The organism is Enterobacter sp. 342 (genome assembly GCF_036663495.1).
In the GTDB taxonomy this organism is placed as follows: domain Bacteria; phylum Pseudomonadota; class Gammaproteobacteria; order Enterobacterales; family Enterobacteriaceae; genus Enterobacter.
The window spans coordinates 57,672-170,350 of sequence record NZ_JAWUEI010000010.1 but is presented as its reverse complement, the minus strand read 5'-3'; the positions used below and the strand labels follow the sequence as shown (position 1 = coordinate 170,350).

At 53.6% G+C, this 112,679-nt stretch carries 110 protein-coding genes, 2 tRNA genes and 1 other RNA gene (1 of these 113 only partly in view); 56 read left to right on the top strand and 57 right to left on the bottom strand.

The annotated features are described in order from the left end of the window. Positions 1 to 165: 165 nt before the first annotated feature. From exuR to V6E55_RS10905, 10 genes are all read left to right on the top strand, one after another. Positions 166 to 942, top strand: a complete 777-nt coding sequence (gene exuR, locus V6E55_RS10950) for a transcriptional regulator ExuR (protein ID WP_028017102.1) — start codon at positions 166 to 168, stop codon at positions 940 to 942. A 343-nt stretch (positions 943 to 1,285) separates the two neighbouring features. Continuing rightward, positions 1,286 to 1,948 (top strand): DedA family general envelope maintenance protein YqjA, encoded by a 663-nt coding sequence (gene yqjA / locus V6E55_RS10945; RefSeq protein ID WP_114978802.1) that lies wholly within the window; start codon positions 1,286 to 1,288, stop codon positions 1,946 to 1,948. A gap of 2 nt (positions 1,949 to 1,950) precedes the next feature. Continuing rightward, positions 1,951 to 2,325 carry an EnvZ/OmpR regulon moderator MzrA gene (gene mzrA / locus V6E55_RS10940; RefSeq protein WP_129994913.1) on the top strand — a complete coding sequence of 125 codons (375 nt, stop codon included), beginning with the start codon at positions 1,951 to 1,953 and terminating at the stop codon, positions 2,323 to 2,325. Between the two features lie 143 nt (positions 2,326 to 2,468). Next, on the top strand, positions 2,469 to 2,837 hold the full coding sequence (locus tag V6E55_RS10935; protein ID WP_114978804.1) for a DUF1090 domain-containing protein: 369 nt from the start codon (positions 2,469 to 2,471) through the stop codon (positions 2,835 to 2,837). Between the two features lie 29 nt (positions 2,838 to 2,866). Then, positions 2,867 to 3,172 carry a DUF883 family protein gene (locus tag V6E55_RS10930; protein WP_028017098.1) on the top strand — a complete coding sequence of 102 codons (306 nt, stop codon included), beginning with the start codon at positions 2,867 to 2,869 and terminating at the stop codon, positions 3,170 to 3,172. Positions 3,173 to 3,174: 2 nt separating this feature from the next. Next, the gene (locus V6E55_RS10925; protein ID WP_114978805.1) at positions 3,175 to 3,573 is read left to right on the top strand and encodes a phage holin family protein; all 399 of its coding nucleotides are present in this window, start codon (positions 3,175 to 3,177) and stop codon (positions 3,571 to 3,573) included. Further along, positions 3,570 to 3,866 carry a YqjK-like family protein gene (locus V6E55_RS10920; RefSeq protein WP_108090513.1) on the top strand — a complete coding sequence of 99 codons (297 nt, stop codon included), beginning with the start codon at positions 3,570 to 3,572 and terminating at the stop codon, positions 3,864 to 3,866. Before V6E55_RS10925 ends, V6E55_RS10920 begins: the two co-directional genes overlap by 4 nt. Positions 3,867 to 4,066: 200 nt before the next feature. After that, positions 4,067 to 4,459, top strand: a complete 393-nt coding sequence (locus tag V6E55_RS10915; protein WP_114978806.1) for a DoxX family protein — start codon at positions 4,067 to 4,069, stop codon at positions 4,457 to 4,459. Between the two features lie 73 nt (positions 4,460 to 4,532). Further along, a complete protein-coding gene (locus tag V6E55_RS10910) occupies positions 4,533 to 5,519 on the top strand; it encodes a glutathione S-transferase family protein (RefSeq protein WP_114978807.1) in 987 nt (328 codons plus the stop codon). 107 nt (positions 5,520 to 5,626) lie between these two features. After that, positions 5,627 to 5,992, top strand: coding sequence for a DUF805 domain-containing protein (locus V6E55_RS10905; RefSeq protein WP_114978808.1), 366 nt, complete (start codon positions 5,627 to 5,629; stop codon positions 5,990 to 5,992). 41 nt (positions 5,993 to 6,033) lie between these two features. Here V6E55_RS10905 and V6E55_RS10900 read toward each other — a convergent pair whose 3' ends face one another. After that, positions 6,034 to 6,936 carry a LysR family transcriptional regulator gene (locus V6E55_RS10900; RefSeq protein WP_316942793.1) on the bottom strand — a complete coding sequence of 301 codons (903 nt, stop codon included), beginning with the start codon at positions 6,934 to 6,936 and terminating at the stop codon, positions 6,034 to 6,036. Positions 6,937 to 7,040: 104 nt separating this feature from the next. Here V6E55_RS10900 and V6E55_RS10895 point away from each other — a divergent pair, with 104 nt between their 5' ends. Continuing rightward, a complete protein-coding gene (locus V6E55_RS10895; protein WP_114978809.1) occupies positions 7,041 to 7,742 on the top strand; it encodes a pirin family protein in 702 nt (233 codons plus the stop codon). Positions 7,743 to 7,773: 31 nt separating this feature from the next. On the opposite strand, the gene V6E55_RS10890 is transcribed toward V6E55_RS10895, so the two are convergent. From V6E55_RS10890 to garL, 11 genes are all read right to left on the bottom strand, one after another. Next, complete coding sequence (locus tag V6E55_RS10890) at positions 7,774 to 9,078, bottom strand: L-cysteine desulfidase family protein (RefSeq protein ID WP_316942792.1); 1,305 nt, start codon at positions 9,076 to 9,078, stop codon at positions 7,774 to 7,776. A gap of 20 nt (positions 9,079 to 9,098) precedes the next feature. After that, entirely contained in the window at positions 9,099 to 10,430 is a 1,332-nt protein-coding gene (locus tag V6E55_RS10885; RefSeq protein ID WP_129994910.1) for an amino acid permease, read from the bottom strand. 262 nt (positions 10,431 to 10,692) lie between these two features. Further along, positions 10,693 to 11,103 carry a Spy/CpxP family protein refolding chaperone gene (locus V6E55_RS10880; protein WP_114978812.1) on the bottom strand — a complete coding sequence of 137 codons (411 nt, stop codon included), beginning with the start codon at positions 11,101 to 11,103 and terminating at the stop codon, positions 10,693 to 10,695. A gap of 150 nt (positions 11,104 to 11,253) precedes the next feature. After that, positions 11,254 to 13,548, bottom strand: coding sequence for a formate C-acetyltransferase (gene pflB, locus V6E55_RS10875; RefSeq protein ID WP_316942790.1), 2,295 nt, complete (start codon positions 13,546 to 13,548; stop codon positions 11,254 to 11,256). A gap of 15 nt (positions 13,549 to 13,563) precedes the next feature. Further along, positions 13,564 to 14,772: a propionate kinase gene (gene tdcD, locus V6E55_RS10870; protein ID WP_316942789.1), complete on the bottom strand. Its 1,209-nt coding sequence runs from the start codon at positions 14,770 to 14,772 to the stop codon at positions 13,564 to 13,566. A 30-nt stretch (positions 14,773 to 14,802) separates the two neighbouring features. Then, complete coding sequence (gene tdcC, locus V6E55_RS10865; protein WP_028017082.1) at positions 14,803 to 16,134, bottom strand: threonine/serine transporter TdcC; 1,332 nt, start codon at positions 16,132 to 16,134, stop codon at positions 14,803 to 14,805. Between the two features lie 9 nt (positions 16,135 to 16,143). Beyond that, positions 16,144 to 17,133: a bifunctional threonine ammonia-lyase/L-serine ammonia-lyase TdcB gene (gene tdcB / locus V6E55_RS10860; RefSeq protein WP_316942788.1), complete on the bottom strand. Its 990-nt coding sequence runs from the start codon at positions 17,131 to 17,133 to the stop codon at positions 16,144 to 16,146. 116 nt (positions 17,134 to 17,249) lie between these two features. Continuing rightward, on the bottom strand, positions 17,250 to 18,170 hold the full coding sequence (gene tdcA / locus V6E55_RS10855) for a transcriptional regulator TdcA (protein WP_028017080.1): 921 nt from the start codon (positions 18,168 to 18,170) through the stop codon (positions 17,250 to 17,252). 665 nt (positions 18,171 to 18,835) lie between these two features. Continuing rightward, positions 18,836 to 19,212: RNase P RNA component class A (gene rnpB / locus V6E55_RS10850), an RNA gene on the bottom strand. Between the two features lie 59 nt (positions 19,213 to 19,271). Next, complete coding sequence (garR, locus tag V6E55_RS10845) at positions 19,272 to 20,162, bottom strand: 2-hydroxy-3-oxopropionate reductase (RefSeq protein WP_316942786.1); 891 nt, start codon at positions 20,160 to 20,162, stop codon at positions 19,272 to 19,274. Positions 20,163 to 20,183: 21 nt separating this feature from the next. After that, positions 20,184 to 20,954, bottom strand: coding sequence for a 2-dehydro-3-deoxyglucarate aldolase (gene garL / locus V6E55_RS10840; protein WP_316942785.1), 771 nt, complete (start codon positions 20,952 to 20,954; stop codon positions 20,184 to 20,186). Positions 20,955 to 21,290: 336 nt separating this feature from the next. Between garL and garD the strand changes: the two genes are divergently transcribed. Next, the gene (gene garD, locus V6E55_RS10835; RefSeq protein ID WP_236919822.1) at positions 21,291 to 22,862 is read left to right on the top strand and encodes a galactarate dehydratase; all 1,572 of its coding nucleotides are present in this window, start codon (positions 21,291 to 21,293) and stop codon (positions 22,860 to 22,862) included. A 39-nt stretch (positions 22,863 to 22,901) separates the two neighbouring features. Here garD and V6E55_RS10830 read toward each other — a convergent pair whose 3' ends face one another. Then, a complete protein-coding gene (locus tag V6E55_RS10830) occupies positions 22,902 to 23,711 on the bottom strand; it encodes a DeoR family transcriptional regulator (RefSeq protein ID WP_316942784.1) in 810 nt (269 codons plus the stop codon). Between the two features lie 239 nt (positions 23,712 to 23,950). Between V6E55_RS10830 and kbaZ the strand changes: the two genes are divergently transcribed. From kbaZ to V6E55_RS10785, 9 genes are all read left to right on the top strand, one after another. Further along, on the top strand, positions 23,951 to 25,258 hold the full coding sequence (gene kbaZ / locus V6E55_RS10825) for a tagatose-bisphosphate aldolase subunit KbaZ (RefSeq protein WP_316942783.1): 1,308 nt from the start codon (positions 23,951 to 23,953) through the stop codon (positions 25,256 to 25,258). Between the two features lie 19 nt (positions 25,259 to 25,277). Next, positions 25,278 to 25,751, top strand: coding sequence for a PTS N-acetylgalactosamine transporter subunit IIB (gene agaV, locus V6E55_RS10820; RefSeq protein ID WP_028017073.1), 474 nt, complete (start codon positions 25,278 to 25,280; stop codon positions 25,749 to 25,751). A gap of 10 nt (positions 25,752 to 25,761) precedes the next feature. Then, positions 25,762 to 26,541, top strand: coding sequence for a PTS N-acetylgalactosamine transporter subunit IIC (agaW, locus tag V6E55_RS10815; RefSeq protein WP_028017072.1), 780 nt, complete (start codon positions 25,762 to 25,764; stop codon positions 26,539 to 26,541). Next, positions 26,531 to 27,409, top strand: coding sequence for a PTS N-acetylgalactosamine transporter subunit IID (agaE, locus tag V6E55_RS10810; protein ID WP_028017071.1), 879 nt, complete (start codon positions 26,531 to 26,533; stop codon positions 27,407 to 27,409). Before agaW ends, agaE begins: the two co-directional genes overlap by 11 nt. A 16-nt stretch (positions 27,410 to 27,425) precedes the next feature. Further along, positions 27,426 to 27,860, top strand: a complete 435-nt coding sequence (gene agaF, locus V6E55_RS10805; RefSeq protein WP_028017070.1) for a PTS galactosamine/N-acetylgalactosamine transporter subunit IIA — start codon at positions 27,426 to 27,428, stop codon at positions 27,858 to 27,860. Continuing rightward, positions 27,857 to 28,990, top strand: coding sequence for an N-acetylglucosamine-6-phosphate deacetylase (nagA, locus tag V6E55_RS10800; RefSeq protein WP_316942782.1), 1,134 nt, complete (start codon positions 27,857 to 27,859; stop codon positions 28,988 to 28,990). Before agaF ends, nagA begins: the two co-directional genes overlap by 4 nt. A gap of 247 nt (positions 28,991 to 29,237) precedes the next feature. Continuing rightward, positions 29,238 to 30,383, top strand: coding sequence for an SIS domain-containing protein (locus V6E55_RS10795; protein ID WP_236919825.1), 1,146 nt, complete (start codon positions 29,238 to 29,240; stop codon positions 30,381 to 30,383). 12 nt (positions 30,384 to 30,395) lie between these two features. Next, on the top strand, positions 30,396 to 31,268 hold the full coding sequence (gene kbaY / locus V6E55_RS10790; RefSeq protein WP_316942781.1) for a tagatose-bisphosphate aldolase subunit KbaY: 873 nt from the start codon (positions 30,396 to 30,398) through the stop codon (positions 31,266 to 31,268). A 20-nt stretch (positions 31,269 to 31,288) separates the two neighbouring features. Next, entirely contained in the window at positions 31,289 to 33,178 is a 1,890-nt protein-coding gene (locus tag V6E55_RS10785) for an enterotoxin (protein ID WP_316942779.1), read from the top strand. 19 nt (positions 33,179 to 33,197) lie between these two features. Here the strand turns inward: V6E55_RS10785 and V6E55_RS10780 are convergent, their stop codons facing one another. Both V6E55_RS10780 and rsmI read right to left on the bottom strand, forming a co-directional pair. After that, entirely contained in the window at positions 33,198 to 34,178 is a 981-nt protein-coding gene (locus V6E55_RS10780; protein WP_114978826.1) for a Fic family protein, read from the bottom strand. Between the two features lie 4 nt (positions 34,179 to 34,182). After that, entirely contained in the window at positions 34,183 to 35,046 is an 864-nt protein-coding gene (gene rsmI / locus V6E55_RS10775) for a 16S rRNA (cytidine(1402)-2'-O)-methyltransferase (RefSeq protein WP_114978827.1), read from the bottom strand. 62 nt (positions 35,047 to 35,108) lie between these two features. Between rsmI and V6E55_RS10770 the strand changes: the two genes are divergently transcribed. From V6E55_RS10770 to dolP, 4 genes are read left to right on the top strand one after another with little or no spacing between them, the layout of a single operon-like run. Further along, positions 35,109 to 37,259: a penicillin-binding protein activator gene (locus V6E55_RS10770; RefSeq protein WP_316942778.1), complete on the top strand. Its 2,151-nt coding sequence runs from the start codon at positions 35,109 to 35,111 to the stop codon at positions 37,257 to 37,259. Further along, positions 37,217 to 37,612, top strand: a complete 396-nt coding sequence (locus V6E55_RS10765) for a YraN family protein (protein ID WP_028017062.1) — start codon at positions 37,217 to 37,219, stop codon at positions 37,610 to 37,612. Before V6E55_RS10770 ends, V6E55_RS10765 begins: the two co-directional genes overlap by 43 nt. 21 nt (positions 37,613 to 37,633) lie before the next feature. Beyond that, positions 37,634 to 38,224 (top strand): DnaA initiator-associating protein DiaA, encoded by a 591-nt coding sequence (gene diaA / locus V6E55_RS10760; RefSeq protein WP_003861754.1) that lies wholly within the window; start codon positions 37,634 to 37,636, stop codon positions 38,222 to 38,224. A gap of 9 nt (positions 38,225 to 38,233) precedes the next feature. Continuing rightward, positions 38,234 to 38,809, top strand: coding sequence for a division/outer membrane stress-associated lipid-binding lipoprotein (dolP, locus tag V6E55_RS10755; protein WP_114978829.1), 576 nt, complete (start codon positions 38,234 to 38,236; stop codon positions 38,807 to 38,809). Between the two features lie 36 nt (positions 38,810 to 38,845). Here dolP and V6E55_RS10750 read toward each other — a convergent pair whose 3' ends face one another. Together V6E55_RS10750 and V6E55_RS10745 are read right to left on the bottom strand one after the other, a co-directional pair. Further along, on the bottom strand, positions 38,846 to 39,883 hold the full coding sequence (locus V6E55_RS10750; RefSeq protein WP_316942776.1) for a permease: 1,038 nt from the start codon (positions 39,881 to 39,883) through the stop codon (positions 38,846 to 38,848). Between the two features lie 40 nt (positions 39,884 to 39,923). Further along, positions 39,924 to 40,568: an NAD(P)H-binding protein gene (locus tag V6E55_RS10745; protein WP_129994894.1), complete on the bottom strand. Its 645-nt coding sequence runs from the start codon at positions 40,566 to 40,568 to the stop codon at positions 39,924 to 39,926. A 128-nt stretch (positions 40,569 to 40,696) separates the two neighbouring features. On the opposite strand from V6E55_RS10745, the gene V6E55_RS10740 reads away from it, so the two are divergent. Then, entirely contained in the window at positions 40,697 to 41,215 is a 519-nt protein-coding gene (locus tag V6E55_RS10740; RefSeq protein WP_008501486.1) for a type 1 glutamine amidotransferase domain-containing protein, read from the top strand. Here V6E55_RS10740 and V6E55_RS10735 read toward each other — a convergent pair. After that, the gene (locus tag V6E55_RS10735) at positions 41,195 to 41,629 is read right to left on the bottom strand and encodes a YhbP family protein (RefSeq protein WP_316942801.1); all 435 of its coding nucleotides are present in this window, start codon (positions 41,627 to 41,629) and stop codon (positions 41,195 to 41,197) included. The two genes, V6E55_RS10740 and V6E55_RS10735, sit on opposite strands and share 21 nt — an antisense overlap. A gap of 14 nt (positions 41,630 to 41,643) precedes the next feature. Between V6E55_RS10735 and V6E55_RS10730 the strand changes: the two genes are divergently transcribed. Next, positions 41,644 to 41,973, top strand: coding sequence for a GIY-YIG nuclease family protein (locus tag V6E55_RS10730; RefSeq protein WP_316942800.1), 330 nt, complete (start codon positions 41,644 to 41,646; stop codon positions 41,971 to 41,973). On the opposite strand, the gene V6E55_RS10725 is transcribed toward V6E55_RS10730, so the two are convergent. After that, on the bottom strand, positions 41,960 to 42,463 hold the full coding sequence (locus V6E55_RS10725) for a GNAT family N-acetyltransferase (protein ID WP_114978832.1): 504 nt from the start codon (positions 42,461 to 42,463) through the stop codon (positions 41,960 to 41,962). The genes V6E55_RS10730 and V6E55_RS10725 overlap by 14 nt on opposite strands. Next, positions 42,457 to 42,981, bottom strand: coding sequence for a ubiquinone anaerobic biosynthesis accessory factor UbiT (ubiT, locus tag V6E55_RS10720; protein ID WP_028017055.1), 525 nt, complete (start codon positions 42,979 to 42,981; stop codon positions 42,457 to 42,459). The genes V6E55_RS10725 and ubiT overlap by 7 nt, the downstream gene beginning before the upstream one ends. Before the next feature lie 211 nt (positions 42,982 to 43,192). On the opposite strand from ubiT, the gene ubiU reads away from it, so the two are divergent. The 3 genes from ubiU to V6E55_RS10705 all read left to right on the top strand — a co-directional run bounded on the left by ubiU (position 43,193) and on the right by V6E55_RS10705 (position 46,168). Beyond that, positions 43,193 to 44,188 carry a ubiquinone anaerobic biosynthesis protein UbiU gene (ubiU, locus tag V6E55_RS10715; protein WP_114978834.1) on the top strand — a complete coding sequence of 332 codons (996 nt, stop codon included), beginning with the start codon at positions 43,193 to 43,195 and terminating at the stop codon, positions 44,186 to 44,188. 7 nt (positions 44,189 to 44,195) lie between these two features. Then, entirely contained in the window at positions 44,196 to 45,074 is an 879-nt protein-coding gene (locus V6E55_RS10710) for a U32 family peptidase (protein WP_316942774.1), read from the top strand. Positions 45,075 to 45,163: 89 nt separating this feature from the next. Further along, the gene (locus V6E55_RS10705) at positions 45,164 to 46,168 is read left to right on the top strand and encodes a luciferase-like monooxygenase (protein WP_316942773.1); all 1,005 of its coding nucleotides are present in this window, start codon (positions 45,164 to 45,166) and stop codon (positions 46,166 to 46,168) included. A gap of 54 nt (positions 46,169 to 46,222) precedes the next feature. Here V6E55_RS10705 and mtr read toward each other — a convergent pair whose 3' ends face one another. The 12 genes from mtr to V6E55_RS10645 form a co-directional block, all read right to left on the bottom strand. Continuing rightward, on the bottom strand, positions 46,223 to 47,467 hold the full coding sequence (gene mtr / locus V6E55_RS10700; RefSeq protein WP_108091080.1) for a tryptophan permease: 1,245 nt from the start codon (positions 47,465 to 47,467) through the stop codon (positions 46,223 to 46,225). Between the two features lie 142 nt (positions 47,468 to 47,609). After that, positions 47,610 to 49,499 (bottom strand): DEAD/DEAH family ATP-dependent RNA helicase, encoded by a 1,890-nt coding sequence (locus tag V6E55_RS10695; RefSeq protein WP_028017050.1) that lies wholly within the window; start codon positions 49,497 to 49,499, stop codon positions 47,610 to 47,612. Continuing rightward, positions 49,492 to 49,572, bottom strand: coding sequence for a protein YrbN (gene yrbN / locus V6E55_RS10690; RefSeq protein ID WP_097533792.1), 81 nt, complete (start codon positions 49,570 to 49,572; stop codon positions 49,492 to 49,494). The genes V6E55_RS10695 and yrbN overlap by 8 nt, the downstream gene beginning before the upstream one ends. Positions 49,573 to 49,679: 107 nt before the next feature. Further along, positions 49,680 to 50,564 carry a lipoprotein NlpI gene (nlpI, locus tag V6E55_RS10685; protein ID WP_008501476.1) on the bottom strand — a complete coding sequence of 295 codons (885 nt, stop codon included), beginning with the start codon at positions 50,562 to 50,564 and terminating at the stop codon, positions 49,680 to 49,682. A 108-nt stretch (positions 50,565 to 50,672) separates the two neighbouring features. Then, entirely contained in the window at positions 50,673 to 52,811 is a 2,139-nt protein-coding gene (gene pnp, locus V6E55_RS10680) for a polyribonucleotide nucleotidyltransferase (RefSeq protein WP_114978837.1), read from the bottom strand. 242 nt (positions 52,812 to 53,053) lie between these two features. Then, a complete protein-coding gene (gene rpsO / locus V6E55_RS10675; RefSeq protein WP_003861789.1) occupies positions 53,054 to 53,323 on the bottom strand; it encodes a 30S ribosomal protein S15 in 270 nt (89 codons plus the stop codon). A gap of 154 nt (positions 53,324 to 53,477) precedes the next feature. Further along, complete coding sequence (gene truB, locus V6E55_RS10670; RefSeq protein ID WP_028017048.1) at positions 53,478 to 54,428, bottom strand: tRNA pseudouridine(55) synthase TruB; 951 nt, start codon at positions 54,426 to 54,428, stop codon at positions 53,478 to 53,480. After that, on the bottom strand, positions 54,428 to 54,832 hold the full coding sequence (gene rbfA / locus V6E55_RS10665; protein WP_003024988.1) for a 30S ribosome-binding factor RbfA: 405 nt from the start codon (positions 54,830 to 54,832) through the stop codon (positions 54,428 to 54,430). The genes truB and rbfA overlap by 1 nt, the downstream gene beginning before the upstream one ends. Before the next feature lie 89 nt (positions 54,833 to 54,921). Next, entirely contained in the window at positions 54,922 to 57,612 is a 2,691-nt protein-coding gene (gene infB / locus V6E55_RS10660) for a translation initiation factor IF-2 (protein WP_316942771.1), read from the bottom strand. A gap of 24 nt (positions 57,613 to 57,636) precedes the next feature. Beyond that, positions 57,637 to 59,139, bottom strand: a complete 1,503-nt coding sequence (nusA, locus tag V6E55_RS10655; protein WP_028017046.1) for a transcription termination factor NusA — start codon at positions 59,137 to 59,139, stop codon at positions 57,637 to 57,639. 28 nt (positions 59,140 to 59,167) lie between these two features. Next, positions 59,168 to 59,620: a ribosome maturation factor RimP gene (gene rimP / locus V6E55_RS10650; RefSeq protein WP_014833432.1), complete on the bottom strand. Its 453-nt coding sequence runs from the start codon at positions 59,618 to 59,620 to the stop codon at positions 59,168 to 59,170. 207 nt (positions 59,621 to 59,827) lie between these two features. Further along, positions 59,828 to 59,904: transfer RNA gene (locus V6E55_RS10645), tRNA-Met, on the bottom strand. A 286-nt stretch (positions 59,905 to 60,190) separates the two neighbouring features. On the opposite strand from V6E55_RS10645, the gene argG reads away from it, so the two are divergent. Then, positions 60,191 to 61,537, top strand: a complete 1,347-nt coding sequence (gene argG / locus V6E55_RS10640) for an argininosuccinate synthase (protein ID WP_028017045.1) — start codon at positions 60,191 to 60,193, stop codon at positions 61,535 to 61,537. 103 nt (positions 61,538 to 61,640) lie between these two features. Here the strand turns inward: argG and V6E55_RS10635 are convergent. From V6E55_RS10635 to rlmE, 6 genes are all read right to left on the bottom strand, one after another. Further along, positions 61,641 to 61,727, bottom strand: a tRNA-Leu gene (locus V6E55_RS10635). 9 nt (positions 61,728 to 61,736) lie between these two features. Further along, positions 61,737 to 62,069, bottom strand: coding sequence for a preprotein translocase subunit SecG (gene secG / locus V6E55_RS10630; RefSeq protein ID WP_316942769.1), 333 nt, complete (start codon positions 62,067 to 62,069; stop codon positions 61,737 to 61,739). Positions 62,070 to 62,292: 223 nt separating this feature from the next. After that, positions 62,293 to 63,630, bottom strand: coding sequence for a phosphoglucosamine mutase (glmM, locus tag V6E55_RS10625; protein WP_028017044.1), 1,338 nt, complete (start codon positions 63,628 to 63,630; stop codon positions 62,293 to 62,295). Beyond that, positions 63,623 to 64,471, bottom strand: a complete 849-nt coding sequence (gene folP / locus V6E55_RS10620) for a dihydropteroate synthase (protein WP_114978839.1) — start codon at positions 64,469 to 64,471, stop codon at positions 63,623 to 63,625. Before folP ends, glmM begins: the two co-directional genes overlap by 8 nt. Before the next feature lie 98 nt (positions 64,472 to 64,569). Next, positions 64,570 to 66,504, bottom strand: coding sequence for an ATP-dependent zinc metalloprotease FtsH (ftsH, locus tag V6E55_RS10615; RefSeq protein WP_014833437.1), 1,935 nt, complete (start codon positions 66,502 to 66,504; stop codon positions 64,570 to 64,572). Positions 66,505 to 66,606: 102 nt separating this feature from the next. Next, a complete protein-coding gene (gene rlmE, locus V6E55_RS10610) occupies positions 66,607 to 67,233 on the bottom strand; it encodes a 23S rRNA (uridine(2552)-2'-O)-methyltransferase RlmE (RefSeq protein WP_003861812.1) in 627 nt (208 codons plus the stop codon). A 127-nt stretch (positions 67,234 to 67,360) separates the two neighbouring features. Between rlmE and yhbY the strand changes: the two genes are divergently transcribed. Further along, entirely contained in the window at positions 67,361 to 67,654 is a 294-nt protein-coding gene (gene yhbY, locus V6E55_RS10605; RefSeq protein ID WP_003861814.1) for a ribosome assembly RNA-binding protein YhbY, read from the top strand. A 151-nt stretch (positions 67,655 to 67,805) separates the two neighbouring features. Here the strand turns inward: yhbY and greA are convergent, their stop codons facing one another. Further along, positions 67,806 to 68,282, bottom strand: coding sequence for a transcription elongation factor GreA (greA, locus tag V6E55_RS10600; RefSeq protein WP_028017041.1), 477 nt, complete (start codon positions 68,280 to 68,282; stop codon positions 67,806 to 67,808). A gap of 226 nt (positions 68,283 to 68,508) precedes the next feature. Here greA and dacB point away from each other — a divergent pair, with 226 nt between their 5' ends. From dacB to pmrB, 3 genes are read left to right on the top strand one after another with little or no spacing between them, the layout of a single operon-like run. Further along, entirely contained in the window at positions 68,509 to 69,942 is a 1,434-nt protein-coding gene (gene dacB / locus V6E55_RS10595) for a serine-type D-Ala-D-Ala carboxypeptidase (RefSeq protein WP_114978841.1), read from the top strand. 2 nt (positions 69,943 to 69,944) lie between these two features. Next, entirely contained in the window at positions 69,945 to 70,607 is a 663-nt protein-coding gene (gene pmrA / locus V6E55_RS10590; RefSeq protein WP_316942768.1) for a two-component system response regulator PmrA, read from the top strand. Then, positions 70,604 to 71,647 (top strand): two-component system sensor histidine kinase PmrB, encoded by a 1,044-nt coding sequence (pmrB, locus tag V6E55_RS10585; RefSeq protein WP_129994890.1) that lies wholly within the window; start codon positions 70,604 to 70,606, stop codon positions 71,645 to 71,647. The genes pmrA and pmrB overlap by 4 nt, the downstream gene beginning before the upstream one ends. Before the next feature lie 34 nt (positions 71,648 to 71,681). Here pmrB and cgtA read toward each other — a convergent pair whose 3' ends face one another. The 4 genes from cgtA to rplU all read right to left on the bottom strand — a co-directional run bounded on the left by cgtA (position 71,682) and on the right by rplU (position 74,520). Further along, positions 71,682 to 72,854, bottom strand: coding sequence for an Obg family GTPase CgtA (gene cgtA, locus V6E55_RS10580; protein WP_028017037.1), 1,173 nt, complete (start codon positions 72,852 to 72,854; stop codon positions 71,682 to 71,684). Positions 72,855 to 72,869: 15 nt separating this feature from the next. Then, positions 72,870 to 73,835 (bottom strand): DMT family transporter, encoded by a 966-nt coding sequence (locus V6E55_RS10575; protein ID WP_114978844.1) that lies wholly within the window; start codon positions 73,833 to 73,835, stop codon positions 72,870 to 72,872. A 96-nt stretch (positions 73,836 to 73,931) separates the two neighbouring features. After that, entirely contained in the window at positions 73,932 to 74,189 is a 258-nt protein-coding gene (gene rpmA, locus V6E55_RS10570) for a 50S ribosomal protein L27 (protein WP_004385076.1), read from the bottom strand. A gap of 19 nt (positions 74,190 to 74,208) precedes the next feature. Further along, a complete protein-coding gene (gene rplU, locus V6E55_RS10565) occupies positions 74,209 to 74,520 on the bottom strand; it encodes a 50S ribosomal protein L21 (protein WP_003025032.1) in 312 nt (103 codons plus the stop codon). A 257-nt stretch (positions 74,521 to 74,777) separates the two neighbouring features. Here rplU and ispB point away from each other — a divergent pair, with 257 nt between their 5' ends. Both ispB and sfsB read left to right on the top strand, forming a co-directional pair. Next, the gene (gene ispB / locus V6E55_RS10560) at positions 74,778 to 75,749 is read left to right on the top strand and encodes an octaprenyl diphosphate synthase (RefSeq protein WP_028017035.1); all 972 of its coding nucleotides are present in this window, start codon (positions 74,778 to 74,780) and stop codon (positions 75,747 to 75,749) included. Positions 75,750 to 75,979: 230 nt separating this feature from the next. Next, positions 75,980 to 76,267 carry a DNA-binding transcriptional regulator SfsB gene (gene sfsB / locus V6E55_RS10555; RefSeq protein ID WP_028017034.1) on the top strand — a complete coding sequence of 96 codons (288 nt, stop codon included), beginning with the start codon at positions 75,980 to 75,982 and terminating at the stop codon, positions 76,265 to 76,267. Positions 76,268 to 76,328: 61 nt separating this feature from the next. On the opposite strand, the gene murA is transcribed toward sfsB, so the two are convergent. From murA to mlaF, 7 genes are all read right to left on the bottom strand, one after another. Continuing rightward, entirely contained in the window at positions 76,329 to 77,588 is a 1,260-nt protein-coding gene (gene murA / locus V6E55_RS10550; protein ID WP_089597743.1) for a UDP-N-acetylglucosamine 1-carboxyvinyltransferase, read from the bottom strand. Between the two features lie 50 nt (positions 77,589 to 77,638). After that, entirely contained in the window at positions 77,639 to 77,893 is a 255-nt protein-coding gene (gene ibaG / locus V6E55_RS10545; protein ID WP_316942767.1) for a BolA family iron metabolism protein IbaG, read from the bottom strand. A 126-nt stretch (positions 77,894 to 78,019) separates the two neighbouring features. Then, positions 78,020 to 78,313, bottom strand: coding sequence for a lipid asymmetry maintenance protein MlaB (gene mlaB, locus V6E55_RS10540; RefSeq protein ID WP_114978847.1), 294 nt, complete (start codon positions 78,311 to 78,313; stop codon positions 78,020 to 78,022). Then, entirely contained in the window at positions 78,313 to 78,948 is a 636-nt protein-coding gene (gene mlaC, locus V6E55_RS10535) for a phospholipid-binding protein MlaC (RefSeq protein WP_114978848.1), read from the bottom strand. The genes mlaB and mlaC overlap by 1 nt, the downstream gene beginning before the upstream one ends. An 18-nt stretch (positions 78,949 to 78,966) precedes the next feature. Then, complete coding sequence (gene mlaD, locus V6E55_RS10530; protein ID WP_114978897.1) at positions 78,967 to 79,515, bottom strand: outer membrane lipid asymmetry maintenance protein MlaD; 549 nt, start codon at positions 79,513 to 79,515, stop codon at positions 78,967 to 78,969. Between the two features lie 4 nt (positions 79,516 to 79,519). Further along, the gene (gene mlaE / locus V6E55_RS10525) at positions 79,520 to 80,302 is read right to left on the bottom strand and encodes a lipid asymmetry maintenance ABC transporter permease subunit MlaE (RefSeq protein WP_010436044.1); all 783 of its coding nucleotides are present in this window, start codon (positions 80,300 to 80,302) and stop codon (positions 79,520 to 79,522) included. Positions 80,303 to 80,309: 7 nt separating this feature from the next. Next, on the bottom strand, positions 80,310 to 81,122 hold the full coding sequence (gene mlaF / locus V6E55_RS10520; RefSeq protein WP_316942766.1) for a phospholipid ABC transporter ATP-binding protein MlaF: 813 nt from the start codon (positions 81,120 to 81,122) through the stop codon (positions 80,310 to 80,312). Between the two features lie 227 nt (positions 81,123 to 81,349). Here mlaF and V6E55_RS10515 point away from each other — a divergent pair, with 227 nt between their 5' ends. From V6E55_RS10515 to npr, 11 genes are all read left to right on the top strand, one after another. Further along, entirely contained in the window at positions 81,350 to 82,327 is a 978-nt protein-coding gene (locus tag V6E55_RS10515) for a calcium/sodium antiporter (protein ID WP_114978849.1), read from the top strand. 13 nt (positions 82,328 to 82,340) lie between these two features. Further along, the gene (gene kdsD, locus V6E55_RS10510; protein ID WP_025756696.1) at positions 82,341 to 83,327 is read left to right on the top strand and encodes an arabinose-5-phosphate isomerase KdsD; all 987 of its coding nucleotides are present in this window, start codon (positions 82,341 to 82,343) and stop codon (positions 83,325 to 83,327) included. 14 nt (positions 83,328 to 83,341) lie between these two features. Beyond that, complete coding sequence (kdsC, locus tag V6E55_RS10505; protein WP_114978850.1) at positions 83,342 to 83,908, top strand: 3-deoxy-manno-octulosonate-8-phosphatase KdsC; 567 nt, start codon at positions 83,342 to 83,344, stop codon at positions 83,906 to 83,908. After that, positions 83,905 to 84,480, top strand: coding sequence for an LPS export ABC transporter periplasmic protein LptC (lptC, locus tag V6E55_RS10500; protein ID WP_114978851.1), 576 nt, complete (start codon positions 83,905 to 83,907; stop codon positions 84,478 to 84,480). The genes kdsC and lptC overlap by 4 nt, the downstream gene beginning before the upstream one ends. Next, positions 84,449 to 85,003 (top strand): lipopolysaccharide ABC transporter substrate-binding protein LptA, encoded by a 555-nt coding sequence (gene lptA / locus V6E55_RS10495; protein WP_316942765.1) that lies wholly within the window; start codon positions 84,449 to 84,451, stop codon positions 85,001 to 85,003. Before lptC ends, lptA begins: the two co-directional genes overlap by 32 nt. Before the next feature lie 6 nt (positions 85,004 to 85,009). Next, the gene (lptB, locus tag V6E55_RS10490; protein WP_114978852.1) at positions 85,010 to 85,735 is read left to right on the top strand and encodes an LPS export ABC transporter ATP-binding protein; all 726 of its coding nucleotides are present in this window, start codon (positions 85,010 to 85,012) and stop codon (positions 85,733 to 85,735) included. Positions 85,736 to 85,782: 47 nt separating this feature from the next. Then, a complete protein-coding gene (gene rpoN, locus V6E55_RS10485; protein ID WP_114978853.1) occupies positions 85,783 to 87,216 on the top strand; it encodes an RNA polymerase factor sigma-54 in 1,434 nt (477 codons plus the stop codon). A gap of 22 nt (positions 87,217 to 87,238) precedes the next feature. Continuing rightward, the gene (gene hpf / locus V6E55_RS10480; RefSeq protein WP_008501444.1) at positions 87,239 to 87,526 is read left to right on the top strand and encodes a ribosome hibernation promoting factor; all 288 of its coding nucleotides are present in this window, start codon (positions 87,239 to 87,241) and stop codon (positions 87,524 to 87,526) included. Positions 87,527 to 87,608: 82 nt separating this feature from the next. After that, positions 87,609 to 88,100, top strand: a complete 492-nt coding sequence (gene ptsN / locus V6E55_RS10475) for a PTS IIA-like nitrogen regulatory protein PtsN (protein ID WP_063862166.1) — start codon at positions 87,609 to 87,611, stop codon at positions 88,098 to 88,100. 45 nt (positions 88,101 to 88,145) lie between these two features. Further along, positions 88,146 to 89,000, top strand: coding sequence for an RNase adapter RapZ (gene rapZ / locus V6E55_RS10470; RefSeq protein WP_047347692.1), 855 nt, complete (start codon positions 88,146 to 88,148; stop codon positions 88,998 to 89,000). Beyond that, a complete protein-coding gene (npr, locus tag V6E55_RS10465; RefSeq protein ID WP_003861872.1) occupies positions 88,997 to 89,269 on the top strand; it encodes a PTS phosphocarrier protein NPr in 273 nt (90 codons plus the stop codon). Before rapZ ends, npr begins: the two co-directional genes overlap by 4 nt. A 30-nt stretch (positions 89,270 to 89,299) precedes the next feature. On the opposite strand, the gene mtgA is transcribed toward npr, so the two are convergent. The 5 genes from mtgA to lptF form a co-directional block, all read right to left on the bottom strand. Further along, positions 89,300 to 90,034 (bottom strand): monofunctional biosynthetic peptidoglycan transglycosylase, encoded by a 735-nt coding sequence (gene mtgA, locus V6E55_RS10460; protein WP_114978854.1) that lies wholly within the window; start codon positions 90,032 to 90,034, stop codon positions 89,300 to 89,302. Further along, positions 90,031 to 90,684: an isoprenoid biosynthesis glyoxalase ElbB gene (gene elbB / locus V6E55_RS10455; protein WP_316942799.1), complete on the bottom strand. Its 654-nt coding sequence runs from the start codon at positions 90,682 to 90,684 to the stop codon at positions 90,031 to 90,033. Before elbB ends, mtgA begins: the two co-directional genes overlap by 4 nt. A gap of 232 nt (positions 90,685 to 90,916) precedes the next feature. After that, the gene (gene arcB, locus V6E55_RS10450; RefSeq protein ID WP_129994886.1) at positions 90,917 to 93,250 is read right to left on the bottom strand and encodes an aerobic respiration two-component sensor histidine kinase ArcB; all 2,334 of its coding nucleotides are present in this window, start codon (positions 93,248 to 93,250) and stop codon (positions 90,917 to 90,919) included. Positions 93,251 to 93,385: 135 nt separating this feature from the next. Beyond that, entirely contained in the window at positions 93,386 to 94,468 is a 1,083-nt protein-coding gene (gene lptG / locus V6E55_RS10445; RefSeq protein WP_129994885.1) for an LPS export ABC transporter permease LptG, read from the bottom strand. Continuing rightward, positions 94,468 to 95,568 carry an LPS export ABC transporter permease LptF gene (gene lptF / locus V6E55_RS10440; RefSeq protein WP_114978858.1) on the bottom strand — a complete coding sequence of 367 codons (1,101 nt, stop codon included), beginning with the start codon at positions 95,566 to 95,568 and terminating at the stop codon, positions 94,468 to 94,470. Before lptF ends, lptG begins: the two co-directional genes overlap by 1 nt. A gap of 267 nt (positions 95,569 to 95,835) precedes the next feature. Here lptF and pepA point away from each other — a divergent pair, with 267 nt between their 5' ends. The 5 genes from pepA (at position 95,836) to ahr (ending at position 102,494) form a co-directional block, all read left to right on the top strand. Further along, on the top strand, positions 95,836 to 97,347 hold the full coding sequence (gene pepA / locus V6E55_RS10435) for a leucyl aminopeptidase (RefSeq protein ID WP_114978859.1): 1,512 nt from the start codon (positions 95,836 to 95,838) through the stop codon (positions 97,345 to 97,347). Between the two features lie 118 nt (positions 97,348 to 97,465). Beyond that, positions 97,466 to 97,909, top strand: coding sequence for a DNA polymerase III subunit chi (gene holC, locus V6E55_RS10430; RefSeq protein ID WP_008502815.1), 444 nt, complete (start codon positions 97,466 to 97,468; stop codon positions 97,907 to 97,909). Continuing rightward, positions 97,909 to 100,764, top strand: a complete 2,856-nt coding sequence (locus tag V6E55_RS10425; protein WP_316942764.1) for a valine--tRNA ligase — start codon at positions 97,909 to 97,911, stop codon at positions 100,762 to 100,764. The genes holC and V6E55_RS10425 overlap by 1 nt, the downstream gene beginning before the upstream one ends. A gap of 123 nt (positions 100,765 to 100,887) precedes the next feature. Next, the gene (locus V6E55_RS10420; protein WP_028017017.1) at positions 100,888 to 101,391 is read left to right on the top strand and encodes a GNAT family N-acetyltransferase; all 504 of its coding nucleotides are present in this window, start codon (positions 100,888 to 100,890) and stop codon (positions 101,389 to 101,391) included. An 83-nt stretch (positions 101,392 to 101,474) separates the two neighbouring features. Beyond that, complete coding sequence (ahr, locus tag V6E55_RS10415; protein WP_114978862.1) at positions 101,475 to 102,494, top strand: NADPH-dependent aldehyde reductase Ahr; 1,020 nt, start codon at positions 101,475 to 101,477, stop codon at positions 102,492 to 102,494. A gap of 45 nt (positions 102,495 to 102,539) precedes the next feature. Here ahr and V6E55_RS10410 read toward each other — a convergent pair whose 3' ends face one another. After that, the gene (locus tag V6E55_RS10410; protein ID WP_316942762.1) at positions 102,540 to 104,177 is read right to left on the bottom strand and encodes a dihydroxyacetone kinase subunit DhaK; all 1,638 of its coding nucleotides are present in this window, start codon (positions 104,175 to 104,177) and stop codon (positions 102,540 to 102,542) included. 137 nt (positions 104,178 to 104,314) lie between these two features. Between V6E55_RS10410 and V6E55_RS10405 the strand changes: the two genes are divergently transcribed. Then, positions 104,315 to 105,817 (top strand): helicase HerA-like C-terminal domain-containing protein, encoded by a 1,503-nt coding sequence (locus V6E55_RS10405; RefSeq protein WP_114978864.1) that lies wholly within the window; start codon positions 104,315 to 104,317, stop codon positions 105,815 to 105,817. On the opposite strand, the gene V6E55_RS10400 is transcribed toward V6E55_RS10405, so the two are convergent. Beyond that, positions 105,797 to 106,738 (bottom strand): TIGR01212 family radical SAM protein, encoded by a 942-nt coding sequence (locus V6E55_RS10400; protein WP_316942798.1) that lies wholly within the window; start codon positions 106,736 to 106,738, stop codon positions 105,797 to 105,799. The genes V6E55_RS10405 and V6E55_RS10400 overlap by 21 nt on opposite strands. Positions 106,739 to 107,424: 686 nt before the next feature. On the opposite strand from V6E55_RS10400, the gene gltB reads away from it, so the two are divergent. Both gltB and gltD read left to right on the top strand, forming a co-directional pair. Further along, the gene (gene gltB / locus V6E55_RS10395; protein ID WP_129994880.1) at positions 107,425 to 111,885 is read left to right on the top strand and encodes a glutamate synthase large subunit; all 4,461 of its coding nucleotides are present in this window, start codon (positions 107,425 to 107,427) and stop codon (positions 111,883 to 111,885) included. Positions 111,886 to 111,894: 9 nt separating this feature from the next. Further along, on the top strand, positions 111,895 to 112,679 hold the 5' portion of the coding sequence (gene gltD, locus V6E55_RS10390) for a glutamate synthase subunit GltD (protein ID WP_316942761.1). The gene runs 634 nt beyond the window's last position; 785 of the gene's 1,419 nt are visible here — the first part of the coding sequence; the start codon lies at positions 111,895 to 111,897; the stop codon falls past the right edge of the window.

Below are 112,679 nucleotides of genomic sequence, written 5' to 3'. Positions count from 1 at the left end.
GAGTCCGGTACAATACCGAACTCAGGCCATGTCAGCCGCCAGTTAAGAAAGTGTCCAATATATGGGGTTCACTTCATTCGGGCGGCTTTTTTCATGGCGAAATCTGGAGACTGGCACGCAAAAGTGGTATAACAAATCATCCGCCGTACCCTGCCTGGAGCGCATATGGAAATCACCGAACCACGTCGTTTATATCAGCAACTTGCTGCCGAGCTGAAAGATCGTATCGAGCAAGGTGTCTATCTTGTCGGTGATAAACTCCCCGCCGAGCGCTTCATCGCTGATGAAAAAAGCGTGAGCCGTACCGTTGTCCGCGAAGCGATTATCATGCTGGAAGTGGAAGGGTATGTTGAAGTGCGCAAAGGTTCCGGTATTCATGTGATTTCGAATCAGCCGAAACACTCTCCGGTCGCAGATGAAAGTCTGGAATTCGCCAGCTATGGTCCTTTTGAGCTGCTCCAGGCTCGCCAGCTGATCGAAAGCAATATTGCGGAATTCGCCGCAACGCAGGTGACCAAGCAGGACATCATGAAATTGATGGAAATCCAGGAGAATGCCCGTAAGGAAAAATGTTTCCGGGATTCAGAGTGGGATCTGCAATTCCACGTTCAGGTCGCCCTGGCAACTCAAAATACGGCGCTGGCGGCAATCGTTGAGAAAATGTGGACTCAGCGTGTTCACAACCCGTACTGGAAGAAACTTCACGACCATATCGATTCCCGTACTGTCGACAACTGGTGTGACGATCACGATCAAATCCTTAAGGCGCTGATTCGTAAAGATCCTCATGCCGCTAAACTGGCGATGTGGCAGCACCTGGAAAATACGAAGCTGATGCTGTTCAATGAAACCAGCGACGACTTTGAATTTAACGCTGACCGCTATCTTTTTGCCGATAATCCCGTCGTTCATCTCGATACGGCATCCAGTGCCGCAAAATAGATCACCTTTTCGCTGGCAGGCGCTTCGTTGCGCCTTCCGGCTTACGTGGGTAAGCAAAACATATATAGTGTCAGCCTTTGTAAATCCCCTCGCTCACTTCCTGGGCTTACGCCAAAATCATCCCACCCCGCAAATTCTGTGACGCAGACCGTTGGGCTTTGTTACAATTGGATTCAATTCCTTATTTTGTAAGTTAGTGCTTGCTAACCAGCCAATTAACAGGGAACAGTGTTGGCCACACCGCAATGTGTCCGCGAGCGACCATAATGAAATCACTACAATGTCGCCGTGCTGTTTGTCCCGGATAACAGGCGTGACGTTAACCGATTTCCAGGAACACTGAATGGAACTTTTGACCCAACTACTGCATGCCCTCTGGGCGCAGGATTTTGAAACGCTGGCCAACCCTTCCATGATTGGCATGCTCTATTTTGTCTTGTTTATGATCCTGTTCCTTGAGAACGGTTTGCTGCCTGCCGCCTTTTTACCCGGTGACAGCTTGCTGGTGCTTGTCGGCGTACTGTGCGCCAAAGGGGCAATGGCGTTTCCACAAACCATTTTTCTTCTGACCGTCGCCGCAAGCCTCGGCTGTTGGGTGAGCTATATCCAGGGACGATGGCTGGGCAATACCCGGCTCGTGCAGAACTGGCTCTCTCATCTTCCTGCCCATTATCACCAGCGGGCGCACCACCTTTTCCATAAGCACGGGCTCTCCGCGTTGCTGATTGGCCGCTTTATCGCCTTTGTACGCACCCTGTTGCCAACCATTGCGGGTCTGTCCGGATTGAGCAGCACACGCTTCCAGTTCTTTAACTGGATGAGTGGCTTGTTATGGGTGCTGATCCTGACAACGCTGGGCTATGCGCTGGGTAAAACCCCTGTCTTCATGAAGTATGAAGATCAGCTGATGTCGTGCCTGATGCTGCTGCCCGTTGTTCTGCTGGTCTTCGGTCTGATTGGTTCACTGGTTGTCCTGTGGAAGAAAAAATACGGAGCCAGGAGCTAACAATGGTTATCTCCCTGCGTCGTTGTGCGTACGCCCTGATCGCCCTGGTGCTTGTTAGTGCCATGCTTCTGGTCTGGAGCGCGCTTTCGCATCAGGAGTCTACGCTGGCCATTCGTCCGGTTACTCAGGGTGCCAGCGTGCCAGATGGTTTTTCTGTCTGGCATCATCTGGATGCGAACGGGATCCGCTTTAAGAGCATCACCCCGAAGGATGATGTTTTACTGATCACGTTTGATTCCCGTGCGCAAAGCGCCGCCGCGAAAGTGGTTCTCGACCGAACGCTGCCGCAAGGATATATCATTGCCCAGCAGGAAGATGACAGCCAGCCTACAGCCTGGTTGTCATTGATTCGTGATACGTCGCATCGGCTTGGATAATTTCCAGGATTCCGAATCTTTTCACTCACTTTGGTGAATCCCCCGTTTACTTACTATGCTTAAGTACGCGGAGCACCCCTCAAATGTACTCCGCATAACTTTGGATAGCGGCTTACGCCGTAACACAATGGAAGGTTTCGATAATGAAATTCCGCATTACTCTTGCTCTGGCACTTTTTTCTTTAAGCACAGCGTCCTTCGCAACCTCTCTCTGTCAGGAGAAAGAACAGGATATTCAGCGTGAGATCGGTTATGCCGAAAAGCATAATAATCAGCACCGTGTTGAGGGTCTTAAAAAAGCACTGAGCGAAGTGAAAGCGAACTGTTCAGACAGCAAGCTTCGTGCTGACCACCAGAAAAAAATCGCTGAACAGAAGGACGAGATAGCCGAGCGCCGTCGCGACCTGCAGGAAGCGAAAGAGAAAGGGGATGCGGAAAAAATTGCTAAGCGCGAGAAGAAGTTGAAAGAAGCGCAGGATGACCTGAAAGCGCTGGAAGCTCGCGATTATTGAGTTAACGGAAATCTCAACAGGAGAAAATCATGTCAAAAGATACGACGTCTGAAAATCTGCGCGCTGAACTGAAATCCCTGGCTGACACTCTGGAAGAGGTGCTGAACTCCTCCGCCGATAAATCTAAGGAAGAAGTCAGCAAACTGCGTAGCAAAGCGGAACAAGCGCTGAAAGAGAGTCGCCACCGTCTGGGTGAAACGGGTGATGCGCTGGCGAAGCAAACCCGCGAAGCCGCTGCACGTGCTGATGAATATGTTCGGGATAATCCCTGGACGGGCGTAGGTATTGGTGCCGCGGTAGGTGTAGTACTGGGTGTCCTGCTCACGCGTCGTTGATTATGGAAGATCCTCGTCACGCACAAGGGCCTGCTAAAAACGTCCTCGGCATCGGCCAGCGTATTTTAACTACGCTGGTCGGCATCGCCGAAACCCGTATCCGGCTAGCCGTCGTTGAGCTGGAAGAGGAAAAAGCGAACCTCTTCCAGATACTGCTGATGCTCGGGCTGACCATGCTCTTCGCCGCGTTCGGTCTGATGAGCCTGATGGTACTCATCATCTGGGCCATTGACCCGCAGTATCGTCTAAACGCGATGATTGCCACCACCGTCGTCCTGCTGCTGGCAGCGTTGATTGGCGGTATATGGACACTGCGTAAAGCACGTAAATCCACTTTCCTGCGCCACACGCGCCAGGAACTGGCTAACGATCGCGCCCTGCTGGAGGATGACAAGCCGTGAGCGACAAAGCCGAACGCCAGAAACGTAAAGCGTTTCTGTTAAGCCAGATCCAGCAGCAGAGGCTGGATCTGTCAGCCAGCCGCCGCGACTGGATCGAGGCGACGCGTCCGCTCGATCGTGGCTGGAATACCTTCCTGAACGTTCGTTCCTGGGCGCTGGTCGGCACCAGCATTATGGCTATCTGGGGCGTTCGTCACCCAAGTAAGCTTATTCGCTGGACGCGTCGGGGCTTTGGAGTCTGGAGCGCCTGGCGTCTGGTGAAAGCAACACTGCGCCAGCAGCAGCTGCGGTAGCCTTCTCGCCGGGTGGCGCTGCGCCACCCGGCAAAATCCCCCCTTCCTCAATATCTTTGAAAAAGATTGACAGTTTTCCTTGCTAACAATTGTCATTCGTCACGTTTATGATTCTCTCCATCGACAGCAAGAACGCGGTATCTACCCGGAATTGCAGACAAATAAAGTTCAGCCGCTAATGTGGTTTCCTGGAGAGTAAAATGAAAAAATTAGAAGATGTTGGTGTACTGGTCGCGCGTATTCTGATGCCAATTCTGTTCATCGTTGCAGGTTGGGGCAAAATCACCGGTTATGCGGGTACCCAGCAGTATATGGAAGCCATGGGCGTGCCGGGGTTCCTGCTGCCACTGACCATCCTGCTTGAGTTCGGCGGCGGTCTGGCAGTTCTGTTCGGCTTCCTGACCCGTACCACAGCACTGTTTACCGCTGGCTTTACCGTACTGACGGCGTTCCTCTTCCACAGCAACTTTGCTGAAGGCGTGAACTCCCTGATGTTCATGAAAAACCTGACTATTGCTGGTGGTTTCCTGCTGCTGGCCATCACTGGCCCAGGCGCATACAGCATCGACCGTGTTCTGAACAAGAAATGGTAAGCACACGCTATACTGAATGAACACAAGCGAGGGGATATCTCCTCGCTTTTGCTATCTGACGGAGGAGAAAAAAATGGGACAACTCGTAGACGGCATCTGGCAGGATGTCTGGTATGACACCAAATCTACCGGAGGCCGCTTCAAGCGCTCAGTTTCCGCCTTCCGTAACTGGCTGACTGCCGATGGTGCTCCAGGCCCGAGCGGCGAAGGCGGGTTTGCGGCCGAGAAAGACCGTTACCATCTTTATGTTTCACTCGCTTGTCCGTGGGCGCACCGCACGCTGATTGTACGCAAGCTCAAAGGTCTTGAGTCCTTAATTCCCGTTTCGGTGGTGAACCCGCTGATGCTGGAAAATGGCTGGACGTTTGACGCCGATTTCCCTGCAGCAACGGGAGACGATCTCTATCACCACGATTTCCTGTACCAACTGTATCTGCGTGCCGATCCGCACTACACCGGGCGCGTTACCGTTCCGGTATTGTGGGACAAGAAAAACCAGACAATCGTCAGCAACGAGTCTGCGGAGATTATCCGCATGTTCAACACCGCGTTTGATGCCCATGGCGCTCGCGCCGGAGATTATTATCCGGTTGAACTGCGCGATAAGATTGATGAGCTGAACAGCTGGATTTACGACAACGTCAATAACGGTGTCTACAAGGCCGGTTTTGCCACCAGCCAGGAGGCGTATGACGAAGCGGTCGGGAAAGTGTTTGAATCGCTGGCGCGTCTGGAACAGCTCCTCGGTCAGCATCGCTATCTGACAGGCAACCGACTGACGGAAGCAGATATTCGTTTGTGGACCACGCTGGTGCGCTTTGATCCGGTGTATGTCACCCACTTTAAATGCGACAAGCACCGCATCAGTGACTACCTGAACCTGTATGGTTTTCTGCGTGACATCTACCAGACACCAGGTATTGCCGAAACGGTCGATTTTGACCACATTCGCACCCACTACTACCGCAGCCATAAGACCATCAACCCAACGGGCATTATCTCCATTGGCCCGTGGCAGGATCTGAATGAGCCGCACGGTCGTGACGTCCGTTTCCGCTAAATATTAAGGGTATCAATAGATGCCCTTTTTTAATTCACAATCTCCATCTATCCTTATCTCGATCGCTTAGAAAACAAGTGATTGACCGATTACAGAGGCAGGGAAAAATGGACTGGTATTTAAAAGTACTGCGTAACTACATTGGATTTGGTGGCCGTGCGCGCCGTAAAGAGTACTGGATGTTCGTTCTGGTGAACTTCATTTTCATCCTGGTGCTGGGTATTGTGGATAAAATTCTGGGCTGGGAGCGGGCGAGCGGGGAAGGTGTTCTCACATCCATTTACGGCATATTTATTCTGCTGCCCTCCTGGGCCGTACAGTTCCGCCGACTACATGACACCGATCGTTCAGCATGGTGGCTATTGCTGCTGTTGATCCCGGTTGTGGGCTGGATTGTCATCTTGATCTTCAACTGTCAGAGCGGCACGCCAGGCGAAAACCGCTTTGGTGCCGACCCTAAACTCAATGCCTGATTCATTGCCCGGTGGCGCTTGCGCTTACCGGGCCTACAGTTCTATTTATTATAATGAGCGAAAAGCTTCGGGATTTCGCGTAAACACCATGATTTGGCTTCGCCCATACTGTCGCGACGCCACGCCATAATGATATCCACCTCGTGGCTATATTCCGGGCTGACAACGCGCAGCCGCCCTTCTGCAATGTCTTTTTCGACAAACGAGTACGGCATGGTCGCCACGCCCAGGCCAGCCAGCAACGCCTGCCGTTTATCTTCCAGTGAAGTCACCGTCAAACGAGGTTGTTTATCCAGCAGTTGCACCGTTAGCACCGGACGTTCACGTGCGGTATCCGCTACCGCCACGCCGCGATACTTCACACGCGTCACTTCAGAGAGCGGCTCAGGCTCCTGATGGATTGGGTGATTGGGTGCAGCGACATAGACGTTCATCACGCTATAGAGCTTGCGGGAGTTGATTTCCGACGAGGAACGGAAGTGCATGTCCGGGGCAATAACGATATCCGCCCTACCCGTCTCCAGACGCTCCCATGCACCAGCCAGTACCTCAGTAATGATCGACAGCTGGGTGTTCGCCTTATCTGCGAGGCGGTCTACAAGCGGAAACAGTGCTTCGGTGGGTACCAGTGCTTCGGTAACCAGTGTCAGATGGGTTTCCCAGCCTCGTGCCAGTGCTTCGGCATCCGTCGTCAGCTTGTCCGCCGCCTCCAGCAGGACACGACCACGCTCCAGCAGCATCCGCCCAACGTTGGTGAATTTTGTTCGATGACCGGAGCGGTCAAACAGCACCACGTCCAGCTCTTCCTCCAGCTTCTGCATGGTGTAGCTCAGCGCAGATGGAACGCGCCCCAGTTCATCTGCCGCCGCCGCAAAACTGCCACGTCGGTCAATTGCGTCCATGACGCGAAGCGCCTCAAGCGTCAATGCTCTCTCTTTAGCCATCTCGTTCTCATTCAGGAAATTTGAACATACCCGGCAGAATATCTGGCTAACAATGAAGCGTCCATACCTTTACCATTGTTTTAGTGTAAAGAGAGGTCAAGTTTATGATTACGACAAGAACAGCTAAACAATGCGGACAAGCCGATTTCGGTTGGCTGCAGGCCCGCTACACCTTTTCCTTTGGACACTACTTTGACCCGAAACTCCTCGGTTACGCTTCATTGCGCGTGTTAAATCAGGAAGTGCTCGCCCCGGGCAGCGCCTTCCAGCCGCGAACGTACCCGAAAGTCGATATCCTGAACCTGATCCTGGAAGGCGAGGCAGAATACCGCGATAGCGAGGGCAATCATGTCCAGGCAAAGGCTGGCGAAGCGTTGTTGATTTCCACACAGCCAGGCATCAGCTACAGCGAGCATAACCTCAGCAAAGAGAAGACGCTGACCCGTATGCAACTTTGGCTCGATGCCTGTCCGGAGCGAGAAAATCCACCGGTACAGAAGGTAGACCTGACGGGCGATAAGCAGCAGTTGATTGCCTCCCCGGACGGTAGTAAAGGCAGTCTGCAACTGCGCCAGCAGGTATGGCTGCATCACATTGAACTGAAGAAAGGCGAACAGGCAAGCTTCCAGCTTCATGGCCCGCGAGCCTATCTGCAGTCAATCCACGGCACGGTGCATGCGGTGACGCACACGGAAGAGAAAGAAGCGCTCACCTGTGGTGATGGAGCGTTTATTCGTGATGAAGCGAATATTACGCTGGTTGCTGATACACCACTGAGAGCGTTGTTGATTGATTTGCCGGTGTAATCTATTCCCCCTCTGAAGTGAGGGGGAAAATTCACGACACCTTACGCGCCATAATCTCAATAATTTGCTGATCCGTTGCCTGCATTGAGCGGCACGCAAGCGCGCACAGATTCGCGATCGATTGCTCTACATCATGCGCCACAATCCCTTCATTTCCCGTCACAGCAGAATCATCCAGCGCCATCATCACCGCTTTCCAGCTACTTGCCACGCTGGTAGAAACTTTCATGGCGCAGCTGTTAGACGCCCCATCGCAGATCATCCCGCTGACGTCACCGATCATACTGCCAATCGCCATTGAGATAGTCTGGTAGCTTCCGCCCATCAGCCAGGCCATTCCTGCCGCAGCCCCCATTGCTGCCGTGGTGGCCGCACACAGTGCCGACAAACGTGGAAGCTGGGAATGAATGTAGATTGCCGAAAGATGTGACAACATCAGAGCTCGTGCGAGTCGTTCGTCATCAGCCTGAACGTGTTCAGCGACTACCACTACCGGTAGGGTAGCGGTGATCCCCTGATTCCCGGACCCGGAATTGCTCATCGCAGGTAGCGTCGCACCGCCCATCCTGGCGTCAGAGGCCGCGCTGGTACGGATAACAATGTCCGACCCCAGATCCTGCGCCATCCATCCACGCGACCGTTGTTTATTGAGTGTTGCGCCAATGTGCAGCCCCCACTTCCCACTGAGCCCTTCACGGGAGAGGGCATCATTCAACTTCCCGGCCTCCAGGATAAAACGGATGGCCTCAAACGGAACGTGTTCCACAAACTCAAGGATCTGCGACAGCGTAGTGTTTGACAGCACTGCCAACGGATCGTCACTCACCTCGCCTTGCTGATCGTCAAGCGCAAAGCGCGTTGTCCCCTGGCAAACTACCTCCACTACTCGCGTATGTCCACCGGCGATAGTCACCATTGCCGAGGAATTCCCGGCGTAAACGCAGGCTCGGGAGTAAAGAATTTCATCGCACGGCGCCTGTAGTTTCACCTGCACCTGACCTGCTTCCAGCAGAGCTTTAGCACGTGACAGCGCATCGGCTGTGACATCTTTCAACACCTCCAGCCCGGCCTGCGCGTTGCCGCCAATGGCCCCCAGCGCCGCCGCAATGGGTAAACCGACCATGCCGGTGCCCGGCACCGTCACGCCAAGCCCATTTTTCATCAGATTCGGTGATACCCACGCCTCAATCTGCGTGACGTCACCTGACAGATGCTCCGCAGCAATCGCGCAGGCCAACGCCAGAGAAACCGGTTCGGTACACCCAAGTGCAGGTTTAACTTCTTCCTGCACCGTTCGAATAAATTGCTTCCATAAAATTTGAGTTTGCTCAGACATCGTTACGACCTTATTTACCCTCAGGAGAATGCGAGGAAAGGAGAAACACAAAGCAGCAACCCGGTGATGACAATGATCACCAGCGATACGCCTTTATATTTATGCAGTGCCGGGACTTTGTAGACCAGCCATGCAGGGATTAGGCAGCCCACCATGCCGAAGATGGGGCTACAAATGGAAGTGAAGCTCAGCACCGGCGCGTTTAATACAATTGCGCTCCAGGCCAGCAGGATGGCGAACAGCATAATGCCGCGCTGAACGTTGTTTTCATTGATTTTTTCTGCTGGCATTTTGCGACGCAGGATGTTCATCACGATACCCTGCGTAGCCTCGCGAAAGCCGAGATAGACACCGAAGAATGCGGTCATTACGGCAAAGATATTCAGGATCACGCTGACAATCTTGACCCAGCCCGCACCATCACCACTGATAAACTGCGCCGCGATCGCCAGGGCAGAAATATTCTGTTCGTAGGCTTTTACCGCCTCATCGTGGCCCATTGCCAGCGTGAAGGAGACAGCATAGAAAAAGACCGTCACAAACAGCACGCCAAAAGCAATATTCATTGCCCGCAATGCTTTGTGCCGCGCCACCTCAACCGATTTTTCCCGTGAACGATAGGAGATGACCATCGGGCTTAAGGTTTGAATAAAGAGAATGGACGTTAAGGTAAAGGGCAGCGTAATAATGGCGTTTTTAATCAGCAGGCCCATTGGTGGCAGCATGCCGACATTGGCTAAATGCCAAAGACCAATCATTGACAGACCCAGCGCGGCAACCACGAATAATTTGGTCAGCACCATCAGGCTGGATACTTTAAACAGTAACTGTTCACCGCGCGATGAAATGGCGACCAGAATGCAGATCAGGAATAAACCATAAAAAGGGTTTTCCGAGAGCAGAGTGTCTGTGACACCAAAGGTATGTAAATACGAGGCGCTGTCGTTGGTGATGGCCGTGGAATAGACAAACATCCAGATCACCAGCATCACGAAATAGAGCGCACCTAATAAGATGCCCCAGTTTTTACCTAAATAACCGCTAATGACGCTCGGGTAATCTTTGCATTCCGGGGATTCGGCCAGCGTATTAATAAACAGACGCTGGAACAAATACATGGCCGGATAACCAATAATCGAGGAAAGTAAAAAGACCCACAGCCCCATTAATCCTACCTGTACCGGCAGAAAAACAATCCCCGCACCGATAGCCATCCCGATACTCATGATGACCCAGCCTGTATCGGTGCTGTCGAATTTAATCGCCTCTCGCCATTCGCTTTCACGCATCCCCGCTCGTCTAGCCGCCGGGGAATCATTCACAATCACACTGCTGTTTGTTGCCGTATCCATTGGGCACTCGCTTATTTTGTAGGGTAATCAATTGTTTTTATAGGGTTCCGATCGCCAGCGATTGCGATTCAGACAGCTGCAGGTGTGTGTTATTGGTGTGGAAAGATCATATCTGGAGAGAGGGAGAAAAAAGTCACAAGTTTTGTGAGGATTTACTGGGTCGAAAGGAAAATTTACTCCTCAATTAAGAGAAAGGTCATTAATTTTCTAAAAGTGATGGCGATCAAGAAATAAAAAACCCGCGCCAGGCGCGGGTACGAAATCACTCGGCCAGTGCGTTAGCCATATCCGTTCTAATCTGTTTACGCTGTTCCGGTGTCAGAACCTGGCTGACATCGAAGTAATATTTCACGCGGTAGTAACGGGTCTGCTCTTCAATTTTGCTGAATGCGGTAAGCTGGCTTTTCACTGTGCTTTCGTCCCATTTACCCGCCTGGAACATGTCGATCAGCGCACCGTCCTTCACGCCCGTCATCGGGATCTTACTGACATTTTGTTCCAACTGCTTATGCAGATCTTCAATCTTCTTAACCTGCTCATTGCTGAGCTTCAGATGCTGTACCAGCGGATCCTGCGCTGGAGACGGGGCAGCCTCTACGTTAGCGGCCTGTGCCGTAAAACTGCATACCGCCAGCGATACTGCAACCAAAGCAATACGGGTCATTTTCATCATCTTACTGTCCTTACATTCTGTTATAGGGAAAAGCAGGCGTATTGTTTTTCAAGAGCGGATGAATATGTGTGAATAATTATATAAACAATTTTGTATGTTTAGCGGGCAAAAAAATGCCCCCTGCAAAGGGGGCATGAGAACTCGCTTTTGTCAGATCGATTGAGTAAACGTTCGCGAAATCACATCCTGCTGCTGCTCGCGTGTCAGCGCATTAAAACGCACCGCATAGCCTGAAACTCGGATCGTCAGGTTCGGATAGTTCTCCGGATGCGCAATGGCATCCAGGAGCATTTCCCGGTTCATGACGTTGACGTTCAGATGCTGCCCGCCTTCGATAGCCGCTTCGTGGTGGAAGTAGCCGTCCAGTAACCCCACCAGGTTGGTTTTGCGAACCAGTTCGTCCTTACCCAGCGCCTGCGGCACAATCGAGAAGGTATAGGAGATGCCGTCTTTCGCATAGGTGAACGGTAGCTTGGCAACCGACGTCAGCGAGGCTACCGCCCCTTTTCTGTCGCGGCCGTGCATCGGGTTCGCGCCAGGCGCAAACGGTGTGCCGCCGCGGCGTCCGTCCGGCGTGTTCCCGGTCTTCTGGCCGTACACCACGTTAGAGGTGATGGTGAGGATCGACTGGGTCGGTACCGCATTTCGGTAGGTTGGCAGCGCCTGGATTTTCTTCATAAAACGCTCAACCAGATCGCAGGCAATACTGTCCACGCGGTCATCATTGTTGCCGTACTGCGGGTAGTCGCCTTCAATCACGAAATCAACCGCCAGACCGGTATGGTCGCGAACCGGTTTCACCGTGGCATATTTAATGGCCGACAGGGAATCCGCCGCCACCGACAGGCCAGCAATGCCGCAGGCCATGGTGCGGTATACGTCCCGGTCGTGCAGCGCCATCAGCGAAGCCTCGTAGCTGTACTTATCATGCATATAGTGAATGAGATTCAGCGCGCTGATGTACTGCACCGCCAGCCAGTCCATAAAGTGATCGAGGCTCGCCATCACGGTATCGTAATCCAGCACTTCATCCAGCAGCGGCTCGGTTTTCGGTCCCACCTGGATCTTCAGCTTTTCATCCACCCCACCGTTAATTGCGTACAGCAGCGTTTTCGCCAGGTTGGCGCGGGCGCCAAAGAACTGCATCTGCTTGCCGATCACCATCGGGCTAACGCAGCAGGCTATTGCGTAGTCGTCACTGTTGAAGTCAGCCCGCATCAGATCGTCGTTCTCATACTGCAGCGACGAGGTAACGATCGACACCTGCGCGGCGTATTTCTTGAACGCTATCGGCAGTTTTTCCGACCAGAGGATCGTCAGGTTCGGCTCCGGCGCTGGCCCCATGGTGTGCAGGGTGTGTAAATAGCGGAAGCTGTTTTTGGTCACCAGCGTGCGCCCATCCAGCCCCATCCCGCCGATCACTTCCGTCGCCCAGATCGGATCGCCGGAGAAGAGCGTGTCGAACTCCGGCGTACGCAAGAAACGCACCATTCGGATCTTCATGATGAAGTGGTCGATCAACTCCTGCGCCTGGACTTCATTCAAGCGTCCTGCCTGCATGTCACGTTCAATATAGATATCGAGGAACGAGGCCGTGCGCCCCAGCGACATCGCCCCGCCATTTTGAGATTTCACCGCCGCCAGATAGGCAAAGTAGACCCATTGCACCGCTTCCTGGGCGTTTATCGCCGGACGTGAAATATCAAAGCCATAGTTCGCCGCCATCTGCTGGATCTGCAGCAGCGCACGCTTATGCTCCGCCAGCTCTTCACGCAAGCGGATCGTCGCCTCCAGATCTTCACCGCGCTCCAGCCTGCCCTGCAGATCCTTAAACTGGAGTTCACGCTCGCGCACCAGATAAGCGATCCCGTATAGCGCCACGCGACGATAGTCACCGATGATGCGTCCGCGCCCGTAGCCGTCCGGCAAACCGGTCAACACGCCGGATTTACGGCAGCGCATCATCTCCGGCGAATAGACGTCAAACACCCCCTGGTTATGGGTTTTACGCAGGTCGGTAAACAGGTATTCAAACTGCGGATCCATTTCGCGGCCATAGGCTTCGAACGAACTGCGGATCATGTTGATCCCGCCATACGGATGCAGGGCGCGTTTGAGCGGTTTGTCAGTCTGCAGGCCGACAATGGTCTCCAGATCCTGGTCGATATAACCAGGCCCATGAGCAGTAATTGTGGTGGCGATGTTAGTATCAAAATCCACCGGGGCATGGGTGGCATTCTCCTGGCGAATGCCGACCATTACCTTCTGCCAGAGCGCCGTCGTTGCAGGCGTCGCCTGCGCGAGGAAAGCTTCATCGCCTTCATAAGGGGTGTAGTTATGCTGAATAAAATCGCGCACGTTGACGGTGTTTTTCCATTCTTCACCGCGAAACCCGGCCCATGCGTCGCTGTATGGCGCGACGCCTGTATCAATTGTTACTTTCATTTGATTCTCGCTTTATCAGGCGTAAGCCGCAGCCGGAGTCACCTTCCCAAGACGGAGGGCATCCAGCGCGATCATTTTTTCTTCATTGGTAGGGATCACCGCGCAGACCACGCGGGACGAATCGGTGCTAATGACGCGCTCACCCGCGCTGCCCGGCGCGGCGTTTTTAGTCTCGTCGAGGGTGATACCAAAGACCTTGAGATGGTCAGCCACCAGCGCACGGATGAGCCTTGAGTTCTCACCAATACCGCCGGTGAACACCACGCCATCAAGACGATGCAGCGACGCCGCGTGACCCGCGATATGCCGCGCGATGCGGTGCACAAAAGTGTGTATTGCCAGTTGCGCCCGTTCATTGCCCTCGTGCCAGGCTTTTTCGAGCGCCCGCAGATCTGAGGAAATCCCGGAGATCCCCAGCAGACCGGACTCTTTGTTTACCACCCGCTCCAGATCCTCGAATGACTGACCTGTCTGCTGGGCAATCCACGCCATTGCGCCAAAATCCACATCGCCACAGCGCGTGCCCATCACCAGCCCTTCCAGCGGCGTCATCCCCATGGACGTGTCGACACTTTCACCGTTGCGCACCGCACAGATGGATGCCCCGTTGCCGAGATGGGCAATCACCAGGCCGCTGTCATCGGGGGACAGCCCGATAAGCGTATGTGCCTGCCCGGCCACATAGCGATGAGAAGTGCCATGGAAGCCGTAGCGACGCACGCCCAGCGCTTCAAAATAGCGGTAAGGCAAACCATACAGATAGGCCTGCGGCGGCAGCGTCTGATGGAAGCTGGTATCGAACACTGCCACCTGCTGTATGCCCGGGAACAGGCGTTCAGCGGCTTCTACACCGCTGAGATTGGCGTAGTTATGTAGTGGTGCCAGGGGAGAAACCTGACGGATCTGTTCAATCACCTTATCCGTAATCAGGGTCGACTCGCTGAAGAGGTCGCCGCCATGAGCAATACGATGGCCAATCAAGGCCACGCTGCTCATCAGGTTACGCTTCTCCAGTTCCAGGGCGATGGCAGCCAACGCCCCTTCGTAGTCATGGTGAGCCAGTGTGGCTGGCTCACCCCCATTCACGGAAATAAAGGCTTTTTCAGTGTTGATGCCATCTGCAATCCCCGTCATCAGGGCATCACAGTTACTGGCATCGAGCACCGAAAACTTAACAGAGGACGAACCGCAGTTAATAACCAGTACAACCGGAAACTCAATCATGGTGTTACTCCGCTCTTCCTGAGCAATGATTTAGAACAGTTTGTAAACGATATTCAGAATGGTCAGCAGACCCACAACGGTAACGAAGATGTTCTCGGGTCTGCCCTTAAATTTCGCCATAGCCGGTGCTTTGCGGATGGCATACATCGGTAACAGGCACAGCAGAGAGGCGATGATTGGCGCACCCATGGCTTCGATAAGGTCGAGAATGTTCGGGTTGGCGTAAGCGACAACCCAGGTGGAGCCCATGATGAACACCATGCTGATGGTGTTCAGCTTGCCTACGGAGACTTTCTTCTTATCGCCCTTGTAACCGAACTTGAGGATCAGACCGTTCAGCCCTTCCAGCGTGCCCAGATAGTGACCGAAGAAAGATTTGAAGATAGCGACCAGCGCAATGATGGAAGCACCGTATTCCAGCACTGTGGCAAACGTCGATTTGGTTCCTGACATGGAGGCAAAGTGGTTCGCCAGGTATGAAAGCACCGGAATGTTCTGCGCTTTGGCATCCGCCATGTTCTGCGGAGAGAGCGTAAACAGGCAGCTAAAAGCGAAGAACATCACCACGGCGACCATCAGCATGCTGGCGCGACCGATAATTTTGGAGCATTTCTGCTCGGTAAACTCTTTACCGAACTCCGGTTCGTACTCTTCGCGTTTGGAGACTACGAATGAGGAGACAATCGGCGAGAAGTTAAAGGAGAAGACCATGATGGAGATCCCCAACCACACCGTGACCAGAATGCCGTCATGACCGGTGAAAGCGATGTCGCTCAGGTTGACCTGGTCGATGACTGCTGAGTTCCAGTAAGGGATCAGCGACAGGGAAATCAGCACCAGACTGGCGATAAACGGAAACACTAGGAAGCTCATTACCTTCACCATCAGGTCTTTACCGAACCAGATAACAAAGGCCATCAACAGCAGCAGGAACAGCGCCACCACGCCGCGGTTAAGCGCAGGTAGCTGGAGCTGGTTTTCCCAGAAAGTCATAAAGGTGTTAGTAATGGTGACACCGTAAATCCACAGCAGCGGGCAAATGGCGAAGAAGTAGAGGAAAGTGATGACCACCCCGCCGGTCTTACCGAAATGCTCTTCCACCGTTTCGGTGATGTTGCCGGAGACGTTGCTGCCGGACAGACAGAGACGCGCCAGCGCGCGGTGGCAGTAAAACGCAATCGGGAACGCAAGAACCAACATCAGCAGGATGGGGATCAACCCACCAAAGCCTGCGCGGATAGGGAAGAACAGCACGCCTGCGCCAATAGCGGTACCAAACAGGCCCAGGGTCCAGGTGGTATCAGACTTACGCCAGGAGGACGTTTTTGTCTGACCAACGATAATGCTTTCTGTGTTGCTCATAGGTCACCTTTATGCGTCAACGAAGCCGGTAATTTGGGAAACACGAGAGAGGTCGATATTACCGCCGGAAATAATGCAGACGGTTTTACGACCCTGAATATAGTGGTCAAGTTTGCCGCTTAATAACGCGGCACAGGCCAGCGCGCCAGCGCCTTCTGTCACCACTTTATTTCGCTGAATAAGGGCTATCATGCTGTTACGAATATCGTCTTCACTGACCAGCACAATGTCATCGACTAATTCACGAACAATTTCGAAGGTTAATTTACCCGGACGCGAAACGTCGCAACCGTCGGCTAATGTGCCGGTAACACGATGGTTGGTTATTTCTCCGGCCTGCCAGGAGGCCGCCATTCCGTGAACGTTTTCAGACTGTACACCGATAATATTAATCGTCGGGTTGATTGATTTAATCGCTGTGGCAATCCCGGCAATTAATCCGCCGCCACCGATAGGGACAATCACATTATCCACGTCGTACAAATCTTCGAGGATTTCCAGGCCGATGGTGCCCTGGCCGGCAATCACTTTCGGATCGTCGTAAGGTGGAATAAAAATACGCCCTTCCATCTCAACGATTTCGCTGACTTTAGCGATGGTGTCGTTGAAATTATCACCGTGCAACACCACTTCCGCCGAGTAGTCACGCGTCGCGGCCACTTTGGATTTCGGCGCGCCCATTGGCATCACAACTTTGCCGTCGATACCGAGCATAGCACAGGAAAGGGACACCCCCTGCGCATGGTTTCCCGCGGAGCAGGCAACAACTCCTTTGCGTCTTTCAGCGTCAGTCAAAGAGCTTAATTTGTTAAACGCACCACGGATCTTAAACGAACCGGTACGCTGCATGTTCTCAAACTTCAGGAATATTTCGCCCTTACAACGTTCACTGAGATAATTCGAACGGGGCATGCCGGTTTTATATATTTTACCTGCCAGCCGTTTTCTGGCGTCCTGAATATCTTCAATGGTTACCGGGAGATCGTAGGTAATGTGCATAATATCCTCGTTATAATAATTCATTCTTTTCGGGCAAAGTCAGGGTATCAGAGCATGAATAAAACAAACTCTGGGTGCTTTAAAACAGGTTTAATGCTTATCTGGGTTTTATTAAATCATCGTCGTCTTTCACTGGTGAGTGATGCATATTGTTTTGCCAGCTCAACTAATACTGACGCTGATTTTTTAATTCTGTAATTTTTTGACCACACGGCGGCATAACGCGCCACGGGTAATTCATCTTCCACTGGCAGGACAATAAACTGATCGGAGCCGAACGGTGCAATCATGTCGCGGGGAATGACCGTCAAATAATCGGCATTCAGCACAAGGTTATAAATGGTGACAACGGAATCGGTCTGGACGATGTTTTCAATGCTGATGTGATTGTCTTGCAGGGTGGTCAGGAGTTCTTTGTAGTAGCCCATATCGGTTTGCGGCATCACCCACTGCTCATGTGTGAGTGATGCCAGTGTTGTCGAACCGGTGCACGTTCGTGTTTTACTGGCGACGAGCACAAACTCGGACTCAAACAGTGGTTCAACGTGCAGATCCTGCAGAAGCATCTCATCGCTCAGCGTCCCGATGGCGAAATCCAGCCGACCGTCGCGAATGGCCGGGAGGAAGGATGACAACTGCGCTTCATACATGGAGACACGTGCTTTCGGGAACACTTCCTTGAATTTTTTGATCATTTCGGACAGGAAGGTAAAGCCGATCAGAGACGGATAGCCAAAGGAGACATCCATAACGGTGCTGAAACTCAAACTGTTGATCTCGCTCACCATGTTTTTCATCTCACGCGTGATCGACTCTGAGTATGAGAGCAGAACCTGGCCTGCGGCAGTCAGTTTTACGCCGGTGTTTTTACGCACCATCACTTCAACACCGAAGTAGGATTCGATATCGCTGATGATTTTGCTGACCGCTGGTTGTGTCAGACCCAGTTGTCTTGCTGCAGAACCTATGGAGCCACTTTTAATGACTTCCTGAAATACCACGAGGTGCTGTGTTTTCGGTAGAATAATAGTGTTCATAATATTCTGCGCTTATTTCCCTATGACGGGGTGGATTCTACTCAATATTGTTTAAAGGGGTATGTGCTGTTACTCACAATTTGCTTTTCAGGACCGCTAACCACCCGTGCAAGACACCATTAAACAACTTATTTATCAATCATTTAGACGATACAAAATACGTCAATACGCTGATATTGATCAACAAAAATAGCGGTAATAAATTTATTTTATGGCGATAACCCTGATAAATTTCTTTGGTCTAAAAAAATCAATAAAGGCTATCTTTCAGGCAATTAAAGGGCAATTAATAACCATTATTTGGTTATAACATTCTTTCAATTTATCAAATTTTTCAGGGCTGAATTTTCAGGTTACTGAAAAAGAGTGGAATGCATCACATATTCACGGGGCAAATGTATTTGATTTCAAAATACGCATATCAAATCAGAAAACATTAGAGATCATAATGACAATATTCATAACAAACCCATAACACTGAGAATTCAGCATTTCTTAGCGTGAAATTTTGTGATTGCGATCCTCTACCGAGCCCAACTTGAGTTATTGAGCAATAAAATAGTGAAATGTGCTTAGTGTCGCAATTTTGAGAATTGATGTCATTTGTAAACATGAGCAGGGTGGTACAGAAAGCAAAAACCCCGCCGAAGCGGGGTTTTAAAAGAAGTTGAAGCTGACCGATAAGCCGGGTTCTGTCGTGGACAGTCATTCATCTAGGCCAGCAATCGCTCACTGGCTCAAGCAGCCTACCCGGGTTCAGTACGGGCCGTACCATGTGAACCCCTATTTGGCCTTGCTCCGGGTGGAGTTTACCGTGCCACGGACTGTTACCAGCCGCGCGGTGCGCTCTTACCGCACCCTTTCACCCTTACCTGATCCCGCTTGCGCGGGCCATCGGCGGTTTGCTCTCTGTTGCACTGGTCGTGGGTTTCCCCCCCAGGCGTTACCTGGCACCCTGCCCTATGGAGCCCGGACTTTCCTCCCCTCCGCCCGTCTCCCCCGAAGGGGACGACGACGAAGCGGCGACTGTCTGGTCAGCTTCGGCGCGCAGTATAGAGGGTTTGCGCGCCGCTGTCACCCTCAGGTGTGGGCAAGACGTGATTAACGCACGACTTCCACCTTCGCCAGTTTTTCGTAGTAGCACGCAATGGCACTGTGGTCGGCCGTCCCCATGCCATCGGCACGCAGGGCCTGCATCATTTCCATCACGGCGGCGGTCAGCGGCAGTTGCGCCCCCACGCCGTGAGAAGTATCCAGTGCGTTTGCCAGATCTTTAATATGCAGGTCGATGCGGAAACCAGGTTTGAAGTTACGATCCATCACCATCGGTGCTTTAGCATCCAGCACGGTACTTCCCGCCAGACCGCCACGGATTGCCTGGTAGACCAGGTCCGGGTTGACGCCCGCTTTGGTTGCCAGCGTCAGCGCTTCGGACATCGCAGCAATATTCAGCGCCACAATTACCTGGTTCGCCAACTTGGTCACGTTACCCGCCCCGATGTCACCGGTGTGCACCACAGAGCCAGCCATCGCTTTCATCAGATCGTAGTATTTGTCGAAGATCGCTTTTTCGCCGCCGACCATCACCGACAGCGTGCCGTCGATCGCTTTCGGTTCACCACCGCTGACCGGCGCATCCAGCATATCGACGCCTTTCGCTTTCAACGCTTCGCTGATTTCACGGCTTGCGAGGGGAGCAATAGAGCTCATATCAATCAGTACCAGACCTGGCTTCGCACCGTCGATAATGCCATTCTCACCCAGAGCGACCTCTTTTACATGCGGAGAGTTTGGCAGCATGGTGATGATGACGTCACACTGCTCAGCAATGGCTCTGGCTGTGGTGGCCGTTTCGGCACCCGCAGCAATAACCTCAGCCACAGCTTGCGGATTATGGTCTGAAACCACCAGTGAGTAACCCGCTTTGATGAGGTTCTTACTCATTGGTTTACCCATGATCCCCAGGCCAATAAAACCGACTTTCAGCGTCATAATCTGTTTCCTCAATGATGGTTATTTTTTAAAAGCGTCCGCTAATTTCTGCGTGGCTGAGCGGAATACGCCGAGGTCACTGCCGACAGCCACAAAGGTGGCTCCCCATTCCAGATAACGACGAGCGTCAGCTTCAACCGGTGCCAGAATACCGCACGGTTTGCCATGGACTTTGGCGCGGGCAAAGATGTGTTGAATGGCATGCTGTACGTCCGGGTGACCCGCATTACCCAGGTGTCCCAACGCCGCAGCCAGGTCACTCGGGCCAACAAAGATGCCGTCGACGCCGTGTGTAGCAGCAATGGCGTCAACGTTATCAACCCCCTGCTGACTCTCAATCTGTACCAGGATGCTGATGTTGTTATTGGACTGCGCGAAGTAGTCCGGCACAGTGCCAAACATATTGGCGCGATGCGAAACAGATACACCACGGATCCCTTCCGGGGGATAGCGCGTTGCGGCCACGGCCCGCGCCGCCTCTTCTTTCGTTTCCACAAACGGGATCAGGAAGTTGTAGAAGCCGATATCCAGCAGACGTTTGATGATCACCGGTTCGTTGGTTGGCACACGCACCACCGGCGTGCTCTGGCTACCTTTGAGTGCCATCAACTGCGGAATAAACGTATTGATATCGTTCGGCGCATGCTCACCGTCCAGTACCAGCCAGTCGAAACCGGCCAGGCCCAGCACTTCGGTGCTGATGGGATTTGCCAGCGCGGACCAGCAACCAATCTGGATCTGATGCGCCGCGAGGGACGCTTTAAACTTATTTGGGAAAATATCGTTATTCATCGCGTTTACCTTTTTAATTCCGCAGCCTTATTCCGTATATTTATTGCCAGCGTTATATTTATTTTCTGACTTAATTTCGGCGTTATAAAATCGTCATTCAGTATAATCCGCACATCACCGCGACACATTGTTTTAATGCTCAAGTATTGTTGTCCGTTTTGATAATATTTTGAGCATTTGCACGAATCACTGCGCGCTGATGCACAGAATCAGGCATTACGGGTTCTGGGGCGATCGAGATCACATTCTCGTCCCTTATCTCCTGACATGCTTTATTTCTGCCATAAGAAAATTGGCTGCATTTATTATCAGACTCTTGCTGGAGAATACTGAACAATGGCCGATATTGAAATTCGACAAGCGTTGCCGACGGCGTTTTATATAAAAGTACACGACACCGATAATGTGGCGATTATTGTCAACGACAATGGCTTAAAAGCGGGGACCCGTTTCCCGAACGGGCTGGAGTTGATCGAGCATATTCCGCAGGGACATAAAGTCGCGCTTGTGGATATCCCCGCTCACGGTGAAATTGTGCGTTACGGAGAGGTGATTGGTTATGCCATTCGCGCCATTCCGCAGGGTAGCTGGGTTGAAGAGTCGCTGGTCGAGCTGCCAAAAGCACCGCCCCTGAACACACTCCCGCTGGCAACCCGTGTGCCTGAACCACTCCCTCCACTGGAAGGCTATACCTTCGACGGTTATCGCAATGCCGACGGTAGTGTCGGCACCAAAAACCTGCTCGGCATTACCACCAGCGTGCACTGTGTGGCAGGCGTGGTGGATTATGTGGTGAAAATTATTGAACGCGACCTGCTGCCGAAATACCCGAACGTGGATGGCGTAGTCGGCCTGAATCACCTTTATGGCTGCGGTGTGGCCATCAATGCACCGGCGGCTGTTGTGCCTGTCCGTACCATTCACAATATCGCCCTGAACCCTAACTTCGGCGGCGAGGTGATGGTCATTGGCCTCGGCTGTGAAAAGCTGCAGCCTGAACGCCTGCTGCAGGGGACCGAGGACGTGAAAGCTATCCCGGTCAGCGATGCCAGTATCGTGCGTTTGCAGGACGAGCACCACGTCGGTTTTAGATCGATGGTCGATGATATTCTTCAGGTGGCAGAACGCCATCTCGATAAGCTGAACAAACGCCAGCGTGAAACCTGCCCGGCCTCTGAGCTGGTGGTAGGAACACAGTGCGGCGGCAGCGATGCGTTTTCCGGCGTGACCGCCAACCCGGCGGTAGGCTACGCGTCCGATCTGTTTGTTCGCTGTGGTGCCACGGTGATGTTCTCCGAAGTGACTGAAGTGCGTGACGCTATCCATCTGCTTACCCCGCGCGCCATCAATGAAGAGGTGGGCAAACGTCTGCTTGAGGAGATGGCCTGGTACGATAATTATCTCGATATGGGCAAAACCGACCGTAGCGCCAACCCCTCTCCGGGCAACAAAAAAGGCGGTCTGGCGAACGTGGTGGAAAAAGCCCTCGGCTCGATTGCCAAATCCGGTCAGAGCGCCATTGTTGAAGTCCTTTCACCGGGCCAGCGTCCAACCCGACGCGGCCTGATTTACGCGGCAACTCCGGCCAGCGATTTTGTGTGCGGTACGCAGCAAGTCGCGTCTGGTATTACAGTGCAGGTCTTTACCACTGGACGCGGCACACCGTACGGCCTGATGGCGGTTCCGGTGATCAAGATGGCAACCCGCACCGAGCTGGCAAACCGCTGGTATGATTTAATGGATATCAACGCAGGTACTATCGCCACCGGGGAAGAAAGTATTGAGGATGTGGGCTGGAAGCTATTCCACTTCATTCTGGATGTGGCGAGCGGTCGCAAGAAAACCTTCTCTGACCAATGGGGATTACATAATCAGCTGGCGGTGTTTAACCCGGCACCGGTGACCTGATTAACGCCGACCCTCTCCCCGAGCGGGAGAGGGTCACAATTATTCCTTAACCAACACCACGTCTATCCCAATCTTGCGTAACCCTTCCAGACTTTCAGCCGGAATACCTTCGTCGACAATAATCATATCAATGCGTTGGGTATCAATGATTTTATGCAGGCTTGAGCGGTTAAACTTACTGGAGTCAGTCACGACAATAATCCGCTCCGCCACCTCACACATTTTGCGATTCAGACGGGCTTCATCTTCGTTATGCGTGCTTACACCGCGATCGAGATCGATGGCGTCGACACCCAGGAACAGCATATCAAAATGGTAATTCTGTAATGATTGCTCCGCCTGGTCGCCATAGAAAGATTGCGACTGACGGCGTAAATGCCCGCCAGTCATCAGCAATTCCACCCCTTCCGCTTCCAGCAACGCGTTCGCGACATTCATGCCGTTGGTCATAGCAATCACGTCCGTATGCTGGCGCAGCATACGGGCGATTTCAAACGTCGTGGTGCCAGAATCCAGAATGATACGGTGCCCTGGCTTCACCAGCTCAGCGGCCGCCTGCGCAATACTGCGCTTTACGGCCGTATTCAGCGAACTTTTATCTTCCACTGAAGGTTCAACGCCTTGTCCATGACCTTCACAAATCAGTGCACCACCGTAAGCGCGCACGGCAATGCCCTGCTTCTCAAGGAAGGCCAGGTCGTTGCGGATCGTTACCGTCGAAACACCATATAAATGAGAAAGATCGTTAACCTGCACGCTTCCCTGCGCCCGCAACCGCTGAATAATTTGCTCTCGCCTTTCACTGGTGCCGGTGATGCGCTTTTCTGCGGATGAATCGGTGCTGCTCATGCGAGCTCCTTAATCAATAAACTTTCGTTTCATTTCGTTTTGCTTATTAAGGCCTTTCTTTTACGGGAATGCAAGCCCTGTCTGACGACCAGTGGCAAGCTCACCCGGCGCTGAAACCTTTCATTATGTTTCTTTTGTGAAACAGATCGGAAAACTATTATCTTTCGTTTTATTTTTATACCACCATGATGCAGGATTAAATGAAACAAAACGAAAGATGACTACCATCACCATCCGAAATGGAGAGGAAAGTGAAACATCTGACAGAAATGGTGGAACAACATAAACGGGGGAATTCAAACGGGATTTATGCCGTCTGTTCCGCACATCCACTGGTACTTGAAGCGGCAATTCGTTACGCCCACTCGCATCAGACGCCACTATTAATTGAGGCCACCTCCAACCAGGTGGATCAGTTTGGTGGCTATACCGGCATGACGCCCGCTGATTTTCACGGGTTTGTTTGTCAGCTGGCGGAATCCCTTGATTTCCCTATGTCACAATTGATCCTCGGTGGGGACCATCTGGGCCCAAACCGCTGGCAAAATCTACCTGCGGAACAGGCGATGGAAAATGCCGACGATCTGATCAAAAGCTATGTTGCTGCCGGGTTCAAAAAGATCCACCTCGACTGCAGTATGTCTTGTGAAGACGATCCGGTGCCTTTAACCGACGCAATCGTCGCAGAGCGTGCGGCACGTCTGGCGAAAATTGCCGAAGAGACCTGTCGTGAACAGTTTGGTGTGTCTGACCTGGTCTACGTTATCGGCACTGAAGTGCCCGTTCCCGGTGGGGCACATGAAACACTGAATGAACTCGACGTTACCACACCGGAAGCGGCACGCGCCACGCTTGAAGCACACCGTCACGCTTTCGAGAAGGAAGGTTTAAACGCTATCTGGCCGCGTATCATTGGCCTGGTGGTTCAGCCTGGTGTCGAATTTGACCACGCCCATGTGTGCGACTACCAACCACACAAGGCCGTCGCGCTGAGCAAAATGGTGGAAGCGTACGACACGCTGGTGTTTGAAGCGCACTCCACCGATTACCAGACACCGCAAGCGCTTCGCCAGCTGGTAAAAGATCACTTCGCGATCCTGAAAGTCGGCCCAGCTTTGACCTTCGCTCTGCGAGAAGCGCTGTTTTCACTGGCCGCCATTGAAGAAGAACTGCTGCCTGCAAAAGCCAGTTCTGGCCTGCGTCACGTACTGGAAAACGTGATGCTCGATCGCCCGGAATACTGGCAAAGCCATTACCACGGTGACGGCAATGCACGACGCCTGGCGCGCGGCTATAGCTACTCTGACCGCGTCCGCTATTACTGGCCAGACAGCCAGATTGACGATGCCTTTGAGCGACTGGTACGCAACCTGGCTGACGACCCTCTCCCGCTGCCACTGATTAGCCAGTACCTGCCGTTGCAGTACAGCAAAGTTCGCGAGGGTGCTCTCAAGTCAACACCACGGGAACTCATCATCGACCACATTCAGGACATACTTCAGCAGTACCACGCCGCCTGCGAAGGCGTAACGACTCAACACGCATAATTAAAAAGAGGAAAACGCTATGCCAAACATTGTCTTATGCCGCATTGATGAACGGTTGATCCACGGTCAGGTGGGTGTGCAGTGGGTAGGGTTTGCGGGGGCGAACCTCGTGCTGGTGGCAAATGACGAGGTTGCAGAAGATCCGGTTCAACAAAACCTGATGGAAATGGTGCTCGCGGAAGGGATCGCCGTGCGCTTCTGGTCACTGCAAAAAGTGATCGACAACATTCACCGCGCTGCCGACCGCCAGAAAATTCTGCTGGTCTGTAAATCACCCGCTGATTTTCTGACGCTGGTGGAGGGTGGCGTACCTGTCACCCGTATCAATGTAGGCAACATGCACTATGCCAATGGCAAACAACAAATTGCCAAAACGGTCTCTGTCGACGCAAACGATATCACTGCGTTCAACGGTCTGAAATCTGCCGGAGTGGAATGCTTCGTTCAGGGCGTTCCAACAGAAACTGCTTTGGATCTCTTTAAACTGCTTTGAGGGATTCACAATGGAAATCAGTCTGTTGCAGGCACTGGCGTTGGGCGTTCTCGCCTTTATAGCCGGTCTGGATATGTTTAACGGCTTAACACACATGCACCGCCCGGTGGTACTCGGGCCGTTGGTTGGCCTGATTCTGGGCGATCTACACACCGGTATTTTGACCGGCGGTACGTTAGAACTGGTCTGGATGGGACTGGCACCGCTGGCAGGCGCACAGCCACCAAACGTGATTATCGGCACGATTGTAGGCACAGCGTTTGCTATCAGTACGGGCGTGAAGCCGGAAGTTGCCGTTGGCGTCGCCGTCCCGTTTGCCGTTGCAGTACAGATGGGGATCACGTTCCTCTTCTCCGTAATGTCTGGCGTGATGTCTCGCTGCGATCGCATGGCGGCCAATGCGGATACTAACGGTATTGAACGGGTCAACTATCTGGCACTGCTGGCCCTAGGTATCTTCTACTTCCTGTGTGCTTTCCTGCCGATTTACTTCGGTGCAGAACACGCGAAAACCGCCATTGATGTTCTGCCGGCACGGTTGATTGATGGTCTTGGCGTCGCGGGCGGCATCATGCCAGCTATCGGTTTTGCCGTGCTGCTGAAGATCATGATGAAAAACGTCTACATCCCTTACTTCATTATCGGTTTTGTGGCCGCAGCCTGGCTCAAGCTTCCGGTACTGGCGATTGCCGCTGCCGCCCTGGCAATGGCACTTATCGACCTGATGCGTAAATCACCTGAACCGACAGCACCTGCGTCCCGGAAAGAGGAATTCGAAGATGGCATCTAATCAAACAACTTTGCCTGGCGTTTCTGAAAGCGAAGAGACCCTGCTCACTGGCGTGAATGAGAACGTCTACGAAGACCAAAGTATCGGTGCCGAGCTGACGAGAAAGGACATTAACCGCGTAGCCTGGCGTTCCATGCTGCTGCAGGCCTCGTTTAACTACGAACGTATGCAGGCCTCCGGCTGGCTGTATGGTTTACTGCCCGCGCTGAAAAAGATCCACACCAATAAGCGGGATCTGGCGCGTGCCATGAAAGGTCACATGGGCTTCTTCAACACCCACCCGTTCCTGGTGACCTTCGTTATCGGCATCATCCTGGCCATGGAGCGCTCCAAGCAGGATGTGAACAGCATCCAGAGCACCAAAATTGCCGTGGGCGCACCACTCGGCGGTATTGGTGACGCCATGTTCTGGCTCACTTTGCTGCCCATATGCGGTGGGATTGGCGCAAGCCTGGCGTTGCAGGGTTCCATTCTGGGCGCCGTGGTCTTTATCGTGCTGTTTAACGTGGTGCATCTTGGCCTGCGTTTTGGTCTGGCGCATTACGCTTACCGGATGGGCGTTGCAGCGATCCCGCTGATTAAGGCCAATACCAAAAAGGTTGGTCACGCGGCCTCTATCGTCGGGATGACGGTGATTGGCGCGCTGGTGGCAACCTATGTTCGCCTTAATACCACGCTCGAAATCAAAGCTGGTGATGCAGTCGTCAAGCTGCAGGCCGACGTTATCGACAAGCTGATGCCTGCCTTCCTGCCACTGGTCTATACCCTGACTATGTTCTGGCTGGTACGCCGTGGCTGGAGCCCACTGCGTCTGATTGGTATCACTGTGGTGCTCGGTGTTGTCGGTAAATTCTGTCACTTCCTGTAAAAGCAAAGAGGTTACGATGTTAGGCATTATTTTGACGGGTCACGGTGGTTTTGCCAGTGGGCTTGAGCAGGCGATGAAACAGATCCTTGGCGAGCAACCGCAGTTTATCGCCATTGATTTTCCGGAGACCTCCACCACGGCGCGACTGACCACTCAGCTTGAGCAGGCGGTGAGCGAGCTGAATGCAGAGCACGATATTGTATTTCTTACCGATTTGCTGGGCGGTACGCCGTTTCGTGTCGCCTCAACGCTTGCTATGCAAAGGCCCGGCAGTGAAGTGATAACGGGCACTAACCTGCAACTGCTGTTGGAAATGGTGCTGGAGCGCGACGGTTTAAGCAGCGAAGCATTTCGATTGCAGGCGCTGGAGTGCGGACATCGTGGGCTGACAAGCCTGGTCGATGAGTTGGGGCGCTGCCGTGAGGAAGCGCCTGCAGAGGAAGGCATATGAGCCAGCTGTTACGCGCTCGCCGTGTACTCACCGAACGGGGCTGGCTTGAAGACCACCAGCTACGTATTGAAAGCGGGATCATCACGGCGATTGAGCCAATCCCCGTGGGCATTACGTCGCGCGATGCTGAGCTGCTTTGCCCGGCCTATATTGATACGCACGTTCACGGCGGTGCGGGTGTGGATGTCATGGATGATGCACCCGACGTGCTGGATACCCTGGCGATACATAAAGCACGTGAAGGCGTGGGCGCATTTCTGCCCACCACCGTCACCGCGCCGCTGGAGGTCATCCATGGCGCACTTATGCGTATCGCCCGGCGCACTCGCTCCGGCGGCCCCGGCGCGCAGGTTCTGGGTAGCTATCTTGAAGGCCCGTACTTTACGCCGCAAAACAAAGGGGCGCACCCGCCGGAGCTTTTTCGGGAGCTGGACATCGCTGAGCTGAACGCGCTGATTGAGGTTTCTCAAAACACACTACGCGTGGTGGCGCTTGCGCCGGAAAAACCTGGCGCATTACAGGCGATTCGCCACCTTAAACAGCACGGTTTACGCGTGATGCTGGGTCATAGCGCCGCCACTTACGATCAAACCCTTGCCGCTTTTGACGCAGGTGCTGATGGGTTGGTCCACTGCTACAACGGTATGACGGGGTTACATCACAGGGAACCCGGCATGGTTGGTGCTGGGCTTACAGACAAACGTGCATGGCTGGAGCTGATTGCCGATGGTCACCACGTCCACCCGGGAGCCATGCGTCTGTGCTGCTGCTGCGCGAAAGACCGCGTGGTGCTGATCACCGATGCAATGCAGGCTGCTGGTATGCCTGACGGGGGCTACACCCTGTGCGGTGAAGAGGTCTGCATGCAAAATGGTGTCGTGCGTACCGCCACTGGTGGCCTGGCAGGGAGTACGCTCTCGCTGGATGCCGCCGTTCGTAATATGGTGGAGCACGCTGGTATCACCGCTGAAGATGCTATCCATATGGCCTCGCTGCACCCGGCAAGACTGCTGGGTATTGATAACCAGCTCGGGTCGTTAGCACCAGGCAAACACGCCACGCTCATCGCGCTGGACGGTGGTTTACACTTCCAGCGGATCTGGATTCAGGGCCAGGCTCTCCCCCTTTAGCCCTTTCATTGTGTCCTCCTGTTGGCCTTACGGCGCGAGATCGTAAGGCCTTTCTTTTCCTTTCCTTCTTCATTGTCTTTCCTTTTGCGATCACACTTTTCGTTTTATTTCTTTTCTTTCGTTGAACTTTCGATTTCTTTTCTATAGATTTTATTTAACTGCTTCTGTGAACAAGTGAAACGAAACGAAAGATAGCGACATATTTGCCAGCGTCTGATGTGGAATTCACACGACTAAGGACTGAGTTATGCCACAAATCACTACCGCCACAACCGGCACCTGGACCGAAGAAGAGATCCGTCAGCAACCTGCCAGCTGGGTCCGCTCGCTCAGCAATATTGATAGCCTGCGTTCGTCGATTGACGGTTTTCTTACTCCCCTGCTACGCAAATCTGATCTGCGGATCGTCCTGACAGGTGCAGGCACTTCTGCCTTTATCGGCGACATTATTGCGCCATGGCTTGCCAGCCACACCGGGAAAAACTTCACCGCCGTACCAACAACTGATCTGGTGACGAACCCAATGGATTACTTCAGCCCTGCGCATCCATTGTTGCTGATTTCGTTTGCCCGCTCCGGCAACAGCCCGGAAAGCGTGGCGGCTGTAGAACTGGCCAATCAGTTTGTGCCGGAATGCTACCACCTGTCGATCACCTGCAACGAAGCAGGCAGTTTGTACCAGAATGCCGTCAACAGCGATAACGCCTTTGCCCTGCTGATGCCAGCCGAAACGCACGATCGCGGCTTCGCGATGACCAGCAGTATCACCACCATGATGGCAAGCTGTCTGGCGGTTTTCGCCCCGGAAACGATCAACAGCCAGACCTTCCACGACGTAGCCGATCGCTGCCAGGCGATCCTGACGTCGCTCGGCGATTTCAGTCAGGGTGTCTTTGGTCATGAGCCATGGAAGAGGATCGTCTACCTGGGAAGCGGTGGCCTGCAAGGTGTTGCGCGTGAGTCAGCACTGAAGGTGCTGGAGCTGACAGCCGGAAAACTGGCGGCATTCTACGACTCCCCTACTGGTTTCCGTCATGGGCCGAAGTCGCTGGTGGATCACGAAACACTGGTGGTGGTATTTGTCTCCAGCCATCCGTATACGCGTCAGTACGATCTCGATCTGCTGGCCGAACTGCGTCGCGATCGCCAGGCCCTGCGCGTGGTGGCTATCGCCGCTGAAATGGATCCGGTTATTGAGGCTGGTCCGCACATCCTGCTACCGCCTTCCCGTTCGTTTATCGATATGGAACAGGCGTTCTGCTTCCTGATGTATGCCCAGGTCTTTGCGCTTTCCCAGTCACTCAGCGTAGGCAACACACCCGATACGCCATCCGCCAGCGGCACGGTTAACCGTGTGGTTCAGGGCGTTGTTATTCATCCGTGGCAGGCTTAAGAGGATCTCATTATGAGCATTATCTCGACTAAATATCTTCTGCAGGACGCCCAGGCAAAAGGCTACGCCGTGCCGGCGTTCAATATCCATAACGCGGAGACGATCCAGGCGATCCTCGAAGTTTGCAGCGAAATGCGATCGCCGGTGATCCTTGCGGGCACCCCCGGGACGTTTAAACACATTGCGCTCGAAGAGATCTACGCCTTGTGCAGCGCTTATTCCGTCACTTATGACATGCCACTGGCGTTGCATCTCGATCACCACGAATCACTGGACGATATTCGTCGTAAAGTGAACGCCGGTGTGCGCAGCGCAATGATCGACGGCAGCCACTATCCATTTGAGCAGAACGTGAAGCTGGTGAAATCCGTGGTCGATTTTTGCCATCTCAACGACTGTAGCGTCGAGGCTGAGCTGGGGCGTCTGGGTGGCGTGGAAGATGACATGAACGTCGACGCCGAAAGCGCATTTCTCACCGATCCACAAGAAGCGAAGCGCTTTGTTGAGCTGACCGGCGTCGATAGCCTTGCTGTCGCCATCGGCACCGCCCACGGCCTCTATACCAAACGACCCAAAATCGACTTCCAGCGACTGGCCGAAATCCGCGAAGTGGTGACCGTACCGCTAGTGCTGCATGGCGCGAGCGATGTACCCGATGAGTTCGTTCGCCGCACCATTGAGCTGGGCGTGTGCAAAGTCAACGTGGCAACCGAGCTGAAAATCGCCTTTTCTGACGCCGTCAAAGCCTGGTTTGCCGACAACCCGCAAGGTAACGATCCACGCTTCTATATGCGGGTCGGCATGGATGCCATGAAAGAGGTGGTCAGAAGCAAAATTAACGTTTGTGGCTCGGCAAATCGCTTGCTGCTGCCGGCAGAAGCCTGATTGAAAAGGATCTTACCCTGATGAAAAAAATCCTCTCCCTCTCAATGCTTGCTCTGTGTGTTTCTCATGGCGCGATGGCAGCGAACTACAGCCTTAATAACGACAACATTGCCCTGTCATTTGATGACACAAACTCGACGGTTGTGGTTAAAGACACCAGGGCCAACCATCCGCTGACACCGCAGGAGCTGTTCTTTCTGACGCTGCCAGATGAGAAAAAAATCCACACGGCGGATTTTAAGATCAAGCATGTCGAAAAGCAGGACAGCGGAATCGTCATCGACTACACCCATCCTGACTTTAACGTGACGGTGAAGCTGAACCTGGTGAAGGGGAAATACGCCAGCATCGACTACACCATCGCAGCCGTCGGGCAGCCTCGTGAAGTGGCGAAAATCACCTTCTTCCCGACCAAAAAGCAGTCCCAGGCACCTTACGTAGACGGGGCAATTAACAGTTCGCCGATTATCGCAGACTCGTTCTTTATCCTGCCGGATAAACCCATCGTTAATACTTACGCCTATGAAGCGACAACCAACCTCAATGTGGAGCTGAAAACGCCCATTCAACCAGCAACGCCGGTCAGCTATACCACGTACTTCGGTACCTTCCCGGAAACCAGCCAGCTGCGCCGTAGCGTAAACCAGTTTATCGACGCCGTCCGTCCGCGTCCGTATAAGCCTTATCTACACTACAACAGCTGGATGGACATCGGTTTCTTTACCCCTTACTCCGAGCAGGATGTGCTGGGGCGTATGGACGAATGGAACAAGGAATTTATCACCGGGCGGGGCGTAGCGCTGGATGCTTTCCTGCTTGACGATGGCTGGGATGACCTTACCGGGCGCTGGCTGTTCGGCCCGGCATTCAGAGCAGGTTTTGGTAAAGTACGGGAGAAAGCTGACAGCCTCCACAGCTCCGTTGGCCTGTGGCTTTCGCCGTGGGGCGGATATAACAAACCGCGCGATACTCGTGTCTCGCATGCAAAAGAGTATGGTTTCGAAACGGTAGACGGGAAGCTGGCGCTGTCAGGCCCGAACTACTTTAAAAACTTTAATGAGCAGATTAGTAAGCTGATAAAAAACGAGCATATTACCTCGTTTAAGCTGGACGGAATGGGTAACGCCAACTCGCACATTAAAGGCAGCCCGTTCGCCTCGGATTTTGACGCCTCTATTGCACTGCTGCATAACATGCGCAGCGCCAATCCGAACCTGTTTATCAACCTGACAACCGGAACCAATGCCAGTCCATCCTGGCTGTTCTACGCCGATTCCATCTGGCGTCAGGGTGATGACATAAACCTGTATGGCCCAGGTACACCGGTACAGCAGTGGATGACTTACCGCGACGCTGAAACGTACCGTTCCATTGTACGCAAAGGCCCACTGTTCCCACTCAATTCGCTGATGTACCACGGGATCGTCAGTGCAGAAAATGCCTATTACGGGCTGGAGAAAGTGCAAACGGACAGCGATTTTGCCGACCAGGTCTGGAGCTATTTCGCCACCGGCACGCAGTTGCAGGAGCTATACATCACCCCTTCAATGCTGAATAAGGCGAAGTGGGACACCCTGGCGCAGGCCGCGAAGTGGTCGCGGGACAACGCCAGCGTACTGGTAGACACGCACTGGATTGGTGGTGATCCAACTGCGCTGCAGGTTTACGGTTGGGCATCCTGGAGCAAGGATAAAGCGATTCTCGGCTTACGTAACCCGTCGGATAAGCCGCAAAGCTACTACCTGGATTTGACGAGAGATTTCGAAATCCCGACAGGAGACGGAACGCAGTTTAGTCTGAGGGCGGTGTACGGCAATAATTCAACCATACCTGGGCAGTACAAAAAAGCGGTGGTGATTACGCTGCAACCGCTGGAAACGCTGGTATTTGAAGCATTACCAGAAAAATAAAAAGTGTTCAGTTGGCAGGTTAAGCCATGACCTGCCAGCTTCCCCCTTTCCTTGCCCCCACGCGTTTTAATTTACCTTTTGATTGCAAAGAACGGAGATAACGTTCCGCAGTGCGGGAAGTTACGCCCAAAACAGATGCCAACATTACCGCAGTCATTTGCGGTTGAACGGTAAGAAGCTCAAGGATAGTATTTTCCTTTTCCGACAATTCTTCCGACATTTTTTCCGACAATACTGGCGACATACCTATGACTTCCCGCAAAGCTTCAGCCATATTTTGCAGCATAAACTCCACGAATGCCGTGCAATCACTGGCCCGATCGCATTGTCCTAATATCTGGTAATAGCGCGCCTGCTGAAAATGGATGAGTGTCTCGACGGGTAGCCATGCCAGTTCCGCACGCCACTGGCTTAAGATCAACGTTTGCCACAGCCGCCCCATGCGGCCATTTCCATCTGAAAAGGGATGAATAAACTCAAACTCGTAATGAAATACCGAACTGGCAATCAGCGGGTGGAGATCAGTTTGCTTAAGCCAGGAAAGAAGATCGTCGATCAGACGGTTCATCTGGGAGGCAGGAGGAGCCATGTGGACTAACTGGTTTCCACGATATACCCCTACGTCTCCATTCCTGAGCTTTCCAGGGAGATCGACCAGACCAGTCATTAATAACCGGTGTGCATTGAGTAAGTCATTGAGCTTCCATGGCTTCCATTCAGACAATTTCTCATATGCCAGGATAGCATTGCGTACTTCCTGAATATCTTTTTCAGGCGCGAGCACGCGCTTGCCATCCATGATTGCCGTCACTTGCCCGGTAGTCAGCGAGTTGTGTTCAATGGCCAGCGATGCCTGGATAGTGCGGATACGGTTCTCTTTACGCAGTAAAGGAGATGTCCTTCCGGAATGAGCCGCCCAATGCCCCAGCAACTCACCAATCTCAACAACCTGATTGAGAATTGATGGCGTGATAGCGAATGGAGGCAGGTAGCGGCTCATACGTTTACTCTCCCTGCTGCTCCAGCGCATACTTATACAGCGCATTTTTCTTCACGCCGTGAATTTCCGCCGCTAGTGCCGCAGCCTTCTTCAGCGGCAGTTCTGCCTGCAGCAGCGCCAGCGTACGCAGCGCATCAGCCGGGAGCGCATCTTCTTGCGCTTTATGCCCTTCGACAATCAGCACCATTTCACCTTTACGGCGGTTTTCATCTTCCTTCACCCACGCCAGCAGTTCACCCACCGGTGCGCCGTGGATCGTTTCCCACGTTTTGGTCAGTTCACGCGCCAGCACCACGTAGCGTGATTCCCCCCAGACGGCCACCATATCTTCCAGGCTTTCCAGCAGACGATGGGTTGATTCGTAGAAGATCAGCGTGCGCGGTTCCGCCTCCAGATCTTTTAACACATCGCGGCGGCCTTTGGATTTAGCAGGCAGGAAACCTTCATAGCAGAAACGGTCAGATGGCAACCCCGCAGCGCTCAACGCAGCAATTGCGGCGCAGGGGCCCGGCAAAGGTACAACCCGGATCCCCGCTTCACGACAGGTACGCACCAGATGATAACCAGGGTCGTTAATCAGTGGTGTTCCTGCATCGGAAACTAACGCAATGTTCTGCCCCTCTTTCAGCTTCGCCACCAGCGTTTCGGCTTTTTGTTGCTCATTGTGATCGTGCAGGGCAAACAAACGGGCGGTGATCGCAAAATGTTGAAGCAGTAAACCGGTGTGCCGGGTATCCTCAGCAGCAATTAAATCAACAGCTTGCAACACGGTAAGCGCACGTTGGGTAATATCAGATAAATTCCCGATAGGAGTAGGTACAATATAGAGCTGGCCTTGAGAATTATCCGCCGTTTCGTGTTGTTTCATTGTTTAGTCCGTATTGCCGATTTAATATTGAGCATTGCGTAAAAAAAATCACTGGATACAGTATGGTACCGTTAACATTTCTTCGAAAAAAAGCCACACGCAGCGTGCCGCTTCTGCTGGCAGCGCTGATCTTTGCAGGCTGTGGCACCCAGGCACCTGACCAGAGCACTGCACATCTGCAGGGTTCCGCTCAGGCTGATTCTGGTTTTTATCTGCAACAAATGTCGCAGAGTTCAAATGATACCAAGACCAACTGGCAATTACTCGCCATTCGTGCACTGTTGAAAGAGGGGAAAACCCAGCAGGCCGCCGAACTGTTCAATCAGTTACCGAAAGATCTTAACGACACTCAACGTCGTGAGCAGAGTTTGCTTTCTGCTGAACTGAAAGTCGCGCTGAAAGATTATGATGGCGCGAAAAAGCTCCTGGGTGATATCGACGTCAGCGCGCTGGATAAAAATCAGCAGGCTCGCTTCTGGCAGGCAGGTATTGCCGCTGAGCAGGGTCGTCCTTCCCTGACACTGCTCCGTGCACTGATTGCCCAGGAACCGCTGCTCGGCGGTGCCGACAAGCAGAAAAATATTGATGCCACCTGGCAGGCGCTTGCCTCCATGACCCAGGAACAGGCGCAGGCACTGGTCATCAATGCCGATGAGAACGTACTGCAGGGCTGGCTGGATCTGCAGCAGATGTGGTTTAACAACCGCAACGATCCGAAGATGCTGAAAGCCGGTATTACTGACTGGCAGACCCGCTACCCGCAGAATCCGGGCGCGAAAATGCTGCCAACACAGCTGGTAAACGTGCAGAACTTTAAGCCAGCATCGACCAGCAAAATCGCCCTGCTGCTGCCGCTAAACGGTCAGGCGTCGGTATTTGGTCGCACTATTCAGCAGGGTTTTGAAGCGGCGAAAAACGGTACCACGCCGGTGACAGGCAGTGCCGTTCCGGCACAAGCAGCACAGGCAGCAAATGTGAACGATGTTGTCAGCCCCTCCGCAGCCGAGACCAGTGACCTGACCACCGCCCAAACCCCGACGCAGGGCACGATGCAAAACCCGGTTACCGCACCAACAACACCTCCGGCTGCCGCAACTGCGCCTGCAACACAGGCTCCGGCTGAGACAGAAGCAGCACCGGCACCTGCTGCCACAGCACAACCGTCTGAACAGCAACCTGCGCAACCCGCAACCCAACCTGCTGCGCAGCCGCAAACCGTGGCAGCCTCCAGCGCCAACCCGAGTGCTGAGCTGAAAATCTACGACACCAGTTCACAGCCGCTTGACCAGGTGCTGGCGCAGGTTCAACAGGACGGTGCAAGCATCGTTGTCGGCCCGCTGCTGAAAAACAACGTGGAAGAGCTGATGAAGAGCAATACCACGCTGAACGTGCTGGCGCTCAATCAGCCTGAGCAGGTTCAGAACCGGGCCAATATCTGCTACTTCGCGCTTTCCCCTGAAGATGAAGCCCGCGATGCCGCACGACATATCCACGAGCAGGGTAAACAGGCTCCTCTGTTGCTCATCCCACGCAGTACGCTGGGCGATCGCGTCGCGAATGCCTTTGCCGATGAATGGCAGAAGCTCGGTGGCGGTATGGTGCTGCAGCAGAAATTCGGTTCCGTCTCTGAACTGCGCGCTGGCGTAAATGGCGGGGCAGGTATCGCCCTGAACGGTAGTCCGGTGACCGCAAGCCTGCCGCAGCAGCAGGGCGTGACAATTGGTGGTCTGACAATCCCTGCCCCACCTACCGACGCGCAGATCAGCGGTGGCGGTAAAGTGGATGCAGCCTATATTGTCGCCACGCCACAAGAGATCGCCTTTATCAAACCGATGATTGCAATGCGTAACGGCAGCCAGAGCGGCGCAACGCTGTACGCCAGTTCACGCAGCGCGCAAGGCACTGCAGGCCCGGATTTCCGTCTGGAAATGGACGGTCTGCAGTACAGCGAAATCCCTATGCTGGCAGGCAGCAATCCGGCACTGATGCAGCAGGCGCTGGGGGCAGTACGTAACGACTACTCTCTGGCACGTCTGTATGCGATGGGTGTCGATGCGTGGGCGCTGGCAAACCACTTTACCCAGATGCGTCAGGTGCCAGGCTTTGAGCTTAACGGCAACACCGGCGATCTGACCGCTACTCAAGATTGCGTGATCAACAGGAAGTTATCATGGCTCAAATACCAGCAGGGGCAAATCGTCCCGGCCAGTTAAGCCGTAAAGAGACCGGCGATGCGTGGGAACTCAAAGCGCGTCGCTGGCTTGAAGGCAAAGGACTGCGCTTTATCGCCGCTAACGTCCGTGGGCGTGGCGGCGAAATTGACCTGATCATGAAAGAGGCTCAGGTCATTGTGTTTGTAGAAGTCCGTTTTCGACAGTCCTCCCGTTTTGGCGGTGCTGCCGCCAGCGTGACGCTCGCCAAACAACATAAATTATTACAGACTGCCCACTTGTGGCTTGCCCGCCATAATGGGAGCTTTGATACTGTGGATTGCCGGTTCGATGTGATAGCCTTCACCGGAAATGAGATCGAATGGCTTAAAAACGCTTTTGGCGAAGACGCATAATTAAGATTTAAAAGGGATAACGTGCTCGAAAGAATTAAAGTGTGCTTCACAGAAAGCATCCAGACTCAGATTGCCGCGGCTGAAGCGCTACCGGATGCTATCTCCCGTGCCGCGATGACGCTGGTGCAATCCCTGCTTAATGGCAACAAAATCCTCTGTTGTGGCAACGGAACGTCAGCCGCCAACGCACAGCATTTTGCTGCCAGCATGATCAATCGTTTTGAAACAGAACGTCCGAGTTTACCTGCCATTGCACTTAATACCGATAATGTGGTCTTAACAGCGATTGCTAACGATCGTCTGCATGACGAAATTTATGCGAAGCAGGTGAGAGCCCTCGGCCATGCCGGAGATGTACTGCTGGCAATATCCACACGCGGCAACAGCCGGGACATTGTCAAAGCCGTAGAAGCCGCTGTGACCCGGGACATGACTATCGTGGCTTTAACCGGCTATGACGGTGGTGAGCTGGCGGGTTTGCTGGGGCCGCAGGATGTGGAAATCCGCATTCCTTCTCACCGTAGCGCGCGTATTCAGGAAATGCATATGCTGACGGTAAATTGCTTATGTGACCTGATCGATAACACGCTTTTCCCTCACCAGGATGATTAAGGAGTTCTTATGAAGGCTTTATCGACCCTCGCAGTCCTTATGTCTGCATTACTGCTTCAGGGCTGTATCGCTGCGGCTGTCGTGGGTACTGCTGCGGTAGGCACCAAAGCAGCAACCGATCCGCGTACTGTCGGGACGCAGGTGGATGACGGTACGCTTGAACTGCGCGTCAACAGTGCGCTGTCGAAAGACGAACAGATTAAGAAAGAAGCGCGCATCAATGTGACGGCTTATCAGGGCAAAGTGTTGCTTGCGGGCCAGGCCCCCAATATGGAACTCGCCTCACGCGCCAAACAGATTGCGATGGGTGTAGAAGGTACAACAGAAGTCTTCAACGAAGTGCGCCAGGGACAACCTGTCAGCCTGGGCACCGCATCGTCTGACACCTGGATCACCACCAAAGTGCGTTCCCAGTTGCTGGGTTCTGACCAGGTGAAATCTTCCAACGTGAAAGTGACGACGGAAAACGGTGAAGTGTTCCTGCTGGGTCTGGTAACCGACCGTGAAGGAAAAGCTGCGGCTGATATCGCCAGCCGGGTGAGCGGCGTGAAACACGTCACCACCGCGTTTACTTATATCAAGTAATAAAAAATACCCGGCAATGTCGGGTATTTTTTTGTCTTAAACCAACGCAAGACTTCCCACTACCACCCCACTCAACGCCACCAGCCCCGCTGTCAGCCACAGCGCTTTGGCCGGGAATGATTTACGCAGCATGATAAGCGACGGCAGGCTGATTGCAGGCAGTGTGATGAGCAGCGCCAGCGCCGGTGCTGTGCCCATGCCAGCCAGCATCATGGTCTGCACAATCGGGATCTCCGCCGCCGTTGGGATCACAAACAGGCAGCCTGCAACGGCCATCGCAATGACCCACATCAGCGTGTTGTCGATAGCCCCATCCGCATGCGGGAAAAGCCAAACGCGCGCAGCCCCCAGAACCAGTACCGCCAGGATATAGACCGGGATAGTGCTCCAGAAAAGCTGCCATAACGCCTGACCCCAGCGCATGAAGAAACTCCCCTGAGGCTCGCTGACGTTCAGCTCAACTGACGCCGGTTCAACGGCATTATCTTTCACCCATTTTTGTACCAGCGTCGCGACTACCAGCACCGTCAGCAATCCAGCCACCAGACGGATGAACGCAAAATGCCAGCCCAGAACAAATCCCATAAACACCAGCGTCGCCGGGTTTAATAGCGGGTTACCCATCCAGAAAGCCAGCGCTCCGCCCATTGAGACACGCTGGCGACGCATCCCCGCGGTAACAGGAGCAGCGCAGCAGGAGCACATCATGCCCGGCAGAGAGAAAATCGTCCCCAGAAGCGTGCCCTGAAAACGCGACTGCCCAAGAGTTTTCACCAGCCAGTTCCTCGGAATAAGTACCTGAATCAGTGACCCCAGAATGACGCCTAAAACGGCGGCTTTCCAGACGGCAAGGAAGTAGACCATGGCGTAATCCCACGCCGCCTGCAGTGGGCTAGCATCAGCCTGAGCGAGAATAGATTTACCGATGCTGTGCGTTTCGGCGGCGGTGAAGGCTTTGCCGTAATAAGGCTGCCATTTCACATACCAGAGGCCGATAATGACCACAAGAAAGAAGAGCGCGGGCTTCCACCATTGAACAGGTGTTGCCGCCTGAGATGAAGACTGACCAGTCATAACATTCCCCGGAGAGTAGTAGGTAATTAGCCGGGGGAGTTTACGCCTCGCCCTGCGCGATTTCACGCAGTTTTGCCGAAGGGATAATGTTCACCCCTTCCTTCGAAGGCGAAAGCGCCTCTTTCAGCATCGCGCGAGCGACATCCTGCGCCTCAATGGATTTCCAGTTCCCCGGAAGAATGCGGAATAGCGGTGCGAAAATTGACTCATTAAAACGCCGTTCGTCGCGGTGTCCCAGTAGCATGGAGGGGCGAGCAATCGTCAGATATTCCCACCTCTGCGCAATCAGCGCGTCCTCCATTTTGCCCTTCACTTTGTTGTAGAAAAAAGGCGATCCGGCACTGGCGCCCAGCGCGCTGACCACCAGGAAATGTTTCGCCCCAAGCCTTTTGGCCGTGAGTGCCGTATCTACCACCAGTGTGTAGTCCGCATGCACAAACGCCTCTTTACTGCCCGCCTCACGCCGGGTCGTGCCGAGGCAGCAAAATGCGATATCAATGGGGTCCTGCACCTGTGCCAGCGCGTCCGTCAGTTGCGGATCATGTGGGTTAAAGACGCCGGAGATGTCTGCGAGCGGTCGTCGCGTCGGGGCGGCGATATAATTCACTTTGCGCTCCTGAATCAGCAGGCGCAGCAAATGTCCACCCACCAACCCGGTTGCGCCTGTAAGCAATACCTGGCTCATCTTTTCCCCTTTACAGAATTGTCCGTTTGCGAACTCAGCGTGGTCGACCACACTTAGAAGTCTGTTACAGGTAAGTATTTACCACAAGCGGAGAAAAATCAGTCTGAAGCCAAAACAACGGAGGAAACATGGGCAAGAAAATCGCAGTCTTGATTACCGACGAGTTTGAAGATTCAGAATTCACCTCTCCAGCTGAGGCGTTCCGCAAGGCGGGACATGAGGTCATCACCATTGAGAAAGAAGCGGGCAAAACGGTGAAAGGTCATAAGGGAGAAGCCAGCGTGACCATCGACGAGACTATCGATAACGTTAGCCCCTCAGATTTTGACGCCCTGCTGTTACCCGGCGGCCATTCACCGGACTCCCTGCGTGGCGACGAACGTTTCGTGACCTTTACCCGGGACTTCGTCTCTACCGGCAAACCGGTCTTTGCCATCTGCCACGGCCCGCAACTGCTCATCAGCGCTGAGGTTGTACGCGGGCGTAAGCTCACGGCGGTGAAACCGATCGTTATCGATCTGAAAAATGCAGGGGCCGAGTTTTACGATCAGGAAGTGGTCAACGACAAAGACCAGCTGATCACCAGCCGGACCCCGGACGATCTTCCGGCATTTAACCGCGAAGCGCTACGCCTGCTCGGCGCGTAGCCAGTGCAGCTTCTTGCCAAAGCCCAGCGTGTTGTCGGTAAATTTCAGCTCATCAAGGCGGATTTCCCATACCGGGGCTTTTAGCGAAGCGGCAACAGGAAAGCGGCGCGTGTAACGGGTACGACGCGCGTCGCTCTCTTCTCCGTCCAGACGACGGATTTCCCCTTTAAACTGCACCCCACGGATCAGCGCGACCGTTTTAGGCTGGCCATTCACCGTGCCCGCGACCTTCGCCTGCTGGCCAGTCATCTGCGCATGACGAGTCTTATCTTCACTCATGACATAAAAGGCCACACGCTCGGGATCGTAGTAGTAAAACGCGTTTGCGCACCACATCTCGCCCTCGCTGTACACGCACCAGGTGACGACATGCTGTTTCGCCAGCCAGCGGTTAATGGTGGCCAGTGTTTCCATTTTCATTCTCTCTCATGCTATGGTGCGTTCACCTTAACATACTGAATCTGTTTACCGTGTGCTGGTTTCTCTATCTTGTCCGAACCGCTGATAACTCACTCTACACCGGGATCACCACCGATGTGGCGCGGCGTTTTTTACAACATCAAACGGGAAAAGGGGCAAAAGCACTGCGGGGGAAAGGAGAACTACAACTCGCCTTTTCAGCACCTGTTGGTGACAGATCGCTGGCGCTCAGACTGGAATACCGTATTAAGCAGTTGACGAAGCGCCAGAAAGAGCGCCTCGTGAGCGGAGACGGCTCGTTTGAGGCGCTACGCGAGCGCCTGATTAAAAGCGATTGAAATGGTCGTGGTATTCCACCAGGCCATTAACGCCATTGAGCGCGTCATCGGCCAGACGGTGTACCTGGAAGGCGGATTCCGTGCCCGGCCAGCGGCAGCGGAGATCGTAATGCGCGGCCTGCTCAAAGCCTAAATGGCCATAGAACGCCGGATCGCCCAGTGTGACCACAGCGGCATAGCCAAACTCATTGAGCGAATCCAGCCCTTCATAGACCAACTGGCGTGCCAGCCCTTGTCCACGATAATTTTCATCAACGGCCAGTGGAGCCATACCTACCCACTGGAGCTCTTCTCCCTGAACGGTAACCGGGCTGAAGGCAACGTAGCCCACCACCTGACCTTCATCATCGGTGGCAACCAGCCCCAGCGTAATCAAGCCGTCTTCGCGAAGATCGTGGACCAGTTGGGCTTCGGCATCGCTCTCAAAAGAGCGGCGTAGCAACGCATCAATTCCCGGTGCATCAATCCCAATTTCAACTCGAATCAGCATGGCTCACCTACTGAAGTGTGTTTGCTTTCCGGCGGGCTTTTCAGCCCGGCCTCAACGAAATCTGCCATTTGCATCAACATGACACGCAGCGCTTTCGGCATCTGCTCCAGCTCAATGGCATCCATTAAATTCTTAACGTACAGGCCCAGCTCCGTATCGCCTTCAATGACCAGACGACGCTGGAAGAAGAGCGTATCCGGATCTTGCTTACGCGCGGCAATCATCAGCAAATCGCTGGCGTTGGCGCTAAAACTCACATCCGCGTCGGCAGATTCACGTACGATCAACTGGTCATTCTCAACAGAGGTAAACCAGCGCAGCCCGATGTCACGCACCTCAATGCTTAACCAGCGGCCTTCCAGGAATTCCAGCTCGCCATCCTGCAGCGCCTGGCGGAACTGCCAGCTCAGGACCTGCTCCAGCACCTGGCGTTTAAGCGCGAACGGCGCCAGTTTGACCGGCACGCTCAGCATTGATGGACCAAATTGTACGAGACGTGAACGCAGTTTATCCAGCACGAGCTTTACTCCCTGATATCTATAGTCCTGCTATTTTGCCATATCCGAAGCACAACATAGCGGCGTAAATCAACAAACCGTCGTCCGGTGTACCTCATTATTGGTGCCATCAATACGCCATTAGCTGCCTTAAATCAAAAATTGTCGCGTATGGGTTAATTAAAATCCCAGCTCGTTAACAATTTTGCGATCGACTACATCAGGATAAATTATGGAGCTGCTCTGCCCAGCCGGAAACCTTCCGGCGCTTAAGGCGGCCATCGAAAATGGGGCCGATGCGGTCTATATCGGGCTAAAAGATGACACCAATGCCCGCCATTTTGCTGGCCTCAACTTTACGGAGAAAAAGCTTCAGGAAGCCGTTAACTTCGTTCATCAGCACCGCCGCAAACTGCATATCGCCATCAACACTTTTGCCCATCCTGATGGCTATGCCCGCTGGCAGCGTGCGGTGGATATGGCTGCGCAACTGGGTGCGGATGCGCTGATTCTGGCCGACCTCGCTATGCTTGAGTATGCGGCAGAACGCTATCCCCATATTGAGCGCCACGTCTCTGTTCAGGCATCTGCCACTAACGAAGAGGCCGTACGTTTTTACCATCAAAACTTTGACGTGGCCCGTGTGGTGCTACCGCGCGTGCTCTCTATTCATCAGGTTAAGCAACTCGCGCGCGTCACGCCAGTGCCGCTGGAAGTTTTTGCTTTTGGTAGCCTGTGCATTATGGCTGAAGGTCGTTGCTACCTTTCCTCTTATTTAACCGGTGAATCGCCGAATACCGTCGGGGCCTGCTCCCCTGCCCGCTTCGTCCGCTGGCAGCAGACGCCACAGGGGCTGGAGTCTCGCCTGAATGAAGTTCTGATCGACCGCTATCAGGACGGTGAAAACGCTGGCTATCCGACGCTGTGTAAAGGCCGCTACCTGGTCGACGGCGAGCGCTACCACGCGCTGGAAGAACCCACCAGCCTCAACACGCTGGAGCTGCTGCCGGAACTGCTGGCGGCCAATATTGCCTCGGTAAAAATCGAAGGTCGCCAGCGCAGCCCGGCGTACGTGAGCCAGGTGGCGAAAGTCTGGCGTCAGGCCATCGACCGCTGCATGGCCGATCCGCAGAATTACGCTCCACAACCGGCCTGGATGGAAACGCTCGGTTCGATGTCCGAAGGCACGCAAACCACGCTTGGCGCGTATCACCGTAAATGGCAGTGAGATAACCATGAAATATTCATTAGGGCCGGTGCTCTACTACTGGTCAAAAGAGACGCTGGAAGACTTTTACCAACAGGCCGCCAGCAGCAGCGCCGATGTGATTTATCTCGGTGAAGCCGTGTGCAGCAAACGCCGCGCCACTAAGGTAGGCGACTGGCTGGATATGGCAAAAAACCTGGCCGGAAGCGGCAAACAGGTGGTGCTTTCAACGCTCGCGCTGGTACAAGCCTCTTCCGAACTGGGGGAACTGAAGCGTTACGTTGAGAATGGCGAGTTCCTGCTGGAAGCGAGCGACCTGGGAGTGGTGAACATGTGCGCTGAACGCAAGTTGCCGTTTGTCGCGGGTCATGCGCTGAACTGCTATAACGCCGTCACCCTGCGTCTGCTGCTCAAACAGGGGATGACGCGCTGGTGCATGCCGGTAGAACTCTCCCGCGACTGGCTGGCAAATCTGCTGACACAGTGCGAAGAGCTGGGTATTCGCAATCAGTTTGAAGTGGAAGTACTGAGCTATGGCCATTTGCCGCTAGCCTACTCTGCCCGTTGCTTTACCGCGCGCTCGGAAGATCGTCCGAAAGACGAGTGTGAAACCTGCTGCATCAAGTATCCGAACGGGCGCAGCATGCTGTCTCAGGAGAATCAGCAGGTATTTGTTCTGAACGGTATTCAGACCATGAGCGGTTATGTCTATAACCTGGGCAATGAGCTGGCATCGATGAACGGGCTGGTAGACATGGTGCGTCTGTCACCGCTGGATACCAGCGTGTTCGCAATGCTGGACGCCTTCCGCGCCAATGAAAATGGGACATCTCCACTTCCGCTGACCGCTAACAGCGACTGCAACGGTTACTGGAAGCGGCTCGCCGGGCTGGAACTGCAGGCATAGCGATAAAGTGTAAAGGCTCACTTTGTTAACAACGGTTATTAATTTTTAATGCACTATTAAAAGATTCACCGTCGACAAAGTGAGCTGTTATGACTGATAAAACCATTCCGTTTTCGGTGCTGGATCTGGCGCCGATCCCACAAGGTTCCTCAGCGCGCGAGGCCTTTTCCCACTCTCTGGATCTTGCTCTTCTTGCCGAAAAACGTGGCTATCATCGCTACTGGCTGGCGGAACACCACAATATGGTGGGTATCGCCAGTGCCGCGACCTCAGTGCTGATTGGCTATCTGGCGGCGAACACCACCACGCTGCACCTGGGATCCGGTGGCGTCATGCTGCCGAACCATGCACCACTGGTGATTGCCGAGCAGTTTGGTACGCTCAATACCCTCTATCCTGGCCGCATTGATTTAGGGCTTGGCCGTGCGCCGGGCAGCGATCAGCCGACCATGCGCGCGCTACGTCGCCATATGAGTGGGGATATCGACAACTTCCCACGCGATGTGGCGGAACTGGTGGACTGGTTCGATGCGCGGGACCCAAACCCTCACGTGCGCCCGGTACCGGGTTATGGCGAGAAGATCCCGGTGTGGTTGCTGGGCTCAAGCCTCTACAGCGCACAGCTTGCCGCACAACTGGGGCTGCCATTTGCATTTGCCTCACACTTCGCGCCGGATATGCTGCATCAGGCGCTACATCTCTACCGTACGAACTTCAAACCATCTGAGCGTCTGGAAAAACCGTATGCGATGGTGTGTATCAATATCATTGCTGCCGACAGTACTCGCGATGCCGAGTTTTTGTTCACCTCCATGCAGCAGGCGTTTGTGAAGTTGCGCCGCGGTGAGACAGGCCAGTTGCCGCCACCGGTGGAGAATATGCATCAGTTATGGTCCGCTTCCGAGCAGTATGGCGTGCAACAGGCGCTAAGCATGTCTCTGGTGGGCGATAAGGCGAAAGTGCGTCACGGTCTGGAAGCGGTGCTGCGTGAAACGCAGGCGGATGAGATTATGGTTAACGGCCAGATTTTCGATCACCAGGCGCGTTTATATTCGTTTGAGCTGGCGATGCAGGTGAAAGAAGAAATGTCGTGAAGTGTGTTTTGTTACTCCAGCCCTCTCCCACAGGGAGAGGGTGAAAAGAGGCGTTTACTGATACACAGGCAGCAGGTTGAAGCTCGACAGCACATGCACCAGTGCGTTGCCAACACCGAACACCAGAATCAGCACAATCATCGGCTTGCCGCCCCAGACGCGGAATTTAGGGCTACCGAAGCGTTTACGTGATTTACGCGCCAGCAGCGCCGGGACAATCGCAGCCCAGATGGTTGCTGCCAGTCCGGCATAACCGATGGCATACAGGAAACCATTCGGCCACAGCAGACCTCCTACAATCGGTGGCAGGAAGGTCAGCAGTGCGGTTTTGAAGCGCCCCATTGCAGAATCATCAAAACCAAACAGATCAGCCAGGTAGTCAAACAGACCCAACGTCACGCCGAGGAACGAGCTCGCCACGGCAAAGTTGGAGAACACCACCAGCAAGAGATCCAGGCTACGGCTGTTCAGCACACCACTCAGCGCCTGCACCAGCACATCAATGTTTCCACCCTTCTGCGCAATGCCGATAAATTCCGGACGCGGGATGTTACCCATCGTCCCCAGCAGCCAAATCACATACAGACCCAACGCCAGCAGCGTGCCGTAGACCAGACACTTCACAATCGTGCGTGGATCTTTGCCGTAGTACTTCATCAGGCTCGGCACATTACCGTGGTAGCCGAACGACGCCAGACAGAATGGCAGCGTCATCAGCAGGTACGGCGTATAGGAGGTATTCACTTCGGCGACATTAAACAGTGTCGCGGGAGTGACGTGCCCCAGCAGGCTGCCGAAGGTCAGGAAGAAGGTGATGACCTTAGCGCCCAGCACAATCGCCGTCATGCGGCTCACTGCTTTGGTGCTCATCCAGACGATAAACGCCACGCCCAGTGCAAAGCACAGCCCTGCCAGACGCGCCGGAACGTTCAGCGACATCTCCGAGAAGGTGTGATGCAGAATAGAACCGCTCGCTGAAATATACGCGTAGGTCAGGATGTAAAGCACAAACGCGATGGAGAGGCCGTTCACCAGGTTCCAGCCTTTGCCTAACAGATCTTTGGTAATGGTGTCGAAGCTGGAGCCTATACGGTAGTTCAGGTTCGCTTCGAGGATCATGAGCCCGGAATGGAGCATACAGAACCAGGTAAAGACCAGCGCCGCCAGCGACCAGAAGAACCACGCACCGGACATGACCACTGGCAGGGAGAACATCCCGGCGCCAATAATGGTTCCGCCGATGATCACCACGCCGCCAAGCAGCGAAGGTGACGTTTGGGTGGTGGTTAGTGTCGCCATACAGCCATTTCTCCAGTCAATAATGCGGTGATGCATTTTAATGTGCAGCACTGTACCAGTACAGGAGTACAAAAGAAATAAAAAAAGCCCCGATTGTGTTTATCGGGGCTGTATATTTTACTTTACGTCAGTTGCGTAAGGATTACGCGTCACGACGACGGCTTGAACCTTCGTCACGACGTGGGCCGCGGTTTTCACGGCGCTCGCCGGAGAAACGACGACCTTCACCGCCACGACCTTCGCTGCGACCACCTTCACGACGCTCACCACCGAAACCGCGACCACCGCCACGACGTTCGCCGCCACGGTCAGGACGTGGCTGTGCATCGCCCAGCAGTTGCATGTTCATCGGCTTGTTCAGGATGCGGGTGCGAGTAAAGTGCTGCAGTACTTCGCCCGGCATGCCTTTTGGCAGCTCAATGGTAGAGTGGGATGCGAACAGCTTGATGTTACCAATGTAACGGCTGCTGATGTCGCCTTCGTTAGCGATCGCGCCAACGATGTGACGAACTTCAACACCATCATCACGGCCCACTTCAATGCGGTACAGCTCCATGTCGCCAGCGTCACGACGCTCACGACGTGGACGGTCTTCACCACCGCGCTCTGGACGGTCACCACGTGGGCCACGATCGTTACGGTCGCCACGACGTTCGAAGCGATCGTCACGGTCACGGAATTCACGCTTAGGACGCATTGGTGCATCTGGTGGCACGATCAGGCTACGTTCGCCTTGCGCCATTTTCAGCAGTGCTGCTGCCAGAGTTTCCATATCCAGCTCTTCGCCTTCAGCGGTTGGCTGAATCTGAGACAGCAGTGCACGGTACTGATCCAGATCGCTACTTTCCAGCTGCTGCTGAACTTTCGCGGCGAATTTTTCCAGACGGCGTTTGCCCAGCAGTTCTGCGTTTGGCAGGTCAGCTTCTGGAATGGTCAGCTTCATGGTGCGTTCGATGTTACGCAGCAGACGGCGCTCACGGTTCTCAACGAACAGCAGAGCACGACCCGCACGACCCGCACGACCGGTACGGCCGATACGGTGAACGTAAGACTCGGAGTCCATCGGGATGTCGTAGTTAACAACCAGGCTGATACGTTCAACGTCCAGACCACGTGCTGCCACGTCGGTTGCAATCAGGATATCCAGACGACCGTCTTTCAGACGCTCCAGAGTCTGCTCACGCAGGGCCTGGTTCATGTCGCCGTTCAGCGCTGCGCTGTTGTAGCCGCTACGCTCAAGCGCTTCAGCCACTTCCAGGGTCGCGTTTTTGGTACGAACGAAGATAATCGCCGCATCAAAATCTTCCGCTTCCAGGAAACGTACCAGCGCTTCGTTTTTGCGCATGCCGTATACAGACCAGTAGCTCTGGCTGATGTCCGGGCGAGTGGTAACGCTGGACTGAATACGCACTTCCTGCGGCTCTTTCATGAAGCGGCGGGTAATGCGACGAATCGCTTCTGGCATGGTTGCAGAGAACAGCGCGGTCTGATGACCGTCCGGGATCTGCGCCATGATAGTTTCTACGTCTTCGATGAAGCCCATACGCAGCATTTCATCTGCTTCATCCAGTACCAGGCCGCTCAGTTTAGAGAGGTCCAGAGTACCGCGCTTCAGGTGATCCAGCAGACGGCCAGGCGTACCGACAACAATCTGTGGGCCCTGGCGCAGGGCGCGTAACTGCACGTCATAACGCTGGCCGCCGTACAGGGCTACCACGTTTACGCCGCGCATATGTTTAGAGAATTCCGTCATTGCTTCAGCAACCTGAACAGCCAGTTCACGGGTTGGAGCCAGGACGAGGATCTGCGGTGCACGCAGGTCCGGATCAATATTGTTCAGCAGCGGCAGCGAGAACGCCGCAGTTTTACCGCTACCAGTCTGGGCCATGCCCAGCACGTCACGACCAGAGAGCAGATGTGGGATACATTCTGCCTGGATCGGAGATGGTTTTTCGTAACCCAGATCGTTAAGGGCTTCAAGGATAGGAGCCTTCAGGCCCAGATCTGCAAAAGTGGTTTCGAATTCAGCCATGTAGTACGAGTGCCTCAATGTCAATGGCGGCCAGTCTACTTAGCTCATCGTGAAAATGATCTGCAATTTTCATTGAAAAGTGTGAACCGGCTCAAATTAGATGTATTGACGAACAACAACGCCCTCACCAGTTAAGATGATGGCAATCAAAAGATTACGGGCTGATGTTTATGTCGTCAGCTATTGCTGGTCCGATTCTGCCAGGTCGTCTTGCTCCTGGCCCAAGAGCGATAATTCCAACAATGCATAACGGTGCTCAACGAAGTTGTGTACGTTGTTAGCAACCGCTAATTTGAACAGTGCCGTAGCGCTGTCCTTATCCCCCAGACTTAGGTAGTACTTACCTAAATAGAAGTTGGTTTCACTGAGATGCTCAGCGAGCGAGGTGTTATCCGTTGCGTCCGCCTTGAGGCGTTCCATCAGCGTTGCTTCGCTAATGTTGCCCAGGTAGAACTCGACAATGTTCCATCCCCACTGTTCCTTGTCCGATTTATCGAAGCGCTGTTTCAGCGCCTCTTTTGCCTGCTTCTCATCGAGCTTCCGCTCAACGATGTAAAGCCACAGGCTACGGAAAGGATCATTAGGATCGTCTTGATAAAACGCCAGCAGATCATCTTGCGCTAACTTATCACGACCGCCGTAATACAATGCGATACCGCGATTCAAGTGCGCGTAGTTGTAAGTTGGATCAAGCTCAAGTACAGAATCAAACGCTTCATAGGCAGCATCAAAATTGCCTGCCTGCGTTAAATAAATGCCTAAGTAATTGAATACTTCAGGCATATCAGGTCGGATTGCCAGCGCTTGTGAAAAATCATTTCGCGCCAATGCCCTCAGACCGAGACTATCATACAACACTCCGCGCTCATATAAAAGCTGTGCGCGTTCGTCATCGGTTAAAGCCCGACTGGCAAGAATTTGTTCCATGCGTGCCAGAATCACTTCCTGCTGCAAAGTCGGTTGCAATGGCACTGCGAGGACTTCGCTCTTACGCCAGGCAGAGTTGCTGCATCCTGCCAGCGTTAGAGCTGTCGCAACGAAACACCAGCGCAAAAAAGGCTTCATTTCCCACTCCCGAAGACAACTATTGGATGAACGTCCTGTCCCCCGGCGGCTTAACAAGGCGTCCTGCCTGATAATAGGCCCTCCGCAAAGCGGAGGGCAAATGGCAACTTACTCGCCTTGCTGTTCTGCTGCCTGTGCTTCAGGCGCAGCAGCTGGCTGAGACTGCTCGGTTGCTTCTTTAATGCTCAGACGGATACGGCCCTGGCGGTCAACTTCCAGAACTTTAACCGGTACTTCCTGGCCCATCTGCAGGTAATCGGTCACTTTCTCAACGCGCTTGTCAGCGATCTGAGAGATGTGAACCAGACCTTCTTTACCGCCACCGATGGCAACGAACGCGCCAAAGTCAACGATACGGGTCACTTTACCTGCATAGACGCGGCCCACTTCGATTTCTGCAGTGATTTCTTCGATACGACGGATAGCGAATTTCGCTTTCTCGCCATCGGTTGCAGCAATCTTCACTGTACCGTCATCTTCGATTTCGATGGTGGTGCCAGTTTCTTCGGTCAGAGCACGGATAACAGAACCGCCCTTACCGATAACATCTTTGATCTTGTCTGGATTGATCTTGATGGTGTGAATACGCGGAGCGAACTGAGAAATATCGCCACGCGGTGCGTTAATCGCTTGTTCCATCACGCCCAGGATGTGCAGACGCGCACCTTTAGCCTGGTTCAGAGCAACCTGCATGATCTCTTTGGTGATACCTTCAATTTTGATATCCATCTGCAGTGCAGAGATACCGTCGCGGGAACCCGCTACTTTGAAGTCCATATCGCCCAGGTGATCTTCGTCGCCCAGAATGTCAGACAGAACAACAAAGTTGTCGCCTTCTTTCACCAGACCCATTGCGATACCCGCAACAGCGGCTTTGATTGGCACGCCTGCATCCATCAGCGCCAGAGAGGCACCACACACGGAAGCCATGGAAGAAGAACCGTTAGATTCGGTGATTTCAGAAACCACACGAACGGTGTACGGGAATTTGTCTGCGTCTGGCATCACTGCCAGCACGCCGCGCTTCGCCAGACGACCGTGACCAATTTCACGACGCTTCGGCGAACCCACCATACCGGTTTCACCTACGGAGTACGGAGGGAAGTTATAGTGGAACAGGAAGCTGTCAGTACGCTCGCCCATCAGTTCGTCGATGATCTGTGCATCACGGGCAGTACCCAGAGTTGCCGTCACCAGCGCCTGAGTTTCACCACGGGTGAACAGCGCAGAACCGTGAGTACGTGGCAGTACGCCAGTACGAACGTCCAGACCACGGATCATGTCTTTTTCGCGGCCATCAATACGCGGCTCACCAGCCAGAACGCGGCCACGAACAACGTTTTTCTCGATTGCGTGCAGGATTTCGCCAATTTCGTTAGCGTCCAGCGTTTCGTCTTCAGCAACCAGGGCAGCGGTAACGTCAGATTTGATCACGTCAACCTGAGCGTAACGCTCCTGTTTGTCAGTGATACGGTACGCATCGCTCAGACGAGATTCTGCCAGTGCAGCAACGCGTGCATTCAGTGCGTCGTTTGCCGCTTCTGGCTGCCAGTCCCAACGTGGTTTACCCGCTTCTTTCACCAGGTCGTTGATGTTCTGGATAACAACCTGCTGCTGATCGTGACCGAAGACCACGGCGCCCAGCATCTGGTCTTCGCTCAGCAGTTCAGCTTCAGATTCAACCATCAGAACGGCAGCTTCAGTACCCGCAACAACCAGGTCCAGCTTACTTTCTTTCAGCTCTTCCTGAGTTGGGTTCAGTACGTACTGGTCGTTGATGTAACCGACGCGCGCGGCACCGATTGGGCCATTGAATGGAATACCAGACAGTGACAGGGCGGCAGAAGCACCAATCATCGCTACGATGTCCGGGTTAACCTGTGGGTTAACGGAAACAACGGTCGCGATAACCTGAACTTCGTTCACGAAACCTTCCGGGAACAGCGGGCGAACCGGGCGGTCAATCAGACGCGCGATCAGGGTTTCGCCTTCGCTTGGACGGCCTTCACGACGGAAGAAACCACCTGGGATTTTACCGGCAGCGTAAGTACGCTCCTGGTAGTTAACGGTCAGCGGGAAGAAGTCCTGACCTGGTTTTGCTTTTTTCTGGCCAACTACGGTCACGAATACTGCAGTGTCATCCATGCTTACCATAACGGCAGCAGTAGCCTGACGTGCCATCATGCCGGTTTCCAGCGTGACGGTATGTTGACCATACTGGAATTTACGAACGATCGGATTCAGCAAAATTCTGTCCTTTCTTAAATGTTTGACAGCACACCCACGGCGTGCTGTCGATTTAACCCGACCTTCTTCGCATCCTCGCGACTAATGACAACCGACACCCTCATGGGTGAAGCCTCTCATTAGCCGCGCGAACCTCTGCAATGAAGATCATTTATAGCAACAATACAATAGTTTCCAGTGAATTGCTGCCGTCTGGTTGAAAAAAGGGGCCATCAGGCCCCCTTTTCTGAAACTCGCAAGACTTAGCGACGCAGACCCAGACGCTCGATCAGCGCGGTGTAGCGTGCAACATCTTTACGTTTCAGGTAGTCGAGCAGTTTACGACGCTGAGAAACCATGCGCAGCAGACCACGACGGCTGTGGTGATCTTTTTTGTGCTCTGCAAAGTGACCCTGCAGGTGGTTAATCTGTGCAGTCAGCAGTGCAACCTGAACTTCGGTAGAACCGCTGTCGTTAGTACCACGACCAAACTCAGAAACGATTTTAGCTTTAGCTTCAACGCTTAGAGACATTTTCAAACTCCAAAGTATAAAGAATGTAAGGATGCCGATCTCTAATTCAGCAATCCAATGTACGCCCCGCAGATTGTTAAACAATTTACCAGGCGTTAAGCGGCAATATTCTACTCGTCTCCCCTGCTTATCGCAAGGTGAGCCGTTATCGCCGTCACGCTTCTACCGGGTATTCGACGACCAGACGGCGCGGCGCAACGCGCCCTTCACCATCCATTTCGCCCATCCCAATAAACTTGCCTTCATCACCTTCAGTCACACGTACCAGACCTTCGAGCGGCGCATCAGCCGTACGAACCGGGTTTCCGTTCTTAAAGTAAACGGACGATGTTAAAGGAAGATTAACTACAGGGAAGTCCGCTGCCGGACTGTCCATCGGCATCAGCAATGGATCCAGTAAATCTGCCGGAGCAATACCCTGGGCTTCAGCCTGTTCAACCAACGCGCGAAGATGTTCAAGGGTCACCATTCGCTCTACTGGATACTTACTCACCGCAAGGCGGCGCAGGTAGATAACATGCGCGCCACAGCCCAGTTTTTCACCGAGATCGTCGATGATGGTACGAATATAGGTGCCTTTCGAACAGTGTACTTCCAGCTCCAGTTCATCCCCTTCGTGGCGAATAAACAGCAGTTCATACACGGTTATCGGACGGGCTTCACGCGGGACTTCAATGCCCTGGCGTGCATATTCGTAGAGTTTTTTTCCCTGATATTTCAGCGCCGAATACATCGACGGCACCTGCATCGTGTCCCCACGGAAGCTCTCCAGCGCAGCATCAAGCTGTTCCGCGCTGAATGTCACCGGACGCTCTTCTACCACCTGACCATCTGCGTCGGAGGTATCCGTACGCTGTCCTAGTTTGGCGATAACTCGGTAACGCTTATCGGAGTCGAGCAGGTACTGGGAAAACTTTGTCGCCTCCCCCAGACAAACCGGCAGCATACCGGTTGCCAGAGGGTCCAGCGCACCCGTGTGGCCCGCACGGTTGGCGTTAAAAATACGCTTAACTTTTTGCAGCACGTCGTTGCTGGAAGCGCCCTGGGGTTTATCCAGCAGCAGCACACCATGCACGTCGCGACCACGACGACGAGGACGACTCATTAGTCCTCCTTGCTGTCGTCCGCTGGGTTAACACGACGTTCGTCGTCATGTTTCACCACGCTGGTTACCAGGTTAGACATACGCATACCTTCAACCAGCGAGTTGTCGTAGAAGAAGGTCAGCTCAGGCACGATACGCAGACGCATCGCTTTACCAAGCAGAGAGCGGATGAAACCAGAGGCTTCCTGAAGGGCTTTGATACCGTTTTTAACTGCGGCTTCATCCTGATCGTTCAGGAAAGTCACGAACACTTTGGCATACGCCAGGTCACGGGACATTTCTACGCCAGACACGGTGGTCATCATACCCACGCGTGGGTCTTTAATTTCACGTTGCAGAATGAGGGCGATCTCTTTCTGCATTTCCTGCGCTACGCGCTGAGGGCGACCAAATTCTTTCGCCATAATAAATTCTCCAGACAAAAAAGGGGCTAAAGCCCCTTTTTTAAATTATTGCCGGGTGGCGCGAGGCGATCCCGGCCTACAATCGGTCATTAAGCGATGGTACGCTGAATTTCGATGATCTCGAACACTTCGATCATATCGCCAACGCGAACGTCGTTGTAGTTCTTCACGCCGATACCACATTCCATACCGTTACGGACTTCGTTCACGTCATCTTTGAAGCGGCGCAGGGATTCCAGCTCGCCTTCATAGATAACCACGTTGTCGCGCAGGACACGGATTGGGTTGTGACGCTTGATGATACCTTCGGTAACCATACAGCCCGCGATCGCACCGAATTTCGGTGATTTGAACACGTCACGTACTTCAGCCAGACCGATGATCTGCTGTTTCAGCTCAGGAGACAGCATACCGCTCATCGCAGCTTTCACTTCGTCGATCAGGTTATAGATGACGGAGTAGTAACGCAGATCCAGGCTTTCCGCTTCGATCACGCGGCGAGCAGAAGCATCAGCACGCACGTTGAAGCCAACCAGGATGGCGTTGGACGCTGCAGCCAGGGTCGCGTCGGTTTCGGTGATACCACCTACGCCAGAACCGATGATCTTCACTTTAACTTCGTCGGTAGACAGTTTCAGCAAGGAGTCGGAGATCGCTTCCACAGAACCCTGAACGTCGGCTTTCAGAACAACGTTCACTTCGTGAACTTCACCCTCGGTCATGTTGGCAAACATGTTCTCGAGTTTAGATTTCTGCTGACGAGCCAGTTTAACTTCACGGAATTTGCCCTGACGATACAGTGCAACTTCACGTGCTTTCTTCTCGTCACGCACAACGGTCACTTCGTCACCGGCAGCCGGCACACCGGACAGACCCAGGATTTCCACTGGAATGGACGGACCTGCTTCCAGGACTTCCTGACCCAGTTCGTTACGCATCGCACGAACACGGCCATATTCGAAACCACACAGGACGATATCGCCTTTATGCAGTGTACCTTCGCGAACCAGAACGGTCGCCACTGGGCCACGGCCTTTATCCAGGAAGGATTCGATAACAGCGCCGCTCGCCATACCGTTACGGATCGCTTTCAGCTCCAGAACTTCAGCCTGCAGCAGGATCGCGTCCAGCAGGTCGTCGATACCGGTACCCGCTTTCGCAGACACGTGTACGAACTGGCTTTCACCGCCCCACTCTTCTGGCATGATGCCGTATTGGGACAGTTCGTTTTTAACACGATCCGGATCCGCTTCTGGCTTATCGATCTTGTTCACTGCAACCACTACCGGCACACCCGCCGCTTTCGCGTGCTGGATAGCTTCAATAGTCTGTGGCATGACGCCATCATCAGCTGCAACAACCAGAACAACGATATCTGTCGCCTGGGCACCACGAGCACGCATTGAGGTAAACGCGGCGTGACCTGGGGTATCCAGGAAGGTGATCATACCGTTGTCAGTTTCTACGTGGTAAGCACCGATGTGCTGGGTAATACCACCCGCTTCACCGGAGGCCACTTTCGTAGAACGAATGTAGTCGAGCAGAGAGGTTTTACCATGGTCAACGTGACCCATGATGGTCACCACTGGCGCACGCGGTTCAGCCGCAGCACCGGTGTCACGGTCGCTCATTACCGCTTCTTCCAGCTCGTTTTCACGACGCAGGATAACTTTGTGGCCCATCTCTTCGGCAACCAGCTGTGCGGTTTCCTGGTCGATAACCTGGTTGATGGTCGCCATTGCGCCCAGCTTCATCATCGCTTTGATGACCTGAGAGCCTTTAACTGCCATCTTGTTCGCCAGATCGCCAACGGTGATGGTTTCGCCGATCACAACGTCACGGTTAACTGCCTGAGCTGGCTTCTGGAAGCCCTGCTGCAGAGAAGAACCTTTACGCTGTTTGCCGCCTTTACCACCACGTACCGCTGCACGCGCTTCTTCACGGTCAGCTTTAGATTCGGCGTGTTTATTGCCTTTCTTCGCCGGACGCGCTGCTTTCGCATTGCGACCACGACCACGGCCGCCTTCAACTTCACGGTCGTTATCATCTTCAGCCTGACGCGCGTGCTGAGAAGTGGTCACGTGATAGTCGCTGGTATCTTCAGACTGCTCAGCGATATCAACACCGTTCTTCTCGTTTTCTTCTGCCATACGGCGTGCTTCTTCAGCCACACGACGCGCTTCTTCTTCCAGCTTACGACGGGCTTCTTCTTCCGCTTTGCGCTTCAGCTCGGCAGCTTCATTTTCACGGCGGGCTTTTTCAGCCTGGGCGGTTTTGGTCATTTCGTCTGTCTGTTGATTGCTCACTTTGTCTTTTTCCGCAGCGTCACGCTTCACTTTATCACTTGCGTCGCGTTTCGCTTTTTCTGCGGCCTCACGTTCAGCTTTTAATTCTGCTTCACGTTTAGCGGTTGCTTCCGCCTCACGCTGAGCTTGTTCTTCCGCTTCACGCTGTGCCTGCTCTTCCGCGGCAAGGCGTTCTGCCTCTTGCGGATCACGTTTTACAAAGGTGCGCGTCTTGCGGACTTCAATTTGTACCGATTTGCTTTTGCCACCGGTACCTGGGATGTTTAACGTGCTACGCGTTTTGCGTTGCAGCGTTAACTTGTCAGGCGTCGAACCGTGTTCACGGTTCAGATGCGTTAACAAGGTTTGTTTTTCTTGCGCGGTCACCGAGTCATCAGCGGACTTCGGGATCCCTGCATCAGCAAATTGCTGTACCAGGCGGTCCACGGAGGTCTGAATCTCAGCAGCCAGCGATTTTACAGTTACATCAGTCATGCTGTTCCTTCCTGCTACAGTTTATTACGCTTCGTCGCCGAACCAGCAAATATTACGTGCGGCCATGATGAGCTCGCCGGCTTTCTCGTCGGTTAAACCTTCGATATCAGCCAGGTCATCAACGCCTTGCTCGGCGAGGTCTTCCAGCGTACAAACACCACGGGCAGCCAGCTTGAACGCAATCGCACGATCAAGACCTTCCAGATTCAGCAGGTCATCAGCCGGCTTCTTATCGCCAAGGCTTTCTTCCTGAGCCAGTGCCAGGGTGGTCAGTGCGTTTTTAGCGCGTTCACGCAGGGCTTCAACGGTTGGCTCATCCAGACCGTCAATTTCCAGCAGCTCTTTCATTGGCACATAGGCCAGTTCTTCCAGCGTAGAGAAGCCTTCTTCAACCAGAACAGTGGCGAAATCTTCGTCAATATCCAGGTACTTAGTGAAGGTATCGATCGCCGCATGGGCTTCAGCCTGATGCTTGGCCTGCAGGTCATCAACGGTCATGACGTTGAGTTCCCAGCCGCTCAGCTGTGACGCCAGGCGAACGTTCTGACCATTACGGCCGATTGCCTGCGCCAGGTTGCCCGCTTCAACTGCGATATCCATAGTGTGTTTGTCTTCGTCAACAACGATAGACGCCACATCAGCTGGAGCCATTGCGTTGATCACGAACTGCGCCGGGTTATCGTCCCACAGAACGATATCAATACGCTCGCCGCCAAGCTCAGTAGAGACAGCCTGAACACGCGCACCACGCATACCGACACAAGCACCGACTGGGTCGATACGCTTGTCGTTGGTTTTCACCGCAATTTTCGCACGAGAGCCCGGATCGCGAGCCGCTGCTTTAATCTCGATAACTTCTTCGCCGATTTCCGGTACTTCGATACGGAACAGTTCAACCAGCATTTCTGGTTTAGAACGGGTCACGAACAACTGTGCACCACGCGCTTCAGGACGCACGGCGTACAGAACACCACGAATACGGTCACCTGGACGGAAGTTTTCACGTGGCAGCATATCTTCACGCAGAATTACCGCTTCAGCGTTACCCGGCATCCCTTCGGATTTGATTTCCAGAGAGATGTTGTCGCGGTTTACTTTCTTCACCACGCCAGTAATGATTTCGCCTTCCTGATCGCGGAACTGGTCGACAACCAGCGCGCGCTCGGCTTCACGCACTTTCTGCACGATAACCTGTTTCGCGGTCTGGGTCGTGATACGGTCGAAAGTCACAGATTCAATCTGATCTTCAACGTATTCACCCACGTTCAGACTTTCGTCTTCAAAACGTGCCGCTTCCAGGGTGATCTCTTTGGTCGGCTGGGTCACTTCTTCAACGATTACCCAACGACGGAATGTATCGAAGTCACCGCTTTTACGATCGATTTCTACGCGAACATCGATCTCTTGCTCGTATTTTTTCTTGGTTGCTGTAGCCAGTGCACTTTCCAGCGCTTCGAAAATCTTCTCACGCGGCAGTGATTTCTCGTTGGAGACGGCTTCAACAACAGCCAAAATTTCTTTGTTCATCGCGGGCTTTTCACCTCAATCCAGACTGTTAAAAGTGGGGAACCAGGTTCGCCTTCTGGATATTACTCAGCGCGAACACTTCATCTTTGCCTTCGACTGTTACCGTGATCATTTCACCATCAACGGCTTTGATAATTCCCTGCCATTTACGGCGGTTCTGTACGGCCATACGCAGAACGAGAGCCACTTCTTCACCGGTAAAACGCACATAGTGTTCGGCCGTGAACATCGGGCGATCGAGGCCAGGTGAGGAAACTTCCAGGTTGTACGCAACGGTAATCGGGTCTTCAACATCAAGAACCGCACTCACCTGGTGGCTGACATCAGCACAATCATCAACATTGATGCCATCTTCACTATCAATATAGATGCGCAGCGTCGATGTACGGCCGCGAACGAATTCGATGCCGACCAGTTCGTAGCCCAGTGCTTCGACCGGTGCAGTAATCATCTCTGTTAATTTTTGCTCTAATGTGGACAAGCCCACCCCCAAGACATAAAAAAAGGGCGTAAAGCCCAGTTATTCTGTAGTCAGATAACAAAAAACCCCGATAAATCGGGGCTTTAGATAACTGAACCCTATAGCCACAACTGTGGCCTGGAGCACTCTCCGAAAGAATTTTTTCAAATCCAGCTACGAAGGCTCTAAGTCTTCACAGTATATTTGAAAAAGAACTTTATGGGAAAGTGGTTGCGGGGGCCGGATTTGAACCGACGACCTTCGGGTTATGAGCCCGACGAGCTACCAGGCTGCTCCACCCCGCGCCTGAAACGTGGCAAATTCTACGCGTTTTGGACAGAATTTGCAAATAATGCTGGGATTTGGTACCGAAGACGGGACGTAAAATCGGCGTTCAGTATATTGATAGTTGACCCCACCTGTCAAGGTGACTTCCGTCAGAGCAATCAGACCAAAATTTTTACAAAAAACGCAGGAGTCTCTTTCGGTCATCGGCAAAAGATGATTAAATGAATACTCACTTATTTTGCATAAACATGCACAGATAGCGAAAGCGGTCTCTAATCAGTCAATCAAGCAGGGTTTTATTATATGACGACGATTCTCAAGCATCTTCCGGTAGGACAACGTATTGGCATCGCTTTCTCAGGCGGCCTGGATACCAGCGCTGCACTGCTGTGGATGCGCCAGAAGGGAGCGGTTCCGTATGCATATACTGCGAACCTCGGTCAGCCAGATGAGGAAGATTATGATGCGATCCCTCGTCGTGCCATGGAATATGGTGCAGAGAACGCACGTCTGATTGACTGCCGTAAGCAACTGGTCGCTGAAGGTATCGCGGCTATTCAGTGTGGCGCGTTCCATAACACCACCGGCGGCCTGACCTATTTCAACACCACCCCACTGGGCCGTGCCGTGACCGGTACCATGCTGGTTGCTGCCATGAAAGAAGATGGCGTGAACATCTGGGGTGACGGTAGCACCTATAAAGGCAACGATATCGAACGTTTCTATCGTTATGGTCTGCTGACGAACGCTGAACTGCAGATCTACAAACCGTGGCTGGATACTGACTTCATCGACGAGCTGGGCGGCCGTCATGAGATGTCCGAATTCATGATTGCCTGTGGTTTTGACTACAAAATGTCAGTCGAGAAAGCCTATTCCACCGACTCCAATATGCTGGGTGCGACGCATGAAGCGAAAGACCTGGAATTCCTGAATTCCAGCGTGAAGATTGTTAACCCGATCATGGGTGTGAAGTTCTGGGACGAAAACGTCAAAATTCAGGCGGAAGAAGTGACCGTGCGTTTCGAACGTGGTCATCCGGTTGCGCTGAACGGCAAAACGTTCTCTGACGATGTTGAACTGATGCTGGAAGCAAACCGTATCGGTGGTCGTCACGGTCTGGGCATGAGCGATCAGATTGAAAACCGTATCATCGAAGCGAAAAGCCGTGGCATCTATGAAGCCCCGGGGATGGCGCTGCTGCATATCGCATACGAGCGTCTGCTGACCGGTATTCACAACGAAGATACCATTGAGCAGTATCACTCTCATGGGCGCCAACTGGGTAAACTGCTGTACCAGGGCCGCTGGTTCGATCCGCAGGCACTGATGCTGCGTGATTCCCTGCAACGTTGGGTTGCAAGTGCAATCACTGGTGAAGTCACTCTTGAGCTGCGTCGCGGTAACGACTACTCCATCCTGAACACCGTGTCTGACAATCTGACTTACAAAGCAGAACGTCTGACCATGGAGAAAGGGGAATCTGTGTTCTCTCCGGACGATCGTATTGGCCAGTTAACCATGCGTAACCTGGACATCACCGATACGCGTGCGAAGCTGTTTAACTACGTTGAGAATGGCCTGCTCTCTGCCAGTTCCGGTAATGGTCTGCCACAGGTTGAAAACCTGGAGCACAGCGATAAGAAGTAATCGCTGACAAGAAATGCAAAAGGCGTCCGATGGACGCCTTTTTTATGCCTGTTAATCCACAGACGAAAAAAAGACGTCTTTCGACGTCTTTCTTCTGGAATATTGGTACCGAGGATGGGACTCGAACCCACAAGCCCGTTAGGGCACTACCACCTCAAGGTAGCGTGTCTACCAATTCCACCACCTCGGTACAGAATACTTAGTGCGGGATATCGCTGGTCGGCTTAGCCGGAGCAGCTGGTTGAGTTTGCTCAGTTTTTGCTGGCGCGCTCAGATTTTCCCACTCGCTTCCTTTGCTGGACTTGTTGCTGTTGATATTGCCAAGCACCAGACTGATGATGAAGAACAGCGTAGCCAGAATCGCCGTTGTGCGGGTCATGAAGTTCGCAGAACCACTTGAACCGAACAGCGTACCGGAAGCGCCTGCTCCGAAGGAGGCTCCCATATCAGCGCCTTTACCTTGCTGCAGCATAATCAGCGCTACGAGAGCGATGGCTACAATAAGGAAAACAACTAAAAGAGCTTCGTACATAATCAACCTGTTCCTTGCGGATTTGCCGCATACCAATGCTTCGACCAATTAGCAGGATTTTTGTTTCCCACTGAAGCGGGTGTGAATACTAACCAAAGCGAATGACCTTCGCAAGGGCATTTTTGACGCATTGTATCAACTGCGGAAAAAAACAGCAAAAAGCCATTAATTGCTTAAAACAAAGGCGACAAAAGCCGCCTTTTTAAACATTTAGCGTGCAAGATTATGCAGCTTTTACGGCATCCGCGATACGGTGCGCAAATTCATTCACCTGCGCTTCGTCTTCACCTTCCACCATGACGCGAATCAGTGGTTCAGTACCAGACTTACGCAACAGTACGCGTCCACGGTTGCCCAGGGCAGCTTCAACATCAGCCATCACCGCTTTCACGTTATCATTTTCCAGCGGATCGCCTTTACCGGCGGTAAACCGCACGTTCACCAGGATCTGTGGGAACATTTTCATACCGCTGCAGAGATCGTGCAGGCTCATATGGTTGCGCGCCATGGCCGCAACCACCTGCAGTGCGGCGACGATACCGTCCCCGGTGGTGGTTTTGTCCAGCAGAATCACGTGACCGGAGTTTTCTGCGCCAATTCGCCAGCCCTTCTCCTGCAGTTTTTCCAGCACATAGCGGTCACCCACTTTCGCGCGAACAAACGGAATACCGAGCTGTTTCAGTGCCAGTTCCAGGCCCATGTTACTCATTAAGGTGCCGACTGCGCCGCCACGCAACTGCCCCTGACGCAGACCTTCACGCGCGATGATATACAGGATCTGGTCACCATCGACCTTATTACCTTCGTGGTCGACCATGATTACGCGGTCACCGTCGCCGTCCAGCGCAATACCCAGATCGGCTTTTTCAGCCAGCACACGCGCCTGCAGGGCACGAACGTCTGTCGCACCAACCTGTTCGTTAATGTTCAGACCATCCGGCTCACAGCCAATGGTGATGACCTTCGCGCCCAGTTCACGGAAGACATTCGGGGCAATGTGGTAGGTCGCACCGTTTGCGCAGTCCACCACAATTTTGAGATGTGCCAGACTCAGTTCGTTCGGGAAAGTCCCTTTGCAGAATTCGATATAACGACCCGCCGCATCGACGATACGGTTGGCTTTACCCAGTTCTGCGGAATCGACACAGGTGATCTCTTTTTCCATTTCGGCTTCGATGGCTTCTTCCACTTCATCCGGTAACTTGGTGCCATCAATGGAGAAGAACTTGATACCGTTGTCATAGAACGGGTTGTGTGAAGCCGAAATAACAATCCCCGCTTCTGCCCGGAAAGTACGCGTCAGGTATGCGACTGCAGGTGTTGGCATTGGGCCCGTAAAGGAGGCGGATAGCCCGGCAGCCGCAAGGCCTGCTTCCAGTGCCGATTCCAGCATATAACCCGAAATACGGGTGTCTTTACCGATAATGATCTTACGGGAACCATGACGTGCCAGTACCTTGCCAGCAGCCCAGCCGAGCTTCAGGACAAAATCAGGGGTGATGGGAGCATCGCCTACACGCCCACGGATACCATCGGTACCAAAATATTTACGATTACTCATAGCGTTTGTTTTCCTTCGCTGCCAGTGTGGCTTCCACCACTCGCATGGCTTCTACTGTTTCTTTGACGTCATGGACACGGATAATGTGCGCACCTTGCATCGCCGCAATCACCGCACAGGCCAGGCTGCCACTCAGGCGTTCCCCTGGCCCCACATTCAGTAACTGACCAATCATCGACTTTCTCGACATCCCCACCAGCAGCGGCAGGCCAAAGTGATGAAATTCCGATAAGCGCGCAAGCAATGCATAATTGTGGGAGAGATTTTTACCGAAACCGAACCCCGGGTCGAGCAGCAATTTCTCTTTTGCGATACCGGCACGTTCGCATCGCGCAATATGCTCAATAAAGAAGCGGTTCACATCGGCATACACATCATCATACTTTGGCGCTTCCTGCATGGTTTTCGGTTGCCCTTGCATATGCATCAGGCAAACCGGCAAGCCGGTTTCCGCAGCGGCTTCAAGTGCGCCAGGTTCGGTGAGCGAACGGATATCATTGATAATGTGAGCACCTACTCTCGCCACTTCACGGATCACTTCTGGCTTGGATGTATCCACAGAGATCCAGACCTCAAATCGCTGTGCTATCGCTTCCACCACCGGCACCACGCGCGCCAGCTCTTCTTCCACAGAAACGTCCGCCGCACCAGGACGCGTCGATTCGCCGCCAACATCAATGATCGTGGCACCTGCATTGATCATTAAATTGGCGTGCTTAACCGCTTCGATGAGCGTGTTATGCGTGCCACCGTCGGAGAAGGAATCAGGGGTAACATTCAGGATCCCCATCACATGGGGATGTGAGAGATCGAGATGCGAGTCCTGAGCGAATAGTTTCATGGCAAAATCCCTGGTATTTTCAAGGTTAAACAGAAAAGAAAAACCCCGGAGCAAGCTCCAGGGTTTGATGTACAGACAAATGCTTCAACAGCAGAGACTTACTTATCGCCCAACTGTTCTGACATGGTGTTGCCCGGGTTTGGCGTACGCGGTTCATCAACCGGACGCGGCGCACGCGGGGTGCCATTATTGTCAGAATTGTTGGAAGCACCAGGGTCTTCCCAGCCAGCTGGCGGACGCACTTCGCGGCGGGCCATCAGGTCGTCGATCTGCGGAGCATCGATGGTCTCATATTTCATGAGCGCATCTTTCATTGAATGCAGAATGTCCATATTGTCGTTCAGGATCTGACGTGCGCGACCGTAGTTACGTTCAATCAGCGCTTTCACTTCCTGGTCGATGATACGTGCAGTCTCATCGGACATATGTTTCGCTTTCGCCACAGAACGGCCCAGGAATACTTCACCCTCTTCCTCTGCATACAGCAGCGGACCGAGTTTGTCGGAGAAGCCCCACTGAGTCACCATGTTACGCGCCAGGTTTGTCGCGACTTTAATATCGTTAGACGCACCGGTAGAAACATGTTCTGCACCGTAGATAATCTCTTCCGCCAGACGACCGCCGTACAGGGTTGAAATCTGACTTTCCAGTTTCTGACGGCTGGCGCTGATCGCGTCGCCTTCAGGCAGGAAGAAGGTCACACCCAGCGCACGACCGCGCGGAATAATCGTCACTTTATGCACCGGATCGTGTTCCGGTACCAGGCGGCCGATAATCGCGTGACCCGCTTCGTGGTACGCCGTGGACTCTTTCTGCGCTTCGGTCATCACCATGGAGCGACGTTCCGCACCCATCATGATTTTGTCTTTCGCTTTCTCGAACTCTACCATCGACACAACACGCTTGTTACCGCGAGCGGCAAACAGTGCTGCTTCGTTGACGAGGTTAGCCAGGTCCGCACCAGAGAAGCCCGGGGTACCGCGCGCAATGATTGCCGCGTCGATATCTGGCGCCAGCGGTACGCGACGCATATGGACTTTCAGAATCTGTTCACGACCGCGAACATCTGGCAGACCCACCACAACCTGACGGTCGAAACGGCCTGGACGCAGCAGTGCAGGGTCAAGTACGTCAGGACGGTTAGTCGCCGCGATAACGATGATACCTTCGTTACCTTCGAAACCGTCCATCTCAACCAGCATCTGGTTCAGCGTCTGTTCACGTTCATCGTGACCACCACCCAGCCCAGCACCACGCTGGCGACCTACGGCGTCGATTTCATCAATGAAGATAATGCACGGTGCTGCCTTCTTAGCCTGCTCGAACATGTCGCGCACACGAGATGCACCCACACCTACGAACATTTCAACGAAGTCAGAACCCGAAATTGTAAAGAACGGCACCTTCGCTTCACCCGCGATGGCTTTCGCCAGCAGGGTTTTACCGGTACCCGGAGGGCCTACCATCAGCACGCCTTTCGGGATCTTACCGCCCAGTTTCTGGAAACGGCTCGGCTCGCGCAGGTATTCAACCAGTTCACCAACCTCTTCTTTCGCTTCGTCACACCCGGCAACGTCAGCGAACGTGGTCTTGATCTGGTCTTCCGTCAGCATACGCGCCTTGCTCTTACCGAACGACATGGCACCTTTGCCACCGCCGCCCTGCATCTGGCGCATAAAGAAGATCCAGACGCCGATAAGAAGCAGCATCGGGAACCAGGAAATGAAGATAGAAGCCAGCAGGCTTGGTTCTTCTGGCGGCTCACCTACCACCTTGACGTTTTTAGTCAGAAGGTTATCAAGCAGCTTAGGATCGTTCACCGGGATGTAAGTCGTGTAACGGTTACTATCTTTCTTGGTAACGTTGATCTCACGTCCGTTGATACGCGCTTCGCGAACCTGGTCCTGATTGACCTCCTGCAGGAAGGTAGAATAATCCACCTTGCGGCCATTCGACTCGCTGGGCCCAAAGCTCTGGAATACTGACATCAGCACAACGGCAATGACCAGCCAGAGTATTAGGTTTTTCGCCATGTCACTCAAGGGATTAACCTCATATTACAACTGTGTTAAAAACAGCGTCAGGATACTCTATATCCAGTTTCATTCAAACTTTCGCCTGAAATCCGCCGGTTATCATTTTCGCCCGGTCGCTACAATATACACTTCTCGGGAACGGGCCCGGGAAGAGTCCGGCTTACGAACTTTGACCTTCGCAAACAGGGAGCGAATTTCCTTAAGATACTCCTCGAAACCTTCGCCCTGAAACACCTTCACAACAAAACTACCACCAGGCGCTAGTACATCACGACACATTTCTAACGCTAGCTCCACCAGATACATGGCGCGGGGGATATCCACCGCCGGTGTTCCACACATATTTGGTGCCATATCCGACATGACAACCTGGACCTTACTGTCACCTACACGATCAAGTAACGCTTTCAGCACTAATTCATCACGAAAATCGCCCTGAAGGAAGTCGACACCAACGATGGGATCCATTGGTAAAAGATCACACGCGATGATTCGACCGGTTCCGCCGATCTGCGTTACCGCATACTGGGACCATCCGCCAGGTGCCGCACCGAGGTCGACAACCGTCATCCCCGGCTTAAAAAGTTTGTCACTTTGCTGTATTTCATCAAGTTTAAACCAGGCGCGGGATCGCAACCCCTTTTTCTGCGCCTGTTGAACATATTTATCGCTAAAGTGTTCCTGAAGCCAGCGGCTGGAGCTGGCAGAACGCTTTTTACCTGTCATTTAACATTTCCGTCCTGGTTCATCGTTGCTTGCCTGTGACGTAAATTTCTACGCAGCTATTTGGCGATATAAGGGAGATGGCGGTAGAATGAACCGTTTTCAATCCCAACGTAAGCAAAAATATACGATGAATCTGAGTACTAAACAAAAACAGCACCTTAAAGGTCTGGCACATCCGCTCAAGCCTGTAGTCATGCTTGGCAACAATGGTTTGACCGAAGGGGTGCTTGCCGAGATTGAACAAGCGCTGGAACACCACGAGCTGATCAAGGTGAAAATCGCCTCTGAAGACAGAGACACTAAAAACCTGATCGTGGAAGCCATCGTGCGCGAAACCGGCGCCTGTAATGTACAGGTCATCGGTAAAACGCTGGTGCTCTACCGCCCATCTAAAGAGCGTAAAATCTCGCTGCCACGCTAAGGATATCCTGAATCGAACACATTTTCTGTGTAAAACGAGGGATTTCTGTCAGCAGGTGAGCAAAATGCCACGCTCCTTGAGTTGATAAAAGGCCGCTATGCGGCCTTTTTCTTTTCTTTACAATGTATCAACATCTTAGCAGAGAGGCGAATTACAGGTACTCGACCTTGATAATTTCGTACTCCACTTCACCACCAGGGGTGCGGATAGTCACAACATCATCCTGCTCTTTGCCAATCAGGCCACGAGCAATCGGTGAGTTCACCGAAATCAGGTTCTGTTTAAAATCAGCTTCATCATCGCCCACGATGCGATAAGTCTGCTCTTCGTCGCTGTCCAGGTTCAGCACAGTAACGCTTGAGCCGAAGATCACGCGGCCATTATTTGGCATTTTTGTGATGTCGATAACCTGCGCATTAGACAGCTTGGCTTCGATATCTTTAATACGCCCTTCGCAAAAGCCCTGCTGCTCACGCGCCGCATGATATTCAGCATTCTCCTTCAGGTCGCCATGCTCACGCGCTTCCGCGATAGCGGCGATAATTTCAGGGCGACGAACGGATTTTAGGAAATCCAGCTCTTCGCGCAGTTTTTCGGCACCACGTAAGGTCATCGGAATAGCTTGCATTTGTTATACCTCTTAAACATTCCTGTTGGGAGCAGTGTTCCCTGCCCCGGCCGCATTAGCAGGCCAGAAGCAAAAAGAAAACCGACCCGGGGGTCAGACCCCAGGTCAGCAGCAATTTTCAATTTGATACGCATTTTACCCCGAAGTTCACTATGGGTCATCGTTTACTTTGCAGTGCTATGCACCGTAGTATGACGGTTTGTTTTCGGGTTGTTAGCGCGAGATTATGCGATTTTCCAGATTTATCATCGGATTGACTACCGGTATAACGTTCAGCGTTCAGGCTGCGAATGTTGATGAGTATATTAATCAACTGCCCGCAGGTGCCAACCTTGCATTAATGGTGCAGAAGGTCGGAGCGCCGACGCCAGAAATTGACTACCACAGTCAACAAATGGCGCTGCCCGCCAGTACCCAGAAGGTGATCACTGCGCTCGCCGCCCTGCTTCAGCTCGGGCCTGATTTCCGTTTCACCACCACCCTTGAGACCAAAGGCAACGTCGAGGGCGGTGAACTGAAAGGCGATCTTATCGCCCGCTTCGGAGGTGACCCAACCTTTAAACGCCAGGATATCCGCAACATGGTTGCGGTGCTGAAAAAATCCGGTGTGCAGAAGATTGATGGCAATGTACTGATCGACACCTCTATCTTTGCCAGCCACGATAAGGCTCCTGGTTGGCCGTGGAACGACATGACGCAGTGCTTTAGCGCCCCGCCCGCCGCCGCGATTGTTGACCGTAACTGTTTCTCTGTTTCGCTGTACAGCGCGCCAAAGCCAGATGATTTAGCGTTTATCCGTGTGGCATCCTACTACCCGGTCACGATGTTTAGTCAGGTACGCACGCTGGCCAAGGGCTCACCGGATGCGCAGTATTGCGAACTGGACGTGGTACCAGGCGATCTTAACCGCTTCACGCTGACGGGCTGCCTCACGCAGCGCGCCGATCCGCTGCCGCTGGCCTTTGCGATACAGGATGGGGCAAGCTATGCGGGTGCCATTCTGAAAGATGAACTGAAACAAGCGGGAATAACATACACCGGCACACTGCTTCGTCAGACGCAGGTCAACCAACCCGGCACGGTCATCGCCAGCAAACAGTCGCCACCGCTGCACGATTTGCTGCGAATTATGCTGAAAAAGTCTGACAACATGATTGCCGACACCGTGTTCCGCATGATTGGTCACGCGCGCTTTGGCGTGCCAGGGACCTGGCGTGCGGGTTCAGATGCTGTTCGTCAGATCCTGCGACAACAAGCAGGGATCGATCTGGGTAATACCATCGCCGTCGATGGCTCCGGGTTATCACGCCATAATTTGATCTCCCCGGCCAGCATGATGCAAGTGCTTCAGTACATTGCACAACATGACACTGAGCTAAACTTTATTTCTATGCTGCCACTTGCCGGGCAGGACGGTACGCTGCAGTACCGCGCCGGGCTTCACGCTGCCGGTGTGGATGGTAAAGTATCCGCGAAGACAGGTTCATTGCAGGGGGTTTACAACCTTGCAGGCTTCATCACCACCGCCAGCGGACAACGCATGGCATTCGTGCAGTATCTTTCCGGCTATGCCGTCGAGCCGACCGACCAGCGCAATCGCCGTATTCCGCTTGTTCGGTTCGAAAGCAGGCTTTATAAGGACATCTACCAGAATAACTAGCGATGAAACTACTCATAGTTGAAGACGACCTGTTATTACAGGAAGGGCTGGCGCTAGGGCTGGCTAATGAAGGGTATGCCCTTGACTGTGCCGGCACAGCGGCGGAGGCGGATGCTCTGATCCAGAGCGGCGAATACAGTCTGGTGATCCTTGATTTGGGCTTACCTGATAAAGACGGTGCCACGCTGCTTAGTCAGTGGCGTCGCCGCGGAGTCGCCAATCCAGTGTTGATCCTGACAGCACGCGATGCCATAGAAGATCGTATCACCGGCCTCGATGCTGGAGCAGATGATTACCTGGTGAAGCCTTTTGCACTGGCAGAACTGCAGGCTCGCGTGCGAGCGTTAATACGCCGTTATCAGGGTCATAGCGATAACTTGCTGACTGACGGTGATATTACGCTGAATCTGCAAACCCAGCAGGTACTGCGTCAGTCCCAGCCGATTGAGGTAACACCCAAAGAGTTTGCTTTGCTTACGCGCCTGATTATGCGCAGCGGGCAAACGGTGCACAGAGAAACCCTGCAACAGGATATTTACTCCTGGCAGGACGATCCTGGGTCCAATACCCTTGAAGTCCATATTCACAACCTGCGTCGTAAGCTTGGCAAAGACCGGATCAAAACCGTCCGTGGCGTTGGCTACCGCCTGGAGAGCCAGAAATGAACAGCATGCGTCGGCGCTTGATGGTGCTGCTGGCGGTGATTCTCTTATTTTTTCAACTGATAAGCGTGATCTGGCTGTGGCATGAAAGCCGTGAACAGATTGGTTTTCTGGTCAGTGAGACGTTGTCAGCAAAAGCGCGTAACAACCATGTCGAAAAAGAGATCCGCGAAGCGATCGCCTCTCTGCTGGTTCCATCTCTGGTGATGGTTGGTTTCACGCTGTTTTTCTCATTCTGGGCAGTGACCTGGATAACCCGACCGCTGAATAAACTGCGTGCCAGCCTGGCTAACCGTTCGGCGGATAACTTAACACCGCTTCCTATGTATTCCGACATGGAAGAAATTGGTGCCGTCACCACCTCGCTGAATCAGTTGCTCGCCCGGTTGGATAATACTATCCAACAGGAGCGTCTTTTCACCGCAGACGCCGCACATGAACTGCGGACGCCCCTTGCCGGTATCAGGCTCCATCTTGAACTGATGGCACAGTCTGGCTCTCCTCAGGCTGCGACGTTAATTAGCCGTATTGACCAACTCATGCACACCGTTGAGCAACTGCTAATGCTGGCCCGAGCAGGGCAAGCAATGGCCAGTGGTCACTACGAAACCATTCACTGGACGGAGAATATCATCACCCCGCTTGGTCTGGAGCATGAAGCCAAAGACCATACCGTGATATGGCCTGCCAAAAGTGCGCTCACGGTTCAGGGAGACGCCGTGCTTCTGCGTCTGATGCTGCGTAACCTGCTGGAGAATGCCGGACGTTACAGCCCGTCAGGGACAACCATTGAAGTGACATTAGCAGAAGTCGAGGGCGGTACACAGGTCAGTGTTATCGATCAGGGGCCAGGTATTGCTGAAGCGCACCGACAGTCAATCACTGAACCGTTCCGTCGTCTTGATCAGCGTTATGGTGGTAGTGGCCTGGGACTGAGTATTGTGCAGCGCATCGTGCAACTCCACCGCGGCAAGCTGACACTTGAGAACGGTGTTGAGGGCGGTTTAATCGCCAGCTGTTGGTTACCCTCGACGCTGGAATAAAAAAAGCCCCCTTAATGGGGGCTTTGAACTGATATTAGTGCTTGTAGATGAACTCGACGCCTTCTTCGTCGTCTTCATCCCAATCATCATCCCAGTCTTCTTCTTCTTCCGCTTCCAGCTCTTCGAGCTGTTGACGGTGGTAGTCATCCCACATGAATTCGACTTTTTCAGGCTGTTTCGCTTCTTCAGCCTGAACAATTGGGTTCTCGATGATAAAGGTCATCACATCCCAGCAGAGGTCTTTCACGCCAACCTGGCTTGCCGCAGAGATCAGGTAGTATTTCTCTTCCCAACCCATTGCTTCAGCAATCGCTTTAGCTTTCGCTTCCGCTTCGGCTTTGTCCATCAGGTCAATTTTGTTGAAGACCAGCCAGCGTGGTTTATTCGCCAGTTTTTCGCTGTATTTTTCCAGCTCGCCGATGATGATTCGGGCGTTTTCAACCGGATCGGAACCGTCGATAGGATCGATATCAATGAGGTGCAGCAATACGCGACAGCGCTCAAGGTGTTTCAGGAAGCGGATACCCAGACCGGCACCTTCAGCAGCACCTTCAATCAGACCCGGAATATCGGCAACCACAAAGCTCTTCTCGTTGTCCATGCGGACAACGCCCAGGCTTGGTACCAGTGTGGTAAACGGATAATCCGCCACTTTGGGTTTCGCGGCAGACACGGCGCGAATAAACGTCGATTTACCGGCATTTGGCATACCCAGCATGCCCACGTCTGCCAGAAGCATCAGCTCCAGTTGCAGATCGCGCTTATCGCCAGGCGTCCCCATCGTTTTCTGACGCGGAGTACGGTTAACGGAAGATTTGAAACGGCTGTTACCCAGACCGTGCCAGCCACCTTTTGCGACCATCAGACGCTGACCGTGTTTGGTCATGTCACCCATGGTCTCACCGGTACCTTGATCGATAACACGCGTACCGACAGGAACCTTAATGGTGACATCTTTACCGCGTTTACCGGTACAGTCACGGCTCTGGCCATTCTGGCCACGTTCAGCGCGGAATGATTTTTCGAAACGGTAGTCGATCAGCGTGTTGAGGTTCTCATCTGCCTCCAGCCAAACGTCACCACCATCCCCGCCGTCGCCACCATCAGGGCCACCACGTGGGATATATTTTTCACGGCGGAAGCTCACGCAACCATTGCCGCCATCACCAGCCACGACCAGGATCGTCGCTTCATCAACAAACTTCATTTTACTCTCCGTAACTCATTCGCCTGAGCGGGGGACCACTACAACCGCTTCATTTTTGCGCCAACGTCCCCAAAGACGATGACCAATGGCGGAATACATCGCGCCCGCAACCACGACAAACGCACCGAGATAACCCAACAAGTTGAGCATCGGTCTGACGAAGACATCGGGCCAGGCCATTGATAACAAATCTGAAAATAACAGCGTAAACAGCGGAGTCAGCGTGATTAACGCGCTCACCTGTGCTGCCTGCCAGCGCGCCATCGCTTCGGCCAGCGCGCCATAACCGACCAGCGTATTCAGTCCACAAAAAATGAGACACGCCAGTTGCCAGTCGCTAAGCTGGGCAATCACACCCGGCTTTGCTAATGGCAGTAATGCTATTGTACACAAAGTGTACAGCAAAAAGAGGATCTGCTGTGAGGCCAGACGTCGCAATAACACCTTTTGCGCGACACCATAACTCACCCAGACCGCAGCGGCACCTACACCGAAGATCACACCCCAGGTGTAATCCGTCAGCCGGGTAAAAATCTCTATCAGGCTGGTGTTGAAGAACATCACCAGTCCGCATAGCAGCATGCTCGCCCCGACAATCTGTGTACCGCGCATCTTCTCCTTGAGGATAAAGACGCTGGCGACCATCATGCCCACCGGTGAAAGCTGACCAATCACCTGCGACGCCGTGGGGCTGAGATATTGCAGGGAAGAGCTGAACAGGATGAAGTTACCGAACAGACCGCCCGTCGCGATAGCCAGCAACACCAGCCAGCGCGGTTTACGGAAGAGCCGCAAGGGTGGAAGCTTACCTTTGATAGCCAGAATGGCCCCAAGGCCGATGCTTGCCATCAGAAAGCGATAAAAGACCACCGTAGGCGGCTCCATCACTTCCAGTACCTGCTTCATGGCAATTGGCAGCGCACCCCAGCACATTGCGGTGGTGAGCGCCAAAAGAATACCAATGCCGGCCTGCTGCTTCATGCCCGTTTTCCCTACAGAAAAAATTACCGGGTTTCCAATGTAAAAAGCCCCGCAACAGGTTGCGGGGCTTTAATCCGTTACCGGACCGAGAAAACCTTACTCAGCAACGATGCTGATGTATTTACGGTTGTTCGGGCCTTTAACTTCAAATTTCACTTTACCGTCTGCTTTAGCAAACAGAGTGTGGTCACGACCGCAACCTACGTTGTTGCCAGCGTGGAATTTGGTACCACGTTGACGAACGATGATGCTACCCGCCAGAACGGATTCGCCACCGAAACGCTTAACGCCCAGGCGTTTAGCTTCTGAATCGCGACCGTTACGTGTGGAGCCGCCAGCCTTTTTATGTGCCATTTAAATCTCTCCTCAGGTCTTAGGCGCTGATGCCAGTAATTTTCACATCAGTGAACCACTGACGGTGGCCCTGCTGCTTACGGTAGTGCTTACGACGACGAAACTTAACGATTTTAACTTTCTCGCCACGACCGTGTGCAACAACTTCAGCTTTGATAACGCCGCCATCAACGAAAGGAACGCCGATTTTGACTTCTTCACCGTTTGCGATCATCAGAACTTCAGCGAATTCAACAGATTCGCCAGTTGCGATGTCCAGCTTTTCCAGGCGAACGGTCTGACCTTCGCTTACTCGGTGTTGTTTACCACCACTTTGGAAAACCGCGTACATATAAACTCCGCTTCCGCGCACATCCTCGTATGAATCAGAGTGCGCTATAAATATTCACAATAGGGCGCGAATATTACGCAAAACGCGAGCCTTTGACAAGTGCTACCGTCAATACATGAAGAAAAAAAACACAACACGTACGGTAACGTTTATCTGAGCCGTTTTTTCAGTACAATCAGCACTACTATTGATAAACCGAAACCCTTCGTTACCCCATTGAAGATGGGATCAACAGGATAAAAAGCCCGGCTTTTGCGATGAATTTAGAAAAAATCAACGAGTTAACCGCGCAAGATATGGCGGGTGTGAATGCAGCAATCCTGGAGCAACTCAACTCTGATGTTCAACTGATCAATCAGTTGGGCTACTACATCGTCAGCGGCGGCGGTAAACGCATTCGCCCGATGATTGCCATCCTGGCCGCCAGAGCCGTTGGTTATCAGGGAAATGCCCACGTGACCATCGCAGCACTTATCGAATTTATTCACACGGCGACGCTTCTGCATGACGACGTTGTGGATGAATCGGATATGCGTCGTGGTAAAGCCACGGCAAACGCTGCTTTCGGGAACGCAGCCAGCGTTCTGGTGGGGGATTTTATCTATACCCGCGCCTTCCAGATGATGACCAGTCTGGGCTCTCTGAAAGTACTGGAAGTGATGTCCGAGGCCGTTAACGTGATCGCTGAAGGTGAAGTGCTGCAGCTGATGAACGTCAATGACCCAGACATCACCGAAGAAAACTACATGCGCGTGATCTACAGCAAAACCGCGCGCCTGTTTGAAGCGGCTGCCCAGTGCTCCGGTATTCTGGCGGACTGTACCGAAGCACAGGAAAAAGGCCTGCAGGACTATGGCCGTTATCTGGGTACCGCATTCCAGTTAATTGATGATTTGCTGGACTACAGTGCTGACGGCGAAACACTTGGCAAAAACGTGGGCGATGACCTGAACGAAGGCAAACCCACCCTGCCACTGCTTCATGCTATGCGCAACGGTTCAGCCGAACAGGCAAAAATGATCCGTGAAGCGATTGAGCAGGGAAATGGCCGTCATCTGCTGGAACCTGTGCTGGAAACCATGGCAATCTGCGGATCGCTGGAATGGACGCGCCAACGTGCGGAAGAAGAAGCCGACAAAGCCATCGAAGCTCTTCAGGTCATTCCCGACAGCCCATGGCGCGATGCACTGATTGCGCTTGCCCACATTGCCGTTCAGCGAGACCGTTAATCCCTCCTGCATCTCCCTGCGGCTATCGCGGGGAGATTCCAGCACACACCTGTAAATTCCGTGTTCATGTAAATTCATCGGTTTAAAGACCGCATGAATAAAGCCATGCCTTATTCTGAATATCCCTTCCAGTAACGCGAACTTTTTAGAACAAGAGTGTGAAATGGGTATAGTAAGCCAGTCGTTTCAGAAGAAACGGCGTGACAGAATCCGAACTTAAGGACAGCGTTATGGATACGAAATTTATCGACTGGCACACGGCAGATATCATTGCGGCACTGCGCAAAAAAGGCACCTCACTGGCAGCTGAATCTCGCCGCAATGGCCTGAGTTCTTCAACCCTGGCAAACGCCCTGACTCGTCCCTGGCCAAAGGGAGAATTAATTATCGCAACTGCGCTGGATACGCATCCGTGGGTGATCTGGCCCTCGCGTTATCACGATCCCATTACCCATGAATTTATCGACAGATCGCGCATGATTCGCCAGAAAAAGGCAAAGAAAAAACCGCAGGAATAATGCGATTTTTGACAGGAACAGCAACCCCCCGGTCATTGCTGGCAGGGGGCTGCCGGAACGATTACTCGCCCTTCACACGCTCGATGTTAGCACCCAGCGCGCGCAGTTTGTCTTCGATACGCTCATAACCACGATCGATGTGATAAATACGATCCACAACCGTTGTACCTTCCGCGATACAACCCGCCAGCACCAGGCTTGCGGACGCACGCAGATCGGTAGCCATCACCTGGGCACCTGACAGCTTCTCAACGCCGTGACAAATCACAGTATTGCTCTCGATCTCTGCATGTGCACCCATACGGATCAGCTCCGGTACGTGCATAAAGCGGTTCTCGAAAATGGTTTCAGTGATGAAGCCAGTACCTTCAGCGACCAGGTTTAGCAACGTGAACTGAGCCTGCATGTCCGTCGGGAACGCCGGATGTGGAGCAGTACGTACATTCACCGCTTTTGGACGCTGACCATGCATATCGAGGCTGATCCAGTCTTCACCGATCTCAATATCAGCACCCGCATCGCGCAGCTTCGCCAGCACCGCATCCAGCGTATCCGGCTGAGCGTTACGACAAACAATCTTACCGCCAGAAATCGCCGCAGCGACCAGGAAGGTACCGGTTTCGATACGGTCCGGCAGAACGCGATAGACACCGCCACCCAGGCGCTCAACACCTTCGATGGTGATACGGTCGGTACCCTGGCCGGAGATCTTCGCACCCAGCGCGACGAGGAAGTTTGCGGTATCCACAATTTCCGGTTCACGTGCGGCATTTTCAATAATGGTGGTACCTTCTGCCAGCGTTGCCGCAGACATAATGGTTACCGTTGCGCCTACGCTCACTTTGTCCATGACAATGTGCGCGCCTTTCAGGCGACCATTCACGGACGCTTTAACGTAACCTTCTTCCAGTTTGATCTCTGCGCCTAGTTTCTCCAAACCAAAGATATGCAGGTCAACCGGGCGTGCGCCGATTGCACAGCCGCCTGGCAGTGAAACCTGACCCTGCCCAAAACGCGCCACCAGCGGGCCAAGCGCCCAGATGGACGCACGCATGGTTTTCACCAGATCGTACGGCGCAGAGAAGTTGTTCACATTGCTGGCATCGATCCAGACGGAACCATTACGCTCAACTTTGGTTCCCAACTGGGTGAGCAGTTTCATGGTGGTGTCGATATCTTTCAGCTTTGGTACGTTCTGAATTTCTACCGGCTCTTCCGCGAGCAGCGCAGCAAAGAGGATTGGCAGCGCGGCGTTTTTCGCGCCAGAAATTGTGACTTCGCCCTGGAGACGCGTTGGCCCCTGTACACGAAATTTATCCATTGTGTGTTCTCTTATAAATTCAACCGTGCTGCGGGCTTGTCGCCCTCAGCTCAAAAACCGTTTAGTTTGCGATCGCGTGCCCACTCTTGCGGGGTGAACGCTTTAATCGACAGAGCGTGGATGCGGTTATCCGCAATATATTCCATCAGCGGCGCGTACACAGCCTGCTGCTTCTTCACACGGCTCATACCGTCGAACAGCTCACCCACAGCAATAACCTGGAAGTGACTGCCATCGCCAGTGACGTGGGCTTCCTGAAGGGAGAGTGCATTCATCAGCACTGTCTGGATTTCATGATTTTCCATGGGCTCTTAATCATCTGATAGTGAAAACAAGCCCAACATCTTAGAGCAAAGTGACGTCGTCTTAAACAAGCAAAAAGCCCTGACGATGAAACTGTCAGGGCTTTCAGAAGTAACGCACTGAAAATATTAACGAGGCAGCACGTCCTGAGGGAGATTGTAGAGCTGCGCGAGGGTAACAACATTATCACTCGCGCCGTGAAGCTGGACGCTTTGCCCCTGCTTTCTCCCCACGGCAATCAGATGGGCGAGCAGCGCAATACCTGCTGTATCCACCCGTATGACATCACTTAAGTCGATGAGCGTCACACCCTGCATCGCTTCATGACGTTGATCCCATAATGGGTTCAGCAGATCCTGATCAAGTTCACCGGACAGCTTTAATGTCTCGCCTTCACGCGACCAGCTGAGTTGCTGCGACATTACTTCTTCTCATCCAGGGTAATTTTCTGACGAGAAATAGACTGCAGCTGCGCGGTCAGGCCATCAATGCCTTTGGTGCGCAGCAGGTCGCTCCACTCGTTCTGTTTGGTGGTGATCATGCTTACCCCTTCGGCAATCATGTCATACGCCTGCCAGTGCCCCGTCTGGCTGTTTTTACGCCACTGGAAATCCAGGCGAACCGGTGGACGCCCGTTAGGATCGTTGATCGTCACACGGATAGGTACAATGGTGGCATCGCCCAACGGCTGCTCAGGGGCAATCTGATAGGTCTGTCCGTGGTACATCGCCAGTGCCTGACCATATGCCTGTTTCAGGTATTCACGGAACGCGGCAAAGTAGGCATCACGCTGCGCGGGAGTTGCATCTTTGTAATAGCGACCCAGCACCAGCGCACCCGCATATTTGATCTGCACGTACGGCAGCAATTCCTGATCGACAACCTCACGCAGATAATCAGGATTAGCACGTATTTTTGGCTGCTCGTTTTTAAGACGGTCGAAAGTCTTCTTCGCAGCTTCGTCCATCTGTTTGTACGGGTTACTCTGATCCGCAGCATGGGCCGCGGTGAGAGGGGCAATGACCAGCATGGCAACCATTAACAGTCGTTTAAACATGAATGACTTCTCCTGAAATTAATTCGTCGTGCCAGATGTCGGTGCGACGTTGGTATGATCTTCAGTCTGCGCAGGGGCAGCATCGGACTTTTTATCATCTCCCTTACTGCTGTAAAGGAACTGACCAATCATATCCTCCAGCACCATCGCGGACTTGGTATCCTGGATAACGCTACCGTCTTTAAGGATAGTCGTTCCAAGCTCAGGATCTTCAAAGCCAACGTTCAGTGCCAGATATTGTTCGCCCAGCAGGCCAGAGGTACGGATAGAAAGCGAGCTGGTGTCCGGGATATGGTTGTAGCGCTCTTCAATATCCATCGCCACGCGCGGCAAATAGGTTTTCTCATCAAGCGTAATGTCCGACACACGGCCGATCACCACACCACCAATACGTACCGGTGAACGCGCCTTCAGCCCGCCGATATTATCGAAGGTGGCATAAATGCGATATGTCGGCTCGGTGCGGACAGATGTGATATCCGCCGCTCTCAGGCAGATAAACAGCGCAGCCAGCAGTGCCAGTAACAGGAACACGCCGACCCAAATTTCATTTTTTCTCGTTTGCATGAACTCAATTCCCAAACATCAGTGCGGTGAGCACAAAATCCAGACCCAGTACGGCCAGCGACGAATGTACGACTGTACGTGTTGTTGCACGGCTAATGCCCGCCGACGTCGGGATGGCATCGTAACCATTGAACAATGCAATCCAGGTGACCGTAATAGCAAAGACCACGCTTTTAATCAGACAGTTGACCAGATCCATTCGCAGATCAATGGCGTCCTGCATGGCTGACCAGAAGAAACCGGCATCAATGCCTTTCCAGTGGACGCCAACCAGCGAGCCGCCCCAGATACCCACGGCGACAAACAGAATAGTCAGTAACGGTAACGAAATCACCCCCGCCCAGAAACGCGGCGAGATGACGCGACGCAGCGGATCGACCGCCATCATCTCCATGCTGGAAAGCTGCTCGGTCGCACGCATCAGGCCAATTTCAGCCGTTAATGCCGACCCCGCGCGCCCGGCGAACAACAGCGCCGCCACAACCGGCCCCAGTTCACGCAGCAGTGAGAGTGCCACCAGCATTCCGAGGCTGGTTTCTGCACTGTAGGTTGTCAGAACAAGGTAGCCCTGAAGCCCAAGCACCATACCGATAAACAGCCCGGAAACAATGATGATGAGCATCGACAGCACGCCGACATTATAAAGCTGACGCACCAGTAAAGGTGCGTGCTTGCGGAATTCCGGCTTGCCGACCAGCGCGTTGAATAACATCAATCCGGCACGCCCGAACGTCCTGATGGTTTTTATGCCACGGTGTCCGAGAGCGGCCAACGCATTTAACAGCATGAGTGGCTTAACTCCCTATTCCCAGTAAATCGTCACGATAGTCGCCCGCCGGGTAGCGGAACGGCACAGGGCCATCTGCAATACCGTCCAGGAACTGCCGCACGCGCGGATCGCAATTTGCCTGCAACGCCTGAGCGCTACCGTGTGCGACGATCTTTTTGTCCGCCACGATATAGGCGTAATCGGCAATGCTCAATACTTCCGGTACATCGTGAGAAACCACAATGCAGGTGACGCCGAGTGCGCTGTTCAGCTCAGAGATGAGCTTCACCAGCACACCCATCGTGATAGGATCCTGCCCGACAAACGGTTCGTCGAACATGATTAAATCAGGTTCTAGTGCAATGGCTCGCGCCAGTGCAGCGCGTCGCGCCATCCCGCCGGACAGTTCCGAAGGCATCAGTTTTGCAGCCCCTCGCAGACCGACGGCTTCGAGCTTCATCATCACCGTGCTTTTCAGCAGTTCAGGCGGCAGGCTGGTATGCTCGCGTAGCGGATAAGCCACATTATCAAAGACGTTCATGTCGGTGAACAGAGCCCCCGACTGAAAGAGCATGCTCATGCGTTTGCGGACAGTATACAGGCGTGAGCGCGACATCTCCGGGATGTTTTCGCCATCAAAGAGGATTTCACCGCTATCCGGTGGGATCTGCCCACCAATAAGACGCAGCAGGGTCGTTTTACCGATCCCGGACGGCCCCATGATGGCAGTGATCTTGCCACGCGGTACGGTCAACGAAATATCATCAAATATCAATCTGTTGGCGCGAGAAAAACTCACACCGCGAACATCGACTAAATTCGCCATCGTTTGGCTCATTTATGGTTCCTTTCTTACCCTGCTCACGTTAAGTCATGCAGCCTGAATCAACCCCAAACTCAGCATTTTTACAGAATAATAGCCGTTGAGGTTAGCGAAAGCTGGCATTTGTTTTACTTTTCCGGCGCATAAAGTCAAAATTAGGAATTCGTTACGCCTCAGACTGTATGCAGTCCAGCCATTCCCGCGCGATGGACCGACGAGTATACCTGAAGAAAGGACTTTTGATGCTTTTAGCAACAGCACTGTTAATAATTGGTTTACTTTTGGTGGTCTACAGTGCTGACCGTTTAGTGTTTGCTGCATCTATCCTGTGTCGCCTGACCGGCGTACCGCCTGTTGTCATCGGGATGACCGTTGTCAGTGTTGGAACCTCACTTCCTGAAATCATCGTCTCTGTTTCGGCATCGCTGCATGGTCAGGTAGACCTGGCTATTGGCACCGCGATTGGCTCGAACATCGTCAATATATTACTGATTTTAGGCCTGGCGGCACTACTCCACCCATTTCGCGTGCATTCCGATGTTCTGCGCCGTGAATTGCCGCTAATGTTAATCGTAAGCCTGCTGGCAGGGTGCGTATTTTATGATGGCGTACTGAGCTACAGCGACGGTATTTTCTTGCTGGCGCTGGCCGTCATCTGGCTGCTTTATAGTGTTAAAATCGCCCGCCAGGCTGAAAAGCTGGGTCAGGATAGTCTGACGCGGGAGCAAGTCGCCGAACTCCCACGGGAAGGCACGCTGCCTGTAGCACTGCTCTGGCTTGGCGTCGCGCTGATCATCATGCCGATGGCAACGCGCATGGTCGTCGATAACGCGACGGTACTGGCGAACTATTTTGCCATCAGCGAACTGACCATTGGCCTGACGGTCATTGCCATCGGCACCAGTCTGCCGGAGCTGGCTACAGCCATTGCGGGAGCACGCAAAGGTGAAGATGATATTGCTATTGGCAATATCATCGGTTCCAACATTTTTAATATCGCGATTGTGATGGGTCTGCCGGCCCTCATAACGCCCGGGCCTTTTAACCCCCTGGCGTTCTCACGCGATTACGGTGTGATGTTGCTGGTCAGCGTGATATTTGCCCTGCTCTGCTGGCGGCGGCAACGCCAGATCGGCAAAGGCGCAGGCGCGCTGTTGACGAGTGGATTTATCGTATGGATGGCGATGCTGTACTGGCTCTCGCCTCTTCTCTCTGGGTAAACGGAAACGCATTATGTCGCAAATAGAATTGCAGCCGGGTTTTGACTTTCAGAAAGCAGGCAAAGACGTTCTGGAGATTGAACGTGAAGGTCTGGCGCAGTTAGATCAGTACATTAATCAGGATTTTAGTCTGGCATGTGAGAAGATATTCTACTGTGCCGGCAAAGTCGTGGTAATGGGGATGGGCAAGTCCGGTCATATTGGCCGCAAAATGGCAGCGACGTTTGCCAGCACCGGAACCTCTTCTTTCTTTGTACACCCGGGGGAAGCCGCACACGGCGACCTGGGGATGGTCACGCCGCAAGATATCGTCATCGCACTGTCAAACTCCGGTGAATCCAATGAGATCCTGGCGCTGATCCCGGTACTGAAGCGACTGCAGGTTCCCCTCATTTGCATGACCAGTCGCCCGGAAAGCAGCATGGCGCGGGCGGCCGATATTCACCTGTGCGTTAAGGTTCCCAAAGAAGCCTGTCCGCTTGGCCTGGCACCAACCTCCAGCACCACCGCTGCACTGGTCATGGGTGATGCGCTTGCCGTGGCCCTGCTGGAAGCCCGCGGTTTTACCCCTGAAGATTTCGCACTTTCTCATCCTGGCGGTGCGCTTGGGCGCAAGCTGCTCCTGCGGGTTAACGATATTATGCACACCGGGGATGAAATTCCCCACGTCAGTAAAGCGGCCTCCCTGCGCGATGCGCTGCTGGAAATCACCCGCAAGAACCTGGGTATGACGGTCGTGTGCGACGACCTGATGAAAATTCAGGGGATCTTCACCGATGGGGACCTGCGTCGCGTGTTTGATATGGGTGTCGATGTCCGCACGCTTGGCATTGCCGATGTGATGACACCTGGCGGCATCCGTGTTCGCCCGGGTACGCTGGCAGTGGATGTGCTGAACCTGATGCAGTCCCGTCATATCACCTCCGTTATGGTTGCCGATGGCGACCAGTTGCTGGGTGTGGTACATATGCATGATCTGCTGCGCGCAGGCGTAGTGTAATGAAGGATAAGACAATGAGTAATGCGGGTGCATCCCTTGCAACCTGTTATGGTCCGGTCAGTACCCATATGATGGCGAAGGCAGAAAATATTCGTCTGCTCATCCTGGATGTAGATGGTGTCCTCTCCGATGGCCTGATTTACATGGGCAATAATGGTGAAGAGCTGAAAGCGTTTAACGTTCGCGACGGTTACGGTATCCGCTGTGCCCTTACCTCGGGGATCGAGGTTGCCATCATCACCGGGCGAAAAGCTAAACTGGTAGAAGATCGCTGTGAAACGTTGGGCATTACCCATCTGTATCAGGGGCAATCCGATAAGATGGCGGCTTTCAACGATTTACTGGGTAAACTGGCTATCGCACCAGAAAACGTGGCTTATGTCGGGGATGACCTGATTGACTGGCCAGTAATGGCTGAGGTCGGCCTGAGTATCGCTGTTGCCGATGCGCATCCGCTGTTGCTCCCACGCGCTGACTACGTTACCCACATCAATGGCGGTCGTGGTGCCGTACGTGAAGTCTGCGATCTGCTTCTGCTGGCGCAAGGCAAGCTTGATGAGGCCAAAGGGCAATCAATATGAGTAAAACCAGACGTTGGGTTATCATTCTGCTTTCGCTTGTCGCACTGGTATTGATTGGCGTCAACCTTGCCGATCGCGATGATACGCAAACGGAAGTGATCAATAATAACGATCCAACCTATAAAAGCGATCACAGCGATACCGTGGTCTATAGCCCGGAAGGGGCGTTGAACTATCGCCTGATTGCCCAGCATGTTGAATATTTTTCAGATGACGGTATTTCGTGGTTTACCCAGCCTGTCATGACGACGTTTGATAAGGACAAAGTCCCGACGTGGTCAATCAAGTCAGACCGGGCAAAACTGACAAATGACCGTATGCTTTATCTATATGGCCACGTTGAAGTCAACGCTCTGACGCCTGACTCGCAACTGCGAAAAATTACGACGGATAATGCCCAGATCAACCTGGTGACCCAGGATGTGACGTCGCAGGATCTGGTCACACTGTATGGCACAACATTTAATTCCAGCGGTTTAAGAATGCGCGGGAACTTACGCAGCAAAAACGCCGAGCTGATTGAAAAGGTTAGAACCTCCTATGAAATTCAAAACAAACAAACTCAGCCTTAAAGTAATTATCGCCAGTGCGATGCTGGCGACCAGTCTCCCCGCGCTTGCTGTAACGGGCGATACCGACCAGCCGATCCATATCGAGTCAGACACGCAGTCTCTTGATATGCAGGGTAACGTCGTCACCTTTACGGGTAATGTCGTCATGACCCAGGGCACCATCAAAATTAACGCCGACAAAGTAGTCGTTACCCGTCCGGGTGGTGAGCAGGGCAAAGAGATCATTGATGGCTACGGCAACCCGGCAACCTTCTACCAGATGCAGGACAACGGCAAGCCGGTGAAAGGTCGTGCCAGCCACATGCACTATGAACTGGCGAAGGATCTGGTCATCCTGACGGGTAACGCCTATCTGGAACAGCTGGACAGCAATATTACCGGCGACCAGATCACCTATCTGGTGAAAGAGCAAAAAATGCAGGCCTCCAGCGAGAAAGGCAAACGCGTAACCACCGTACTGGTTCCGTCGCAGCTGCAGGACAAAGGTAAAAGCCAGGCCCCGGCACAGAAGAAGAGTAACTAATTCGTTATGGCAACATTAACTGCAAAAAATCTCGCGAAGGCCTATAAGGGCCGCCGTGTCGTAGAAGATGTCAGTCTGACCGTCAACTCCGGCGAAATTGTGGGCCTGCTTGGCCCTAACGGTGCGGGTAAAACCACCACTTTCTACATGGTCGTTGGCATTGTACCGCGCGATGCCGGCAACATTGTTATTGACGATGAAGATATCAGTCTTCTGCCGTTGCACGCGCGCGCGCGTCGCGGGATCGGCTATCTGCCGCAGGAAGCTTCTATTTTCCGCCGTCTTAGCGTTTACGATAACCTGATGGCGGTCCTGCAAATTCGTGACGACCTGACCAGCGAACAGCGTCAGGATCGTGCCAACGAACTGATGGAAGAGTTCCACATTGAACACCTGCGCGACAGCCTCGGTCAGGCGTTGTCAGGGGGGGAACGCCGTCGCGTTGAGATTGCGCGCGCGCTGGCCGCAAATCCGAAGTTTATCCTTCTGGATGAACCCTTTGCGGGTGTTGACCCAATCTCCGTTATCGACATTAAACGTATCATTGAACACCTGCGTGACAGCGGGCTTGGCGTGCTGATCACCGACCACAACGTGCGTGAAACGCTGGCCGTGTGTGAACGCGCCTATATTGTGAGCCAGGGCAATCTGATCGCCCACGGTACACCGCAGCAGATCCTCGAAGATGATCATGTTAAGCGCGTCTATCTTGGGGAAGACTTCAGACTCTGATAGGGTAGAGGTAACGTAACGCCGAACCGGAGAAAAATGCTCTGAACATGAAGCAAGGTTTGCAATTAAGGCTCAGCCAACAACTGGCGATGACGCCGCAGCTACAGCAGGCAATTCGCCTGTTGCAACTGTCCACGTTAGAACTCCAGCAGGAGCTCCAGCAAGCGCTGGACAGCAATCCATTGCTGGAACAAACCGATCTTCATGACGAGGTAGATACCCAGCAATCGCAGGATACAGAAGCGCTCGATACCGCTGATGCACTCGAACAAAAAGAGATGCCGGACGAGCTTCCGCTGGATGCCAGTTGGGATGAAATCTACACCGCCGGAACCCCTTCCGGTACGCGTGCAGACTACCAGGACGATGAGCTACCGGTCTATCAGGGAGAAACCACCCAGTCGCTACAGGATTATCTGATGTGGCAGGTGGAACTGACTCCGTTCTCCGATACCGACCGCGCGATTGCCACGTCAATTGTCGATGCCGTTGACGACACGGGCTATTTGACCGTCACGCTGGACGATATTCTGGAAAGCATGGGCGACGAAGAGATTGAACTCGAAGAGATTGAAGCGGTTCTGAAGCGTATCCAGCGTTTCGATCCGGTCGGTGTGGCGGCAAAAGATCTGCGCGACTGCCTGCTGATCCAGCTTTCTCAGTTCAGCAAAGAGACGCCATGGCTCGATGAGGCGCGTGTCATTATCAGCGATCATCTGGATCTGTTGGCTAACCACGATTTCCGCACCCTGATGCGCGTCACACGCCTGAAAGAAGAGGTGCTGAAAGAAGCGGTTAATCTGATCCAGTCGCTCGATCCACGCCCCGGACAGTCGATCCAGACCAGCGAACCTGAGTATGTGATCCCGGATGTACTGGTCAGAAAACACAATGGCCGCTGGGTCGTTGAACTGAACTCTGACAGCATCCCTCGCCTGCAAATCAACCAGCAGTATGCCTCCATGTGCACCAGCGCACGAAACGACTCTGACAACCAATATATTCGTAGCAATCTGCAGGAAGCGCGATGGTTGATCAAAAGTCTGGAGAGCCGAAATGATACGCTGCTCCGCGTCAGCCGCTGTATTGTCGAACAGCAGCAGGCTTTCTTTGAGCAGGGTGAAGAGTATATGAAACCGATGGTACTGGCGGATATCGCCCAGGCCGTCGAGATGCATGAATCAACCATTTCCCGCGTCACCACGCAGAAGTATCTGCACAGTCCACGCGGTATTTTTGAGCTTAAGTATTTCTTCTCCAGCCATGTTAATACCGAGGGCGGCGGTGAAGCGTCGTCAACGGCAATTCGCGCACTGGTGAAGAAGTTGATCGCCGCGGAGAACCCCGCGAAGCCACTGAGTGACAGTAAGTTAACCACCATGCTGTCCGACCAGGGTATTATGGTGGCACGTCGTACTGTTGCGAAGTATCGAGAGTCTTTATCCATTCCGCCGTCCAACCAGCGTAAACAGCTGGTCTGACACAACCGATAAGGAAGACACTATGCAGCTCAACATCACTGGACAAAACGTCGAAATTACTGAGGCTTTACGCGACTTCGTGAATGCGAAATTTGCGAAACTCGAGCAGTATTTCGAAAGGATCAATCAGGTCTATATTGTGTTGAAAGTGGAGAAAGTGACTCATATCTCGGATGCAACCCTGCACGTCAACGGGGGTGAACTCCATGCCAGTGCGGAAGGGCAAGACATGTATGCGGCTATCGACGGCTTGATTGATAAGCTTGCGCGACAGCTTAATAAACATAAAGATAAACTGAAACAACACTAATTGTCCGGGCAGTTAACGGGTGCAGGACGGCCTGTTGTGAAACACAACGGGCCATTTGTACAGTTAGCGCTTAGGTGAAATTATGATGAACAACGATTCCGCTCTTCAATTGAGCAATGTCCTTAACCAGGAATGTACCCGCAGTGCAGTTCACTGCCAGAGCAAAAAACGTGCGCTGGAGATCATCAGTGAACTGGCCGCAAAACAGCTGGGCCTGCCGCCGCAGGTGGTGTTCGAAGCTATCCTGACCCGTGAAAAGATGGGCAGTACCGGCATCGGCAACGGCATCGCGATCCCGCATGGCAAACTGGAAGAAGACACCTTGCGTGCCGTCGGTGTGTTTGTGCAGCTGGAAACCCCTATCGCCTTCGATGCCATTGATAACCAGCCCGTCGATCTCCTCTTCGCGCTGCTGGTGCCTGCCGACCAGACGAAAACCCACCTGCATACGCTTTCTCTGGTCGCAAAACGCCTGGCCGATAAAACCATTTGCCGTCGGCTGCGCTCAGCCCAAAGTGATGAAGAGCTCTATCAAATTATCACTGAAGCAGAAGGCAATCAGGATGATGTATAACCAGGAGATGGCCTTCACATCTGTTGTCCTGAGGAGAAACGGAACATGGTGCTGATGATTGTCAGTGGTCGTTCAGGGTCGGGGAAATCCGTTGCTCTGCGTGCGCTGGAGGACATGGGTTTTTACTGCGTAGATAACCTGCCGGTCGTGTTGTTACCCGATCTGGCTCGCACGCTTGCGGAAAGACAAACCTCTGCCGCCGTCAGTATCGACGTTCGTAATATGCCTGAATCGCCAGAAATCTTTGAACAGGCAATGAGTAACCTGCCCGAGGCGTTCTCGCCTCAGTTGCTGTTCCTGGATGCAGACCGTAATACCCTGATCCGCCGCTACAGCGATACCCGCCGTTTGCACCCGCTTTCCAGTAAGAACCTCTCTCTGGAGAGCGCAATCGACGAAGAGAGCGATCTGCTGGAGCCGCTCCGTTCTCGTGCTGACCTGATTGTCGACACCTCTGAGATGTCCGTTCATGAGCTGGCGGAAATGCTGCGTACCCGTTTGTTGGGCAAACGCGAGCGTGAACTGACGATGGTGTTCGAGTCCTTCGGCTTTAAACACGGTATCCCCATTGATGCGGATTATGTTTTCGATGTACGTTTCCTGCCGAACCCGCACTGGGATCCGAAACTGCGTCCAATGACAGGTCTGGATAAACCCGTCGCGGCCTTCCTCGACAGACACACAGAAGTTCACAATTTTATCTACCAGACGCGAAGCTACCTTGAGCTATGGTTACCTATGCTGGAGACAAACAATCGTAGCTACCTGACAGTGGCGATTGGCTGTACCGGCGGTAAACATCGTTCGGTCTACATCGCCGAACAGCTGGCCGATTATTTCCGTTCGCGCGGAAAGAACGTTCAGTCCCGTCATCGCACGCTGGAAAAACGTAAAACATGACCGTAAAACAAACTGTTGAGATCACCAATAAGCTGGGCATGCATGCACGCCCGGCGATGAAACTGTTTGAGCTGATGCAGGGGTTCGATGCAGAAGTTCTGCTGCGTAATGATGAAGGCACCGAAGCGGAGGCGAACAGCGTGATCGCATTGCTGATGCTGGACTCAGCCAAAGGACGCCAGATTGAAGTAGAAGCCACCGGCCCCCAGGAAGAGGAAGCGCTGGCGGCGGTGATTGCGCTGTTTAACGCCGGTTTTGACGAAGACTAACGTTCATTCCTTTGGCGGGTGGCGCTACGCTTACCCGCCCTGCATGAGATTATTACGCTGCATAAACCCCTCCCCACCCAGCTGGCGCATCTGGCGCATAATCCACGCCTGCCGGCTTCGTACATACCCTGACGGTGCACTGGCTTTAAAGCGGATGGGATTTGGTAAGACGGCGGCGAGTAGTGCCGCTTCTGACATACTCAGGCGACTGGCAGGTTTATTGAAATAACGCTGCGCTGCAGCTTCCACGCCAAATACACCGTCGCCAAACTCAGCGATATTGAGATAGACAGTCAGAATGCGTCGTTTACTCCAGACCGTTTCCATCCCCAGGGTCAATCCCGCTTCCAGCCCCTTTCGCACCCAGCTTCGACCATCCCAAAGAAACAGATTTTTGGCCGTCTGTTGCGACAGCGTTGACGCACCGCGTACGCGGTTTTCGTGGCGTTCGTTATGGGCAAGCGCCTTCTCAATGGCCGCCACATCAAACCCCCAGTGCTCCGGGAATTTCTGATCCTCCGCTGCGATAACCGCCAGCCCCATGAACGGTGAGATGTCGTCCATGCTCACCCAATCGGAATGTGCAACGTAACGGAAATCTCCGGAAAGCCATGCACCAACCTGGCGCTCGACCATCACAGCAGAGAAAGGGACCGGTACGATGCTGAATAACGCGATCCCGCCGCCCCAGAAGACAGCCAGTAAAAGCAGGACTCTCAGCAGAACACGCTTTATTCCTGCACCGGGACTCAGCTTACGACTCATTCAGTAAGCACCAGCACTCTGTCCACCAGCTTTTCAATACCCGTGGCGGCCTCAGCAATACTCTGCGCCAGCATGTAGGCAGGCGTGGTAATAATTTTATTGTCTTCGTCCACCACAATGTCATCGACAGGACACGGCACATGTTCGCCGCCCATATCCTCAACGACTTCAGCAGTGTCAATGTCGGTCCCAATGGTCAAACGCAACGGGAAATCAAAAATTTTCGGCAGCATCGCCGGGGCAATACAGATAAAACCCTGCGGTTTACCCGCAGCGTGCATTGCACATGACAGCGCTTTTAAATCCGGATCCACATGGCACTCTGCCCCCTGGGAAGCAAAGCTGCTCAGGTTTTTCGCTGCCCCAAACCCGCCAGGCACAATTAACCCATCAAGCTCTGAAGCATTAGCCTGATTAAGAGGGTGAATATCACCGCGAACAATGCGTGCCGCTTCAATCAGCACGTTACGAGTTTCCGCCATCGGCTCACCGGTCAGATGATTAATCACATCAGCCTGGCTTTTATCCGGCGCGAAGCAGACAACATCAGCTCCGTTTCGGGAAAGCGCCAACAATGTAATTACGGCTTCATGTATCTCTGAACCGTCGTAAACACCGCATCCGCTCAGCACGACACCAATCTTTTTCATCATAACGTTCCTTCTCTGCAACTCGCTGAAGCACATTAATAATTTTGATTAAAACGCTATGCTTCACACATTTCACTGATTCATGTAACAAACCATTTAAGATTTGCTATCTTATCTGCGTGCGGCCTAAATTTTTCAGGCGGTGCCCTTTCGAAAATAACTTTAAAAAACAGGCGCAGCCACGATTTCCCTGGTGTTGGCGCAGTATTCGCGCACCCCGGTTAATCCGGGGTCATTTTTTTCTGGCATCGACCCAGGCTTTAAGTACCGCAACATCGTTTTGCCACTCTTGTTTCATCTCTTCGACCCAATCACCAACGTTATCTTCCCATGCTGGTAAATCAGGTGACTGAATCTGTTGTCCCAACTGTTGCAGATGGCGTAACCCGACCGATCCAGCCGCACCTTTGATTTTATGTCCTTCTTCCACAATGCCCTTCTGGTCTCGCGCCGTCAGGTTTGATTCCAGCACACTCAGATAGCCAGGCATCATCTTTTCGAACACGGCCAGACCGTCGGTAATCAGTTTTGGGCCAACCAGATCGATATACTGCTCCAGCATCGCGGTATCGAGTATCGTTTGGGCTTTTGCGCTATCAACAGACGTCATGGTGCTCTCCTCTTCTTCACGGGTATCCCAGAACTTCTTGATCATGGCAGTCAGGGCAGGCACCGCCAGCGGTTTACTGAGCACATCATCCATACCGGCATCGAGGTACTCTTTTTTGTCTTTCAGCACGTTGGCCGTCAACGCGACCAACGGCGGCAGATCATCAGCGGCATACTTGCTCGTCAGTTCACGCGAGATATCCAGCCCGGTCATGTCCGGCAGTTGAATATCCAGCAGAACGAGGTCATATTCGCCCGGTTTAAACATCTCCAGCGCGGCTTTACCAGTCATTGCCACATCCACACTGTTACCCAGTTTTTCCAGCACAGAGCGAGCCACAATTACGTTCAGCTCGATGTCTTCCACCAACAGGACGTGCAGCGCTGGCAGCGGCATATCGTCGTTTTCAAAGGTATCCTCAACCTCTTCAGCCACCGCTGGCGCATGTACCGTCAGCGTGAAGGTCGAGCCTTTGCCCGCCAGGCTGGTTACCGTAATGTCCCCACCCATACTCTTCGCAAGCCGTTTAGATACCGCCAGGCCAATACCTGTACCGGTGGCGGGTTTCCCGCCGTTGCTGTCTTTCACCTGGTAGTACATCGCGAAAATTTTGTCCTGCTCCTCCTGTGGAATACCAATCCCGGAGTCTTCCACCTCAAAGTGCAGCATGTCACCTTCGTCATAGCGGATGCGCACCGCAACCTGCCCCTTCTGGGTAAATTTCACGGCGTTACTGATAAGGTTCCACAGGATCTGGCGCAGGCGCGTACCGTCCGTGACCACTTTATGCGGCAGTGGCAGGGAGGGTTCCATAACAAAACTCAGCCCTTTCTGCTGCGCCTGCAGACCGGACAAGTTTTCCAGATCGGCCATGAAGCTGGTGAAATCAACAGGCTGGTTATCCAGCTGGACTTTACGGCGCTCCATCTTATCCATGTCGATAATATCGTTGAAGATATTACCCAGCGTGACCGCCGAGACATGGATAGTTTTGAGGTATTTTTCCTGTTCCGCGGTCAGATCGGTGTCCAGCAAAATACGGCTCAGCCCAACAATGCCATTAAGAGGCGTACGCAGTTCGTGGCTGATGGTGGAGATAAAGGTGGTCTTATCGCGGCTGGCGCGCTCAAGGGCATCCTGATAGCGCTTACGCTCGGTAATATCACGACCAAAGCCCATCAGGCCATGACGTTTCCCGACGCGGTCGTAGTACGGCACTTTACGGATCTCAAAGCAGGCTTTGCGCCCGTCCGGGTAATCCAGCCACTGTTCATAGGTCAGCGAGACGTTGTGGCGGAAGACTTTTTCATCTGTCTCCATGACCTTGGCCGCCGCCTCCTCAGAATAGACATCCTGAGGTTTCAGGTGAATCAGCTGCTTTTCACTTTTCCCGGTCAGCAGCTCCATCGCCCGGTTACAGCCGGAGAACTCTTTGTCTTCGTTACGGTAGAAAACCAGATCCGGTGAAGCATCGAGGAACGAACGCAGGAAAGAGGATTGCTGCTCAAGTTGGATCTGCGTGACCTCGCGCTCTTTCATTTCGATTTTAAGCTGCTCCAGCGTGGCCTGACGCTCGGCTTCCGCCTTCTCACGATCTGAAATCTCCTGGTTCAGCTGTGCAATGTTGTCTTTGAGCTGGACATTGAGCTTCAGGTCGCGCTCGCGCATCTCTTCCAGTTTATCGACCAGTTTTGACAAGCGCTGACGGGACTCTTCCAGTTGTTCAACCACCACGGAGAGGAAATAGACCGCCCAGGGGGTAATGAGCAAGCCAAAGAAGATGGAGCGGATGACGTCGATACTCTCGACCTGACCATGAAGAACCATGGTAACGGCCATCTGCACGACAATCGCCAGAACGACCAGCGCCAGCGCAAGTAGCATGGAGAAACGCACCAGCCCGAGCTTCATCATCAGGTCGACGTAGTACTGGGCAAGCATTCGAATTTGCTTCATAGAGGATCCCTTCACGACTTTATCGCTCAATAATACTCAAATTCGCGGCGGGGCGTTGAAGGTTGTGAGAAAAAGTGCAGGATGAAACAGGAGATTAGCCTCGCTCCCGGTTAGCCGGAAGCGAGGAGAGGTCAATCAGGAGCGTTTCAGCAGTAGCCAGAGGCTGATCAGGAAGAAACTGGCGCTTGGCAGCAACGCACCAATAATAGGCGGGATGCCGTAAACCAGCGTCAACGGGCCGAAGATCTGATCGAGAACGTAGAATACAAAGCCGAAGCTGATACCGGTTACGACGCGTACGCCCATCGGCACACTACGCAGCGGGCCGAAGATAAACGACAGCGCCATCAGCATCATCACCGCCACGGACATTGGCTGGAAGATTTTGCTCCACATGTTGAGCTGATAACGTCCGGCATCCTGTCCGCTCGACTTCAGGTATTTCACATAGTTATGTAAACCACTGATAGAAAGCGCATCAGGATCCAGTGCCACAACCCCAAGCTTATCCGGCGTGAGGTTCGTCTTCCACGTGCCAGATACCGTCTGAGAACCGGTGATCTGTTTCGGGTTTGTCAGGTCAGACTCATCTACCTGTGACAAACGCCACTGCTTATGTTCGGGGTCAAACTTCGCCGATGAGGCGTGTTTGACTGACAGCAAACGGCGCTGGTCGTTGAAGGAGTAGATACTCACGCCGCCCAGCTCATCATCACCTTTTACACGTTCGATGTAGACGAAGCTTTTACCATCTTTCGCCCATAATCCTTGCTGCGTCGAGAGCAGTGAACCACCGTACATCGCCTGAGCACGATAGTTACGCGCCATCTGTTCACCCTGCGGCGCCACCCACTCGCCAATCGCCATGGTCAGCAACACCAGAGGGATCGCGGTTTTCATTACCGACAGCGCAACCTGCATACGGGTAAAACCCGATGCCTGCATAACAACCAGCTCGCTGCGCTGGGCCAGCATCCCCAGACCCAGCAGCGCACCTAACAGGGCTGCCATCGGGAAGAAGATCTGCACATCTTTCGGCACGCTGAGTAAGGTGTACATCCCCGCGCCTAGCGCGTCATAGCTCCCCTGCCCGGCTTTTTTCAGCTGATCGACAAATTTGATAATGCCGGAGAGCGACACCAGCATGAACAACGTCATCATGATGGTGGTAAAAATGGTTTTACCGATATAGCGATCAAGAACGCCAAACGCCTGCATTAGATGGCTCCTTTACGCGAGAATCGGGCACGTATGCGGCGCACTGGCACCGTATCCCACAGGTTTAATCCCAGCGCCAGTAAGATGTACAAGCTGTTGACGACCCAGGTCCAGACCATAGGATCCAGCTTACCCTTAGCACCGTTTGAGCGAATCGAAGTTTGCAGCAGGAAGTAGACCAGGTACAGCAGCATCGCCGGTAGCATGGAGAGCACACGTCCCTGGCGAGGGTTCACCACGCTCAGCGGAACCACAATCAATGCCATCATAAACACGGTGAAGACGAGAGTAATTCGCCAGTGGAACTCAGCCCGCGCTCTGTTGGTATCGGTATTCCACAGCGTACGCATGTCCATTTGCTCGGTATCCGATGGATCGAGCGCCACAGTCTGATGACCGATAATGGCCTGATAGTTCTGGAAGTCCGTAATACGGAAGTCACGCAGCATCGCGGTACCTTCAAAACGGGTACCTGTATTCAGCGTCACAATTTGCGAACCATCTTTGCGTTGAGCAAGCTGGCCAGAGTCGGCGACGACCACCGACGGACGTGCATTACCTTTCGTGCGCAGCTGCGCCAGGAATACGTCGTTGAATTTACTGCCGTCAACGCTCTCAATAAACAGCACGGAGTTACCGTCAGTCGCCTGCTGGAACTGCCCCTGGGCTAATGCAGCCATCCCGGGGTTTGCTTTCGCTTCGGCCAGCACTTCGTCCTGATGACGGGAAGACATGGGACCTGCCCACATCACATTCACCGCAGCAACGATACCGGTGAACAGCGCCAGTATCATCGCGGCCTTCACCAGCACGGCTTTGCTCAGACCACAGGCATGCATCACCGTGATTTCACTCTCGGTGTAGAGCTTACCAAGTGTCATGAGCAGACCAAGGAATAGACTTAGCGGCAGGATAAGCTGCGCCATTTCCGGGATCCCTAAACCAAGCAGGGAAAGCACCAGATTCGTTGGAATTTCGCCGTCAACGGCCGCACCGAGGATCTTAACCAGCTTCTGACAGAAAAAAATCAGCAGCAGGATGAAGAGGATCGCCAGTTGGCTTTTGAGCGTCTCCCGCACCAGATATCTTATGATTATCACTTTAAATACGCCCGTAAAAACCCGTCTCTTTGCTGGAAAATCGCTTGTTTCATGGCTTAAACGTCATTTATTCTCTTGAGTCGTCGAAATCATCGCTAAGATTAAAACACCCGGCGGATTCACGCTTCAGGACTTTTTTCTGACGTGTCGAAACCGTAATAACGTAAGATTAACACGAAGTCACCACAACAGCGGACATGAGTTACGAAAGCTTTCAATTCTATCTGTAGCTGCCGCCGTTGTCTTTAAGATTCAGGAGCGTAGTGCATGGAGTTCAGTGTAAAAAGCGGTAGCCCGGAGAAACAGCGGAGTGCCTGCATCGTTGTGGGCGTCTTTGAACCACGCCGACTCTCCCCGATCGCCGAACAACTCGATAAAATCAGTGACGGCTACATTAGCGCCCTGCTGCGCCGTGGCGAACTGGAAGGCAAACCTGGGCAGACGCTGTTACTGCACCATGTTCCGAACGTACTGTCCGAGCGCATTCTGCTGATTGGCTGCGGTAAAGAGCGCGAGCTGGATGAACGCCAGTATAAGCAGGTGATTCAGAAAACGATCAATACGCTGAATGATACCGGTTCAATGGAAGCTGTCTGCTTCCTGACAGAACTGCACGTCAAAGGCCGTAACACCTACTGGAAAGTGCGCCAGGCTGTCGAAACAGCAAAAGAGAGCCTGTACAGCTTCGATCAACTGAAGACCAATAAAAGCGAGCCGCGTCGCCCGCTGCGTAAAATGGTCTTCAACGTGCCTACCCGTCGTGAGCTGACCAGCGGCGAGCGCGCTATTCAGCACGGTCTGGCGATAGCGGCTGGCATTAAGGCGGCGAAAGATCTCGGTAACATGCCGCCTAATATCTGTAACGCCGCGTATCTGGCTTCTCAGGCGCGCCAGCTGGCTGATACCTACAGTAAGAATGTCATCACTCGCGTTATCGGCGAACAGCAGATGAAAGAGCTGGGGATGCACTCGTATCTGGCCGTTGGTAACGGCTCTCAGAACGAATCCCTGATGTCAGTTATCGAATACAAGGGCAACCCGTCTGAAGATGCACGCCCAATCGTGCTCGTCGGCAAGGGCCTGACCTTCGACTCCGGCGGTATCTCGATCAAACCTGCCGAAGGCATGGACGAGATGAAATACGACATGTGCGGCGCAGCAGCCGTATACGGCGTGATGCGTATGGTCGCAGAACTTCAGTTGCCGATTAACGTTATTGGCGTACTGGCAGGCTGCGAAAATATGCCTGGCGGTCGCGCTTATCGTCCGGGTGATGTCCTGACCACCATGTCTGGCCAGACGGTTGAAGTTCTGAACACCGACGCCGAAGGCCGTCTGGTGCTGTGTGACGTGCTGACCTACGTTGAGCGTTTCGAACCTGAAGCGGTCATCGACGTGGCTACCCTGACCGGTGCCTGCGTGATCGCGCTGGGTCATCACATTACCGGACTGATGTCGAACCATAACCCGCTGGCACATGAGCTTATTGGTGCTTCAGAGCAAGCCGGTGACCGCGCATGGCGTCTGCCGCTGGGTGATGAGTATCAGGAACAGCTGGAGTCTAACTTTGCGGATATGGCGAACATCGGCGGCCGTCCTGGCGGTGCTATCACCGCAGGTTGCTTCCTGGCACGCTTCACCCGCAAGTACAACTGGGCACACCTGGATATCGCGGGCACCGCATGGCGTTCCGGTAAAGCCAAAGGTGCAACCGGTCGTCCAGTGGCGCTGTTGTCGCAGTTCCTGCTGAACCGTGCGGGTTTTAACGGCGACGAGTGATGTAAAACGCCGGGTGGCGGCTTCGCCTTACCCGGCCTACAACGTCACTCAACCGTAGGCCGGGTAAGCGTAGCGCCACCCGGCTTTGCATTTAAATCCACGACAAGAAGCCCCATATATGAAGAATGCAACGTTCTACCTTCTGGACAACGACACCCATCAGGATGGCCTTAGCGCTGTTGAACAACTGGTGTGTGAAATTGCCGCAGAACGTTGGCGAGCAGGCAAGCGCGTTTTGATTGCCTGCGAAGATGAACAGCAGGCTATACGGCTTGATGAAGCGTTGTGGGCACGCCCGCCGGAGAGTTTTGTGCCGCATAACCTGTCGGGCGAAGGTCCGCGCGGCGGTGCTCCGGTCGAAATTGCCTGGCCGCAAAAGCGCAACAGCAGTGCGCGCGATATTCTGATTAGCCTGCGGATAGATTTTGCAGATTTTGCCACCGCTTTCACAGAAGTGGTAGACTTTGTCCCTTACGAAGAATCTTTGAAACAACTGGCGCGCGAACGCTACAAAGCGTACCGCCTGGCTGGTTTTAACCTGAATACGGCAACCTGGAAATAATGGAAAAGACATATAACCCACGCGATATCGAACAGCCGCTTTACGAGCACTGGGAACAGCAGGGCTATTTCAAGCCTAACGGCGATGAAAGCAAAGAGTCCTTCTGCATCATGATCCCGCCGCCGAACGTCACCGGCAGTTTGCATATGGGTCATGCTTTCCAGCAGACCATCATGGACACCATGATCCGCTACCAGCGCATGCAGGGCAAAAATACCCTGTGGCAAGCGGGTACTGACCACGCGGGTATCGCGACCCAGATGGTGGTTGAACGTAAAATTGCCGCGGAAGAAGGTAAAACTCGCCACGACTACGGTCGCGACGCGTTCATCGACAAAATCTGGCAATGGAAAGCGGAATCTGGCGGCACCATTACCCGTCAGATGCGTCGTCTTGGCAACTCCGTGGACTGGGAGCGTGAGCGCTTCACCATGGATGAAGGCCTGTCCAACGCCGTTAAAGAAGTCTTCGTCCGTCTGTATAAAGAAGACCTGATTTACCGTGGCAAACGCCTGGTAAACTGGGATCCGAAACTGCGCACCGCAATTTCTGACCTGGAAGTGGAAAACCGCGAGTCTAAAGGCTCCATGTGGCATATCCGCTATCCGCTGGCTGACGGTGCCAAAACCGCCGATGGTAAAGATTACCTGGTGGTCGCAACGACCCGTCCGGAAACCCTGCTGGGCGATACCGGCGTGGCTGTTAACCCGGAAGATCCACGTTATAAAGATCTGATCGGCAAATTTGTGGTGCTGCCGCTGGTTAACCGTCGTATTCCGATCGTGGGCGATGAACACGCCGACATGGAAAAAGGCACCGGCTGTGTGAAAATCACCCCGGCGCACGACTTTAACGACTATGAAGTCGGTCGTCGTCACGCCCTGCCAATGATCAACATTCTGACTTTCGACGGTGATATCCGTGAAAGCGCAGAAGTGTACGATACCAAAGGCGAAGAAACTGACGTTTACTCAAACGCTATCCCGGCAGAATTCCAGAAAATGGAACGTTTTGCCGCGCGTAAAGCGATTGTGGCTGCCGTTGACGCACTCGGCCTGCTGGAAGAGATCAAGCCTCACGACCTGACCGTGCCGTACGGCGACCGTGGTGGCGTGGTTATCGAGCCAATGCTGACTGACCAGTGGTACGTGCGTGCTGATGTGCTGGCGAAACCGGCTGTTGAAGCGGTTGAAAACGGCAGTATCCAGTTCGTGCCGAAGCAGTACGAAAACATGTACTTCTCCTGGATGCGTGATATTCAGGACTGGTGTATCTCCCGTCAACTGTGGTGGGGTCACCGTATCCCGGCGTGGTACGACAACGAAGGTAACGTCTACGTTGGCCGTACGGAAGACGAAGTGCGTCAGGAAAATAACCTGAGCGCTGACGTTGCGCTGCGCCAGGACGAAGACGTGCTGGATACCTGGTTCTCTTCCGCGCTGTGGACCTTCTCCACCCTCGGCTGGCCAGAAAACACCGACGCACTGCGTCAGTTCCACCCGACCTGCGTGATGGTATCCGGCTTCGACATTATCTTCTTCTGGATTGCCCGCATGATCATGATGACCATGCACTTCATCAAAGATGAAGACGGTAAACCTCAGGTTCCGTTCCATACCGTTTACATGACTGGTCTGATCCGTGACGACGAAGGCCAGAAGATGTCGAAATCCAAGGGCAACGTTATTGACCCGCTGGATATGGTCGACGGTATCTCCCTGGAAGAGCTGCTGGAAAAACGCACCGGCAATATGATGCAGCCGCAGCTGGCTGAGAAAATCCGCAAGCGTACCGAGAAACAGTTCCCGAACGGGATCGAACCTCACGGTACTGACGCCCTGCGTTTCACCCTGGCGGCACTGGCTTCTACTGGCCGTGACATCAACTGGGACATGAAACGTCTGGAAGGTTACCGTAACTTCTGTAACAAGCTGTGGAACGCCAGCCGTTTCGTGCTGATGAACACCGAAGATCAGGATTGCGGCTTTAACGGTGGTGAGATGATCCTGTCTCTGGCGGATCGCTGGATCCTGGCGGAATTCAACCAGACAGTGAAAGCATTCCGCGAAGCGCTGGACAGCTACCGCTTCGATATCGCGGCAGGCATCCTGTACGAATTCACCTGGAACCAGTTCTGTGACTGGTACCTGGAGCTGGCGAAGCCAGTGATGAACGGCGGTTCGGAAGCGGAACTACGCGGTACGCGTAACACGCTGATTACCGTGCTGGAAGGTCTGCTGCGTCTTGCGCATCCGATCATTCCATTCATCACCGAAACCATCTGGCAGCGTGTGAAGGTCATTGCGGGTATCAACGCAGACACCATCATGCTCCAGCCGTTCCCGGAATTCGATGCAGCCCGTGTTGATGAAGCCGCAGCGGCTGATACCGAATGGCTGAAACAGGCGATCGTTGCTGTACGTAACATCCGTGCAGAAATGAACATCGCCCCGGGTAAACCGCTGGAATTGCTGCTGCGTGGTTGCAGTGAAGCTGCTGTTCGTCGTGTCACCGAGAACAACACCTTCCTGAAAACCATGGCACGTCTTGAAAGCATCACTGTGCTGCCTGCGGATGATAAAGGTCCGGTATCCGTGACCAAAATCATCGACGGCGCAGAGTTGCTGATCCCGATGGCAGGTCTTGTCGACAAAGACGCTGAGCTGGCTCGTCTGGCGAAAGAAGTGGCGAAAGTCGACGTGGAAATCGGCAAAATCGAAAGCAAACTGGCGAACGAAGGCTTTGTGGCCCGCGCGCCGGAAGCGGTCATCGCCAAAGAGCGTGAGCGTCTGGTTGCTTTCGCCGATGCGAAGACCAAACTGATTGAGCAGCAGGCAGTGATTGCCGCCCTGTAATGCTTTTACCCCTTACGCTTCAGGGCGTAAGGGGTAACCTTCCTGAAAACTCGTCGCTTGCACTCCCCTTTCTGCGGTGCTATTAACAGCAGTTATGTGTCAATTTTTGTAATGAGTCATACTATGAGCGTGATTACCCCCGTCGCGACGACGATGCGTCGGATCACTGAGCAGGATAACCCGGCTATCGCCGCCGTTATCCGCACCGTTTCTGCCGAATATGGCCTGACGGCTGACAAAGGCTACACGGTTGCGGACCCAAATCTGGATGAGCTTTTTCAGCTCTACAGCCAGCCAGGGCATGCCTATTGGGTAATCGAACAGAATGGTCTGGTTGTGGGCGGCGGCGGCGTGGCGCCACTCAGTTGTAGCGAGCCGGATATCTGCGAGCTACAGAAAATGTATTTCCTCCCAACTGCACGCGGGCAAGGACTGGCGAAAAAACTGGCGCTGATTGCCCTGGAACACGCACGTAAGCAGGGTTTTACGCGCTGTTACCTCGAAACAACCGCCTTCCTCAAAGAGGCCATTGGCCTGTATGAACATCTGGGCTTTGAGCATATTGATGCACCGCTGGGCTGTACTGGACACGTCGATTGCGAAGTCAGGATGCTGAAAAATCTGTAAATAATCTTGCCGCCCTCTTCTGTTAAGCGATGCTGAACTGAATGCTCTACACTCTCAGTTCACACCACAACGGGGGAAACACGATGTCGAAGATAAAAAGCTACGCCGCACCGCAGGCGGGTGCAGAACTTGAGCTGTACGAGTACGATGCGGGCGAACTAAAAGCAGAAGACGTCGAAGTACAGGTTGATTACTGCGGGATCTGCCACTCGGATCTCTCGATGATCGACAACGAATGGGGCTTCTCCAGCTACCCGCTGGTTGCCGGACACGAAGTCATTGGCCGCGTCGTGGCACTCGGTAGCGCCGCGCAGGACAAAGGACTGAAAGTAGGTCAACGCGTGGGCATTGGCTGGACAGCACGCAGTTGCGGTCACTGCGATGCCTGTATCAGTGGTAATCAGATCAACTGCCTTGAAGGCGCCGTTCCCACCATACTGAACAAAGGCGGTTTTGCCGATAAGCTGCGCGCCGACTGGCAATGGGTCATTCCGCTGCCGGACAGCATTGATATCGAATCCGCCGGTCCGCTGCTGTGTGGCGGTATCACCGTCTTCAAACCTCTGCTGATGCACCATATCACTGCCACCAGCCGCGTGGGCGTCATCGGTATTGGCGGACTGGGCCATATCGCCATCAAACTGCTGCATGCGATGGGCTGTGAAGTCACGGCATTCAGCTCGAACCCGGCGAAAGAGAAAGAAGTGCTGGCGATGGGTGCAGACAAGGTGGTGAACAGCCGCGATCCGCAAGCACTGAACGCGCTGGCAGGCCAGTTTGATCTGATCATCAACACCGTCAACGTCGATCTCGACTGGCAGCCGTACTTTGAGGCGCTGGCCTACGGCGGAAACTTCCACACCGTAGGTGCTGTGATGAAGCCGCTGCCCGTTCCGGCGTTTACCTTGATTGGCGGGGATCGCAGTGTGTCCGGCTCTGCGACCGGTACGCCATTCGAGTTGCGCAAACTGATGAAGTTTGCCGGGCGCACCAAAGTGGCTCCGACCACTGAGCTGTATCCAATGTCGAAAATCAACGAAGCGATCCAGCATGTGCGTGACGGCAAAGCCCGTTATCGCGTGGTGTTGAAAGCGGATTTTTGATGTGATTGTGCCGGGTGGCGGCTTCGCCTTACCCGGCCTACTTTGCTATTTCGCTAACGTGTTAAACACCTCTGCCACCGCTACCGCCCCCGGATCCGTCACCCCGTCCAGGTTCTCTTTATTCACATACGACGAACGCCCCGCTCCGGCTTTCTGCATTTTCGCGGTCGCTTCGGCACCCTGCCGCGCAGCCTGCGCCGCCGCGTGAAGATCACCTTTCTGCAACGCTTCCAGCGCCGGCTGTAGCGCGTCGATCAGCGTACGATCGCCGAGATCCGCCCCGCCATACTGCTTCATCTGCGCCAGCCCACTCAGCAGGGCCTCCGGCAACGGCTTCCCGTCATGCAGCTTTTGTCCGGCCGCAGTAAAGAAGATCGACATCAGCACGCCACTCGATCCCCCCATCACCGTAGCCAGCCGCTCACCCACCAGCAACAGCAGCGTCGGGATGTCATTGAGCGGTAATTTATGCTCCTCAAGGCGCTGCGCAATATCCCGTGCGCCTTGCGCAAAGGTAGAGCCGGTATCACCATCCCCCACTTTGGCATCCAGTGCATTGAGCCGATTTTCCAGCTTAATCAGCGTGGTTGTCACCAGAGAAACATACTCGCCCACCTTTGCGTTAGCAGATGGGGTATATTCCACGCGGTCATGCAGCGCGCTATGTTCCTGTACACGCAAGGGGGCAAACGCCACCGTTTTTTGCCAGCCCAGCGTCTCAACCTCTTCATGGAGCGCTTTTTCAAAATGATCGTTAAGCTTCAATAACGTCAGGGAAAAGCCCTTCATATCCAGGGCACTCACCAGCGGCGCTGGGCCAATCAGGTACGCGATATGCTCTTTCAGAGCCGAGTGTGCCAGCTCTTTGGTGAGCAGCGCCATCTCCAGCGCCGACACGCCGCCAAGATTGTTAATCAGCACTGCAAAGCGCCCCTCACCTGCCTGTGCCTTCAACGGCGTGACCAGCGTATCGATAATGGCTTTGCTGTTTTGCGTATCAACCACCGAAGCTCCCGGCTCTCCGTGAATACCGAGCCCCAGCTCCACATGACCTTGTTTAATTCGCCCTTCTTCATCATCACTGCCTGGCAGGTTACAGGTTTGCATCGCAACACCCAGGCTCCAGAGGTTATCGCAGGCCTGTTGCGCAATATTCCGCACTTCACTCAGAGATTTCCCGTGCTCCGCCGCATAGCCCGCAATCTTATGCACCAGCGCCGTACCAGCGATGCCGCGTGGCTGCTTGTTATCCGGCAGGGCGATGTCGTCAGCAACAATCACCATTTCGACCTTCAGGCCATAGCGTTTAGCCTTTTCCGCTGCCAGACCGAAGTTCAGGCGGTCGCCAGTATAGTTTTTGACGATCAGCAGACAACCGCGATCACCCGTTACTGCCACAATGGCGTTCAGTACCGCATCCACGCTCGGCGAAGCAAACAGATCGCCGCACACCGCCGCCGTCAGCATACCTTTGCCGACAAACCCGGCATGTGCAGGCTCATGACCTGAGCCACCACCGGAGATCACCGCCACGCGGCTTTTATCCCAGTCACCTCGCGCGACGACCCTGATGGCTGGATCAATATCAAGTTTGACGAGATTCGCGTGTGGTGCAGAAAGCAGTATGCCTTCAATGGCATCGTTGACCAGCTGTTTGCGATCGTTAAAAAAGAATCTGGACATAGTTTCCCACTATTTTGTGAACCGTATGCAAAAGCATAGTCCGCGCTGGATAATGCGCCGCAAAGTCAGGAATTTACTCAACCAAATTGCGACCAGGTTGCCTATACTCCACCCAGGACTAAGAGAGGAAGCGCATTATGAGTACACCATTGTTAATTGCCCGGACGCTGGAAAAAGAGCTGTATTTACTGCCCGCGATGGCGAACCGCCACGGTCTGATCACCGGTGCCACAGGGACGGGGAAAACCGTCACCCTGCAAAAACTGGCGGAATCGCTTTCAGATATTGGCGTGCCGGTATTTATGGCTGATGTGAAAGGTGATTTAACCGGTGTGGCTCAGGAGGGTACCCCCTCCGACAAACTGCTCGAACGCCTGAAAAATATCGGTATTACGGACTGGACGCCGCACAGCAATCCGGTGGTGGTGTGGGATATCTTCGGTGAGAAAGGCCACCCGGTACGCGCGACCGTCTCCGATCTCGGTCCGCTACTACTGGCCCGTCTGCTTAACCTTAACGACGTGCAGTCCGGCGTATTGAATATTATCTTCCGTATTGCCGATGATCAGGGGTTGCTGCTGCTTGATTTCAAAGATCTGCGCGCCATTACCCAATACATCGGTGATAACGCTAAATCCTTCCAGAACCAGTACGGGAATATCAGTAGCGCGTCAGTGGGTGCCATTCAGCGTGGGTTACTGACCCTGGAGCAACAAGGGGCCGAGCACTTCTTCGGCGAGCCGATGCTGGATATCAAAGACTGGATGCGCACCGACAGCAACGGCAAAGGCATCATCAACATTCTGAGTTCTGAGAAGCTCTATCAGATGCCGAAGCTTTACGCTGCCAGCCTGCTGTGGATGCTCTCTGAGCTCTACGAACAGCTACCCGAAGCCGGTGACCTGGAAAAGCCCAAACTGGTGTTCTTCTTTGACGAAGCACACTTACTGTTTAACGATGCCCCGCAGGTACTGCTGGACAAGATTGAACAGGTTATCCGCCTGATCCGTTCCAAAGGTGTTGGCGTCTGGTTTGTTTCGCAAAATCCGTCAGATATTCCGGACAACGTGCTCGGGCAACTTGGTAACCGCGTGCAGCACGCCCTGCGCGCCTTTACGCCGAAAGATCAGAAAGCCGTTAAGGCTGCCGCGCAAACCATGCGTGCCAATCCGGCCTTTGATACCGAAGCCGCCATTCAGGCCCTGGGCACTGGTGAAGCACTGATCTCGTTCCTGGATACGAAGGGTAGCCCGTCAGTTGTGGAGCGCGCCATGGTGATCGCGCCTTGCTCGCGCATGGGGCCGGTGACCGATGATGAGCGCAACGGCCTGATTAACCACTCTCCGGTGTACGGGAAATACGAAGACGAAGTGGACAGAGAATCTGCATACGAGATGCTGCAGAAAGGGGTACAGGCGACCACAGAATCACAAGATGCGCCAGCCAACAAAGGCCAGTCTGTTTCCGTCGATGACGGTATTCTCGGCGGCCTCAAAGACATCCTGTTCGGCAGCACCGGTCCGCGTGGAGGCAAGCGTGATGGCGTTGTACAAACCATGGCGAAAAGCGCCGCGCGGCAGGTCACCAATCAGATCGTGCGCGGCATGCTGGGAAGTCTGTTAGGCGGCCGTCGCCGGTAGCCGGGGAACCCACGGACGGCCAAGCGCCGAGCCCTGTACGCCGTTCTCCTGCAGATAACGGTCGATTTCTACCATCCCCGTCCAGCGGTTCTCACACCAGAGCGGTGCCAGAAGCGTTGGGCGGCGTGCGCTGGCTGAAATGCGGTGGTAGACAATCTCCGGTGGCGTGTGGCGAATCATCTCCCCTGCCGTCACTGTGTAATCGTCGAGTTCAATACCGCTTAACCGCCCGGCTTCCCAGGCTTTCGCCATAATGCTTCCCGTAACGATATGCAGAGGATGCAGCTTAATGCCGTCCACGCCGTTCTCAACCACCTTTTCCAGCGTTTCAAGACCATGCTGTTGACCTTCGCCGGGTAACCCAACAATCAGATGCGAACAGACTTTCAGCCCACGCTCACGGGCCAGCCGCGTGGTGCGCTGGTAGCAGGCGAAATCATGGCCGCGATTAATGCGGTGCAGGGTTTTGTCGTGCGCGGTTTGCAGGCCCAGCTCCAGCCAGATCTCATAGCCTTGTTCTTTGTACTCGCTGAGCAGGTCCAACACCGCGTCCGGTACGCAGTCCGGACGCGTGCCCACGCACAGCCCAACGATGTTAGCCTGGCTGATGGCCTGCTGATACATCGAGCGTAGCACTTGCACTTCCGCCCAGGTGCTGGTGTAGGCCTGGAAATAGGCCAGATATTGCTTTGCGCGGTTCACCAGACTGGCCTGATGTGACAGTTGCTCTGCAATGGAGTGATGCTGCTGCGCTTCGTCGGCAAATGAGGCAACGTTACAGAACGTGCAGCCACCACGCCCGATGGTGCCATCGCGATTCGGGCAGCTAAAGCCGCCATGCAGCGTCAGCTTATGAACCTTTTGCCCATAGCGTTGCAAAAGATCCCCACCAAACATATTGACTAATTTCTGTAACTGCATAATCTGATAGACCGTCCCGGAGAAAGGGGACAAGCCTGCCATTTTTAGCCTCTGTCGGCGATGACCTGGATCAATCGCCCTGGACGGCTTTTATCTATATGAATAAATACTCAGGATTACTGCAATTTCATTCACGCCAGTTGTGATTACTTTTCCTTATGTTCTGATTGTTTTTTTCGTTTATAGCGCCCTCACTGAAAAACAGTGGGTTTATGCGGGTTTGCAGTCAATGGCAGATTATTATTCTGCTATAAAACTGCTATTCAGCACGCTACATTGATAATACCGCTTTCAGATAGTGAGTCAGATCACACTCCGCGACGTCCTTTCAGGGCATTTAATCAATGTAAAAATAGTTAAATACCCTTAAAATACAAAAACATAAACTCACTTTAGCACATTTTTGTATAAATAAGATTGCCATTTGACCTGTGTACCAATTCCCGATAAGTTGGAAATCCGCTGGAAGCTTTCTGGATGAGCGGCCTGCTCATCATATTTATGCAGTAATTGAGATTCCCTCTGAAGCAAGTCCTCAAACTTGTTTACCTGCGCGAAAGGATGAAAAGAGGGCGAATGCGAGGTCCGCGTATGAAACGCAAACCCCGTCGCCATGCTCTTTCTGTGCCTGTGCGCCACGGTAAAGTTCAGTGGGAAGCCCGACGAGCCTGGGGAGGTTCACTGATATGTTGTACGATAAATCCCTTGAGAAGGATAACTGTGGTTTCGGCCTGATCGCCCACATAGAAGGCGAACCTAGCCACAAGGTAGTGCGTACTGCCATTCACGCACTGGCCCGTATGCAGCACCGTGGTGCCATCCTTGCTGATGGTAAAACCGGCGACGGTTGCGGCCTGCTGCTGCAAAAACCGGATCGTTTCTTCCGTATCGTTGCGGAAGAACGCGGCTGGCGTTTAGCCAAAAACTACGCTGTCGGTATGCTGTTCCTGAATCAGGATCCTGAAAAAGCTGCCGCCTCACGCCGCATCGTCGAAGAAGAACTTCAACGTGAAACCCTGTCTATTGTGGGCTGGCGCAATGTGCCGACCAACGAAGGGGTGCTCGGTGAAATCGCCCTCTCCTCGCTGCCTCGTATTGAACAAATTTTCGTTAACGCGCCTGCGGGCTGGCGTCCACGCGATATGGAACGCCGTCTGTTCATTGCCCGCCGCCGCATTGAAAAGCGTCTCCAGGACGATAAAGAGTTCTACGTTTGTAGCCTCTCGAACCTGGTGAACATCTATAAAGGTCTGTGTATGCCGGCTGACCTGCCGCGCTTCTATCTGGACCTGGCGGACCTGCGTCTGGAATCGGCCATTTGCCTGTTCCACCAGCGCTTCTCCACCAACACCGTTCCACGCTGGCCGCTGGCTCAACCGTTCCGCTACCTGGCGCACAACGGCGAGATCAACACCATCACCGGTAACCGCCAGTGGGCACGCGCCCGTACCTATAAGTTCCAGACGCCACTGATCCCTGACCTGCACGATGCCGCGCCGTTCGTCAACGAAACGGGCTCTGACTCCAGTTCAATGGATAACATGCTGGAGCTGCTGCTGGCAGGCGGGATGGATATCGTTCGCGCCATGCGTCTGCTTGTGCCACCAGCCTGGCAGAACAACCCGGATATGGATCCGGAGCTGCGCGCGTTCTTTGACTTTAACTCCATGCACATGGAGCCGTGGGATGGCCCGGCGGGCATCGTAATGTCCGATGGCCGTTTTGCAGCCTGTAACCTGGACCGTAACGGTCTGCGTCCGGCGCGCTACGTCATCACCAAAGACAAACTCATCACCTGTGCCTCCGAAGTCGGCATCTGGGATTACCAGCCTGACGAAGTGGTTGAGAAAGGCCGCGTCGGCCCGGGCGAACTGATGGTTATCGACACCCGCGGTGGACGTATTTTGCACTCCGCCGAAACCGATCACGATCTGAAAAGCCGCCATCCATACAAAGAGTGGATGGAGAAGAACGTACGTCGCCTCGTGCCGTTCGAAGATTTATCGGATGAAGAAGTGGGCAGCCGCGAGCTGGACGACGATACGCTTGCCAGCTTCCAGAAACAGTTTAACTACAGCGCGGAAGAGCTGGATTCCGTTATCCGCGTGCTGGGTGAAAACGGCCAGGAAGCCGTTGGCTCCATGGGCGATGACACCCCGTTTGCCGTGCTCTCCAGCCAGCCACGTATCATTTACGACTACTTCCGTCAGCAATTTGCGCAGGTCACCAACCCGCCAATCGATCCGCTGCGTGAAGCCCATGTGATGTCGCTGGCGACCAGCATCGGCCGCGAGATGAACGTCTTCTGCGAGGCCGAAGGCCAGGCGCACCGTCTGACCTTTAAATCGCCGATCCTGCTGTACTCCGATTTCAAACAGCTCACCACCATGAAAGAGGAGCACTACCGCGCTGACACGCTCGATATCACCTTCGACGTAGCCGAAGCGAGCCTTGAAGAGACGGTGAATGCCCTGTGTGACAAAGCCGAACAGATGGTGCGTAACGGTACCGTTCTGCTGGTGCTGTCTGACCGCAATATCGCGAAGAATCGCCTGCCGGTGCCTGCACCAATGGCAGTCGGTGCTATCCAGACGCGTCTGGTCGATAAGAGCCTGCGCTGCGACGCCAACATCATTGTTGAAACCGCGAGCGCACGCGACCCTCACCACTTTGCCGTGCTGTTAGGCTTTGGTGCGACGGCGATTTATCCTTACCTGGCCTACGAAACGCTGGCACGTCTGGTCGATACCCGCGCGATCGACAAAGACTACCGTGCAGTGATGCTGAACTACCGTAACGGCATCAACAAAGGTCTGTACAAGATCATGTCCAAGATGGGCATCTCGACCATCGCCTCCTACCGCTGCTCGAAGCTGTTTGAAGCGGTCGGCCTGCATGACGACGTTGCAAACCTCTGCTTCCAGGGCGTGGTCAGCCGTATCGGCGGAGCCGGTTTTGCTGACTTCCAGCAGGATCTGGTAAACCTGTCGAAACGCGCCTGGCTGGCACGTAAACCGTTGGATCAGGGTGGTCTGCTGAAATACGTTCACGGTGGCGAATACCATGCCTACAACCCGGACGTGGTTCGTACACTGCAGCAGGCGGTTCAGAGCGGCGAGTACAGCGATTATCAGCAATATGCTGAGCTGGTAAACAGCCGCCCGGCAGCGACGCTGCGCGATCTGCTGGCACTGAATCCTGGTGATGATGCGGTCAGTATTGATGACGTTGAGCCAGCCACTGAGCTGTTCAAACGCTTTGATACTGCAGCAATGTCTATCGGTGCTCTCAGTCCGGAAGCCCACGAAGCGCTGGCGGAAGCCATGAACAGCATCGGCGGGAACTCGAACTCCGGTGAAGGCGGCGAAGATCCTGCCCGTTACGGCACCAACAAAGTGTCCCGTATCAAGCAGGTGGCATCCGGTCGCTTTGGCGTCACACCAGCGTACCTGGTCAACGCCGACGTTATTCAGATTAAAGTCGCTCAGGGTGCTAAACCGGGCGAAGGCGGTCAGTTGCCGGGTGATAAAGTCACACCGTACATCGCCAAACTGCGCTACTCCGTACCGGGCGTGACGTTGATCTCTCCGCCACCGCACCACGATATCTACTCTATCGAGGATTTGGCGCAGCTGATTTTCGACCTGAAACAGGTCAACCCGAAAGCGATGATCTCCGTGAAGCTGGTTTCCGAGCCGGGCGTCGGTACCATCGCAACGGGCGTAGCAAAAGCCTATGCGGATCTCATCACCATCGCCGGTTATGACGGCGGTACCGGTGCAAGCCCACTCTCCTCCGTGAAATATGCGGGTTGTCCATGGGAGCTGGGGCTGGTGGAAACCCAGCAAGCGCTGGTTGCGAACGGTCTGCGTCACAAGATCCGTCTGCAGGTGGATGGTGGCCTGAAAACCGGCCTCGATATCATCAAAGCGGCGATTCTGGGTGCGGAAAGCTTCGGCTTTGGCACCGGTCCAATGGTCGCACTCGGCTGTAAATATCTGCGTATTTGCCATCTGAACAACTGCGCAACCGGTGTTGCTACCCAGGACGAGAAACTGCGTAAGAACCACTATCACGGTCTGCCGTTCAAAGTAACCAACTACTTTGACTTCATCGCCCGTGAAACCCGTGAGCTGATGGCGCAACTGGGCGTGAAACGTCTGGTAGACCTGATTGGCCGCACCGACCTGTTGAAAGAGCTGGAAGGCTTCACGGCCAAACAGCAGAAACTGGAGCTGTCTAAGCTGCTGGAAACCGCACAGCCTCATCCAGGCAAGGCGGTCTACTGCACCGAAAACAACCCACCGTTCGACAATGGCGTGCTGAATGCGCAGCTGTTACAGCAGGCGAAAAGCTATGTGGATGACAAACAGAGCAAAACGTTCTGGTTTGATATCCGCAACACCGACCGTTCCGTGGGCGCGTCGCTCTCTGGTTACATCGCGCAGACGCACGGTGACCAGGGTCTGGCTGCCGACCCGATTACCGCACACTTCAGCGGTACTGCGGGCCAGAGCTTCGGCGTGTGGAACGCAGGCGGCGTTGAACTGTATCTGACCGGTGATGCCAACGACTATGTCGGTAAAGGCATGGCGGGTGGTCTGCTGGCGGTGCGTCCGCCTGTCGGTTCAGCTTTCCGCAGCCACGAAGCAAGCATCATCGGTAATACCTGTCTGTACGGTGCGACCGGCGGTCGTCTGTTTGCCGCCGGCCGTGCGGGTGAGCGTTTTGCGGTGCGTAACTCCGGTGCTATCACCGTGGTGGAAGGCATTGGCGATAACGGTTGTGAATACATGACGGGCGGAATTGTATGCGTCCTGGGTAAAACCGGCGTGAACTTCGGCGCAGGCATGACAGGTGGTTTTGCGTACGTCCTGGATGAAGATGGCGAGTTCCGCAAACGCGTGAACCCGGAGCTGGTGGAAGTGCTGGACGTTGATACGCTGGCCATCCACGAAGAACACCTGCGCGGTCTGATTACCGAACATGTGCAGCATACCGGTTCTTCTCGCGGCGAAGAGATTCTGGCGAACTGGCCAGCATTCTCTGCGAAATTCGCGCTGGTTAAACCGAAGTCCAGCGATGTAAAAGCACTGTTGGGTCACCGTAGTCGTAGCGCAGCAGAGCTGCGTGTGCAGGCGCAGTAAGGAATTCAGATGAGCCAGAACGTATACCAGTTTATCGACTTGCAGCGCGTTGATCCGCCAAAGAAACCGCTGAAAATCCGTAAAATTGAATTTGTTGAAATCTATGAGCCGTTTTCAGAAGGCCAGGCCAAAGCACAGGCAGACCGCTGCCTGTCCTGCGGTAACCCTTACTGCGAATGGAAATGTCCGGTGCATAACTACATCCCGAACTGGCTGAAGCTGGCCAACGAGGGGCGTATCTTTGAAGCCGCCGAGCTGTCTCACCAGACTAACACCCTGCCGGAAGTGTGCGGCCGCGTGTGTCCTCAGGACCGTCTGTGTGAAGGCTCCTGTACGCTGAACGACGAGTTTGGCGCAGTGACCATCGGTAACATTGAGCGCTATATCAACGATAAAGCGTTCGAGATGGGCTGGCGTCCGGATATGACCGGCGTGAAGCAAACCGACAAGCGCGTAGCGATCATCGGCGCGGGCCCGGCGGGCCTGGCCTGTGCGGACGTGCTGACCCGCAACGGCGTGAAGGCGGTGGTCTTTGACCGTCATCCGGAAATCGGCGGTCTGCTGACCTTCGGTATCCCGGCCTTCAAGCTGGAAAAAGAGGTGATGACCCGCCGCCGTGAAATCTTCACCGGCATGGGTATCGAGTTCAAACTCAATGTGGAAGTGGGCCGCGATGTGCAGCTCGACGATCTGCTGAAAGATTACGATGCCGTATTCCTCGGCGTGGGCACCTATCAGTCCATGCGCGGTGGTCTGGAGAACGAAGACGCACCAGGCGTTTATGACGCTCTGCC

Coding starts and splice junctions, on each gene's coding strand:
- V6E55_RS10515 (WP_114978849.1), top strand. CDS start 81,350: ATGCTTTTAGCAACAGCACTGTTAATAATTGGTTTACTTTTGGTGGTC.
- V6E55_RS10695 (WP_028017050.1), bottom strand. CDS start 49,499: ATGGCTGAATTCGAAACCACTTTTGCAGATCTGGGCCTGAAGGCTCCT.
- rpsO (WP_003861789.1), bottom strand. CDS start 53,323: ATGTCTCTAAGCGTTGAAGCTAAAGCTAAAATCGTTTCTGAGTTTGGT.
- V6E55_RS10745 (WP_129994894.1), bottom strand. CDS start 40,568: ATGAGCCAGGTATTGCTTACAGGCGCAACCGGGTTGGTGGGTGGACAT.
- V6E55_RS10795 (WP_236919825.1), top strand. CDS start 29,238: ATGCCACAAATCACTACCGCCACAACCGGCACCTGGACCGAAGAAGAG.
- argG (WP_028017045.1), top strand. CDS start 60,191: ATGACGACGATTCTCAAGCATCTTCCGGTAGGACAACGTATTGGCATC.
- rbfA (WP_003024988.1), bottom strand. CDS start 54,832: ATGGCGAAAGAATTTGGTCGCCCTCAGCGCGTAGCGCAGGAAATGCAG.
- ftsH (WP_014833437.1), bottom strand. CDS start 66,504: ATGGCGAAAAACCTAATACTCTGGCTGGTCATTGCCGTTGTGCTGATG.
- V6E55_RS10740 (WP_008501486.1), top strand. CDS start 40,697: ATGGGCAAGAAAATCGCAGTCTTGATTACCGACGAGTTTGAAGATTCA.
- V6E55_RS10935 (WP_114978804.1), top strand. CDS start 2,469: ATGAAATTCCGCATTACTCTTGCTCTGGCACTTTTTTCTTTAAGCACA.
- garL (WP_316942785.1), bottom strand. CDS start 20,954: ATGAATAACGATATTTTCCCAAATAAGTTTAAAGCGTCCCTCGCGGCG.
- V6E55_RS10830 (WP_316942784.1), bottom strand. CDS start 23,711: ATGAGCAGCACCGATTCATCCGCAGAAAAGCGCATCACCGGCACCAGT.
- secG (WP_316942769.1), bottom strand. CDS start 62,069: ATGTACGAAGCTCTTTTAGTTGTTTTCCTTATTGTAGCCATCGCTCTC.
- nusA (WP_028017046.1), bottom strand. CDS start 59,139: ATGAACAAAGAAATTTTGGCTGTTGTTGAAGCCGTCTCCAACGAGAAA.
- arcB (WP_129994886.1), bottom strand. CDS start 93,250: ATGAAGCAAATTCGAATGCTTGCCCAGTACTACGTCGACCTGATGATG.
- npr (WP_003861872.1), top strand. CDS start 88,997: ATGACCGTAAAACAAACTGTTGAGATCACCAATAAGCTGGGCATGCAT.
- mtgA (WP_114978854.1), bottom strand. CDS start 90,034: ATGAGTCGTAAGCTGAGTCCCGGTGCAGGAATAAAGCGTGTTCTGCTG.
- V6E55_RS10405 (WP_114978864.1), top strand. CDS start 104,315: ATGAGTACACCATTGTTAATTGCCCGGACGCTGGAAAAAGAGCTGTAT.
- yqjA (WP_114978802.1), top strand. CDS start 1,286: ATGGAACTTTTGACCCAACTACTGCATGCCCTCTGGGCGCAGGATTTT.
- kbaY (WP_316942781.1), top strand. CDS start 30,396: ATGAGCATTATCTCGACTAAATATCTTCTGCAGGACGCCCAGGCAAAA.
- folP (WP_114978839.1), bottom strand. CDS start 64,471: ATGAAACTATTCGCTCAGGACTCGCATCTCGATCTCTCACATCCCCAT.
- lptC (WP_114978851.1), top strand. CDS start 83,905: ATGAGTAAAACCAGACGTTGGGTTATCATTCTGCTTTCGCTTGTCGCA.
- ubiU (WP_114978834.1), top strand. CDS start 43,193: ATGGAGCTGCTCTGCCCAGCCGGAAACCTTCCGGCGCTTAAGGCGGCC.
- V6E55_RS10905 (WP_114978808.1), top strand. CDS start 5,627: ATGGACTGGTATTTAAAAGTACTGCGTAACTACATTGGATTTGGTGGC.
- tdcC (WP_028017082.1), bottom strand. CDS start 16,134: ATGAGCAACACAGAAAGCATTATCGTTGGTCAGACAAAAACGTCCTCC.
- yrbN (WP_097533792.1), bottom strand. CDS start 49,572: ATGAAAATTGCAGATCATTTTCACGATGAGCTAAGTAGACTGGCCGCC.
- V6E55_RS10705 (WP_316942773.1), top strand. CDS start 45,164: ATGACTGATAAAACCATTCCGTTTTCGGTGCTGGATCTGGCGCCGATC.
- V6E55_RS10910 (WP_114978807.1), top strand. CDS start 4,533: ATGGGACAACTCGTAGACGGCATCTGGCAGGATGTCTGGTATGACACC.
- V6E55_RS10575 (WP_114978844.1), bottom strand. CDS start 73,835: ATGAAGCAGCAGGCCGGCATTGGTATTCTTTTGGCGCTCACCACCGCA.
- elbB (WP_316942799.1), bottom strand. CDS start 90,684: ATGAAAAAGATTGGTGTCGTGCTGAGCGGATGCGGTGTTTACGACGGT.
- tdcB (WP_316942788.1), bottom strand. CDS start 17,133: ATGCACATTACCTACGATCTCCCGGTAACCATTGAAGATATTCAGGAC.
- V6E55_RS10925 (WP_114978805.1), top strand. CDS start 3,175: ATGGAAGATCCTCGTCACGCACAAGGGCCTGCTAAAAACGTCCTCGGC.
- sfsB (WP_028017034.1), top strand. CDS start 75,980: ATGGATACGAAATTTATCGACTGGCACACGGCAGATATCATTGCGGCA.
- V6E55_RS10730 (WP_316942800.1), top strand. CDS start 41,644: ATGCTATGGTGCGTTCACCTTAACATACTGAATCTGTTTACCGTGTGC.
- yhbY (WP_003861814.1), top strand. CDS start 67,361: ATGAATCTGAGTACTAAACAAAAACAGCACCTTAAAGGTCTGGCACAT.
- garD (WP_236919822.1), top strand. CDS start 21,291: ATGGCCGATATTGAAATTCGACAAGCGTTGCCGACGGCGTTTTATATA.
- V6E55_RS10930 (WP_028017098.1), top strand. CDS start 2,867: ATGTCAAAAGATACGACGTCTGAAAATCTGCGCGCTGAACTGAAATCC.
- tdcD (WP_316942789.1), bottom strand. CDS start 14,772: ATGATTGAGTTTCCGGTTGTACTGGTTATTAACTGCGGTTCGTCCTCT.
- mtr (WP_108091080.1), bottom strand. CDS start 47,467: ATGGCGACACTAACCACCACCCAAACGTCACCTTCGCTGCTTGGCGGC.
- cgtA (WP_028017037.1), bottom strand. CDS start 72,854: ATGAAGTTTGTTGATGAAGCGACGATCCTGGTCGTGGCTGGTGATGGC.
- dolP (WP_114978829.1), top strand. CDS start 38,234: ATGAAGGCTTTATCGACCCTCGCAGTCCTTATGTCTGCATTACTGCTT.
- rsmI (WP_114978827.1), bottom strand. CDS start 35,046: ATGAAACAACACGAAACGGCGGATAATTCTCAAGGCCAGCTCTATATT.
- rplU (WP_003025032.1), bottom strand. CDS start 74,520: ATGTACGCGGTTTTCCAAAGTGGTGGTAAACAACACCGAGTAAGCGAA.
- V6E55_RS10420 (WP_028017017.1), top strand. CDS start 100,888: ATGAGCGTGATTACCCCCGTCGCGACGACGATGCGTCGGATCACTGAG.
- mlaB (WP_114978847.1), bottom strand. CDS start 78,313: ATGTCGCAGCAACTCAGCTGGTCGCGTGAAGGCGAGACATTAAAGCTG.
- kdsD (WP_025756696.1), top strand. CDS start 82,341: ATGTCGCAAATAGAATTGCAGCCGGGTTTTGACTTTCAGAAAGCAGGC.
- V6E55_RS10410 (WP_316942762.1), bottom strand. CDS start 104,177: ATGTCCAGATTCTTTTTTAACGATCGCAAACAGCTGGTCAACGATGCC.
- holC (WP_008502815.1), top strand. CDS start 97,466: ATGAAGAATGCAACGTTCTACCTTCTGGACAACGACACCCATCAGGAT.
- V6E55_RS10400 (WP_316942798.1), bottom strand. CDS start 106,738: ATGCAGTTACAGAAATTAGTCAATATGTTTGGTGGGGATCTTTTGCAA.
- rpmA (WP_004385076.1), bottom strand. CDS start 74,189: ATGGCACATAAAAAGGCTGGCGGCTCCACACGTAACGGTCGCGATTCA.
- mlaC (WP_114978848.1), bottom strand. CDS start 78,948: ATGTTTAAACGACTGTTAATGGTTGCCATGCTGGTCATTGCCCCTCTC.
- V6E55_RS10880 (WP_114978812.1), bottom strand. CDS start 11,103: ATGATGAAAATGACCCGTATTGCTTTGGTTGCAGTATCGCTGGCGGTA.
- V6E55_RS10890 (WP_316942792.1), bottom strand. CDS start 9,078: ATGTCTGAGCAAACTCAAATTTTATGGAAGCAATTTATTCGAACGGTG.
- agaF (WP_028017070.1), top strand. CDS start 27,426: ATGTTAGGCATTATTTTGACGGGTCACGGTGGTTTTGCCAGTGGGCTT.
- mlaD (WP_114978897.1), bottom strand. CDS start 79,515: ATGCAAACGAGAAAAAATGAAATTTGGGTCGGCGTGTTCCTGTTACTG.
- rpoN (WP_114978853.1), top strand. CDS start 85,783: ATGAAGCAAGGTTTGCAATTAAGGCTCAGCCAACAACTGGCGATGACG.
- pflB (WP_316942790.1), bottom strand. CDS start 13,548: ATGAAAGTAACAATTGATACAGGCGTCGCGCCATACAGCGACGCATGG.
- mlaF (WP_316942766.1), bottom strand. CDS start 81,122: ATGAGCCAAACGATGGCGAATTTAGTCGATGTTCGCGGTGTGAGTTTT.
- ibaG (WP_316942767.1), bottom strand. CDS start 77,893: ATGGAAAATCATGAAATCCAGACAGTGCTGATGAATGCACTCTCCCTT.
- agaV (WP_028017073.1), top strand. CDS start 25,278: ATGCCAAACATTGTCTTATGCCGCATTGATGAACGGTTGATCCACGGT.
- infB (WP_316942771.1), bottom strand. CDS start 57,612: ATGACTGATGTAACTGTAAAATCGCTGGCTGCTGAGATTCAGACCTCC.
- garR (WP_316942786.1), bottom strand. CDS start 20,162: ATGACGCTGAAAGTCGGTTTTATTGGCCTGGGGATCATGGGTAAACCA.
- nlpI (WP_008501476.1), bottom strand. CDS start 50,564: ATGAAGCCTTTTTTGCGCTGGTGTTTCGTTGCGACAGCTCTAACGCTG.
- ispB (WP_028017035.1), top strand. CDS start 74,778: ATGAATTTAGAAAAAATCAACGAGTTAACCGCGCAAGATATGGCGGGT.
- dacB (WP_114978841.1), top strand. CDS start 68,509: ATGCGATTTTCCAGATTTATCATCGGATTGACTACCGGTATAACGTTC.
- glmM (WP_028017044.1), bottom strand. CDS start 63,630: ATGAGTAATCGTAAATATTTTGGTACCGATGGTATCCGTGGGCGTGTA.
- V6E55_RS10765 (WP_028017062.1), top strand. CDS start 37,217: ATGGCTCAAATACCAGCAGGGGCAAATCGTCCCGGCCAGTTAAGCCGT.
- murA (WP_089597743.1), bottom strand. CDS start 77,588: ATGGATAAATTTCGTGTACAGGGGCCAACGCGTCTCCAGGGCGAAGTC.
- ahr (WP_114978862.1), top strand. CDS start 101,475: ATGTCGAAGATAAAAAGCTACGCCGCACCGCAGGCGGGTGCAGAACTT.
- ptsN (WP_063862166.1), top strand. CDS start 87,609: ATGATGAACAACGATTCCGCTCTTCAATTGAGCAATGTCCTTAACCAG.
- V6E55_RS10895 (WP_114978809.1), top strand. CDS start 7,041: ATGATTACGACAAGAACAGCTAAACAATGCGGACAAGCCGATTTCGGT.
- V6E55_RS10770 (WP_316942778.1), top strand. CDS start 35,109: ATGGTACCGTTAACATTTCTTCGAAAAAAAGCCACACGCAGCGTGCCG.
- lptA (WP_316942765.1), top strand. CDS start 84,449: ATGAAATTCAAAACAAACAAACTCAGCCTTAAAGTAATTATCGCCAGT.
- pmrA (WP_316942768.1), top strand. CDS start 69,945: ATGAAACTACTCATAGTTGAAGACGACCTGTTATTACAGGAAGGGCTG.
- gltB (WP_129994880.1), top strand. CDS start 107,425: ATGTTGTACGATAAATCCCTTGAGAAGGATAACTGTGGTTTCGGCCTG.
- V6E55_RS10885 (WP_129994910.1), bottom strand. CDS start 10,430: ATGGATACGGCAACAAACAGCAGTGTGATTGTGAATGATTCCCCGGCG.
- V6E55_RS10425 (WP_316942764.1), top strand. CDS start 97,909: ATGGAAAAGACATATAACCCACGCGATATCGAACAGCCGCTTTACGAG.
- pepA (WP_114978859.1), top strand. CDS start 95,836: ATGGAGTTCAGTGTAAAAAGCGGTAGCCCGGAGAAACAGCGGAGTGCC.
- V6E55_RS10735 (WP_316942801.1), bottom strand. CDS start 41,629: ATGGAAACACTGGCCACCATTAACCGCTGGCTGGCGAAACAGCATGTC.
- V6E55_RS10780 (WP_114978826.1), bottom strand. CDS start 34,178: ATGAGCCGCTACCTGCCTCCATTCGCTATCACGCCATCAATTCTCAAT.
- agaE (WP_028017071.1), top strand. CDS start 26,531: ATGGCATCTAATCAAACAACTTTGCCTGGCGTTTCTGAAAGCGAAGAG.
- rapZ (WP_047347692.1), top strand. CDS start 88,146: ATGGTGCTGATGATTGTCAGTGGTCGTTCAGGGTCGGGGAAATCCGTT.
- rlmE (WP_003861812.1), bottom strand. CDS start 67,233: ATGACAGGTAAAAAGCGTTCTGCCAGCTCCAGCCGCTGGCTTCAGGAA.
- V6E55_RS10785 (WP_316942779.1), top strand. CDS start 31,289: ATGAAAAAAATCCTCTCCCTCTCAATGCTTGCTCTGTGTGTTTCTCAT.
- V6E55_RS10725 (WP_114978832.1), bottom strand. CDS start 42,463: ATGCTGATTCGAGTTGAAATTGGGATTGATGCACCGGGAATTGATGCG.
- V6E55_RS10710 (WP_316942774.1), top strand. CDS start 44,196: ATGAAATATTCATTAGGGCCGGTGCTCTACTACTGGTCAAAAGAGACG.
- V6E55_RS10900 (WP_316942793.1), bottom strand. CDS start 6,936: ATGGCTAAAGAGAGAGCATTGACGCTTGAGGCGCTTCGCGTCATGGAC.
- truB (WP_028017048.1), bottom strand. CDS start 54,428: ATGAGTCGTCCTCGTCGTCGTGGTCGCGACGTGCATGGTGTGCTGCTG.
- V6E55_RS10915 (WP_114978806.1), top strand. CDS start 4,067: ATGAAAAAATTAGAAGATGTTGGTGTACTGGTCGCGCGTATTCTGATG.
- mzrA (WP_129994913.1), top strand. CDS start 1,951: ATGGTTATCTCCCTGCGTCGTTGTGCGTACGCCCTGATCGCCCTGGTG.
- hpf (WP_008501444.1), top strand. CDS start 87,239: ATGCAGCTCAACATCACTGGACAAAACGTCGAAATTACTGAGGCTTTA.
- pmrB (WP_129994890.1), top strand. CDS start 70,604: ATGAACAGCATGCGTCGGCGCTTGATGGTGCTGCTGGCGGTGATTCTC.
- tdcA (WP_028017080.1), bottom strand. CDS start 18,170: ATGAACACTATTATTCTACCGAAAACACAGCACCTCGTGGTATTTCAG.
- nagA (WP_316942782.1), top strand. CDS start 27,857: ATGAGCCAGCTGTTACGCGCTCGCCGTGTACTCACCGAACGGGGCTGG.
- mlaE (WP_010436044.1), bottom strand. CDS start 80,302: ATGCTGTTAAATGCGTTGGCCGCTCTCGGACACCGTGGCATAAAAACC.
- greA (WP_028017041.1), bottom strand. CDS start 68,282: ATGCAAGCTATTCCGATGACCTTACGTGGTGCCGAAAAACTGCGCGAA.
- kbaZ (WP_316942783.1), top strand. CDS start 23,951: ATGGAGAGGAAAGTGAAACATCTGACAGAAATGGTGGAACAACATAAA.
- V6E55_RS10750 (WP_316942776.1), bottom strand. CDS start 39,883: ATGACTGGTCAGTCTTCATCTCAGGCGGCAACACCTGTTCAATGGTGG.
- kdsC (WP_114978850.1), top strand. CDS start 83,342: ATGAGTAATGCGGGTGCATCCCTTGCAACCTGTTATGGTCCGGTCAGT.
- lptB (WP_114978852.1), top strand. CDS start 85,010: ATGGCAACATTAACTGCAAAAAATCTCGCGAAGGCCTATAAGGGCCGC.
- exuR (WP_028017102.1), top strand. CDS start 166: ATGGAAATCACCGAACCACGTCGTTTATATCAGCAACTTGCTGCCGAG.
- agaW (WP_028017072.1), top strand. CDS start 25,762: ATGGAAATCAGTCTGTTGCAGGCACTGGCGTTGGGCGTTCTCGCCTTT.
- lptG (WP_129994885.1), bottom strand. CDS start 94,468: ATGCAGGCGTTTGGCGTTCTTGATCGCTATATCGGTAAAACCATTTTT.